This is a genomic window from Gordonia sp. NPDC062954, assembly GCF_044543825.1.
In the GTDB taxonomy this organism is placed as follows: Bacteria; Actinomycetota; Actinomycetes; order Mycobacteriales; family Mycobacteriaceae; genus Gordonia; species Gordonia tangerina.
The window spans coordinates 1-115,343 of record NZ_JBITWL010000001.1 but is presented as its reverse complement, the minus strand read 5'-3'; the positions used below and the strand labels follow the sequence as shown (position 1 = coordinate 115,343).

Genomic DNA, 115,343 nt, shown 5'->3' with positions numbered 1-115,343 from the left:
TCACCACACCATCGAGGACACCGCCATCGTGCTGGGGCAGGCTCTGGGGGAGGCGCTGGGGGACAAGAAGGGCATCCGCCGCTTCGGTGACTGCTTCATCCCGATGGACGAGACGCTTGCGCACGCCGTCGTCGACGTCTCCGGCCGGCCGTACTGCGTGCACACCGGCGAACCCGATCACCTGCTGACCGCGGTGATCGGCGGCTACCCGGGCGTGCCGTATTCGACGGTCATCAACCGCCACGTCTTCGAGTCGATCGCGCTCAACGCACGGATTGCACTGCACGTCCGTGTGCTCTACGGACGCGATCAGCATCACATCACCGAGGCCGAGTTCAAGGCGGTCGCCCGCGCGTTACGCGCGGCCACCGAGTACGACTCCCGCGTTACGGGTGTGCCGTCGACGAAGGGAGCGCTGTGATGGCCGGCGCCCCCGCGGTGACGATCCTCGACTACGGCTCGGGCAATCTGCGGTCGGCCCAGCGGGCGCTCGAACGCGCCGGCGCCGACGTCACGGTCACCGACGACCGCGACACCGCCATCGGTTGCGATGGCCTGGTGGTACCCGGTGTGGGTGCGTTCGCCGCCTGCATGGAGGGCCTGGTGGAGGTCAAGGGCGACTGGATCATCGACCAGCGCCTCGCAGGCGGACGGCCCGTTCTGGGTATCTGCGTGGGTATGCAGATCCTGTTCGAACGCGGCGTCGAGTTCGGGGTGGAGGCCGACGGCTGCGGCGAGTGGCCCGGCACAGTCAGCCGACTGCCCGCCCCGGTGCTGCCCCATATGGGCTGGAACACCGTCGACGCCCCGGCCGACTCGCTGCTGTTCGACGGCCTCGACGACGACGCCCGCTTCTACTTCGTGCATTCCTACGCCGCACAGAGCTGGGAGATGGACAACGAGGGCACCCCGTTGGCTGCGCCGAAACTGACCTGGGCCCACCACGGCGGCCGTTTCCTCGCCGCAGTCGAGAACGGTGCGCTCGCAGCCACACAGTTCCATCCCGAGAAATCTGGAGACGCCGGGGCCCATCTGCTCCGCAATTGGGTGCAATCGCTCCGATGAGCCTTCACGACACGCACTTCTCCTTCGGCAAGATGGTGCTGTACTCCCTGGGTGCCGGGGTGCTGGTGCTGCTGGTGTCGATCCCGATCATCCTGCTCATCGCGCAGTGGTCACCCGTCGCCGGCCTGGTCGTCGCGCTGATCGCCGTGTTGGCGATGATCGCGGCGATCGGTACGGTGTCTCGCCGGATCATCGCCACGGCCGAACGCGAGATCCTTGCGGCGCGCGCGGCCACCGAACAGCCCACCGCCCGACCGCCTCAGGCGCCGCCCACCTCGCCCCAGATACCGCCCAACCCGAACCCGGGCCGCACCGAACCGACAGACAGGAACTCCGCCACCGATGGGTAAGACCCTTGAACTCCTCCCGGCCGTCGACGTCGCCGACGGTCAGGCCGTCCGCCTCGTCCAGGGTGCCGCAGGCACCGAGACGTCGTACGGGTCGCCACGAGACGCGGCACTGGCCTGGCAGACCGACGGAGCCGAGTGGATCCACCTGGTCGACCTCGACGCGGCCTTCGGCCGGGGTAACAATCGTGAGCTCCTCGCCGGGGTCGTCGGCGAGCTCGACGTCAAGGTGGAGCTCTCCGGCGGTATCCGCGACGACGATTCGCTGGACGCCGCGTTGGCCACCGGGTGTGCGCGGGTGAATCTCGGGACCGCCGCGCTGGAGAACCCGGACTGGTGCGCGCGAGCGATCGACCGCCACGGCGACCGCATCGCCGTCGGTCTCGATGTCATCCGGGACGGCGAGTCGTATCGGTTGCGTGGCCGCGGCTGGGTCACCGACGGGGGTGACCTTTGGGAGGTGTTGACCCGACTCGACCGCGACGGTTGCGCCCGCTACGTGGTCACCGACGTCTCCAAGGACGGCACTCTCGGCGGACCGAACCTCGACCTGCTCGCGGAGGTTGCCGCCGCCACGTCCGCACCCATCGTCGCCTCGGGTGGTGTGTCCGCACTCGACGACCTCGTCGCGATCTCGGGTCTCGTCGAGCAGGGGGTGGAGGGCGCGATCGTCGGCAAGGCCCTCTATGCCGGCCGCTTCACCCTGCCCGACGCACTGGCCGCCGTCGCCGGGGCGTGATGGATGACAGCGCGATGGATGGCAGCGTGACCGACCACACGGCCCTGCTCCACACCGCGGGCGAGATCCTGGACTCGGTGGCCGAGTACTTCGTCGACGGCCTCGGGGCGCCCAGCGCGGTCGAGAAGGGGGCGACGGACTTCGCCACCCAGGTCGACCTCGACCTCGAACGCCGGATCGCCGCCGACCTCACCGAACGCACCGCAATCCCGGTGCACGGCGAAGAGTTCGGTGGACCGCCGGTCACCGAGGGCGCCGTCTGGGTGCTGGACCCGGTGGACGGCACCTACAACTATTCGTCCGGGATGCCGTTGACCGGCATACTGCTCGGGTTGCTCGTCGACGGCGAACCCGTGCTCGGGCTGACCTGGCTACCGTTGTTGGGCCGTCGTTACGCCGGACACGTCGACGGCCCGCTGTACGTCGACGGCCACCCCGTCGCACCGCTGGAGCCGACCGAACTGGCGTCTTCGGTGGTCTCCTACGGCCCGTTCAACGTGGCGGGCCACGGCCGCTACCCGGGTGCGCGTCGCGCCGATGTGTTGAGCGCGCTCAGCTCACGGGTGTCCCGACTGCGGATGACCGGCAGCACCGGCGTGGACATGGCCTACACCGCGGCGGGCGTCTTCGGCGGTGCGATCGCATTCGGCCGGCACGCGTGGGACAACGCCGCCGGAGCGGCACTCGTACGCGCCGCAGGTGGGGTCGCCACAGATCTCAGCGGAGCGCCTTGGACCGCTTCGTCGCCGTCGCTGGTGTGCGCGGCGCCGCGCCTGCACACCGAACTGATGGCGGTGATCGCCGAGGTCGTCGGAGACGAATGGGGCGCGCAGCCGCACAGTGCCCGACCCGACACAACCGGAGGAGCCTCATGACTGTCGCGATCCGTGTGATCCCGTGCCTGGACGTGGACGACGGCCGTGTGGTCAAAGGGGTCAACTTCCAGAACCTGCGCGATGCGGGTGATCCGGTGGAGCTCGCCGCCCGGTACGACACCGAGGGGGCAGACGAACTGACCTTCCTCGACGTCACCGCATCGAGTTCCGGTCGCGCGACGATGATCGACGTGGTCAAGCGCACCGCCGACCAGATCTTCATCCCGCTCACCGTTGGCGGCGGCATCCGCACCGTCGACGACGTGGATGCGATGCTGCGCGCCGGTGCCGACAAGGTCAGCGTCAACACCGCGGCCATCGCCCGGCCGGAGGTGCTCGGCGAGATGAGCCGACGCTACGGCTCCCAGTGCATAGTCTTGTCGGTGGATGCCCGCACGGTCCCGGCCGGGGAACAGCCCACACCGTCGGGCTGGGAGGTCACCACTCACGGTGGCCGGCGCGGGACCGGGATCGACGCGGTGCAGTGGGCGCGACGCGGTCAGGAACTGGGCGTGGGGGAGATCCTGCTCAACTCCATGGACGCCGACGGGACCAAACGGGGATTCGACCTCCGGATGCTGGCCGCGGTGCGGGCAGCCGTCGAGGTCCCGGTGATCGCCAGCGGCGGTGCCGGCGCTGTCGCCGACTTCGCCCCGGCAGTCCAGGCCGGAGCCGACGCCGTACTGGCGGCGTCGGTCTTCCACTTCGGCGAACTCGGCATCGGTGAGGTCAAGGCCGCGATGAACGCCGAGGGAATCACGGTGCGGTGATGGCCCTCGACCCCGACCTCGCCGCACAGCTCAAGCGCAACGACGATGGGCTGTTCGCCGCCATCGCCCAGGAACGTGGCACCGGCACCGTGCTGATGATGGCGTGGATGGACGACGCCGCCCTCGAACAGACCCTGACCACCCGGCGCGCGACCTACTACTCGCGCTCGCGCCGGCAGTACTGGGTCAAGGGGGAGACGAGCGGACACACCCAGTACGTGCACGATGTCCGCCTCGACTGTGACGGCGACACCGTGTTGCTGGTCGTCGACCAGGTGGGCGCGGCGTGCCACACCGGCAATCACAGCTGTTTCGACACCCCTTCGCTGTTGCCGTCGACCGACTGACCCACCCCTGCCGGTCGGCAGTCCGGCACCGCGGGAGAATGAACGAGCCCTGTCCTCCACCAGAAAGGCGGTGACGGCGTCCATGCCACTGATCCAGATCTCGCAGACCCCGGGCCTGTCCGACCGGGTCAAGCGCGAGACCATCGCGGCGGTGACCGAGGCGTATGCCAAGGCGACCGGGAAGAACCCCGACTCGGTGTGGGTGACCATCACCGAGGTACCCCGCCAGCAGTGGGGCGTCGGCGGCGAGCCGCTGGGATGAGCGCCGCGACCACCACCCTCGACGAGTTCCTGGATCTGGCCGCCGATCATCGAGTGGTGCCGGTGACCCGAAAGGTCCTCGCCGACTCCGAGACCCCGTTGTCGGCATATGCCAAACTCGCCGGTGACCGGGAGGGCACCTTCCTGCTCGAGTCGGCGGAGAACGGCCGCTCGTGGTCGCGGTGGTCGTTCATCGGGGTGCGGTCGCCGTCCGCGCTCACCGTCGTCGATGGCGAAGCGCGCTGGTGGGGCGAAGTGCCCAACGGCGCGCCTGACGGTGGCGATCCGCTGGCGGTGCTCGCCGAGTCGCTGCGACTGCTGGCCACCGACCGGTTCCCGGACATGCCACCGCTCACCGGCGGCTTCGTCGGATTCTTCGCCTACGACATGGTGCGACGACTCGAGCGCCTCCCCGAGACCACCGTCGACGATCTCGGCCTACCGGACATGATGATGCTGCTGGCCACCGACCTCGCCGCAGTCGATCACCACGAGGGCACCATCACCCTGATCGCCAACGCGGTGAACTGGGACGGGTCCGACGACCGGGTCCACGAGGCCTACGTCGACGCGGTCGCCCGGCTCGACCGGATGACCGAGGCACTCGCCGCGCCGGCTCCGTCGACCGTGTCGCACTACGATCGGCCCACCCCGGAGTACTCGGCGCAGCGCACCCTCGCGGAGTACAGCGAGATCGTCACCGACCTGGTCGGCGAGATCGAGGCAGGCGAAGCCTTCCAGATCGTGCCGTCCCAGCGCTTCGAGATGGCCACCGACGCCGACCCGATCGACGTCTACCGGGTGTTGCGGGCATCGAATCCGAGTCCCTACATGTATTTACTGCGCATGCCCGGTGCGCTCGGCAGCGGACCCGTGGGCGGAGGGCCGTTCACCATCGTCGGCAGCAGCCCGGAAGCGTTGGTGACGGTGCAGGACCGCGTCGCCACCACCCACCCGATCGCCGGCACCCGGTGGCGGGGTGCCACCGAGGAAGAGGACCACCTGCTCGCCAAGGGACTCGTGGAGGACGAGAAGGAGAACGCCGAACACCTCATGCTCGTCGACCTCGGGCGCAACGACCTCGGCCGGGTCTGCCGCCCGGGCACCGTCAAGGTCGGCGACTACCGTCACGTCGAGCGCTACAGCCACGTCATGCACCTGGTGTCCACGGTCTCGGGCGAACTGCGCGACGATCAGCATGCGCTCGACGCGGTCACCGCATGCTTTCCGGCGGGCACACTCACCGGGGCGCCCAAGGTGCGCGCGATGGAACTGATCGATGAGCACGAACTGACGCGCCGCGGACTGTATGGCGGCATCGTCGGCTATCTCGACTTTGCCGGCGACGCGGACACGGCCATCGCGATCCGTACCGCCCTGATGGCCGACGGTCGGGCCTTCGTGCAGGCCGGCGGCGGTGTGGTCGCTGACAGCGAACCCGAATACGAATACAACGAGGCGCGCAACAAGGCCACCGCGGTCCTCAATGCGGTGGCGGCGGCCGCGACGATGGAGCGGGTCGGGTCCGGCACCGGGAAGGCGTCAGAATGAGCACCCCGGAGCCGGCCGAATCCGCCGGGCGGACGCCGTCGGGCTCGGCGCCCTCGCGTCTCGATCCGGCCGAGTCGACCAAGGCGTATCTGCGTCGGCGCCAGGTGCTGGCCGCCGTTCTGCTGGCGGTGTCGGCGCTCGCGCTGTGGTCGGCGTCGCGGCTGGTGTGGTGTCGGGTGCTCGCCTCCGACGGGTTGGCGCCGCCGCGGACATTCGAGGTCAAAGGCTCGGACTGGAGTCCCTGGCTGACCCCGCTCGCGCTGGTCTTGTTGGCGGCTATCCTGGCCGCCTTCTCGCTGCGTGGTTGGGGATTGCGCGTGATCGCGATCCTTGTGGCGGCGGCCGGAGTGCTCTCGGCGGTACCGGCGCTCTCCCTGATCACCGGCGGCGCCGATTCCGACTACGCCGCGAGCGCCGCCGACATCCCCGGGCGCTTTCAGGTGCTGCTCATCACCACTGTCGACTGGGCTGCGGCTGTCGTTCTGGTGGGGTCGTTGTGCTCGGTGCTGGCCGGGGTCCTGCTGCTGCGGGTTGCCGGCGGGGCGTCGGGCATGTCATCGAAGTACCAGACGCCGGGCGCGCGTCGGGAAGAGTTGGAACGCCAGATCTTCGCCGAGCACGAGCAGCGCCGACACCAGCCGGACGGCCAGGACGGTGGTGTGGCGCCCGCGAGCCGCCCCGCGCGTGCCGACGACCCTGCGGGAGGTAACGACGCACCGCCCGCGAACGAACGCATGATGTGGGACGCGTTGGACACCGGGATCGACCCCACCGACGTCGACGGCGACACCTCGGCCACCGGTCCCGAGGCCGGGCCCCGCGCGGACCCGCCACAGGCGCCATCGGACGGTCGATCCGACGAGCCCGACAACCGATGATCCGACCGCGGCTGATCGGCCAACCCGGGCACAACGCAGATCCGGCACCGGTTTACGCTGAGAGCACACGAACACCGAAAGGGGGCCACCCGCGTGAGTACGCCAACTGTCCTCGACTCCATCATCGAAGGAGTGCGAGCCGACGTGGCCGCACGCGAGGCCGTCATCGACTATGCCGCGATCAAGGCGGCCTCGGCCAAGGCTCCAGAAGCCAAGGACGCGATGGCCGCATTGCGTCAGCCCGGCATCGGCGTGATCGCCGAGGTCAAGCGGGCCAGCCCATCGAAGGGTGATCTGGCCGCCATCGGTGATCCGGCGGATCTCGCGAGCGCCTATGAAGCCGGTGGTGCGCGCATCATCAGCGTGCTCACCGAGGAACGGCGCTTCCGCGGGTCGCTGGCCGACCTCGACAGTGTGCGCGCCGCGGTGAACATCCCGGTGTTGCGCAAGGACTTCATCGTCGGGCCCTACCAGATTCACGAGGCCCGCGCGCACGGCGCCGATGTGATCCTGCTGATCGTGGCGGCCTTGGAACAGAATGTTCTCGCCGCACTGCTGGACCGCACCGAGAGTCTGGGCATGACCGCTCTGGTGGAGGTGCACACCGAAGAAGAGGCCGACCGCGCGCTGGAGGCCGGAGCATCGGTGGTCGGCGTCAACGCCCGCAATCTCAAGACCCTCGAGGTCGATCGCGACAGTTTCGCCAGGATCGCCCCCGGCTTGCCCACCCAGGTGATCCGGATAGCGGAGTCGGGTGTACGCGGCACGGCAGACCTGCTCGCCTACGCCGGTGCCGGCGCGGACGCCGTGCTGGTCGGCGAGGGACTCGTCACCAGTGGTGATCCGCGGGCCGCCGTCTCGGAGTTGGTTACCGCCGGTACGCATCCGTCCTGCCCGAAACCGGTTCGCTGACCGGCGGTTCGGTCCCGGCGAAACCCTTGCTTCCCACCCCTGCCAGTACGACGAGAGAACAGTGACCGCCAACACCCACAGCTCAGACGTCAGGTATCCGACAGCGAGCGCCGGCTTGGCATCGCGCACCTCCATCGAACCCGATCAGGGCGGGCATTTCGGTGTGTACGGCGGCCGTCATGTACCCGAAGCCCTGATGGCGGTGATCGACGAGGTCACCACCACCTACGAGAAGGTCCGGTCCGACGACGACTTTCTCGCCGAACTCGACCGGTTACAGCGTGACTACACCGGACGGCCGTCTCCGATGTACGAGGCGAAGCGGCTGCGTGAGGCGGCCGGTGGGGCGCGGATCTTCCTCAAGCGCGAAGACCTCAACCACACCGGATCCCACAAGATCAACAACGTGCTGGGTCAGGCGCTGCTCGCGCAGCGGATGGGCAAGACCCGGGTCATCGCCGAAACCGGTGCCGGACAGCACGGGGTGGCGACGGCGACCGCGTGTGCACTGCTCGGCCTGGAGTGCGTGGTCTACATGGGCCGCGTGGACACCGACCGGCAGGCCCTGAACGTGGCGCGGATGCGGCTGCTCGGCGCGGACGTGATCGCGGTGGACAACGGCTCGGCGACCCTCAAGGACGCCATCAACGAGGCCATGCGTGACTGGGTCACCAACGCGCACAACACCTATTACTGCTTCGGCACCGCCGCCGGCCCGCACCCGTTCCCGATGATGGTGCGCGATCTGCAGCGGGTGGTCGGGTTGGAGGCACGCGCACAGATCCTGGAGCAGGCCGGGCGGCTCCCCGACGCGGTGACCGCTTGTGTCGGTGGCGGGTCCAACGCCATCGGCATCTTCCACCCGTTCGTCGACGACACCGACGTCCGCCTGGTGGGGTTCGAAGCGGCCGGCGACGGCGTCGAGACCGGTCGGCATGCGGCCACGTTCACCGGCGGCACCCCGGGCGCGTTTCAGGGCGCGTACTCCTATCTGTTGCAGGACGAAGACGGGCAGACCACCGAGTCGCACTCGATCTCGGCCGGACTCGACTATCCCGGGGTCGGACCCGAGCACGCCTACCTCAAAGACATCGGGCGGGCCACGTACCGGCCGATCACCGATGCCGAAGCGATGGATGCGTTGGCCCTGTTGAGTCGTCGGGAGGGGATCATCCCCGCGATCGAGTCCGCGCACGCGGTGGCCGGTGCGCTGAAGCTGGGCCGTGAGCTCGGTGACGGCGCGATCATCGTGGTGAGTCTGTCCGGTCGCGGAGACAAGGACGTCGACACGGCTGCCCGCTGGTTCGAGCTGTTCGACAAACCGCCGTCACAGGACGAGGCGTCCGCGGGCGGCGAACAGACGGGGGAGACGGTATGACCGCCACGATCCGACACACCGCTCCGTCCCGGCTCGGCGCCACTTTCGCGAGGTGCCGTGACGAAGGCCGCGGCGCCCTGATCGGCTATCTTCCGGTTGGTTATCCCACCGTGGAGACGTCGCTGGAGTCCTTCCGCACGATGGTGGCCGCCGGCTGCGACATCATCGAGGTCGGCGTCCCGTACTCCGACCCGGTGATGGACGGACCGACCATCCAAGAGGCTGCCGACACCGCCCTGAGCAGCGGGGTCCGCGTCCGAGACGTGTTCACCGCCGTGCAGGCCATTGCCGATGCCGGTGGGCAGGCCGTGGTGATGAGCTACTGGAATCCAGTTCTGCAGTACGGGGTGGATCGGTTCGCGCGCGACCTGGCTGCGGCCGGTGGGGCCGGAATGATCACCCCGAACCTCATTCCCGAAGAGGGCGCCGAATGGCATGCCGCCTCCGATGAGCACGACCTCGACCGGATCTATCTGGTCGCCCCGTCCTCGACGGCCGAGCGCCTGGCCATGACGGTCGACGCCTCGCGCGGATTCATCTACGCCGCGTCCACGATGGGTGTCACGGGGGCGCGCGACGCCGTGTCCGACGCGGCACCGGAACTGTGCGCGCGGGTTCGCACCCACTCCGACATCCCGATCGGCGTGGGTCTCGGTGTGCGCAGCGGGGTGCAGGCGGCGCAGATTGCGGGCTACGCGGACGGCGTGATCGTCGGGTCGGCGTTGGTCAGCGCGGCGAAGACAGGTGTCGACGCCCTCGCATCTCTTGTCTCCGAATTGGCCGACGGGGTGCGTTCCCCGGTCTCGACGGCACCCTGATCTGGGCCGACCACGGGTCGGCTAGGGTGGCAGCGTGACGGTGCCGACACTCCTCGCTGGGCCGACGACGATCACCGGATCGACGCATCCGACATCGACGATCCTGGCCTACATCCCGAGCCCTCCTGAGGGTGTCTGGCATCTCGGTCCGGTGCCGATCCGGGCGTACGCGTTGTGCATCATCGTCGGGATCATCGTCGCCGTGTGGTGGGGCAACCGGCGTTGGATCGCCCGCGGCGGCCAGGATGGTGAGGTCCTCGACGTCGCGATCTGGGCGGTGCCGTTCGGCCTGATCGGCGGACGGCTCTATCACGTCGCCACCGACTGGCAGACCTACTTCGGGGACGGGCCCAAGGACCCGATCGACGCCCTCAAGATCTGGGACGGCGGACTCGGCATTTGGGGTGCGGTCCTGCTCGGTGCGCTGGGGGCCTGGATCGGCGCGCGCCACCACGGCATCAAATTGCCGCCGTTCGGCGACGCACTGGCCCCGGCGATCCTGCTGGCCCAAGCCATCGGTCGACTCGGCAACTACTTCAACCAGGAACTGTACGGCCGCGAGACCACCGTGCCGTGGGGACTGGAGATCTACGAGCGGGTCGACGCCAACGGCTTCGCCGACCCCGGCCTGATCTCGGGCACGTCGAACGGGACCGTCGTCGCAGTGGTGCACCCGACGTTCCTCTACGAATTGCTGTGGAACGTCGCGGTGGTGATCGTGCTCGTCGCCGTGGACCGGAGGTTCCGGATCGGCCACGGGCGCCTGTTCGCGTTGTACGTAGCGGGCTACTGCGTTGGCCGATTCGGCATCGAACTGATGCGCTCGGACCCCGCGACCCATATCTTCGGCACCCGCATCAACGTGTTCACCGCCGTGCTGGTGTTCGCCTGTGCGGCCGCCTACTTCCTGGTCGCGCCGAAGGGTCGCGAGCAGGGGCTCGAGATCTACCACGCCGACCGCGCCGAGGAACTCGAGGCGATGGGTGCGGTCGGCTACATCGATGACCGCGCCGACGGCCCCGATCATGAGGTCGACGAACAAGCGCGCGCCGCCGACCGACAACCGAGCTCTGCGCAGGACGCGCTGGCTGCCGCGATCGCCCGGCACACCCCACGGGACGCGGAAGGTGAACCGATCACGTCGTCGAGCAGCAGCGACGCGTGGGTCCTCGAGTCCGACCGCGACACCGCCGAGCAGGCCGAGGGAGCCCCCGACGACGCCGACGGAACCCCCGAGGACGCCGAGGGAACCCCCGAGGACGCCGACGGAACCCCCGAGGATGCCGAGGGAACCCCCGACGACGCCGACGGAACCCCCGACGACGCCGACGGAACCCCCGACGACGCCGACGGAACCCCGGATGTCGTCGAGGGAACCTCGGACGACGCCGCCAACACCGCCGACGACACCGACGCCAAGTAGCAGCCCGCCCGGCACACGTCCGGACGACGATCCGGCATCGATCACAGCGCGGAAATCGGCACCGCTGGTTTCGGTCGGATAGAGTGGTTTTTCACGGCGTCCCGGATCAGCCCATCCGACTCGGTCGCCGATGTTGCTCCACGGGCCAGCGTTGTCCCTGAAGACAATCGAGCATTGCGATTCGTCACGAGTCGAGTGGAGGTTCGAGATGTTGTTTTCTGCGCTGCCGGCCAAACAGGGGTTGTATGACCCCGCAGCAGAAGTCGATTCCTGTGGCGTTGCCATGGTGACCGACGTGTACGGCCGTCGGTCCCATTCGATCGTCGCCGACGGGTTGCTCGCCCTTGAGAATCTCGAGCATCGCGGCGCTGCCGGCGCGGAGGTCAACTCGGGCGACGGTGCGGGCATCCTCATCCAGCTGCCAGACGAGTTGCTGCGGGCAGTGGTCGACTTCGACCTGCCCGCACCCACCGCCGCCGGCGACAACACCTACGCCGCCGGGAATTGCTTCCTGCCGGTCGACCCGGCGTTGCGGGAACGCGCGATCGAGCGGGTGACCGGACTCGCCGCCGACGAGGGCATCACGATCCTCGGTTGGCGCGACCTGCCCGTCGACCCGGACGGCGCCGACATCGGTGAAACCGCACTGGGCTGCATGCCCTACATGATGCAGCTGTTCGTCACCGTCGAGCCCGCCGCCGGCGCCGGCCGCATTGGCGGCCTCGAACTCGACCGCTTCATCTACCCCTTCCGCAAACAGGCCGAACGTGTCACCGCCGAGATCGACGAAGCCGGGACCGGGCTGTACTTCCCGTCGCTGTCGAGTCGGACCATGGTCTACAAGGGCATGCTCACCACGATGCAGCTGCCGCTGTACTACGACGACCTACGCGACGATCGCTGCCACAGCGCCATCGCGATCGTGCACTCGCGCTTCTCCACCAACACCTTTCCCTCGTGGCCGCTGGCCCACCCGTTCCGGTTCGTTGCCCACAACGGTGAGATCAACACCGTGCGCGGTAATCGCAACCGAATGCGGGCGCGCGAGGCGCTGCTCGAGACCGACCTCATCCCCGGAGACCTGAAGCGGGCATTCCCGATCTGCACACCGGAGGCGTCGGACTCGGCGTCCCTCGACGAGGTACTCGAACTGCTACACCTCGGCGGTCGCAGCGTGCATCACGCGGTGATGTTGATGGTGCCCGAGGCATGGGAGAACGTGCCCCACATGGAGTCCAAGCGCCGCGCGTTCCTGCAGTTCAACGCCTCGATGATGGAGGCATGGGACGGTCCCGCGTGTGTCACCTTCACCGACGGCGCGGTGGTGGGCGCCGTCCTCGACCGAAACGGACTGCGCCCCGGACGCTGGTGGCAGACCCGCGACGGCCGCGTCATCTTGGCATCGGAGGCCGGCGTCCTCGACGTCCCGGTCGACGACGTGATCGCCAAGGGGCGACTCGAACCCGGCCGGATGTTTCTGGTCGACACCCGGCAGGGCCGGATCGTCCCCGACGAGGAGATCAAGGCCGACCTCATCGACGCCGAACCCTACGACGAGTGGCTGCACGCCGGACTTCTCGACATCGCAACGCTGCCGGCGCGACCGGTGTACAAACCCAACCACGACACCGTGGTCCGCCGGCAACTGTCGTTCGGGTACACCGAAGAAGATCTCCGTGTCCTGCTCACACCGATGGCCGCGTCGGGCTACGAGCCGCTCGGTTCGATGGGTACCGACACCCCCGTCGCCGTGTTGTCCCAACGTTCCCGGCTGCTCTACGACTATTTCGTCGAACTGTTCGCGCAGGTCACCAACCCACCATTGGACGCCATCCGCGAGGAGATCGTCACCTCGATGGCACGGGTGATGGGACCCGAACAGAATCTGCTGAACCCGACCGCGGCCTCATGCCGCCAGATCCTGCTGCCTTGGCCGGTGATCGGCAACGACGACCTCGCCAAACTGGTGCACATCAATGACGACGGCGACAACCCCGGTTTGTCGGCGAAGGTGCTGCACAGCCTGTACGACGTCGCCGACGGCGGTGCCGGGTTGGCCGCCGGCCTCGAAGATCTGCGTACCCGGGCGAGTCAGGCGATCGCCGAGGGGCACTCCACATTGGTGATCTCCGATCGCCACACCGACCGCGACCATGCCCCCATCCCGTCGCTGCTGGCGACATCGGCGGTGCATCACCATCTGGTGCGCACCAAGGAGCGCACGAAGGTCGCGCTGGTGATCGAATCCGGCGATGCCCGCGAGGTCCACCACATCGCCACCCTCATCGGCTTCGGTGCCGCCGCAGTCAATCCGTACCTCGCGTTGGAGACGATCGACGACCTCATCGCCGAGGGTGAACTCATCGGTGTGTCGCCGTCGAAGGCTTCCCGCAACTATCTCGAAGCGCTCGGCAAGGGCGTGCTGAAGGTGATGAGCAAGATGGGTATCTCCACCATCAGCTCATATACCGGGGCACAGGCTTTCGAGGCCGTCGGCCTGTCGTCGGCGGTGGTCAAGGAGTACTTCACGCGGACCGTGTCGCGCATCGAGGGTGTGGGCCTCGACGAACTCGCCGAAGAAGTACGTATGCGGCATCACCGCGCGTTCCCGGAGAACCCGACCGAACAGGTGTACCGGCGCCTCGACGTCGGTGGTGAATACCAGTACCGCCGCGAGGGTGAACTGCATCTGTTCACCCCCGAGACGATCTTCCTCCTGCAGCATGCGACGAAGACCGGCCAGGCGGAGGTCTTCCAGAAGTACTCCGACGAGGTCGACAAACTGTCCCGCGAAGGTGGCACACTGCGCGGGCTGTTCGACTTCGACCTCGGTGCCCGCGACCCTATCCCGCTCGAAGAGGTTGAGCCGGCCGAAGCCATCATGACGCGGTTCAACACCGGCGCGATGAGCTATGGATCGATCTCGGCCGAGGCGCATGAGACGATCGCCATCGCGATGAACCGGATCGGCGGCCGATCCAACTCCGGTGAGGGCGGCGAAGACGTCGACCGGCTCTACGACCCGGAGCGGCGCAGTGCGGTCAAGCAGGTCGCTTCTGGTCGTTTCGGCGTGACCAGCGACTATCTGACCAACGCCACCGACATCCAGATCAAGATGGCCCAAGGCGCGAAACCCGGTGAGGGCGGCCAGCTTCCCGCCTACAAGGTGTATCCGTGGATTGCCAAGACCCGTCATTCCACGCCCGGCGTTGCACTCATCTCACCGCCGCCACATCATGACATCTACTCGATCGAGGATCTCGCCCAGCTCATCCACGACCTCAAGAACGCCAATGCCGACGCGAGGATCCACGTGAAACTGGTGAGCGCGGTCGGAGTCGGCACGGTGGCCACCGGTGTGTCGAAGGCACACGCGGACGTGGTGCTGATCTCCGGTCACGACGGAGGCACCGGCGCGTCGCCGCTGACGTCGCTCAAACACGCCGGCACCCCCTGGGAGATCGGTCTCGCCGATGCCCAACAGACATTGATGCTCAACGGGTTACGCGACCGCATCACCGTGCAGTGTGATGGTGCGCTGCGGACCGGCCGCGACGTCATCATGGCGGCGCTGCTCGGTGCCGAAGAGTACGGATTCTCCACCGCACCGTTGATCGTGGCCGGCTGCATCATGATGCGGGTCTGTCATCTCGACACCTGCCCGGTAGGTGTCGCAACGCAGAACCCGGTGTTGCGTTCACGTTTCACCGGTCAGGCCGAACATCTGGTCAACTTCTTCCGCTTCGTCGCCGAGGACGTCCGGAAGTATCTGGCGCAGTTGGGTTATCGCACGCTTGATGAAGCGATTGGGCAGTCGCAGCGGCTGCACACCGATGAGGCCGTCGCGCATTGGAAGAGTAAGGGCCTCGACCTCGCTCCCATCTTCCGCAAGTTCGAGGACAAAGGTCCCACCCGCCGGTTGCGCGGCCAGGATCACGGCCTGGACCGCGCGCTCGATCAGACCTTCATCCAGCTCGCCGAAGGAGCGCTCGAGGACGCCCACCCGGTCACCCTGGAACTGCCGGTGCGCAACGTCAACCGCACAGTCGGCACCCTGCTCGGATCGGCGGTGACCCGCCGCTACGGTGCCGAGGGGCTGGCCGAGGACACCATCACGGTGAACCTGACCGGTTCGGCCGGACAGTCGCTGGGCGCATTCCTGCCGCCGGGCGTCACCATCAGCCTTGCCGGCGACACCAACGACTACGTCGGCAAGGGGCTGTGTGGCGGCAAGATCATCGTCCGGCCCAATCCCGACGCGTGGTTCATCGCCGAAGACCAGGTGATCGCGGGAAACACCATCCTGTACGGCGCGACGTCGGGTCAGGTGTACCTGCGCGGACGGGTCGGCGAACGGTTCTCCGTCCGCAATTCGGGTGCCACAGCGGTGGTCGAGGGTGTGGGTGACCATGCCTGCGAATACATGACGGGCGGTCGGGTGGTGATCCTCGGACCCACCGGGCGCAATCTGGCGGCGGGTATGTCCGGCGGCATTGCATACGTCTACGACCTCGACGAGTCCAAGGTGAACATGGCCATGGTCGAATTGCTTCGCCCGGATCCCGACGACCTACAGTTCCTGCACGACACGATCACCAGACACACCGAACTGACCGGCTCGGCGATCGGTGCGTCGATGCTGGCCGACTGGCCGCGGCGATGCCTGGGCTTCACCAAGGTGATGCCGACCGACTACAAACGGGTTCTCGATGCGGCGCGGATGGCCGAAGCCGAAGGCCGCGACGTCGATTCAGCGATCATGGAGGCGGCACGTGGCTGATCCGCGCGGATTTCTGGAGGTTCCGAAGAAGGAATCGAAGTACCGTCCCGTCGCCGAGCGGGTGCAGGACTGGGGCGACGTGTACGCCCATCCCGACAACCCGATGCTCGAGCTCACTGATGTGTCCGAACAGGCCCGCCGGTGCATGGACTGCGGGATCCCGTTCTGTCACTCCGGCACTGCCGGTTGTCCGCTGGGGAATCTGATCCCAGAGTGGAACGATCTGGTGCGTCGCGGACGATGGGATGCGGCCAGCGCAAGGTTGCACGCCACCAACAATTTTCCCGAGTTCACCGGGTTGGTGTGTCCGGCACCGTGTGAGGCCGCATGCGTGTTGTCGATCTCGGAGGCCACCACCGGCGGCAGCGTCACCATCAAACGCATCGAGAAGACCATCGCCTACGAATCGTGGGCGGAGGCGATCATCGGGCCCGAGCCGCCGGCATCGCGATCGGGCAAGTCGGTCGGTGTGGTGGGGTCGGGGCCGGCGGGTCTGGCGGCCGCTCAGCAGCTCACCCGGGCCGGTCACGACGTGACCGTCTACGAGCGGGACGATCGGATCGGCGGATTGCTGCGCTACGGCATCCCGGAGTACAAACTGCCGAAGTCCGACATCGATCGCCGGGTCGCGCAGATGCGAGCCGAAGGTACCGAATTCGTCGTCAATTGTGATGTGGGTGTTGATCTGTCTGTCGCCGATCTGCAGGCGAAGCACGACGCGGTGGTCTTGGCCATCGGTGCGATGGAGGCACGCGACAACCCTGTCCCCGGACGCGACCTGGCCGGCGTACATCTGGCCATGGAGCATCTGGTGCCGGCCAACAAGGAATGCGAAGGTGACGGGCTCTCGCCGGTCACCGCGGCCGGTAAACACGTGGTCATCATCGGCGGCGGTGACACCGGTGCGGACTGTCTGGGTACGGCACATCGCCAAGGTGCCGCATCGGTGGTGCAGCTCGACTACAACCCGGCGCTGCCCGAGGACCGCGACGACGACCGATCACCGTGGCCCACCTGGCCACTGGTGATGCGCACATCCTCGGCCCACGCCGAGGGCGGTGTGCGCAAGTACGAGGTGGCAGTGCAGCGTTTCGTCGGCGATGCCAACGGCAACGTTGCGGCGATGGTCCTCGCGGAAGTCGAGGTCACCCGGGAACCCGATGGTCGCCGAGTGGTGACACCGGTCAGTGAGGAGTTCGAGATCCCTTGTGAATTGGCCCTTTTCGCTATCGGTTTTGCCGGTGTGCGTAGGGATCAGTTGCTCGACGACCTCGGTATCGAGCCGAATCGGCGCGGGGCGCTCTCGTGTGGAAGCGACTGGCAAACCGACGCGCCCGGGGTGTTCGTGTGTGGGGATGCGCATCGTGGGGCATCGCTGGTGGTGTGGGCGATCGCGGAGGGACGGTCCACCGCCCGGGCCGTCGATGAGTTCCTGATGGGTGAATCGGACCTGCCGTCACCGGTCCGGCCGGCGGCCTTGCCGCTGTCAGTGCGATGAGTGTTCACTCGTCCGATGGTGATTTCGACAACCCGACATGGCGAGCGGATGACCAATCGTCACCGGGATAGAGATGGCGTGGCAACGGGACTAAGGTGATCACAGTGACACGTCGTACAAAGATCGTTTGCACCCTCGGACCGGCCACAAGCTCGGACGAGAAACTGAAAGAGCTCGTCGAGGCGGGCATGGATGTGGCTCGGATGAACATGAGCCACGGCACCCACGATGTCCATCGAGAGGTCTATGCGCGTGTGCGCAAGGCCAGCGACGCCGCAGGCAAAGCGGTGGGTGTGCTGGCTGACCTGCAGGGACCCAAGATCCGGCTGGGGAAGTTCCGCGACGAAGGGACGCTCAACGGCGAGGTCATGTGGGACACCGGCGACGAAGTGCGGATCACCGTCGACGACATCGAAGGTACCCAGGATCGGGTGTCGACCACCTACAAACAGCTTGCCGAGGATGCATCGGTAGGCGATCGCCTGCTGGTCGATGACGGCAAGGTCGGGCTGACCGCGACCGCGATCGACGGCAACGACGTCGTCTGCCGGGTCACCGAAGGCGGTCCGGTCAGTAACAACAAGGGTTTATCACTGCCCGGGATGAACGTCTCGGTGCCCGCGATGTCGGAAAAGGACATTGCCGACCTGGAATTCGCCCTGAAACTCGGCGTCGACATGATCGCTCTGTCGTTCGTGCGCAGCCCGGCCGACATCGAGATCGTGCACGAGGTGATGGACCGTGTCGGGCGGCGCGTGCCGGTGATCGCGAAGCTCGAGAAGCCGGAAGCGATCGACAACCTCGAGGCGATTGTCCTGGCTTTCGACGCCATCATGGTCGCCCGCGGCGATCTCGGTGTCGAGTTGCCCCTCGAAGAAGTGCCGCTGGTGCAGAAGCGGGCCATTCAGATGGCGCGCGAGAACGCCAAGCCGGTCATCGTGGCGACCCAGATGCTCGACTCGATGATCGAGAACTCGCGCCCGACCCGCGCTGAGGCTTCTGATGTCGCCAACGCCGTGCTCGACGGTGCAGACGCGGTAATGCTCTCCGGTGAGACCTCGGTGGGCAAGTGGCCGATCGATGCGGTGCTGACCATGGACAAGATCGCCCGCGCCGTCGAGGGCGGCTCGCGTGATGTGCCGCCGCTGTCGCATGTGCCGCGAACCAAGCGGGGCATCATCTCCTATGCTGCCCGCGACATCGGCGAGCGGCTGGAGGTCAAGGCGCTCGTGGCGTTCACCCAGTCCGGTGACACCGTGCGGCGCCTGGCCCGGCTGCATTCACGGCTGCCGTTGCTCGCGTTCACCCCGACCCAGGCGGTGCGCAGTCAGCTCGCATTGAGTTGGGGCACGGAGACGTTCATCGTCGATCACGTCGACACCACCGACCACATGATCGACCAGGTGGATCATCAGCTCCTGAAGATCGGTCGCCTCAAGGAGGGTGACGTGGTGGTGATCGTCGCGGGCGCACCGCCCGGCACCGTCGGCTCCACCAACATGATCCACGTCCACCGCATCGGCGAACAGGATCACTGACCCACCTCCCGCAGGTCGAGTAGCCGAGGAGCGCGCGCCCTTTTCGCTGGTCGGGTAGCCGAGGAGTGCGCGCCCTTTCCGCTGGTCGGGTAGCCGGCGAGCGGCAGCGAGGAGGCGTATCGAGACCCCGCACCCTCAACACATAGGGTGTGCTCTCATGACCGCACAATCCGAGGACGTCGGTAAACTGCTCGCCCTGCTCGACGTCGAACAGCGCGACGACGACATCTTCATCGGGCAGCACCCCGAGCAGAAGACGGCCCGCACGTTCGGAGGACAGCTCCTTGGGCAGGGTGTGGTCGCGGCATCGCGCACCCTCACCCGGGGCAACCCGCCGATCCACGCGTTGCACGCGCATTTCATCCGCGGTGGTGACGTGAACAAGCCGCTCGAATACCACGTCGCGCGGTTCCGCGATGGGAAAGCCTTCGCAAACCGTCAGGTCACCGCCATGCAGGACGGTGCCGAGGTGTTCACGATGCTGGTGGCCTTTCAGGACAATGCGGCCGGGCTCGAGCACGCGGTGGAGATCCCGCAGGTGCCCTACCCGGAGGAATTGCCACCGTTGGGTGAGCATTTCAAGGGTTACGAGGATCGGATCGCGACCTTCGTGAACGCTATGCACCCGATCGATATCCGCTTCGCGAACGACCCGACCTGGAAGGTGCGCGACGCAGGGGAGAAGCTCAAGGACAATCGGGTCTGGATGAAGACTGACGGTGAGATGCCCGACGATCCGATCATGCATGTGGCCGCCATGTGTTATGCCTCGGATACCACCGTCCTCGACTCGATCATCACCACGCACGGGTTGTCGTGGGGGATCGACCGTCTTTTCGCCGCCACGGTGAACCATTCGATGTGGTTTCACCGCGAGTTCCGTTTCGATGATTGGCTGCTCTATGCCACCCGTTCTCCGGTGGCATCGGGCTCGCGCGGCATGGGATCGGGACGCTTCTGGATGCGCGACGGCACTCTGGCTACCTCGGTGGTGCAAGAAGCGCTGATCAAATACTTCCCACCGAAAAGCTGAACCCCCGGATGGCACACTGGTCGCCATGACCTCAGCCCCGCCGCCCCGTTCGGATGGGTGGCCGCATACACAGCCGGAATACTGGCTGCAGCCCGGACCGATGCTTCCGCAGCGCACCTGGCAGCGCCGCACACGCTCGCCGATCATTCTGGTCAGTGCGCTCGCAGGATTGGTGCTGGCAGCGGTCGCCGTCATCGCGTTGATGGTGGGTTCGGTCGCCGCGGCCTCCTTCGAAGCGCGCGGCGTGGTGCTGTGCGCGACCGGTGCCACCGAGATGGCACCGCGATCGCCGGTGCGGATCTATGACGAGACCGGCGAAGAACTCGCGTCCACCCGACTCGGCGCCCCGCGAACCGAGGACGGGCGCTGCGAGATGCCGTTCACCGCAGACGATGTGCCCGCCGCGCGGGGTGGCTACGTTGTACGCATCGGAGATTCGTTCCAGGAGACCGTTTCTGAGTCCGCACTCAGCGAAGGGGCAGTTCTGCGCCCCGTGTCGTGACGCGTGTGCCCTTGTCCCATGTGCCCTTGTCCCATGTGCCGTTGTCCGGTGCGTGGCGTTCACCCGGGTTAGACTTCGGCGATCTGTCGGTCGTCGGCTTGCGCTGACGTGTGCATGGAGGGGATGCGTGGACGAGAGCATCGACTGGAGCCACGAGTGGCTTGCCTCGACGATCTGGCTGGCCATCGCGTTCGCGATCTCGGCTGCCGCCGGAATCGCCATCTGCGCCGCGCTTGCGCGATACACGAAGTGGGGCCGTCAATTCTGGCGTCTGTCTCGGGGCTTTTTCACCGGCCCAGGCAAGTGGCTCACGTGGACCATCCTTGCCGGGCTGCTGTTGTTGACCCTGCTCAGCGTGCGCCTCAACGTTCTGATTTCCTACCAGTACAACGACATGTACACCGCAATGCAGGGTATCGCCGAGGGACTCGTCCAGGGCGATCTCGCTGCGCGCGACTCCGCCGCGTCCGCGTTCTGGCGTGCGATCGGGATCTTTGGCTTGTTGGCCACCCTCCACGTCATTCGTTCTCTCGTCGACTTTTATGCCGGTCAGGCCTTTGATATTCGATGGCGAACGTGGATGACCGACCGGATGACGGCCGATTGGCTCGACGGACAGGCCTACTACCGCAACCGTTTCGTCGGCGAGGCCAACATCGACAACCCGGATCAGCGTATCGAAGCAGACATCACCAACTTCGTCACGTATTCGCGAGGCCTCGCGTTTGGTGCCGTCTCCGCCGTCGTTTCGATCGTGTCGTTCACCAAGATCTTATGGGACCTTTCGGGACCGTTGACGATCCTCGGTGTCACGTTCCCGCGCGCGATGATGTGGATCGTCCTCAGCTACGTCTTGGTGACCACAGTGATCGCGTTCTATATCGGCCGACCGTTGATTCGACTGAACTTCTTGAACGAACGTCTCACCGCCAATTTCCGCTACGCGTTGGTCCGCATTCGCGATGGCGCCGAGAACGTGGCGTTCTATCGCGGGGAGGGGGTGGAGCGTGCGGGCCTGCTCTCTCGCTTTGCTGAGGTCATTCGGAACTTCTGGCGAATTGTCTTCCGGACGTTGAAGTTCAACGGGTGGAACCTCACGGTCAATCAGACCGCTGTCGTCTTCCCGCTGATAGTTCAGGCTCCTCGGTTCATCGCCGGCGAGATCACCCTCGGAGCGGTGATGCAGTCGTCGACAGCCTTCGGCAACATGCATGACTCGCTTTCGTTCTTCCGCGAGTCCTATGACGAGTTCACCGAACTGCGAGCGTCGCTGATCCGTCTCGACGGTCTGCACGACGCGAACAACAAGTCACGCGAGCTGAGGCGGATACCGACGGAGGAGAGCCAAGAGCGGCGTCTTGCGCTGCAGAACGTGGACATCACCACACCTGATGACCGTCCGTTGGTGAGGTCGTTGTCGCTGTCGATGACACCTGGAGACGCACTGGTGGTCAAGGGCAGTTCCGGTTCGGGAAAGACGACGCTGCTGCGCGGCATTGCCGAGATGTGGCCGTTCGTCGACGGCGAGGTCGATCGTCCGCTCGGACGACGCACCCTGTTCCTGTCCCAGATCCCGTACATCCCGCTCGGCGACCTACGCACCGCGGTCGCCTACCCGGCCGCGCCCGACGACGTCGGCGACGACGCGATCCGCTCCGCCTTGCAGCGGGTCTTCCTTCCGCATCTCGTCGACCGCCTCGACGAGGAAGAGGACTGGTCGAAGGTGCTGTCACCGGGGGAGCAGCAGCGGGTGGCATTCGCGCGCATCTTGCTGACCCGTCCGGAGGTGGTGTTCATGGACGAGGCGACCTCGGCGGTCGACGAGGGGCTCGAGTACTCGCTGTACTCGCTGATCCGGGCGGAACTGCCGGAGACGATCCTGGTGTCGGTGAGTCATCGCAGTACCACCGATCAGCACCACACAGAGGTCCTTGAACTCACCGGCGGTGGCGAGTGGGAGCTGCGCCCGGTGACCACCTGAGTCTGCTCGGCCGATCGCGAATGTTCGTCTGACGACGTCGTTTTACTTTCTGATTACTAATCTCACGGAAGTCTGTCGGCGCCGCACAGTGCTCGGTACTGTGATGTCGACCACTCTGACCAGGCGAGCGAGGACATCGGTCATGACGTAGACAGAACAGATCACCTTTCCCCACGAGACGGGGGCCCAGGTGGCCACATTGCCCGAGGCGTTCCAACAGTCGATCACCGTCCGCCCCGACGCAGTAGCCCTGCGCACAGTCGGCGGAATCCAGGAGATCACGTGGGCGGAGTACGGGCGGCGGGTGGAGGCGATCGCCCGTGGGCTCGCGACACTCGGTGTTGGCCACGGCGACACCGTCGGCATCATGCTGACCAACCGCCCCGAATTCCATCTCGTCGACACGGCCGCCCTGCACCTGGGTGCAATTCCGTTCTCCATTTACAACACCAGCGCGTCGGACCAGATCGAGTACCTGTTCGGCAACGCGGAGAACTCAGTCGTGGTCACCGAACAGGTGTTCCTGCCGGCGCTTCGCGCGGCGAACACGAATGTCACCACGACGATCGTCGTCGACGGCACGGCCAGTGATGCGATGTCGCTTGCCGACCTCGAACAGGCCACCGCACCTGAGGGTTTCGACTTCGAGGCGTCGTGGCGCGCGGTGCAACCCGACGACCTCGCCACCCTGATCTACACGTCGGGAACCACCGGGCCGCCCAAGGGTGTCGAGATCACCCACCGCAACATCATCGCCGAACTCGCGGCACTCGCCGAGCATGTCCAGGCAGGCTTCGACGACCGGGTGATCTCGTATCTCCCCGCCGCGCACATCGCCGATCGCGTATCGTCGCACGCCGCCAACATGGTGCGCGGTATCCAGATCACCACGGTGCCCGATCCGCGCGAGATCGCCGCTGCGCTGCCAGAAGTGCGTCCCACGTTCTTCTTCGGCGTGCCGCGTGTGTGGCAGAAGATCCGCGCCGGTATCGAGGCGAAGATGTCCGAGGAATCCAGCCCCGTGAAAAAGAACTTGGCGGCATGGGCTCTGGGTGCCGGCGCCTCGGCCGCACGTGCCCACCTCGAAGGCCGCGACCCGGGGCGGGTCGGCGGGCTGCAACACGGCCTGGCCGACAAGCTGGTCCTGCACAAGGTGCGTGAGGCGATCGGCATGGACCAGGTCCACTTCGCCGGCTCCGGTGCCGCGGCCATCCCCGCAGAGGTGCTGGAGTTCTTTCTCGGCCTCGGCGTCCCCGTCCTGGAGGTGTGGGGGATGTCGGAGACCACCGGTGTCTCGACCATGACGACCTCGGAGAACCTCAGGATCGGTACCGTCGGCAAGACGGTCACCGGGGTGGAGGCAAAGATCGCCGACGACGGCGAGCTGCTCATCCGAGGGCCCGTGGTGATGCGGGGTTACCGCAAGCAACCCGAGAAGACCGCGGAGACCATCGACGCGGACGGGTGGCTTGCGACCGGCGACATCGCAAAGATCGACGACGAGGGCAACGTGACCATCGTCGATCGCAAGAAAGAATTGATCATCAACGAGTCGGGCAAGAACATGTCGCCGACCAACATCGAGAACGCCATGAAGGCCGCCTCGTCACTCATCGGCCAGGTGGTGGCGATCGGCGATGGGCGGCCCTACATCTCGGCTTTGGTGGTGCTCGACCCCGACGCGGCGGCTGCCCGGGCGAAGATGCTCAACATCCCCGACGCCGACATGGCGACCCTGTCGAGCAGGACTGAGGTGATCGACGAGGTCACGCGGCGGTACGGCAGGGCAATGGCAAACTCTCTCGGGTCGAGCAGGTCAAGCGGTTCACGATCGTCCCGGCGGCATGGGACCCGGGTGGGGACGAACTCACCCCGACGATGAAGCTGCGTCGTAAGCCGATTGCGACCAAGTACGCCGAGCGGATCGGCAAGCTGTACGACGATGCCGGCGACGCCGACGTGATCGACCTGCGCTGAGAAGTACCCACGCGCGTCGCGCGGGACACTAGGATCGTGGAGGACGGTCGGGGTAGGTGCGTCATGCCGCGACCGGACACTGCCCTGTCAATCGCGACGCAGCGAGGAAGTCGTCATGACCGAAGAAGTCGTTCCCGACATCGGACCCATCGATTACATAGTTCTGGAGTGGAGTGGGCAGCAGCCGACCGGAGAAGCCATCCCGTACCTCGTCGAACTGGTCGACCGCGGCATCATCCGCGTCATCGATCTCGCGTTCGTGCAGAAGGGTGAGGACGGGACCCTGACGCACCTCGAGATCGACCAACTCGGCGTCGATTTCGAGGTTCTCGACGGTGCGGCGAGCGATCTGATCGGCGAGGACGACATCGCCGAGGCCGCATCGGTCCTGCAACCTGGGACCGCCGCGGCGATCATGGTCTACGAGAATGCCTGGGCCGCACCGTTTGCCGGTGCCCTACGCCGAAACGGTGCCCAGATGGTGGCGTCCGGTCGCATCCCGATGGATGCCTTCGTCGAAGCCGTCGAGGCTGCCGACGCCGCGGACGCCTGACGCTTCGGCCGTCCCCCCTGACCACTCACAGCAAGGAGAACCTCATGCCCGGACTCATCCGCGCGGCCGCACGCACCGCGGTCATCGCCGGTACCGCAACCTCGGTCAGCAATCGTGTCTCACGTCGCCAGGCAAACCGCTGGGCGCAACAGGAGTACGAGAACCAGCAGCGTTACACACAGCCCGCGCCGGCTCCCGCTCCCGCACCCGCCCCGGCTCCTGCACCCGCCCCGGCAGCGGCACCGCAACAGGACACCATCGAACAACTCAAAGAACTCGGTGCGCTTTATCAGCAGGGCATCTTGACCGAGCAGGAATTCGCTGCCCAGAAGGCCAAGATCCTCGGGAGTTGACGGGTCCTCAGCCGTTCGAGACGCGACGACTGTCGTCGGTATCCGGGGTGCCGAGTTCGGCCCCTGGAATCCGCGGCAGTCGTCGCGCTATCACCAGGCCGAGCGCAGCGAGGAAGATCACCAACAGGATCGCTCCCTTGATCGCGGTGAGTTGCGCGTCGACATAACTGTCGATGAGCGTTGCGACCTCCTGCTCCGGGATCGCGTTCGCCGCCGCGACATCATCGAGCTGATCTCTGCTGATGATCTCGATACCGTCGGTAGATGCGTCGGCGATCTGGCTCTTGGTCGTTTCGGACAAGTCGGGGTCGGCTTGTGCCATTTGGTTGAAGCCGCTACTGAGGGAGGCGATCAGCAGCGCACCCAGCATCGCGACCCCCACCGAGGTTCCGATGTTCTGCGCGGTCCCTTGCAATCCCCCTGCCTCACCGCGGTCACGTTCACTCGCCGACGACATGATCACATTGCCCAACTGCGATGCGATGAAGCCGAAACCGGCGCCGAATACCGCCATCCCGATGGCGAAGGGCACACCCTGGAGTTGCGGTTCGATGGTGCTCACCAAGGTGAACGATCCGGTTATCACCAGTACCAAACCGATCCGGACCATTCGCCGCGGCGACTGTGTCGCAGCGAGTTTCGGGCTGGCGAAGGCGGCGATGAGCATCGCCACCGACATGGGAGCCAACTCCAGGCCGGTGTCGAACGCGTCCTTCAGCAGCACATACTGCAAATAGATCGGGATGACGAAGAACATGCCGCCGATGATGGTCTGCTGGGCGATGAGCATCACCAATCCGTTGCGCAGATGCAGTGTTCGCAGCAGCCGAGGATGCATCAGCGGTGTGCCGTCGCGCGAGATGACATGGTTCTCCCAACCGACGAACCCGATCAAGACGAAGACGCCTGCCGCGATCATGAACGGCACCACCGAGAAACCGAACGGCGTGATCTCGGTCCCCGCGACGGTCAATGCGCCGGAGGGACGGATGAAGCCCCACGAACCGGCCTGCAACAGGGCGATCACGATCAGACCCAGCCCGAGTGCCGACAGCGCCGTGCCGCCCCAGTCGAGGCGACGCGAGCCCGACACTTTGGTGTCGGCGATGACCCTCACGCATGCGATGACGACGATGCAGACCACCGTCTCGGCGGCGAAAACGACCCGCCAGGTCAACGTCTCGGTCACCCATCCACCGATGAGCGGGCCGGCGGCGGCGCCTGCGGCCGCGATCCCGCCGAGGGCACTGTAGGCGGTGGCACGCTCGCGCCCCTCGTAGTTGGCGGCGGTCAACGAGATGATCGCCGGCATCACCAGCACCGCACCGGCGCCCTCGACAAACGACCAACCGAACAGCAGCACACCGATGTTGGGGCTGAAGGCGGTGATGAGTGAACCGGTCCCGTAGACCAGCAACCCGATCGCGAACACCCTCCGCCGGCCGAACAGATCGCCGAGCCGTCCGCCGAACAACATGAACGAGCCCATCACCAGCGTGTACAGGGTGATTGCCAACTGAACCTGCGTCAGCGTGGTGTCGAGGTCCTCCACCACGCTGGACACCGACACGTTCATCACGGTCGTGTCGAGCACCATGATGAACTGTGCGGCGCACAAGATGATGAGAACGCTCCACTTTCGCACCGCGTTCACGCTACGCCCGGTTTCGCGCGCGCCGGATGTTTGTCGCGGCTGGCCGCGGGGAATCATCCAAAACGGGTGAGCCCGGTACGCCGGTAGGTCGATGCGTCGGCCCGGAGGCGATCTCGTGAACCGGACCCGCGCGCCCGAGGCAGTGCCCATAGTGGAAGAGGAGTCGTGACAGCCACGGCTCCGCCGACGAAAGGACGATCGATGGCCCTCGACGACGATGACATCACGACATCCGACTCCGGCGGCGAAGGCGTCGCCGATGGTGGCTCCAATCCGGGTGGACATGACGGTGGGGCCGATGGCACCGCGAATGCCGGTGAGGGTCCTGCCGATGGTGGCTCCAATCCGGGTGGACACGACGGTGGGGCCGATGGCACCGCGAATGCCGGTGAGGGTCCTGCCGACGGCGGCTCCAACCCGGACGGTCATGACGGCGGCGCCGACGGCACCGCCTGAACGACGGAATGCTGAGCCGCTGTATCTCGATCGGTGCCGCGGATTTCGCACGCGATCATTGGGGCCGGCGCCCGTTGCTCAGCCGGGCCGACACGCTCCCGCGTGACTTCGGTGATCTGCTCTCGCCGGCGACCGTCGACGAACTGCTCACCGCACGCGGGGTGCGTGCCCCTTTCATCCGGATGGCCAAGGACGGCGGGTTGCTGGCTCGGGACTGCTATGTCGGTCCGGCAGGCTTCGGAGCGGAGATCGGCGATCAGGTGGATTCGGCGAAGGTGCTGTCGCGTTTTGCCGAGGGTGCCACGATCGTGTTGCAGGGACTGCACCGGTTGTGGCCGCCGGTGATCGACTTCGCGCGGGGCATGGTCGACGATCTCGGCCACCCGGTGCAGACCAACGCCTACATCACCCCACCCGCCAATCGTGGATTCGACCCGCACTACGACGTCCACGACGTGTTCGTCCTTCAGGTTTCCGGCCGCAAACGGTGGTTGGTGCACGATCCGGTGCACCGCGATCCGCTCGACACCCAGCCGTGGACCGATCACCGGCCCGCCATCGAAGCGCGGGCGCGCGAACAGCCGGTGATCGACACGGTCCTCGAGCCCGGCGATGCGGTGTACCTGCCGCGCGGTTGGGTGCATTCGGCGCAGGCGATGGGGGAGACCTCGATTCACCTCACCGTGGGCGTCTCCGCAGTGACCCGACACGACGTCGTCCGAGCCATCGTCGACGCGCTCGGCGACAACGACATGCTTCGCGAATCACTGGCCATTCCACTGGATTTGGCCGATCACGATCAGGCCGCGGTCACCGCCCGCTCGGTACTCACCTCGGTGATCGACGTGCTGCGCGAGGAAACCGACGAACTCGCCGATGCAGCAGCGACCCGTCTGTCACGACGCCACGCCGAACGAACCCGTGCGGTGGCGGTGGCACCGTTGGCGACGCTCGACGCGATCGGACGAGTGGACACGACGACGGCGTTCCGCTGGCGACCCGGTTTGATCGGTTCCCTCCGGCATTCCAACAGCTCTGTCACACTTCGGCTTCCGGACCGTAGCATCACCTTTCCGGCCTCATGCGCCGACGCGCTCGTGGCGATCCGGTCCGGGCAACCCTTGATGGCAGGAAACCTGCCCGGGCTTGACGGTTCCGACGGATGTGTGCTGGTGCGCAGACTATTGCGTGAGGCCGTGCTGGTGCCCGTCGAGCCGTGCCCGATCGAGCCGACGCCCCACGACAGCACTGAGTCCGATGGGTGATCGTCTCCCGTGCAGCGACTCCGCCCGCGACCGCGGTGATCCGATGTTCGGCACCGCGTCGGCCGGGAACAAGTGGGTGCTCCTCGAGATGAGCGGTGCGTGGGGTCCGTCAGCGTTCCTGGAATCCCCGCGGATCGTCGACCCCCGGCTCGGCCGCGCGATCGTGCGGCGCGTGGAGACCGAGCGAATGCGGATCGTCGCGATTCGTCGTCCCGGTCGGCGCCCATCGGTGCCCCGGTGGCGGTGGTTCATCGTCGACGCGCGTCCTGGATCAGAAACGGTGCACCACGGTGAGGTCGCCTCACCGGCGGAGTATCTCGACTTGGCGCTCGATGGGACGGACGGCGAACGGTCCGATGATCCGCTCGTGGCCGTGTGCGCGCACGGCAAACATGACCAGTGCTGCGCGGTGCGGGGGCGCGCCGCCACCGCGGCAATAGCGGCGGAGTACCCGGAGTGGACGTGGGAATGCTCCCACCTAGGTGGGGATCGATTTGCCGCGACGATGATCCTGTTTCCGCATGGGCTCTGCTATGGCGCAGTCGATTCCGCTGACGAACCGTCGGCCATCGTGCGTCGCTACACGCATGGTCGGCTCGACAACGAGTTCCTTCGCGGCCGTACGTCGTTGCCACACGCGGTGCAGGCCGCCCAGTATTTCGTGCGTCGCGCAACCGGCGACGACCGCATCGATGCGCTCAGTCCGGTCGACGTCCGCCGAGGCGACCACCAGATCGAGGTCGTGCTGTCGGGGCCGGATGGACCCATCGGAGTGACCCTGGCAGAGCACATGTCTGATCCGCTGCACTCGACGTGTGCGGCATCGGTGGCCGGGCGCGTCCGGCAGTTCGTGATGGTGAGGATGAACCGGGTGACAAGCTGAGCCGTCCGGTCGGGCGGCGGCTCAGGCCGGCGGCCGGGGCTTGGCCTCGACTGCGATCACCGGGGTGCCCACGGTGGCGGTGCCCTCGGCGATCTGATCGACGGACGCGAACTTCTTGGTGTTCATCACCACCACGGGTGTGATCAGCGGGTAGCCTGCTCTCTCGATCACCGCTCGGTCGAAGGTCACCAGCGGGGTGCCCGCATCGACCTTCTGTCCCGCCTTCACCTTGACGTCGAACCCCTCGCCTTTGAGTTGCACGGTGTCGATGCCGACATGGATGAGCAGTTCGATGCCACCGTCGAGTACCAGGCCGAAGGCGTGACCGGTGGGCTGCGCGGCGACGACCATCGCCGCTGCGGGAGCGTAGACGGTATCGCCGGACGGTTCGATCGCCACGCCGCCCCCCATGGTGCCCTTGGCGAACACCGGATCGGGTACATCGGACAGCGCCACTACGGTTCCGTCGAGCGGAGCGCCGATCTCGGTGACGACGCGGCGCTCGGTCGGGGCGGCCGACTCCGCTGTGGTCGCCGCGGCGGCGGTCGCGGTGGGTGCGGTGCTGACGGCGGTGGCGGTACTTCCGCTCGGCACCGCGGCGGCTGCGGCGGCCGCGGCCACCCCCTCAGCGGAATCGTCGATCGGGATCGCGCCGGCACGTTCGAGCCCGGCGTCGCGGGCGGCCTCGAACTGCGCCTGCTGTTCGGCAGTGCGGTACCCGGACAACACCACCAGAATCATCGCTACAGCGAATGCGGCGGCCACGGCGATGCCGTAGAGCACGATGCTGTCGAAAGCGGGAATCGTCAGCAGCGATGTGAACACGAAGGCGTTCGTGGTCACGCCGCCGCCGATACCGATGATCAGTCCGCCGACGAAGCAACCGACCAACATTCTCGGATAAATCCGTTTGAAGCGTAGATGGATACCGTAGAGCGAGGGTTCGGAGATGCCGCCCAGGAGTCCGGCGGCCAGCGCGCCGGTGGCGGTCTGCCGCATCTGCATGTCGCGTTCGCGCCACGCGATGAGCAGCACACCGGCAGTGGCCCCGAAGCACGCGAAGTTCCAGGCGCCCATGGGTCCCTGGATGAAGTCGTAGCCGATGGTCTGGATGTTGAGCAGCATGATCGCGTTGATCGGCCAGTGCAGACCCAGCGGGACCATGAACGGGTAGGCGAGCGGGATCACGATCGCGAAGATGAACGGGGAGAAGTCGTTGATCGACTTGAGGACGTCGGCCAGACCCGCACCGACGTAGACGCCGATCGGCCCGATGATGAACGCCGTCAACGGGATCATGATGAGCATGGCGAGGAACGGCACGAAGATGAGCTGCACGTTCTCCGGGATGATCTTCTTGAGGTACTTGTACAGCGGGCCCAGAACGGCTGCCATCAGCAGCGGCGGGAACACCTGGGAGCTGTAGTCGAAGACCGTCAGCGGTATGCCGAAGATATCGATGGTCTGGACTTCGAAGCCGAAGACGGTGTTGGTGGTCGCCTGATCCATGAACGCGGTGAAGCCGGGCAGCATGAGTACGGCCATGATGGCGAATCCCACCCACGGATCCGCGTCCAGCTTCTTCGACGCGTTGTAGGCGATCATCAGTGGCAGGAACACGAACACGCACTGCCAACAGAGGTTCACGAACTCCCACGACGGGGACAGGTCGGTGCGGGGGTCGGCCCAGTTGCCGATGATGTCCAGGGTGCTCATCAGCGACATGAACGTGATGAACAAAGAGGCGCCGAGCAAAGCGCCCAGGATCGGTCGGAAGGAATCCGACAGGTATTCGAACAGGGAATCCAACCACGCGTTCTTGCCGCGCGGTCCCTTCGCCCGTGCGGCCGCCTTGATGGCCGCCGCGTCACCGCCGGCGTTGGCCATCTGTGGCAGCGCCATGATCTCGTTGTAGACCGTTTGTACGGCACCGCCGATGACGATCTGGTAGCGGTTGCCTGCCTGGGGTACCGCGCCCATGACGCCGTCGATCGCTTCCAGGGTGCCCTGCTCGACCTCGGAGGCATCGCGCAATTGGAAACGCAGACGGGTCGCGCAGTGCGTCAGACTCTCGATGTTGCCGGCGCCGCCGACGCCCGTGACGATCTCGGATGCCGTGTTGGTCGAGGTAGACATGACTCTCCTTGAGCTGTCCAGTCTGCAGGTGTGGGCGACCGCGAAGCCCGCCGGCAGTCATGTCCGGAGCGGCATCGACGGCGTTCTGGATGCTATCCCGTGGCACCGGACCTGCGAGGGCGGATCGGAAAGGAGATGGCCAACAGTGACCATCCGTGGCGCAGTTCAGTGCTGTTGCGACGCGAATCGACTCACTCGCGTGGTGTGGCGATCGCTGCCACGGCGCCACCGTCGACCAACAGATCTGTCCCGGTGATGAAGGAGGCCGCCGGACTCAACAGGAAAGCGGTGGCGTCGGCGATGTCGGCGGCGGTTCCGAGTCGGCCGGTTCCCGACATCGCGATCATGGCACGCATGGCATCACCGCTGTCGCCGCCGAGCTCGGCTTGCCCCATGGCGGTCGCGATGACCCCGGGGCTGATGCTGTTGACGCGGGCGCCACGCGCACCCCATACGCCGGCCGCGGCACGCACCCGGACATGGTTGGCTTGTTTGGCAATCGCGTAGGCGCTTCCCGGGTCCCCGGCCAGTTCGGTCAGGAAGTCAAGCGACAGCAGCTCGGAACTCGGGGTGATGGCGAGCGCGGCGGCGTGGTCGGCCGCGAGTGGGGGATAGATGTGGCCCGCCATGCTGGCTACGACGACCCCGGCACCGCGTTGGGCGACCACGGCGCCGAACGCGTCGAGCGACAACGCCACGCCCAGCAGGTCGACCCGCAGGATCGCCTCCACCGGTGCCTGCACCGGGGAGAGCCCAGCCGTGTGGATCACCTGGTCGACGTTGCCCAGTGACGCCGAGAACTCCGCCAGCGCTGTCACCGAGTCCGCCGATCCGACATCAACCGTGCGTCCGACCGCATCGAAGCCCTCGTCGCCGAGGGCGGCGACGTCCCGTTCGAGGCGGGCGTCGTCGACGTCGGCGAGGACGACCTTACGCCCGCAGGCCTGACGTCGGGCGATGGCCAGACCCATGCCGCCCGAACCGATGACCACCACGATGCTGTCCGGCATGTCGCTTCCTCACTGTCGACGAATCACCTTCGACAGTCTGTCATCTCGCATGTGTGGCACCAGAGTCGATGGTCCCGCTATGTCCTCGTACGGGGCCGGTGAGCCGGTCAGATGACTCGCGGTCAGACAACTCGCGTCAGGCCACGCGACGATCGGCGGCCGCCACGTCTGTGAGCAGACCACCCGGATCGACGATCATCACCACCGGACCGATCCGGTCCTCGGCGCGCTCGATGATCGACTCGATCTGGACCGGATCGGACGGGTCGGACACCACCGCCCACACCCGGCCGCTGACCGACGCGTCAATGAACGGAACGAGGTCGTGGGAGATGGCGGAGGTCAACACGACTCGACGGCCAGACCGCAGGATCTCGTGCACCACCGACTGCGCCCGGGTACTGCCGTCCATCACGACCAGCATGCTGTCTGTGGTGGCGGTGGGAGTGGTCGTATGGAGCTGTCGTGTGTTGTTCATGGCACCCATGTCATCGTCGCGCCCTGCGATGGACGTGTGGCGTGGCTGTCAGTTCGCTGCGCACTGCCCGGCCGGGGACGTCTGTGCGAGCACCTGGGGCGGGCGACCCCGGCGGTCGGCGCTATCCTCGCCGACATGAGTGACGTGACCGGTGCTGCGGATGGAGATCGACGCTGCCCCTGTACCTCGGGTCTCACGTTCGGCGAATGCTGTGGTCCGATCCTGAGTGGCGCACGCCGCGCGCCGACCGCTGAGGCATTGATGCGGTCGCGGTTCAGCGCTTTCGCCATCGGCGATCGTGACCACATCCTCGACAGTTGGCACCCGCGGACCCGTCCGCGTCGGCTCGTCGTCGACGACGGCATCCAGTGGTATCGACTCGATGTCGAGTCCGCCTCGGGGGGAACGCCTTTCGACAACACCGGCGAGGTGACGTTCACCGCGCACTATCGGGCGGACGGCGAGCGCAAAGCGCTGCACCAGCGCAGCCGGTTCGAACGGCGCGACGGTCGGTGGGTCTACCTGGACGGAACCGTCGAAGGCTGAGCGTCACCCGTGCCGGCACACCCAGTCGATGAGCGGCGTTGCGGCACGCCAGTCCTTGCGTATCTGCTCGACCAGGGCCGCCGAGTGGATGATCTCGTCGAAGCCGTAGTCGCGGGCGATCGTCAACGATTTGTGTCGCAACAGTTCGATACGCGGATGATCGGTTGACCAACCCCGCGGCGCGGTCTTGAGCACGTCACCGCCGAGTTCCCATCCGGTTCGGGTGTACTTGTTGACCAGTTGCTCGAGTTCGGCGCCGTGAATCGCATTGTCGATAGCCGATCGCAGAGCGGCGAGACGTTCGCCGGAAGCCTCGTAGAACCCGGCGCCCACCCGCACGCCGGGCGCTCCGATCTGGACGTAGTAGCCGGTCGCCGGACCGACCGCGACGAACGCTCCCTGATGGGTCTTGTAAGGGGTCTTGTCCTTGGAGAACCGAACATCGCGGTAGGGGCGAAAGATCTTGGCTGAGCCAAACTCGGCGGCCAACTCCTCGGTGAGTTCAGCCATCGGCACGGCGACCGCAGTGCGATAGGTGCCTTTGTGGAGCTCCCAATACACCTTGGAGTTGTCGATTTCCAGGTCGTCGTAGAAGTCGAGTGCAGCCTCGGGGAAACCGGTGAAGGCCATGACCGGCAGCCTACGCGCAATCATGTTTCGGACCGTTCGTCGCGGGTAGTCTCATTTGCGTTGGTGCGGCTTCAGACAACCGGTCGCGTGGCATTGAGCTGAAACGAGGTTGTCATGACGAGCCACATCTTCGCCGGGCGGGCGTACCGCAATCGGGTGCATGCCGGGCGAATCCTCGCCGAGCACGTCGAGCGGCACCTCTCCGCTCTGCCCGCACCGGCCGCCGAGACGTCCGTGATTGCGCTGCCGTGCGGGGGAGTGCCGGTGGCTCGACAAGTTGCCGAACACCTCGACGCCCCCCTCGACGTCTTGCCCGTGCGCACCATCGGTGTACCGGATCAACCGGAGCTCGCGGCTGGTGCGATCGCGTACCCGGGGGTGATGGTGACCAATGACGAGATCATCGGCGGCCTCGGCATCACTCCGGATGAATGGGACGCGCTGGTACGTCTTACGCGGGCCGAACTCGAACGCTGCACCCGAGTCCATCGTCATGGACGTGCCGGGATTGCGGTCCGTGACGCTCACGTCGTCGTGGTCGATGACGGGGTGTCGACGGGAGCAACGATGCGCGCGGCGGTCGGCGCGCTACGCCGTCTCGGTGCGGCACAGGTGACTGTTGCGGTCCCGGTGGGGCCGCCGGGAATGTCGGAGAGGTTCGGCGATGTCGACCACGTCATCTGCCCGACTCTGTTGGAGTCCTTCCGCGGTGCGTGCGCGGCCTACGACGAATTCGAGCCGATCACCGATGCGGACATCCGAGAATTGCTGAGCTACGCCGGCACCCGTTGAGCGCAGTCGTGCCCGACGCGTCGATCGCACCTCGTACCGGCTGGTAGGAGCGATCTCGCCACGTGGTTGGCAACGATGTTATGGCCATTCCCGCGTGTTGCGGACAGGAAACGTGCCATGGTGACCGCAGACGAGGAGGTCGCATGGCACAGGCTGGCGGTGGCGATCACAACGATCAGCGATCGGCCGATCAGTTCGACGAGGTCGACCGCCGATCCGCCGGCGAGCGGGCCGAGGAGGTGAAGCCGGGCCGGCGCAGACGTCAGTGGCTCGGACTCGGCGCGGGCATACTCCTCGCGGTCATCGTCTACCTCGTGTTGCCCTCAGATGTCGACCATCCCGCGCGATTGACCGCTGCGACCGCCGTGCTGATGGGCGTGCTGTGGATGACCGAGGCGATCCCGATCCCGGCGACGGCGCTGCTTCCGCTGGTCATCTTCCCGGTGTTCGACTCCGACGTCTCGGTCAACGACGTCGGTGCCTCCTACGGCAACAACATCATCTTCTTGTTCATGGGCGGTTTCATCCTCGCGCTGGCGATGCAACGGTGGAACCTGCACCGCCGCATCGCCCTGCTCACGGTGAGCGCCATGGGGACGAAGCCGACGATGGTGATCGCGGGCTTCATGATCGCCACGGCATTCCTGTCGATGTGGGTGTCGAACACGGCCACCGCGGTGATGATGATCCCGATCGGGGTGTCGGTACTCATCCTGGTCCTCGATCTGCGATCGAACACCGAGACGTCGGACTCGACCGAGGGCACCGATGCGGCGACAGCAAGCGATCAGCACGCGATCACCCAGGCCGTGATCACCAGCAACTTCGGCACCGCGCTCATGTTGGGCATCGCGTATGCCGCATCGATCGGATCGCTGGGCACCATCATCGGCACGCCGCCGAACACACTGCTGGTGGGGTACCTGGAGGGCGAAGGCATCGACATCGGTTTCCTGGAGTGGATGATCGCAGGGGTGCCGCTGGCCGTGGTGTTCCTCGTCATCGCCTGGTTTCTGTTGTCGCACGTCTTGTTCCGACCGGAGATCGATGACATTCCCGGAGGTCGGCAGCTGATCCGAGGTGAACTCGACGACCTCGGGCCGATGTCACAGGGCGAGATCAGGGTGGCGGTGATCTTCGCCCTCGCCGCGGCCTCGTGGATTGCCGTGCCGCTGATCTGGGATGAGGACCCACCCATTTCCGACACCGGGATCGCCATGACGGCCGCGGTCCTGTTGTTTCTGCTCCCCAGTGGCGTCACACCAGGAGTCCGGCTACTCGACTGGGAGACGGCGGTGCGGCTGCCGTGGGGTGTCCTGCTGCTGTTCGGCGGTGGGTTGGCCTTGTCGGAACAGTTCGATTCCAGCGGCCTGACCACGTGGATCGGTGACGTCGCCGCACGCCTCGACGCCATCCCGGTGATCGTCCTGATCATCGTGGTGACCGCGGCGATCATCTTTCTCACCGAGATCACCAGCAACACCGCGACAGCGGCGACCTTCCTGCCGGTGGCGGGCGGGGTGGCGATGGGGATGGGCATCGACCCACTGGCGTTGACGGTGCCGGTCGCCCTCGCGGCGACGTGTGCGTTCATGCTGCCGGTGGCCACCCCACCCAATGCGGTCGCCTACGGCAGCGGATACGTCACGATCGGTCAGATGATCCGCGGTGGGGTCTGGCTCAACCTCATCGGGATCGTGTTGATCACGCTTGCCGGGTACACGCTGTTCGCCTGGTCGCTAGGAATCTCCTTCTGATCTCTATGGTGTGCAACATTGTTGTGCACCACATAAATCTCGGCTACCGTCGATGACGTGCCGGGACGGTGTCGCGACGTCCGAGAACGAGCGTCTGGGGGATCAATGTTGTTGTCACCGAACACCACTCGTCAGTCTCTCGGACGAGCGATCGCACGCGTGGCGCTCGGCGTCGTGCTGGTGGTCGCCGGCGTGGGGCATCTCACGGCCCAACGGGCCGAGTTCCAGGCGCAGGTGCCCGACTGGGTGCCGTTGGACAAGGACTTCGTCGTGCTCGCGTCGGGTGGTGTCGAGATCGTGCTGGGTCTGGCGCTGATCGCGTTGCCCAGGTATCGCAAGCTCGTGTCCTGGATCGCGGCCGCGTTCTTCGTCGCCGTGTTCCCGGGCAATGTATATCAATACCTCGAGCACATCGACGCATTCGGACTCGACACCGACACCAAGCGACTGGTGCGTCTCTTCTTCCAGCCGGTACTGGTCCTGTGGGCGCTGATCGCCGGGTCCGACGGCAGGCGAGGTGATCGACGAGTCGAGCAGATCAGCCCGACACGATAAGTGTGGTGACCTCGCCGACACCCATGATCTCCATCGGCGTCTTCGTCAGCGAGTTCTCGCCGAGGAACATCTCCGAACTGGTCTTGCCAGTGTCACTGAGCATGAGGTCATGAATCGCGATCGTGCGTTTCGGGGCGAGCGTTCGTACATAGTCGATCGCCTGCTCCGTCGAGATCCACGGACCGCTGATGGGCAGAAGCAACACCTCGACCGCGCAGTGGGGGTTGAGGTACGCATCGCCGGGATGGAAGACGTGCCCGTCGATGAGGAAGCCCGCGTTGTCGACCATCGGGATCTCCGGGTGGATCACGGCATGATCGGCGACGAAGGCGACGACGTCGAATCCGGCTGCGGTGAACGTATCCCCGCTCGAGACCGCATGCGCGCGGTCGGCGACGTCGGTGAGCTTGCGGGTGACGGCGGCGGGCCCGTACAGCTGCAACTCAGGTCGGCGCTGCATCTCCGCCACGATCGCGTCACCGTCGAAATGATCGAAGTGCTCGTGGGTGATCAGTACGGTGTCGGCCTGACTCAGCAGTTCTGCCGCATTCGGTGTGAACGCCCCCGGATCGATCAGCAGCACGCCCGCACCCTTGTCGAGGGTGACGGTCGCGTGAGTGTGCTTGGTGAGGCGCATGATTCCTCCGGCGTGAGGGTTGAATCGGCGGTTGACTGTCATCACCGACTCTACAAAGTCTGCCGGAGACAATTCGGGTCTGCCGTTGGCAATTCGGGCGGCAACGATGATCGGTCAGGGCACAATGATTGTTCGTGCCCAGACGAGAGGATCCGCCGACGACAGCTGGTGCGCGCCCTTTCCTGCTGTTGTCCATCCGCGCCGAGCCGGCGGCCGCCGTGGACGAGCATCGGTCTGTGTTGCGGTTGGGTGCCTTGGCCGAGAACGAACTACGCGCGATCAATCTGACCCAGCGGCCGTTGGGACACGTCGATCTCGACGACTGGTCGGGCATCATCCTCGGCGGCGGACCCTACAACGTGAGCGACCCCATCGCGGCGAAGAACGCGACCCAGCGTCGCGTGGAGGCGGAGCTGTCTGAGCTGACCGAACGGATCGTCGCCGCGGATTTCCCTTTCTTGGGCTGCTGCTACGGCGTGGGCACACTGGGCTCGGCGATCGGTGCCGCAATCGACCGCACCCACGGCGAGCCGGTCGGGCCGCTGATGGTCACCCTGACCGACGCTGCGCACCACGATCCGCTGTTCGCCGATCTACCGGTCGGCTTCGCGGCCTACGGCGGGCACAAAGAAGCAGCGACGCGGCTACCTGAGCACGCGGTACACCTCGCTTTTTCACCTGACTGTCCGGTGCAAGCCTTTCGGGTAGGGACCAATGTCTATGCCACCCAGTTCCACCCTGAACTCGACGCGGAGAGTCTGTGCACGCGCATCGACGTCTACCGCGACTTCGGCTACTTCGACCCGAGCGAGGCGAGCGCGCTACAGGCCACCGCGCGGGCGACCGACGCACAGCACCCGCCCACCATTCTGAAGCGCTTCACCGAGCGCTACCGGCGTTGAGTGGCACGCCGCAAGTGAATCGGACACATACACCTCGGTGGTCAGCTACGTGGATCGTCGCCTCGGCTGTAGGCGATGCGGATCAGTCGGCGTAGCACATCAAGGTCGATCTGCTCCAGGCGTTTGACGTACACACACCCGGCGCCTTCGGTGTAGGTGCCGAGGTCGGGAAGCAGCGCAGCTCCTTCGGGGAGATCCTTCAGGCCGTAGAAGGATAGTGCCGACTTGCGGGGGGAGAAACCAACCTTGGGCCAGTCTCCTTCCGTACGAGAGGTTTTCGACGGTGAGACGTAGTGATACGAGCCGTACCCGACGATCGAAGGCCCCCACATCACCGGTTCCACGCCGGTCTCCGTACGCATGATCTCGTCGACGCGGTGCCCTTCGGTGACCCGGTGGGCGGGTGGGGCGCGATCGAGGAACTCCTGCACCGACGCATCGGTCGGCTGGGTCTAGATCGTCATGGCAACAACGTATTGTGCGCCGGTCGAGAAGTCACGGGACACGTTCGGTCAAAACCGTTGACTCGGCCGACCCACCCAGTAGTGTGGTGTTTGTCACATCATTCTGGAGGGAAAACCATGGTAGCGGCCGACATGAAGGATCTCCATCGCAGCATCGGGGCGCTGCGGCATCACCTCGTCACGCTGAAGGCGCATTACGGGGATGTCGATGCCGTGCGACGGATGGCCAACGACCTCGACCGACTCGAGATCGACCTGCATGAGTTCGAGCACGCACTACCACCGCGGATTCGCGCGAAGGGCAAGGACGACGTCATCTACGTCCCGGACAGCAAGTCGGACGAAGCCGCGTGGCTCGGCGCGCAGGATGAAGGGCTGGGCTTCCACTCGCGTGAGCGGACGAAGTGAGCGCGCCCGCAGCTGAGCGGGACACTGCCGGGGTTTTCTCCCCGGGTCGGGCGCGCATCGCAGCGCGTACTCTTCGATCGGACAGATGGTGGCTGTCGCCGCTGCTCACTGTCCTGGGCCTGTCGGCATTCGTCGTCTACGCGACGGTCCGGTCGTTTGTTCGCAGCGCCTATTGGGTGGCCGACTATCACTACCTGACACCCTTCTATTCGCCGTGCCTGAGCGACTCGTGCGTGCCGGGATCAAGTCATTTCGGCACACCGTTTCCGGAACTGCCGATGTGGATTCCCCTCGGCTTCGTGGTGCTGCCGTTTCTGCTCGGCTTTCGCCTGACCTGCTACTACTACCGCAAGGCCTACTACCGGTCGTTCTGGCAGTCCCCGCCGGCGTGCGCGGTCGCCGAACCTCACCGCGGGTACACCGGTGAGACGCGGCTTCCGCTGATCCTGCAGAACGCGCACCGCTACTTCTTCTATGTCGCGTTGATCGTCACGGTGATCAACACCTACGACGCCATCACCGCGTTCCACGGCAAGGACGGGGGGTTCGGCTTCGGCCTGGGCAACGTGATCTTGGTGGTCAACGTGATCCTGCTGTGGGCCTACACGGTGTCGTGTCATTCGTGTCGTCACGCCACCGGTGGTCGGCTCAAACACTTTTCCGCACATCCGGTTCGGTACTGGATGTGGACTCAGGTGACTCGGCTCAACACCCGGCACATGATGTTCGCCTGGATCACCCTCGGCACCCTGGTGCTCACCGATTTCTACATCATGTTGGTCGCCAGCAACACCATCTCGGACCTGAGGTTCGTGGGGTGATTCGCTTGACGCGCAGCGTTTGCTGCGCAATCGATCTGACGTTGGGAGTTTCTGCCAGATGACCGAACCGGAACGCCACAAGTATGACGTCGTCGTGATCGGTGCCGGCGGTGCCGGTCTGCGTGCGGTTATCGAAGCCCGTCAGAAGGGCTATTCGGTCGCAGTGGTGTGCAAGTCGCTGTTCGGCAAGGCCCATACGGTGATGGCCGAGGGCGGGTGTGCCGCGTCGATGGGCAACGCCAACTCCAAGGACAATTGGCAGACGCATTTCAAGGACACGATGCGGGGCGGCAAGTTCCTCAACAACTGGCGCATGGCCGAACTGCACGCCAAAGAAGCGCCCGATCGGGTCTGGGAGCTGGAAACCTATGGTGCGCTGTTCGATAGAACCGAGGACGGGCGGATAGCCCAGCGCAACTTCGGCGGCCACACCTATCCGAGGCTGGCCCACGTCGGCGACCGGACCGGCTTGGAACTGATCCGGACCATGCAGCAGAAGATCGTCTCATTGCAGCAGGAAGACCATGCGGCAACCGGAGATTACGAGTCACGCATCAAGGTGTTCGCCGAGTGCACCATCACCGAACTGCTCAAGGACGGTGACGCCATCTCCGGGGCTTTCGGGTACTGGCGCGAGTCGGGTCGGTTTGTGCTGTTCGAGGCGCCCGCGGTGGTGCTCGCGACCGGCGGTATCGGCAAATCCTTCAAGGTGACGTCGAACTCCTGGGAATACACCGGCGATGGTCATGCACTCGCCCTGCGAGCCGGTGCCAGCCTGATCAACATGGAGTTCGTCCAATTCCATCCGACCGGGATGGTGTGGCCACCGAGCGTCAAAGGGATCCTGGTCACCGAGGGGGTGCGCGGCGATGGTGGCGTCCTGAAGAACACTGACGGCAAACGTTTCATGTTCGACTACATCCCGCCCGTCTTCAAAGGCCAATACGCCGAAACCGAAGACGAGGCCGACAAATGGCTGGCCGACAACGACAGCGCCCGGCGCACACCGGATCTCCTACCGCGCGACGAGGTCGCCCGCGCGATCAACGAAGAGGTCAAGGCCGGGCGCGGCACCGAACACGGCGGTGTGTACCTCGACATCGCATCTCGTATGCCCGCCGAGGAGATCATTCGCCGGCTGCCGTCGATGCATCACCAGTTCAAGGAGCTCGCCGACGTCGACATCACCGCCGAACCGATGGAAGTGGGGCCCACCTGTCACTACGTGATGGGCGGTATCGAGGTCGATCCGGACACCGGGGCGTCCCGCGTCCCAGGGTTGTTTGCCGCCGGAGAGTGCTCCGGCGGCATGCACGGGTCGAACCGATTGGGCGGCAACTCGCTGTCGGATCTCCTGGTCTTCGGTCGCCGGGCGGGGCTGGGTGCGGCGTCGTATGTGGAGTCGCTGCACAACCGCCCGACGGTCGCTGCCGATGACATCGAGCGAGCGGCGGCGTACGCATTGGCGCCCTTCGATCCGCCCGTCGACGGGACGCCGGAGAACCCGTACACGTTGCATACCGAGCTCCAGCAGTTCATGAACGATCTGGTCGGCATCATCCGAAAGGAGGCGGAGGTACAGCAGGCGATCACCGCGCTCGAGGAGATGCGCGCCCGCCTGGGCGGCATGCAGGTGGAGGGGCATCGTCAGTTCAATCCGGGCTGGCACCTGGCCGTCGACCTCCGCAACATGCTGCTGGTGTGCGAGTGCGTTGCCAAGGCGGCGCTCATGCGCACCGAGAGCCGCGGCGGGCACACCCGCGACGACTATCCGGACATGGACCCGGCGTGGCGCAACACGTTGCTGGTCTGTAAGACCGTGACCGGCGACGATTCGCCGGTCCCAGAGGTCACCGTGGTCACCGAGCAACAGGTCCCGATGCGTCCGGATCTGTTGGAGGTGTTCGAGTTCGACGAGATCGTGAAGTACTACACGGCCGACGAGATCGCCGGTCATCCAGACGCCGGAGGCGCCAGGGAGAACTGACCGCAACGAGGAGAACCGATATGGGCTATGACGCGAAGTTCCGGGTATGGCGTGGGGACGCCGACGACGGTGACCTCCAGGATTTCACCGTGCCCGTCAACGAAGGCGAGGTGGTTCTCGACATCATCCACCGGTTGCAGGCCACCCAGGCGCCCGATCTGGCGGTGCGCTGGAACTGCAAGGCCGGTAAGTGTGGATCGTGTTCTGCAGAGGTGAACGGCCGCCCCAAACTGCTGTGCATGACCCGGATGTCGACCTTCACCGAGGACGAGGTCATCACCGTGACACCGATGCGAACTTTCCCGGTCATCCGTGACCTGGTCACCGACGTGTCGTTCAACTATGCGAAAGCTCGTGAGGTCCAGGCGTTCACACCCCCGGAAGGTCTGGCGCCGGGGGAGTACCGCATGAAACAGGTCGATGTGCAACGCTCGCAGGAGTTCCGTAAATGCATCGAGTGCTTCCTGTGTCAGGACACCTGTCATGTCGTCCGTGACCACGAGGAGAACAAGCAGGCCTTTGCCGGGCCACGCTTCCTGATGCGGGTGGCCGAACTCGACATGCATCCCCTCGATATGGCCGAACGGCGGGATTCGGCCCAGTACGAGCACGGATTGGGGCTGTGCAATATCACCAAATGCTGTACAGAGGTCTGTCCCGAGCACATCAAGATCACCGACAACGCCCTGATTCCGATGAAAGAACGAGTCGCCGATCGTCATTACGATCCACTCGTGTGGTTGGGCAACAAACTCTTCCGGCGCAAGTAGGCGTAGCCGCTGCGAAACCCGGCACTTTGTTCTGGTGAACACGGGGTTGCACATAGCCACGGGCGATCCGCAGGTCTGGTTGTGCAACAGCAACTTCTGCCGCGCCGCGCCGGTTACGTCGGTTTTACCATCGAGGACTGCACAGGAACGTTCGCTAATTTATGGTCAATCGTGCGTACACCGGTAGTGCGCACCGAACACTGATGCGAAACGCTCCTTTTCCCACTTCTTGCCTGCGGAGGTCCTGCCTTGCCACCAGATGTAGAGGGCGCCATCACCACGATGGGGTCGGTCAACAACGAATTCTTCTACTGGATGTCCATCGCGCTGATGATGCTCATCCACGCGGGGTTCCTCGCTTATGAGGTGGGTGCATCACGCTCGAAGAATGTGCTCGCCACGGCGATGAAGAACCTGCTTGCCTTCGCGACGATCATCGCCTCGTTCTTCTTCGTCGGCTGGTTCCTGTACAACGCGATGCCCAGCGGGTTCATCGAGATGACTGACGCCGCACAGGCGGCCCTGCCCTGGAGTGACAACATGGGGCCCAACACCGCGGACTCCGCCAGCGGCATCTTCTGGGGCGCTTTTGCGCTGTTCGCGGCCACCACCGGCTCCATCATGTCCGGTGCCGTACTGGAGCGGATTCGCACCAGCGCCTTCCTCGTGCTGACCGTGCTCGTCGGCTCGGTCGTGTGGATCATCGGCGCGGCGTGGGGCTGGCACGGCGCCGGCTGGATGTTGACCGAACTCGGCTTCCACGACGTGGGCGCCGCCGGTTGCGTCCACATGATCGCCGGATTCGCCGCCCTCGGCATCCTGATCAACCTCGGCCCACGGCTGGGTCGGTTCAAGGCTGACGGCACCCCGGTCACGATCCGGCCGCATAACCTGCCGCTGACCATGGTCGGACTGATGCTGATCTTCACCGGCTTCTTCGGCTTCCTGATGGGCTGCGTCATCTACAGCAACGAGGGCTACGCCACCATCTACGGGAGTCCGACGACCCTGTCCGCCTTCGCATTCAACACGCTGATGGGTCTGGCGGGAGGCATCATCGGTGCTTACCTGATGTCGCGTGGTGAGCCGTTCTGGACCATCTCGGGTGGCCTGGCCGGTGTCATCGGCGTCGCTGCCGGGTTGGACCTCTACCATCCCGCCCTGGCGTTCATCATCGCGCTCGGTGCCGGCGGCCTCATCCCGTACATCGGAAAGTTGTTGGAGAAGTTCAAGATCGACGATGTGGTGGGCGCGGTGGCGGTCCACGGCGGTGTCGGTCTGTACTCGGTCGTCATGGTGGGAGTCTTCCTGTCCGGGTATCCCAACACCGATGGCAACCCGTCGATCTCGCTGTGGGGCCAGCTCGTCGGTGCCGTGGTCTTCATGGCGCTCGGTTTCATCCCGGCCTACCTGGTGTCCCTGGGTATGAAGAAGATCGGCATGCTGCGTATCCCGCCGGAGGTCGAAGCGCAGGGCCTCGACCTCGCCGAGGTCCCGGCCACGCCCTACCCCGAAGGCATTCCGGTGACCGTCATGCGCGGCGACACCGGTGACATCGTCGCCGTACCGGCCGACGATGCGGGCGAAGTCGTCACGATTCCGAAAGAAGAGGTGAAGTAGAGATGTTCAGTCCGATCGATTCCTACGACGACCCCGGAGTGGTGTTCACCTTCGGCGGCTTCTCGGTGGGTGTGTGGATCGTCTTCATCCTCGCGGTGGCGCTGTTCATCGGTTTCTTCGTCGCAATGGTCCGCCACGAGAACCACGCGTACCAGGCGATCATCGAACACGAACCGATCGAGAAGGGACCTGCGGCGGAGGGGGAGCCGCCCGTCTACTGACCGAAGCCGGCGAGGTCGGTCCCTGGTGACATTGTGCCGTAGATCGGAGTCAGTATGTGACTTCGATCTACGGCACAAAACCCTGTTACCAGGGGTTTCGTGGTGCCCTCGGTGAGACTCGAACTCACACTGGACGGGTTTTGAATCCGTTGCCTCTGCCAATTGGGCTACGAGGGCGTGTGCTGCACTGCCACTGTGTGGCAGCCGCGACAGTCCACTCTAGATGATCAGCCCATGCGCGGGCCAACCGGTACTCTGCACGCATCAGCTCTGACGAATGATGCTGGTCAGGGGTAGGCGTTCCGAGGAGGGGATGTGACGGTGGCAGACAGGGCTGCGGCTCGGACCGGCGAACAGACGACGCACCGGGTGCTCGTGGCCGAGGATGACTCGCTGATCCGGATGGATCTGATCGAGATGCTCCGCGAAGAGGGTTACGACGTTGTGGGGGAGGCCCCCAACGGCCAGGTCGCCGTCGAACTGACCGAGAGCCTCACCCCGGACCTGGTGATCATGGACGTGAAGATGCCCGTACGTGATGGCATTGATGCGGCATCGGAGATCGCGAGCCGCAAGCTCGCCGCGGTGGTGATGCTGACCGCCTTTAGTCAGCGCGAGTTCATCGAGAAGGCGCGTGACGCCGGTGCGATGGCCTACCTGGTCAAGCCGTTCACCAAAGCCGACCTGGTGCCTGCCATCGAGCTCGCCGTGAGCCGGTATCAGGAGGTGGTCGCGCTCGAGAAGGAAGTCGCCACCATCACCGATCGTCTCGAAACGCGCAAACTGGTCGAACGCGCCAAAGGTTTGCTGATGGAGAAGCATTCGATGACCGAACCCGAAGCGTTCAAATGGATTCAGCGTGCCGCGATGGACCGTCGCACCACCATGAAGGCCGTCGCGCAGGTGGTCGTGGAGACGTTGGGAGCCACCAACTGACGGTTGGGGCGGGGTCGTCGTTAAATCTGTGAAAATCCGCCGTCGGTGTCATGCGGCTTCCTTCTCAATCCAGCGCGCGTTGCCGGGTTTGGGTCTATGTTTTCTCAAGGTCTCCTCAGCAGATCGGCCGGCACGGGCGAAACGTCCTGTGCCGGAAGGGTGGGAAAAGTGAAGAAGGTACGAAATGCATCGTCGTGTGACGACAGGTGCCCTCGCGGTGGCGCTGGCGGGCGTGCTCGCCGTATCCGCGTGTAGCGACAAATCGAGCGACTCCGGATCGGGCGGGGCCAGCGGATCAGCTGCTGCGAGTTCCGGTTTGACGATCGCTCCGCTCGCTCAGATCGATACTCAGGGCAACGAGGTGCCGGTGGCCTCGGAAGCCGACGCGCTCACACCGGCGGGTGACGGCAACGCCGACTGCCTCGAGACCACCATCGCGATGGCCGGCGCACTGACCGGTGCGGACGCCGCGCTCGGCATCAACATCAAAAACGGCGCGCAACTCGCCGTGGACCAACACAACGAAGCGAACCCGAACTGCCAGATCGTCCTACGGACCTTCGACACCGAGGGGGACCCGCAGAAGGCCACCCAGGTGGCCCCGCAGATCGTCAACGACGATTCGATCGTCGGCCTGATCGGGCCGGCGTTCTCGGGCGAGACCAAGGCCACCGGTGGCATCTTCAACCAGGCCGGCCTGGTGTCGGTCACCGCCTCGGCCACCAACCCCACCTTGACCGACAACGGCTGGAAGACCTTCTTCCGCGGCCTCGCCAACGACGACGTGCAGGGTCCCGCCGTCGCCAAGTACCTCACCGGCACGATGGGCAAGAAGAAGGTCTGTGTGATCAAGGATGACACCGATTACGGTGTGGGCCTCGCCCAGGCGATGACCGAGTCGCTCGGTCCGGCCGCTGACGCGAACTGTTCCGGTGACGTCAAGAAGGGCGACCGCGAGTTCTCGGCGATCATCTCGAAGGTCACCGCCGCCGACCCGGATGCGGTGTTCTACTCCGGGTATTACGCCGAGGCCGCGCCGCTCGCTCAGCAGCTGAAGACGGCCGGATTCCAGGAGACGTTCGTCTCCGGCGACGGCGCCAACGATCCGCAGTTCACCGCCCAGGCCGGCGACAGCGCCAAGGGCGCGATTCTGTCGTGCCCGTGTGGTCCGGCGCCGGATCAGTTCAAGTCCGAATACGAGGCGGCGTTCAACCAGGCGCCTGGCGTGTACTCGGTGGAGGCCTACGACCTCGCCTCGATCCTGATGAAGGGCATCGCCGAGGGCAATCGCACCCGTCCCGAGCTCCTCTCCTACGTCAGCGACTACCAGGGCCCCGGCCTGGCGCGTCAATACGAGTGGAGTCCCACCGGCGAGCTGACGTCCTCGCTGATCTGGGTGTACGAGGTCAAATAAGACACAGCACAACACGGTGCGTCCGGGCGGTGGTCGGGCCCGGGCGCACCGTGGTCTCTGTGGTGTTTCGTGGCTGAAAGGCACGTATGATCGTGTACTCGATGGCCGAGACGGCCGCGGTGGCCTCGACCATCGGGTTCGATCTCGGCCCACTCCGGGAAGGGTTCTGGGGACTCACCATCGAGGGACTCACCTATGGCGCGATCTATGCGCTCGTCGCCGTGGGGTACACCCTCGTCTACGGAGTTCTGCGGCTGATCAACTTCGCCCACTCCGAGGTGTTCATGCTTGGCATGTTCGGGCAGTACATCGGCCTGCTGTTGCTCGGCTTCACACCGTCGGGCAACACCTATTCCGAAGGCACGGTCATGACCGTGCTCTACCTGCTGCTGGCGGGTTTGTGCGGCATGGCGGTGTCAGGCAGTGCCGCAGTCGGTTTGGAGTTCGTCGCCTACCGCCCGCTGCGCAAACGCAAGGCGAAGCCGTTGGCCTTCCTGATCACGGCGATCGGCATGTCGTTCGTCCTGCAGGAATTCGTGCACTACCTGCTGCCCAAGGTGCCGGTGGATCCGCCGTTGGGCGGATCGAGCGCCCAACCGACCATCCGGCTGGTCCAGCCCGTGCAGGAGTTCAACATCTTCGGCGCGCCGGTCTACAACCTGACGCTGATCATCATCATCTCCGCGCTTGTCCTCGCGTTGGGGACCGATTTCCTGATCAACCGGACGCGCCTGGGCCGCGGTATCCAGTCGGTGGCCCAAGACCCGGACGCGGCGCTGCTCATGGGGGTCTCGCGAGAGCGGATCATCATGGTCACGTTCTTGATCGGTGGTCTGCTCGCCGGCGCCGCAGCCTTGCTCTACACCTTGCGTGTCCCCACCAACATCGTCTACTACGGCGGATTCATCCTCGGTATCAAGGCGTTCTGCGCGGCGGTCCTCGGTGGCATCGGCAATGTCCGGGGTGCGCTGTTGGGCGGCCTGCTGCTCGGCGTGATGGAGAACTATGGGTCGGTGGTGCTCGGCAACCAGTGGCGCGACGTCGTGGCCTTCGTCCTGCTGATCCTGGTGCTCATGTTCCGCCCCACCGGCATCCTCGGCGAGAAACTCGGGAAGGCACGGGTATGACCTCAGCGCAACCACCGTCCGCTCCGGAGCCCTCACATGCCACGCCGCCGCGCGGCATCGGTGACGTCATCCGCCAATGGTGGAACGGCCTGCCTCGCGTGATGCAGTGGTTGGTCGGTGTTCCCGCTATCATCCTGATCGCCTTGCTTCCGGTCCTCAATCCACCGTTGATCACCACCACGGCAACAGATTTCGGCGTCGTCATGGCGACTTTCGCGATGACGGCACTCATCGCGATCGGGCTCAACGTGGTGGTCGGGCAAACCGGCCTCCTCGATCTGGGCTATGTCGGCTTCTACGCTGTCGGTGCATACGTCGTCGCCTTGCTGACGAGCCCGGCCAGCCCGTTGTGGGACACGGCCGACCACGGTATCTTCTCGGGTCCTTGGGGTTGGCTTGCGTGCGTACCGCTGGCCATCGTTCTCACCGGCGTCACCGGTGTCATCCTCGGCACTCCCACGCTGCGTGTTCGCGGCGACTACCTCGCGATCGTGACCCTGGGCTTCGGTGAGATCGTCCGATTGCTGGCCGACAACCTCAGCGACATCACCAATGGAGCATCCGGACTGCAAGGTGTGCTGTACCCCGAGATCGCGCGCACCGCCGAGTACCCGAACGGCGTGTTCTCAACCGCCAACAACGCCGGCACCCTCAACTACGGGGTGTGGTGGTATTGGCTGGGCATCGTCTTGGTGATCGGTGTCCTCATCGTGGTCGGCAACCTCGAGCGCAGCCGCGTCGGTCGGTCCTGGGTGGCCATCCGCGAGGATGAGGACGCCGCCGAGATCATGGGTGTGCCGACGTTCAAATACAAGCTGTGGGCCTTCGTCATCGGGGCCGGCATCGGCGGTCTGTCCGGAGCGGTGTACGCCGGGCAGGTGCAGTATGTGGACCCGAAAGCGTTCACCGTCATCAACTCGATGCTGTTCCTGTGCGCCGTGGTGCTCGGCGGACAAGGCAACAAGTTGGGTGTGATCGCCGGCGCGTTCATCATCGTCTACCTCCCTGCTCGTGTGCAGGGCGTCGAGATCGGGGGACAATCGTTGAGTGAGTTCAAGTACTTGTTCTTCGGGCTCGCTCTGGTGGTCCTGATGATCTTCCGACCTCAGGGGCTCTTCCCGGCGCGAGCGCGACTGGTCACCTTCGGCCGTCGGATCTATGGTGCGGTCACCCGCGCCCCGATCGCCGCGCAGTCCCAGCGGCAGGAGACCGAGGCATGAGCCGCCATCGGCGCGACGACGATTCGACACCGAAAGCCCCGGCCCGACGCCCGGATACCGTCGCGAGGTCGGAAAACGAGGAACAGTTGGCCGACGCCGTGGCCGACCCGCAGGCCCGGGCGATCGTCGACCCGGCCGCGATCGATCCCGAACTCGCCGATCCCGATGCGGTCGCCGACGCGGTCGCTCCCCAGCGCGACATCCACACTGCCGCCGGAGATGTCCTGCTCGAGGTGTCGGGACTGACGGTGGACTTCGGTGGTCTCGCCGCACTCGACGACGTCACTTTCGACATCAGGCGCGGGGAGATCCTCGGGCTGATCGGGCCCAACGGGGCCGGCAAGACGACGTGTTTCAACGCGATCACGGGCGTCTATCGGCCCACCCGGGGACGCGTCTTGTTCGACGGCTCTCCGCTGGGGAAAATCAAGCGCCACAAGATCACCCGGCTCGGAATCGCTCGGACTTTCCAGAACGTACGCCTCTGGGGTGAGATGACGGCGCTCGAGAACGTGTGCGTCGGCACCGACGCGCGACACAAGACGTCGGTGTTCGGCGGGATCGTGCGCACCCCTCGCCACTACCGCGAAGAACGCGACGCGGTGGACCGGGGCATGGCCCTGCTCGAGTTCGTCGGAATCGGACCGCGCGCCGCAGAGAAGGCGGCCAACCTGCCCTACGGAGACCAGCGTCGGCTGGAGATCGCGCGCGCGTTGGCCACCGAACCGAAACTGCTGTGCCTCGACGAACCAGCCGCCGGATTCAACCCGATCGAGAAGACCGCACTCATGGAGTTGATCCAGAAGATCCGCGACGACGGCTACACGGTGCTGCTCATCGAACACGACATGCGGTTGGTGATGGGGGTCACGGACCGGATCGTGGTGCTCGAGTTCGGTCGCAAGATCGCCGAGGGCAGCCCGGAACGGGTGCGTAACGACCCTGCCGTGATCGCCGCCTACCTGGGAGTGCCCGATGACGAACTCGCCTGAGACCACCTCGGCCACAGCGGTCCTGGAACTGCGGGATGTGGAGATTTACTACGGTCGGATCCGTGCGCTGCACGGTATCTCCCTGCACGTGGCGCCCGGCGAGTTGGTGACGCTGTTGGGGGCCAACGGCGCCGGCAAGTCGACCACGATGCGGGGGATATCGGGACTCAACCGCCTGTCGTCGGGCGACATTCTGTTCGACGGCGAGTCCATCGCCGGTCTCGCGCCGCACGAGCGGGTGAAACGCGGCATCATCCAGGTTCCGGAGGGGCGGCGCATCTTCCCCGGGATGACGGTTCTGGAGAACCTCGACATGGGCTGCTACGGAAGGAGATTCTCGTCCAAATCCGCCTACCGCGAATCGATCGACCATGTTTTCGAGCTGTTCCCGCGGCTCGGTGAGCGGCGCAAGCAGTTCGGCGGAACGATGTCGGGTGGCGAGCAGCAGATGCTGGCCATCGGGCGGGCTTTGATGGCCCGGCCTCGACTACTGCTCCTCGACGAACCGTCGATGGGTCTGGCCCCCATGGTGATCCAACAGATCTTCCGGATCATCACCACGATCAATTCCGAGGGCACCACCATCTTGCTGGTGGAGCAGAACGCCCAACAGGCCCTGAGTCGGTCGACTCGCGGTTACATCCTGGAGACCGGATCGATCACCAAAGAAGGCGCGGGCGCAGACCTTCTCGTCGACGACGCCGTGCGCGAGGCGTACCTCGGGGTCGCCTGATGTCTGCTCGGGTTGAGACGCGAGGTGCTGCTCGTTACAGTCCGCACACCAAGACCTTGTTACGCAGATCCACCGTCGTCCTCGGGCTCGTGTTGCTCACGGTCACCGGGGTTCTCGTGCCCGCCCACGCCGCCGACGGCACCACCACGTGCCGCCCGCAGCTACCCGGCGTCGAAGCGCAGCACATCGCCGCGCTGTCGGCTCCATCCGCCAACCGGACGTTGGTCGATGCCCAGTCCAACGTGCATCAGATCGCGGACATCTGGGGTGACCAGGGTGATCCGCGCGGCGCTTTCGCCGACGTGTACGCGCCGATCCTGGACACCACCGTGCCGTCTATCCGCCAAGGGGTCTATACAAATTCGGAGTGGGCTCGCCGGCTCGCGCTGAACTTCGTCAATCGCTACCTCGCCTCGGTTCACGCGCACGCGACGGGCGCCGATGTCCCTCGTGAATGGCAGCGGTATTATCAGTACGCGACCGACTGCCGCCACAGCGGCGGACGCGTTGCAACCTCCGGCATGAACTCGCATCTGATACTGGACCTGCCGACCGCGCTCGACGCCGTCGACACCAGCCGGCAACGGTGGGCCGATTTCAACCTCTATGGCGAGATCCTCGGGAAAGCGACCCCGCAGATCGTCGCGTCGATCAAGGCCGACTACGGCACGGACCTCAGCGAGTTGTTCACCGCGTCCATCGTCGGCGACACGATCGGCGAGGAACGTGCGACCGGCCTGTTCTTCCAGAGTGTCCGGGCGGCCGCCTGGGTCAGCGGCCGTGGCCTCGCCGAACCCGCCACCACCGCAGCCACCCATGCCGCGATGTGGGCGGAATGGCTGACCGCTGAAGGCGTCCTGGACACCTCTGATGCGATCGGGCTCTTCTGACCGGACCGGGCTCTACCGTGGGGGCATGACGTCGATTGCCGTGACGAGCTCCCGGGACCTCGGCCTCGTGAGTGCGTTGCTCGCGCAGGCCTTCGCCGACGACCCGGTGGTGCGCTGGATGAATCCCGACCCGGCGCGGGACAAACAGATCTTCCACACGTTACTGCGGTGGGCACATGGCGAGGCCGCGTCGATCGACCTGGCCGTTCGCGACGGCGTTCCCGTGGGCACCGCGGTCTGGGATCGACCGGGGCACAAGCTGTCGACGGTTCAACAGGTGGGCTCGATGGTGGGGTTCGTTCGTGTTCTGCGTGGTCGGGTGGCTCGCGGCGCAGCCCTGGAACGTGAATTCGCGAAGGTGAGGCCCCGCGAGCCGCATTGGTACCTGGGGCAGGTGGGTGCCACCATCAAGGGAGCGGGCGTGGGTAGCGCATTGTTGAGCACCGGCATCGACCGCGTCGACGGACCGGCCTACCTGGAGAGTTCCAATGAGGCCAACGTGCCGCTATACGAGCGGTACGGCTTCGCGGTGACCGGCGAGATCACGCTGCCGATGGATGGGCCGACGGTCTGGCCGATGTTTCGCCGGGGCTGAGCTGTACGGGAGTGTTCAGGTGGCCCCGCACGCCTGCGGGCCCCGCCGACCTGTCAGGCCGGGTCACTAGACTCAGCACCGTGAGTCCTGCCAAGAGTTCCACCGTGCCCGCGAAGAAGTCCGCCAGCGCCGCCGGCAAGTCGGGTTCGGACGGACGCCCGCTGCTGATGCTGCTCGACGGGCATTCGCTGGCCTACCGGGCGTTCTTCGCGCTGCCGGCCGAGAACTTCAAGACCGCGACCGGCCAGACCACGAATGCGGTGTACGGCTTCACCTCCATGCTTATCAATCTGTTGCGTGATGAGGAGCCCACCCACATCGCGGCGGCCTTCGACGTCTCCCGCAAGACCTTCCGGTCGGAGATGTTCCCGGAGTACAAGGCGCAGCGCTCGAAGTCACCGGACGAGTTCAACGGTCAGGTCGATCTGACCAAAGAGGTGCTCGACGCGCTGGGCATCCCGGTGATGGCCATCGAGGGCTATGAGGCCGACGACATCATTGCCACCCTGGCGACACAGGCAGACGCCGCGGGTTACCGGGTGGTGGTCGTCACCGGCGACCGCGATTCATTGCAGCTGGTCAACGACTCGATCACCGTCCTCTATCCCCGCAAAGGTGTCTCCGACCTCACCCGTTTCACCCCGGCCGAGGTCGAGAAGAAGTACGGATTGACGCCCGCGCAGTATCCCGACTACGCCGCTCTGCGCGGCGACCCGAGCGACAACCTGCCCGGGATTCCCGGAGTGGGGGAGAAGACCGCATCCAAGTGGATTCGGGAGTACGGGTCGCTCGCCGGCCTGGTCGATCATGTCGACGAGGTCCGGGGCAAGGTGGGCGATGCCTTACGCACGCATCTGGCGTCGGTCCAGACCAACCGGCAGCTCACCGAGCTCGTCCGGGACATGCAGCTTCCGTCCGGGCCGGACGACCTCGCGATGGTGGGCTGGGACCGCGACCGCATCCACGTGCTCTTCGACGATCTCGAGTTCCGTGTCCTGCGTGATCGGTTGTTCTCGACGTTGACGTCGGTGGAACCGGAAGCCGAAGCCGGCTTCGACCTCGATGGCGCGGTACTGCAACCGGGCGAGGTCCGCGCCTGGCTGGCCGACCACACGACGACGGGCCGCAGCGGCATCGCGGTCACCTCACCCCATCAGGTCGTCGGCGCCGATGTGACCGGGATCGCGATCGCCGCTGCCGACGGCGTCTCGGCCTACATCGACGTCACGTCCGTCGACGCCGACGACGAGCAGGCCTTGGCGGGGTGGCTGGCCGACACCGAGCGACCGAAGGCCATGCATGAATCGAAATGGGGCGTGCACGCGGTCCGAGCGCGCGGCTGGACCCTCGGAGGGGTCACCAGTGACACCTCGCTGGCGGCCTACCTGGTGCGACCCGGGCAACGGACGTTCAACCTCGACGACCTCACGTTGCGATATCTGCGGCGTGAACTACGCGACGACGCCGCGCCCGACGACGGTCAGATGTCGTTGCTGGACGACGACGGCGGTGACGCCAAGCACGCCGAGCAGCAGATGCTGGAGGCCCGGGCGGTGGCTGAGCTGGCCGACACCCTCGACACCGAGCTCGAGCGCATCGACTCGCTGGCCCTGTTGACCGAGATGGAGCTGCCGCTGGCCTTCGTCCTGGCCGAACTCGAGGCCGCCGGCATCGCTGTCGACGTCGAGCACTTCCGCGAACTGGAAGCCGACTTCGCCCAACGCATCCGCACCGCGGCAGACTCCGCCTACGAGGTGATCGGCGAACAGATCAACCTGGGTTCACCCAAGCAGTTGCAGACCGTGCTCTTCGACAAACTGGACATGCCGAAGACCAAGAAGACCAAAACCGGCTACACCACCGATGCCGATGCGCTGCAGAGCCTTTACGAGAAAACCGAGCATCCGTTCCTGGCGCACCTGCTCGAGCACCGTGACGCCACCCGGCTCAAGGTCACCGTTGATGGATTGCTCAAATCGGTGGCCGACGACGGGCGGGTGCACACCACGTTCAATCAGACGATCGCGGCCACCGGCCGGCTCTCGTCGACCGAACCCAACCTGCAGAACATCCCGGTGCGCACCCGGGCCGGCCGACAGATCCGCGAGGGTTTCGTGGTGGCATCGGACCACGAATGTCTGATGACCGCCGACTACAGCCAGATCGAGATGCGCATCATGGCGCACCTGTCCGAGGACGCCGGGTTGATCGAGGCGTTCAACACCGGCGAGGATCTGCACAATTTCGTCGGCTCGCGGGCGTTCGGCGTGCCCATCGACGCGGTCACCACCGAGATGCGTCATCGCGTGAAGGCCATGTCATACGGGCTCGCCTACGGGTTGAGCGCCTTCGGGCTGGCCGCCCAACTCAAGATCAGTCGCGACGAGGCCAAGGAACAGATGGAGGCCTACTTCGCGCGGTTCGGCGGAGTGCGTGACTACCTGCACAACGTCGTGGATGAGGCACGCCGAAACGAATACACCGCGACCCTGTTCGGTCGGCGCCGCTACCTACCCGACCTCAACAGCGACAACTGGCAGCGTCGCCAGTCCGCGGAACGAATGGCTCTCAACGCGCCGATCCAGGGCACCGCGGCCGACATCATCAAGGTTGCGATGATCAATGTGTACGGCAGGCTCCGGCGGGAGGGGCTGCAGTCGCGCATGCTGCTACAGGTACATGACGAACTCGTCATCGAGGTCGCGGCCGGGGAACGCGAAGCGGTGGAGGCCGTCGTCCGCGACGAGATGGGTAGCGCGATCACCCTGTCGGTGCCGCTGGAGGTGTCGGTGGGCTTCGGCCGGTCATGGGACGACGCAGCGCACTGACCGATGCGTCTGGTCGCCGCGGCGTAAATCTCTCGTAACCGTCAGGTGGAACGGCTTGCCAGCCACTAGTGTTCGAACAGTGCGTCGATGGCTGCCGCCGGCGTCTCGAGTGCGCGCCCGTTCATGCGCTTGCATGGTGGGGAAGTGAACAGATGGGGTATCTGATGCGTTTTCTGCGATCGTCGCGACCGGTCGGTGTGCTCATCGCACTGTTGTCGATCCTGGTCCTCGCACTGGCGGGTTGTTCGAACAACGAGGAGAGTGAGGGCCTGGGTGCCGACATCTCGCCGACCAGCGTCGAGGTGGAACCGGTGGCCGAGATCGCCGACCTGGTGCCCGCCCCGATCCGTGAGTCCGGACAGCTGATCGTCGGCGTCAATGTGCCGTACGCGCCGAACGAGTTCAAGGATGCCAATGGCGACATCATCGGCTTCGACGTCGATTTGATGAACGCGGTCGGCAGTGTGCTCGGCCTGACACCGCAGTACCGAGAAGCTCAGTTCGACACCATCATTCCGTCGGTCCAGGCCGGTACCTACAACGTGGGTATGTCGTCGTTCACCGACACCAAGGAGCGCGAAGCGCAGGTCGACTTCGTCACCTACTACAGCGCGGGAGTGCAGTGGGCCCAGCAGGTCGGCGCGGGTATCGATCCCAACAATGCGTGCGGCAAGCGGGTCGCGGTGCAGTCCACCACTTATGAGGACACGGACGAGATCCCGGCGAAGAGCCAGGCCTGCACCGACGCCGGTCAGCCCGCCATCGAGAAGGTGCGCTACGACAGTCAGGACGAGGCGACCAACGCATTGATGCTGGGTCGTGTCGACGCGATGTCGGCGGACTCGCCGGTCACCTCGTACGCCATTGAACGGTCCAACGGTCAACTGGAGCCGGCCGGCGGTGTGTTCGACTCGGCGCCGTACGGCTACCCGGTGCAGAAGGGGTCGCAGCTGGCGCAGGCGTTGCAACAGGCTGTCCAGTATCTGATCGACAACGGCCAGTATCAGGCGATCGCCGAGCACTGGGGTCTCGGAGCGGGCACAATCCCCACGTCGGTCATCAACGGCGCGGTCAGCTGACCGGTGACGGCACCAGCGACTGGCCCGAGCGGGGCTGACCGCGTCTCCGCAGAGCCCGAACCCATCAAGGCGGTGCCACTGCGTCATCCGGGCCAGTGGTTCGCCGCCGCCATCGTGCTCGTTCTGGTGGTGCTGTTCGTCTACGGCGCGGCCACCAACAGCGCGTACGCGTGGAATACCTACGCCAACTATCTCTTCGACACCCGCATCCTCACGGGCATGTGGTACACACTTGTGCTCACCGTGCTGTCGATGATCATCGCTATCGTGCTGGGCGTGCTGCTGGCCGTGATGCGACTGTCGTCGAATCCGGTGTTGCGGTCGACCGCATGGGTCTATCTGTGGGTTTTCCGCGGCACACCTGTGTACGTCCAGCTGGTGTTCTGGGGGCTGTTGCCGGCGATCTACAAGCAGATCGACCTCGGCATCCCGTTCGTCGTTCAGTTCGCGCACTTCGATATCCAGGCACTGTATTCGGCGTTCATCTTCGCGATGATCGGCCTCGCGCTCAACGAGGCGGCCTACATGGCCGAGATCGTGCGTGCCGGTGTCTCGTCGGTCGGCGAAGGGCAGATGGAGGCCTCGGTCGCGTTGGGTATGTCATGGTCGCTTGCCATGCGGCGCACGGTGTTACCGCAGGCCATGCGCGTGATCATCCCGCCGACCGGCAACGAGGTGATCAGCATGCTCAAGACGACGAGCCTCGTGGCTGCGGTGCCCTTCACCGGGGATCTGTACGGGCGCGCGCGGGACATCTCCGGGGTGAATTTCGAGCCGATTCCGCTGCTGCTGGTGGCGTCCACCTGGTACCTGGCGATCACCAGCATCCTGATGGTCGGCCAGTACTACCTCGAGCGGTACTACTCGAAGGGTGCCAGCCGGCAGATGACCGCCCGACAGCTCAAGGCCATGGCTGCCAAACCGAGCACAACGATCGCGGAAGGGGAGAGCGATGAGCGTCGCTGAACGCCCCATGGTCTACGCCGACCGGGTCTGCAAGAACTTCGGCTCCCTGCGGGTGCTCAAGGGCATCACTCTCGAGGTGGGCCGTGGCGAGGTGCTGTGCCTCATCGGGCCGTCTGGTTCCGGGAAGTCGACGTTCCTGCGCTGCGTCAACCATCTCGAAGTGGTCAATGCGGGACGGCTTTACGTGGATGGTGATCTAATCGGCTACCGCGAACGTGGTGACAAGCTCCACGAGATGAGCCCGAAGGACGCAGCCAAACAGCGCCGCGACATCGGCATGGTGTTCCAGCACTTCAACCTGTTCCCGCACCGCACCGCGTTGGAGAATGTGATCGAGGCGCCGACACAGGTCAAACGGAAGAGCAAACGGGAGGCCACCGAGAGTGCCCGCACGTTGTTGGCTCGGGTGGGCTTGGCCGACAAGGCCGACACCTACCCCGCCCAACTGTCGGGCGGACAGCAGCAACGTGTCGCCATCGCCCGTGCGCTGGCGATGGAACCCAAGCTGATGCTGTTCGACGAGCCGACGTCCGCGCTGGATCCGGAGCTCGTCGGGGAGGTGCTCGGCGTGATGCGTGAACTCGCGGCCAGCGGGATGACGATGGTGGTCGTCACCCACGAGATGGGCTTCGCCCGTGAGGTCGCCGACCAACTGGTGTTCATGGACGGCGGTGTGGTGGTGGAGCAGGGTAATCCGCGTGAGGTGCTGGCCAACCCGCAACACGAACGTACTCAGGGCTTCCTGTCAAAGTTGTTGTGAGGCAACTGCTTCCGAGCGCGTCCTGTGACGTGTCACCAATTGTTCCCTGAGGAACGAGGCGCCAGCCGAGTGTCACGAAGGGACCCCGACCTCACACCTTTCGGCAACAGAAGATCGCGGTGCCCGGGAAGTATTGTCCGCGAAAAGGACTCCACTGCCCCCACACCTCCTCGAAACCCTCCGGCCACTCCGGTTCCACGATGTCGTCGAGCACCAACCCGGCCGCGCGGATCTCCCGGACGCGGTCGCCGATGGTCCGGTGGTGTTCCACGTAGGTGATGGCGCCGGCGTCGTCGACCTCGGTGTAAGGCGTGCGGTCGAAGTAGGGGATCTGCACGATGAGGCCGTCGGGTCCAGGATCGTCGAGGAACATCCAGCGCATCGGATGATTGACCGCGAAGACCCAGCGTCCTTCGGGGCGCAGGATCCGGGCCACCTCGGCCATCACATGCGCCGAGTCGGCAACAAACGGTACCGCGCCGAAGGCCGAGCACGCCACGTCGAACGAACTGTCCGCGAAGGGAAGTGCCTCGGCGGTCGCCTGCACCAGCGGGACCCGGCTGCGGTCTTGCTCCATCGCGGCGAGTCCGATGCCGAGCATGCGACGCGACAGATCGACGCCGACCGCACGAGCGCCCTGTCCGGCCAGCCACCGGGCACACGGTGCCGAGCCGCAGCCGACCTCCAGGATGTCGCGGTCTGCGATGTCACCGAGCAGGCCGATGTCAGTTTCTCGCAGGCCTTCCGGGCACCACACGAAGTCCCCGCCGGCGGCATGGGTTCCCAGGAAGGCGCCGTGTTCGGCGTGATAGTTGTCGGCGTCGTGGTCCCACCACCATCGGTTGGCGCGGTCACTCGTCGGTGAGTCGACGCGCCCGAGAATGCGCGGAGGTCGATGCGTCGAGCCGGCATCGTCGGTGCGCTCCTCACTCATGCCGGTGAGTCTAGCGACTGGTATCGGCTGGATCGGAGCCGCCGCCAGCGCACACGGTGATAAAATCGCGCGTGGTCAGCCTCCTGCTCCTGGGCCCGATCGATGTGTCGGGACCGACGGAAGCGCGCGCTGCTCAATTCGGTAGTCCACGGCTGCGGTGCCTGTTGGCCGCGCTCGGCGCCCGTGCCAATGTCGCTGCCGACGCCGACTGGCTCGCGGAGATCCTCTGGGGGCAGAGTCCGCCGACCAATCCGGAGGCTGCGCTGCACAACCTGGTGTTCCGCTTGCGTGCGCAACTGCGCGAGCACGGCGTGACCGACAAACTGGCGATCGTCACCGCCGCTCCCGGCTACTCGCTTCGGGTCGACCGCGACGAACTGGACCTCCTCGCGTTCGCCGACCGCTTCCATGCCGGGTGTGCGGTGACCGAGGCCGACCCGGGCGCTGCGGTGGCGCTGTTCGATTCTGCGGAGAGTCTCTGGCGTGGAAGACCATTCGGCGAGTTCGCCGACGAGCCATGGGTGCGTGGCGATGTCGAGGCGCTGCAGGAAACCCGGGTACGGATCGTCGAGGCGACCGCCGACGCGCTGCTGCGTTCGGGACGACCGGCAGATGCCGCGAGTCGACTTGAGCCCGCCGCCGCGGCACACCCGTACCGGGAAAGTGTGCACCAGGCGCGGATGCTCGCCCTCTGGCAAGCCGACCGCCCCGCCGAGGCGCTCGCGGTGTTCCGACGACTGCGGGCACGGCTGGCGACCGACCTCGGCACCGAACCCACCATTCGGCTCGGTGACCTGCACCAACGTATCCTCGCCGGCGAACGTGCGCCGACACCCACCGCCCCTGCAACGCCCACGGGCAGCGCGCCGCCGACACGCCGCAGACCCACACTGGAGGCGTCCGTGAGAGTCATCGGCCGTGATGTCGAGCTGGCCGATCTCGCGGCTCGAATCCGCCCGGGAACGGTGGTCACGGTAGTGGGGCCCGGCGGAGTGGGCAAGACCGCGCTGGTGCGCGAACATGCTCATCACCAAGAGGCCACCTGGATCGCAGAGCTGTCGGGCGTGGCGTCGCCGGCCGACGTGGTACACAGCGTCGTGTCGGCAACCGGGGCCGCTCCGCGGCGGGATCTCGGCGATCTCGAGGCGCTCGTCGAAACACTCTCGGGCCGAGTCGGTTTGCTTGTCCTCGACAACTGCGAGCACGTGGTCGACGCGGCCGCCGAGCTGGTCGAATCGGTGATCAGTCGATGTGCCGACCTATCGGTGGTGGCGACGTCGCGTGTTCCGTTGGGGTTGACCGCCGAGCAGGTCAGCGTGCTGGAGCCGCTGACGGTGCCGGCGGCGAACGCGTCGTCGGCCGCCATCGCCGAGAGCCCGTCGGTGCAGCTCTTCTGTACTCGTGCGCACGCCCGCAACGATCGGTTCGTGCTCACCGAGGAGAACGCCGCAGCAGTGGCCGAGATCTGCCGACGACTCGACGGGCTGCCGCTCGGCGTGGAACTCGCCGCGACCAGAGCCCGCGCCATTGCTCCGGCGGCGCTGGTGGACCGCCTTCAGTGGCGATTCCGGATTCTGCACAGTCCCCGGGACACCGACCCCCGGCACCGGAGTCTGCATGCGCTGGTCGACTGGTCGTATGCGCTGTTGAGTGATGCGGGTCGCGCTATGTTCGATGTCCTGGCGGTGTTTCCGGCGCACTTCGACCTCGACGACGCGGAAGCGCTTGCGGGGCACAGTGGGGTGGTACCGCGTGACGAGGTGGCCGATATCGTCAGTGAGCTCGTCGACAATTCGATGCTCTCGGCCGACGACTCCGGCTACCGAATGCTCGAGACCCTGCGCGCCTTCGGACTTCGACGACTCGACGAGAACGGTCGCCGCACATCGGCGCGAGCGGCGCATGCGCACCTGGTGGCCGATCGGATCGCTCCACTCGTCCGGGATCTCTTCGGCTCCGGCCACGTCGCGGCAGCCGGTCTGGTCGCGGCGCGCCTCGACGATGTGAGACAGGCGGTCGACCATGCCTGCGAGGTCGATCCGACGCTCGGCGACCGGATGATGGCGGGGGTGATCCCATTCCTGGAGCTGACCATGAGCACCGAGGCCACCGCCTGGTCACGCCGGCTTCGCGCAGCCGCCGATGTGTCGGTGGAAGATCCTCCGAAGTTGCCCGCGGCGTGGGCGGTGGCCGCCGCCGGGGCCCGCTTCGACGGGAATCTGTTGACCGCCAAGGAGTATGTTCGGTGTGGGCTGGCGTGCAGCCCCGCACCCGCCGTGGAGGTCTACCTGCGGATGATGCTCGTGGAGGTCGGCCTGTTCCAAGGGGATGTGACGGCGACGTCGCGATTGGCCCGCGATTTCCGGGCAGCGGGAACGGTCGCGGGGATGGCCGGCGCGGGCCGCATGGCCGACCTCTGCGTGCTGCTGATGAACGCCTACGCCGGCGACGGGCCCGCCGCGCATCGGGCTTCGCTGCGGATCGCCGATTTATGCACCGCGGCAGGGGAGACCGTCGTCGAAGGATGGGCGCGCTACGGTGCCGGTGAGTGCATTCTCGACGACGATCCGAGTCGAGCCGGCGAGCTGCTCGACGATGCGATCGCTTCTGCTGCGCACACGGGTGACCGCTATCTGATGGGTGTGGCACTGGTGTCCCGGGCATCCATCGAAGCCCGTTGCGGGACACCGGAGGTGGCCGCTCGTCTGTTCACCGATGTGCTCAACCACTGGCGCGACGCCGGCAACTGGACACACCAGTGGGTGTCGCTGCGCACCGTTGTCGATGTACTGCTACAACTCGATCGGCCTGAGGCGGCGGCCGAGTTGCTGGGTGCGATGCGCCGGGCCGATGAGATCACCGGGGCGGGGGCCTACGGCAGCGACGCGCAACGGCTCGACGCCGCGCATCGTCGGTTGCGGGAGCGTCTCGGGGACCCGACGCTCGACGAGGCGATGATGCGCGGCGCCGATCGACCGCGGGTCGATGTGGTGGCCGCGGCGCTGGCAGCGCTCAGCCCGGCGTGAGTTGGTAGAACCGGAAGAAGCTGAACTCCTCGATCGGCAGTACCTCCACCGCGGCGAACCCGGCCTGCTGGGCGTAGGCGCGCAGTGTCGACGCGCGCATCACCGTTCCGGTGCCTGCCGAGGGTGTCGAACTCATTCCGTCGGGCAGACAGACGAACAGCGAGAAGGCGTACATGATCTTGTCCAGATCGTCGGCGGGGCCGGCGAACTCATCGGAGACCGCCTCGTCCATGATCACCATGACACCGTCGGGCGCCAGCGCCGCCCGCGCCGCGGCCAACACCTCCACCGGGCGTGGCATGTCGTGGACGCACTCGAAGGCGAACACCACGTCGAACGGTCCGCGCTGCCCTGCGTCGGAGGCGTCGGCCAGCACGAACTCCACCCGATCGTCGACGCCGGCTTCCGCTGCTGCGTGACGCGCCATCTGCACCGACGCCTCGTCGACATCGAGGCCCACGAATGTCGCCTCCGGATAGGCCTTGGCCAGCGCGATGGTCGAGTGACCGGCGCCGAATCCGACGTCGGCGATGCGGGCGCCGGAACGGGAGAGCCGCGCGTGCAGGCCGTCGACGCCGGCGAGCGCAGGCGCGAGTTGACGGTCGAACCACGGGCGGTTGAGTGCCGCCTGGCATTCGCGGGCGTCGGCGCCCAGTTCTGCCCAGCTGACACCGCCGCCGGTGCGGTAGGCGTCGAGCAGGGCCGGAAGCTGGCCGAACGATGCGGCGAACATCCGCGGCAGCGTGCCCAAATAGGCGAGGCTGGCGGTGTCGGTGAGGGCTTCGGCCACCCCCGGTTGGATGCCGAAGCGGATCGGGTCGGCATCCAGATCGGCGTCGAGTATCCCGAAGGCCGACTGCATCTCCAGCCATTCTCTGGCGTAGCGCCGATGAGTGCCGGTGCGGTCGGCCAACTCGTCAGCCGACACCGGGCCGTGCTGGACGAGGCAGTCGTACCACCCGAGGCGTTCGCCGAGATAAATACTCATCGTCTCGGCGGTCGCCAGTGCTGAGGTGAAGATGCGCTCGGCGAAGGCGTCGGCCGTGACCGGCCGGTCGTCGGAGTGCGTCGGTCCGGGGGAGGGGGAAGTCGTGGTCGTTGATGTGGAGGGTGTCGTTGTCGAAGGTGTTGTTGTGCTCATGGGGCAACGATGCGTCTCCTCGCTCTCAGTTCGCTCTCACGCGGTGGTGAGGTTCTCTCACGGTGTCGTCGCGGCCGGTCCGCCTGCGACGATGTGGTCGCGACGGTTGTCGGGATCCCAACGACGCACCGTGGTGAACGAGCCGGAATCCTCGAGCGAGCCGACGGCGTCGAGGACGTCGAGGACCGCGGCGAGCTGCGTGGTGTCGACGCGCCGGGCGAGTGTGATGTGCGGGGTCCAGTTGCCCGGGGCGGCATGAGCGAAGGCGCCGTTGTCACCGAGGAAAGGTGTGGCTATGTCGCACACCCGGCGGTGCACCGCCAACAGAGCGGCGCTCGGCACCACGACTCGAGCCAACGTGCGGCGGGTCCCGTGGCCGAACAGCACCGGAGTGCCGATCCGGCACGGCAGAGGCAGGTCTTTCGCACAGGCCCCGAGTGCGTCATCGACACCGCCGTCGATGTGCCCGGCCGCGATCAATGTGACGTGTGGGCGATTGGTCGAGGCGCGGATACGGGCGGCGCTGGGCAGCCCGGCGTCGGCCAGCGCCTGCCATTCGGCGCGGACACGGGCGTCGATCGACTCATCGGGCAGGAGCTCGATGGAATGCGCCACGGCGCCAGTCAACCAGAATGGCGAGCACCCGGGTATCGAGTGGGTATCGAGGTGAGGGAGCAGGCAGTGCCGGTGAGCGGTTCGTCGTGGCCGGTGAGTGTTCTCAGCCGCGCCCGATAGCTGCTGACCAGCCGAAATGAGGGACCGCCCACCTCGAGGACGGTGACCTTCGCCGTGCGAGAAGACCCCGCGGCACCGGGTCGTCGGGCGTCACCGGACCGGCCGGGGAGAGCGTATTTGCCCAGGGCAAGCGGACTGGCGTAACCTTCTACGCGCATGCGCCCTCGGCGCGTGCGGCCGTCGTGCCCGGAGTTCAGCATCCGTTCACCGACGGCGGCAACTGAACTGTACCTACAACACACCTGTCCGGAGCAACTCACAAATATGTCGTCCCCCACGATCACCTCGCCGCAAGTAGCCGTCAATGACATCGGCTCGGCTGAGGACTTCCTCGCCGCCATCGACTCCACGATCAAGTACTTCAACGATGGCGACATCGTCGAAGGCACCATCGTCAAGGTCGATCGGGACGAGGTTCTGCTCGACATCGGTTACAAGACCGAAGGCGTGATCCCGTCGCGCGAACTGTCGATCAAGCACGACGTCGACCCCAACGAGGTCGTCAACGTCGGTGACGAGGTCGAGGCCCTGGTTCTCACCAAAGAGGACAAAGAAGGCCGCCTGATCCTGTCCAAGAAGCGTGCGCAGTACGAGCGCGCCTGGGGCACGATCGAGGAGCTCAAGGAGAAGGACGAGGCCGTCAAGGGCACCGTCATCGAGGTCGTCAAGGGCGGCCTGATCCTGGACATCGGTCTGCGCGGCTTCCTCCCGGCGTCGCTGGTGGAGATGCGTCGCGTCCGCGATCTGCAGCCGTACATCGGCAAGGAGATCGAGGCCAAGATCATCGAGCTCGACAAGAACCGCAACAACGTGGTCCTGTCGCGTCGTGCATGGCTCGAGCAGACCCAGTCCGAGGTCCGCAGCGAGTTCCTGCACCAGCTGCAGAAGGGACAGGTCCGCAAGGGCGTCGTGTCCTCGATCGTCAACTTCGGTGCGTTCGTCGATCTCGGCGGCGTCGACGGTCTGGTCCACGTCTCCGAGCTGTCCTGGAAGCACATCGATCACCCGTCCGAGGTCGTCGCCGTGGGCGATGAGGTCACCGTCGAGGTCCTCGACGTCGACCTGGACCGCGAGCGTGTGTCGCTGTCGCTCAAGGCCACTCAGGAAGATCCGTGGCGTCAGTTCGCCCGCACCCACGCGATCGGTCAGATCGTGCCGGGCAAGGTCACCAAGCTGGTGCCGTTCGGTGCGTTCGTCCGCGTCGACGAGGGCATCGAGGGTCTGGTCCACATCTCCGAGCTGGCCGAGCGCCACGTCGAGGTGCCCGATCAGGTCGTCTCCGTCGGCGACGACGCGATGGTCAAGGTCATCGACATCGACCTGGAGCGTCGCCGGATCTCGCTGAGCCTCAAGCAGGCCAACGAGGACTACACCGAGGAGTTCGACCCGTCGAAGTACGGCATGGCCGACAGCTACGACGAGCAGGGCAACTACATCTTCCCCGAGGGCTTCGACGCGGAGACCAACGAGTGGCTCGAGGGCTTCGAGCAGCAGCGTGAGGCATGGGAGGCCCGGTACGCCGAGGCCGAGCGTCGCCACAAGATGCACACCGCTCAGATGGAGAAGTTCGCCGCTGCCGCCGCCGAGGCCGCCAACGCCCCGTCGGATTACTCGTCGGCATCGGAGAGCCGCAGCACCGGCAGCAGCGCTCCGGCATCGTCGGGTGGCTCGCTGGCCAGCGACGAGCAGCTCGCCGCACTGCGCGAGAAGCTGTCGGGCAACGCCTGATTCGAATCTCACTGACACAGAACTCCCCGGCTCATCACGAGTCGGGGAGTTCTGTTCTTCGTGCTGATCGTCCTGAGCCCAGGTGTCGTCGGCAGCAGCGGAGATGACCCTGATTGTGGTCGCGTCTGTACCCGACGCACTCAACCGCCAAAGTGCGCGGCCAACCGCCGGTGTCGGTGCCGGAACAGATGCTCGACGAACCGGGCGAGCAGGGGTGCGGCCGGCCTCAGCAGCAGACGTGGGCGTAACGCGACGGTGTCGACAACCTCGGTGCGCTCGGCAGTGAGCGGTGTCAGTGTTCTGGCGTGATGCCACACCCGCATGGAAGCCATCGAGGACTCTTCGCGAAATCCGCGCCCGGGTGTGAGTTCGACGATGGTCAGTTCGTCGTAGTCGAGCGGCAACAAACCGCCGAACAGCATGCGCACCTTGCCCACGCTCGTGCCGACCTCGATGTCGGCCAGTGTTTTCCCGCGATGCCGGCGCGGCAGCATCATCTTGAGGTAGGGCATCAGCTCATCGTTGACGCCCTCCATTCGGCTGACGCGATCCCACACCGCGTCGATCGGTGCCGGTATCACGGACCGCTGAGTCAGTGACCGGAGCGGAGCATCGCTACCCACTCGACCAGCCTGCCAATGCTGGTCGACCTGGGTCAGCGGAATCGAACCATTAGCAGTTGACAATAATTTTCATTAACACGTTGACTGTCTCCCGTGCATGTGAAGAAGACAAATCTGACAAGGGTGGCGGCGCTGTGTGCTGCCGCATCGTTCGCGCTGGTCGCGTGTGGCACCGATAGCACCGACGATGCTGCGCCGAGCAGCACTGCCGACGCTTCTGGTGAACGAGTTGAACAGCAGAGCGCCACACCGCGTCTGGCGCTCAGCTACGACGGCGGCATCCTGGTGCTGGACGCGGAAAACCTGGAGCAGGTGGCCGACATCCCCACCGAGGGGTTCATCCGACTCAACAGCGCCGATAACGGACGCAACGTATTCGTCTCGGAATCGGGCGGTTTCCGCGTTCTGGACATGGGGACCTGGACCGTCCAGCACGGCGACCACGGGCACTACTACACATCAGAACCCGAGCTGACCGACATGACCTTCGGTGGCGAGGAACCGGGCCATGTGGTGCCGCACGATTCCCGCATCACGCTGTTCAGCGACGGCACGGGGGAGGTCGACATCGTCGAACCGGCGGAGCTGCGGCGCGGCAATGCGAAATCGACCGAGTACACGGTGCCTGAGCCTCATCATGGCGTGGCGGTCTTCCGCGCGGACGGCAGCCTGGTGGTGACACGAGGAAACGAGGATGAGCGCAGCGGCATCGCGATCCTCGACAAGGAGCGCAACGAGATCGCGAGCACCGACGAGTGCCCCGGGGTCCACGGTGAGGCCGCCGCCGCCGACGGTGTCCTCACCTTCGGCTGCCAGGACGGCATTCTCGTCGTGCGCGGCAACGAGATCGAGAAGGTGGCCAGCCCCGACGGCTACGGACGCATCGGCAACCAGGCCGGCTCGGCAACATCGCCGATCGTCCTGGGTGACTACAAGACCGACGAGGACGCCGAACTCGAGCGGCCGAACCGGTTCACTCTCACCGACACTCGGACCGGCGATCTTCGCATTGTCGACTTCCCGGCCAGCTACAGCTTCCGGTCGATCGAACGCGGACCCGATGGTGAAGCCGTGATCCTCGGCACCGATGGTGCACTATACGTCTATGACCCGATGACCGGGGATCAGGTGCGCAAGATCGACGTCATCGACGCGTGGACCGAGCCCGATGAATGGCAGTCGCCGATGCCGAACGTTCATGTGCAGGAGGGCGTCGCCTACGTCACCGACCCGAATGCGAGGACCGTGACCGCGGTCGATCTGGCCACCGGAGAGCAGACGGCGCAGGCCGAACTGCCGCAGCCGACCATCGAACTCACCGGTGTCACCGCCTGAGCTCGAGCAGCGCTGATCGTCGCCCCCTCCTTTCGTTCCACCTGCTCGGAACGATGCAGCGCGAACGAAACGAGGGAGCGGTGATCGGTTCGCGGAGGATTTGTCAGACTGGTCGGGTGATCAGACTGGGGCTGTCCGGCGGAATCGGGGCCGGCAAATCAACCGTGGCCACGACATTCATCCACCGCGGTGGCTACCACATCGACGCCGACAAGATCGCGCGTGAAGTGGTGGAACCGGGGACACCGGGACTGGCCGCCCTGGTGGAGGCATTCGGCGACGAGATCCTGGCCGATGACGGCAGCCTGGATCGACCCGCGTTGGCCGCCCGGGCCTTCGTGGACGACGAACAGCGCCAGAAGCTGAACTCGATCACCCATCCGCTGGTGGGTGCGCGCACCCAGGAGTTACTCGAGGCCGCGCCGGACGACGCCATCGTGGTGCAGGACATCCCGTTGCTCGTAGAGGGCAACATGGCTCCGTTCTTCCATCTCGTGCTGATCGTGCACGCCGACGCTGAGACACGTGTGCAGCGTCTGACCACGGCGCGCGGCATGCCAGAAGATGACGCGCGTGCGCGAATTGCGGCGCAGGCCAGCGATGAGCAGCGCCGAGCGGTGGCCGATGTGTGGCTCGACAACTCTGGTAGTCCCGAGGATCTCGCCGCTGCGGCGGCAGCGCTCTGGGAGGAACGTCTGGTTCCCTTCGAGCAGAACGTCCGGTCGCGGACGGTGGTAGCAGGTCCGTTGGAGTTGGCCGATCCCGATCCCGGCTGGGCCGCCGAGGGCATCCGCCTGGTGAACCGAATGTGGGCGGTGGTCGGCGACAAGGCGTCGGCCATTGATCACATCGGATCGACCGCGATTCCGGGTCTGACCGCCAAGCCCACGATCGATCTGCAGATCACTGTCGCCGACCTTGGTGTCGCGGATCAACTGGCCGAAGTGCTCGCCGACGGCGGATTTCCCCGAGTGCCCGGTATCGACGGCGACAATCCGAAACCCGATCCGGCGACCGGGTCGGTGGACGAGGGGGATTGGGGAAGACGGCTGCACGGATCGGCCGACCCGGGGCGACCGGTGAATGTACACCTGCGTGCGGCGGACTCGCCGGGCCGCGCGTTTGCGCTGGATTTCCGCGATTGGCTCCGTGACGACGCCGCGGCCCGAGCGGAGTACGCCGAGGTCAAGCGGGTGGCGCTGCAGGCGGCCGAGGGCGATCTCGGTCGCTATGTCGCGGCCAAAGAGCAGTGGTTCGACGATGCCTACCGGCGGGTCACCGCCTGGAAGGCCACAAAGTCTTGACGCCCGGCGTGCCCATCGTGCGTTGTTCCTGTTCCCTGAGGTGCGGGGCACCCACCGCGCGTTGTTCCTGATCCCTGAGGAGCGAGGCGCCAGCCGAGCGTCACGAAGGGCTCGCACCTGCACCGATTCACACAATCGGGTGAACTCTGGCAACGGGTGTGCGCAGAAACCCATTTCGGCATCGTGCATGACGTGAACCTTTGCTAGCGTGAAGCCGCACCCACGGGTGCGACCTACATCACTGCTCTAGTCGAGGGAGAACAGCCATGGGTGCACGCACGAAGGGGCGCGCCGCGGCGGCGACCGTAGCGTTTGCCAGTGTTGCGGCCGCGGGGGCGGTGATGGCCGCGCCTGCGAGTGCGGACGTCAGCAAGCTCGAGATCGACAACTCTGCGCTACTCGGGTCGCTCGATCAGCGGTATGGAGCGAGCTGCGGGTACGGCGTAATTGCCACCGTGCCCGAGGACAGCACTGAAAATGTCGTGTTCAGGATCAACGGCAACCAGGTCGGTTCAATCAAGCCCGACGGCGGCAAGGCGGTGTATCCCTGGTTCCCATTCAATCCGGGGCAATACACGATCAAGGCGACTCAGGGTGCGGGCGATGAGGGCGAGTCGATCGGCCCACTCAACGTCGGAGTCGGTGTCTACACCGGCAGTTCATGCATCATCCTCTACTGATGCGCTAGCAGCTTGCGTGAACACTCAGGAACGAAACGGCGATTCTGCCTCTTGAAAGTTGCCGAATCGTGATATCTGTGGAATACCTGAACTGATCGCAATCGTCGGGATGCGATCGTGAACCCAGGATTTACCGAGGGAGAGAAGCACATGGCTGTTAGTAAGACCCGCCGCGCCTTCAGCGCCGCCGCTGCAATCGCCGGCGTCGGGGCCGCAGGCCTCATGATGGCCGCGCCGGCCAACGCAGACGTCACGAAGATCGGTGTCAACACCCCCGCGGGCTATGGCTCCGCATCGGGCGTTTATGGTGCTTCCTGCACGTACGAGATCGAGGCAACGGTCTCTACTAACGCTTCACCGGTTTCGTGGTACATCAATGACGACCCGGAGCCGGTTAAGACTGACACGCCCAGCAACCTGTCGGCGACCTATGATTTCACTCCAGAGGAGCCGGGAACCTATGTGATCAAGGCGGAGCAAGCAGGCGGTCCCGCTCAATCCACAACCCTGAACGTCGCCCCCGGCATCAACATCGATCCAGGTCTGGACACGGGTTCGCTGAACATCATTTCGCCGTTCCCCGTCGGCTGCATCGTGCTGTCGACGCCTACGCTGCCTGACAACAGCTGATCTTCTGAGCACGACAGGGGCGTTGCGGACATGCTCCGCAACGCCCCTGCTGTGTCCATTGGTGACACCACACCCGGTTGGTGCCGCATTTGGTGGCACGTCCCATCCTGTGAAATACCTGAATTGATCGTGCAAGAACAACGCGATCAACATGCCTAGTCAAAGGAGAACAGCGCATGGCTGTGAATTCGACCCGCCGCACCCGGATCGCCGGTGGTGCCGCAGCGCTCATCGGTGCGGGAGCCGCCACCCTGATGATGGCCTCGCCGGCCAACGCAGCGGTCACCGACATCGAGGTGACCACCCCGTCGGGCTACGGCTCGACCGCCGGCGTGTACGGCGACCAGTGTTCCTACGACATCGAGGTCACCGTCGACGAAGAGAACGAGGGTGTGCCGGTGACGTTCTGGGTCGCCAAGGACGGCGACGACGCCACCGAACTCGACGAGGTGCAGGCCGAAGACGGTAAGGCGACGTACTCCTGGACTCCTGGCGCGCCGGGTAGCTACGTGATCGCCGCCACCCAGGACGGCCAGACGGGCAAGGCCACCGGCGAACTGCAGGTCGGAAGTGGCTTCGAGGTTCCGGCTCCGGAACTCGGGAAGATCACCATCCAGCTGCCGCTCGCGGGATCGTGCATCGTCACGTCCTCCTGACACCGAACCACTCATGACGCCGTGCGGGGCGTCTCGGACTGCACAGGTCCGAGGCGTCCCGCTTTGGCGTTGGGACTAATTGCGACATCTGGTTACGATTGTGACCCAATGTGTCATATTTCATATTTGTGCCTGCTAGCGTCATCATCGCGCCCGCTGGAGGCGCGATCTGACAGTGCAATCGCAGTGAAGTGGAGTTGAGCATGACTGGTCGGGGAAGTCGAAATCGTTTGCGGATCGTCGGGGGCGCAATCGCTTTCAGTGCGGCGGCGATGGGCGGGGTGGCCGTTGGGGCGCCGGCCGGTGCGGCAACGCTGCAAGGCGTCGCGGTCGACACACCCGCCGGTTACGGATCGTCGGCGACCGGTTCGCTGAACTACAACGTCTACGGCGCGGGGTGCACGTATCGCCTCGACGTACCGGTGGCCGGTCCACGCTCGGCGAAGGGCAACCTGAAGCTCACGTCGACGGTGAACGGCAAGACCGTGACGTTCTACAACAAGAAGCCGACCAGCGTGATGGAGCATCCGGTCTGGCGCCCGACCGAGCCCGGTCGGCACGTGCTGACGGCCACCTTGGACGGCGTCACCAAGAAGCGAACGGTCACCGTCGGACCGGGCGTGCAGTTCCCGGACTTCATCCGGGCCGGCGCCTGCTTCGTCTTGCCCATCTACTGAGCGCTCAGGCGGGCCGGTCTGGAAAGAAGACCGGCCCGCCTGCCGCGGCGTCCAGCCAGGCCTGCACGTCGTGGCCGTGTTCGGCCGACCCCACCAGGGCTCGCGCCGCGATCATGACCGCCTGCTCACACTCGTCGGCCCCGAGTAGGCCGGCGACGCGAGCGTCGAACAACTCGTCCACGTCGAGCAACTCCAACGGCCGGCCCGGTACGTCGACGAGATCGAGGTACCAGTCCTCGGCATGCCAAAGGCCGTGCTCGTCGGGTCCGGAGAACCGTCCCACGTCCAGATACAAGCGCTGACCGTCGCGGTAGCCACCCCGATAGTGGAAGATGTTCGCCCGCAGCCCGAGCGCGGGCAGCAGCCAGGTCTCCAAACGGTTGAACCGTGGGTGATCCGCGGTCCGAGACATGTAGAGCCCGTGGTCGGCCACCACGTAGCGCTCCACCGGCCGCACGAAGCCCTTGTTGTCGGTGTTGGTCATCGCGGGGACGTCGAACACCTCGCGCTTGGGTGGGTGGCGCTTGGGGGTAGGCGGTCCGCTGGGCATGGCCAACACCTTAACCCGCAGGTCAGGCGACGGAACACAACTGTCATAGCCCGCGTTTACCCTGGCACTATGGCTTTTGCAGCAGAACGCCCGGTCGTGGCGCACTCCGAGTTCCGGCCGGTCGGGGAGATCGAACGGACCGGTGGCCACTTCGAGGTGGTCAGCGAGTACGAACCCGCCGGTGATCAGCCCACGGCGATCAACGACCTCGAGAAGCGCATCACCGGCGGGGAGAAGGACATCGTCCTGCTCGGCGCCACCGGTACCGGCAAGTCGGCGACCACCGCATGGCTCATCGAACGCGTGCAACGCCCGACGCTGGTGATGGCGCCCAATAAGACCCTGGCCGCACAGCTCGCAAACGAACTGCGGGACATGCTGCCCAACAACGCCGTCGAGTACTTCGTGTCGTACTACGACTACTACCAACCCGAGGCGTACATCGCGCAGACCGACACCTACATCGAGAAGGACTCGTCAATCAACGACGATGTCGAGCGGTTACGGCATTCGGCCACGTCGAGTCTGCTCTCCCGGCGCGACGTGGTGGTGGTCGCCTCGGTGTCGTGCATCTACGGTCTCGGTACCCCACAGTCCTATCTCGACCGGTCCGTCGAGGTCAGTGTGGGCGACGAGATCGATCGCGACGCCCTGCTGCGGCTCCTGGTGGATGTTCAATACACCCGCAACGACACCGCATTCACCCGCGGGAGCTTCCGCGTACGCGGCGACACCGTGGAGATCATCCCGTCCTACGAGGAGCTCGCCGTACGCATCGAGTTCTTCGGCGACGAGGTGGAGTCGCTGTACTATCTGCACCCGCTCACCGGCGACGTGGTGCGCGAGGTGGACAACCTGCGCATCTTCCCGGCCACCCACTACGTGGCCGGCCCGGAGCGCATGGAGCGGGCGATGAAGAGCATCGAAGAAGAACTCGAGGCCCGCCTCACCGAACTCGAGAACAAGGGCAAACTCCTGGAAGCCCAGCGGCTGCGCATGCGCACCAGTTACGACCTGGAGATGATGCGGCAAGTAGGTTTCTGCTCGGGCATCGAGAACTATTCGCGGCACATCGACGGACGTGGGCCGGGTAGTGCCCCGGCGACCCTGATCGACTACTTTCCCGAGGATTTCCTGCTCGTCATCGACGAGTCGCACGTGACCGTGCCGCAGATCGGCGGGATGTACGAGGGCGACATGTCGCGTAAACGCAACCTCGTCGACTACGGTTTCCGGCTCCCGTCGGCGATCGACAACCGGCCGCTGACGTGGGATGAGTTCGTCGATCGCATAGGACAAACGGTGTACCTTTCGGCAACGCCGGGCCCCTACGAGCTCGGCCAGGCCAACGGCGAGTTCGTCGAGCAGGTGATCCGGCCCACCGGTCTCGTCGACCCGGAGGTCGTCGTGAAACCCACCAAGGGGCAGATCGACGATCTCGTGCACGAGATCCGAGAACGTACCGAACGCGACGAGCGTGTGCTGGTCACCACGCTCACCAAGAAGATGGCCGAAGACCTCACCGACTACCTGTTGGAACTGGGTATCCGCGTGCGATACCTGCACTCCGAGGTGGACACCCTCCGTCGCGTCGAACTGTTGCGGCAGCTGCGATCCGGCGAGTACGACGTGCTCGTGGGCATCAACCTGCTGCGTGAGGGCCTCGACCTGCCGGAGGTGTCGCTGGTGGCGATCCTCGACGCCGACAAGGAGGGCTTCCTGCGGTCCACCACCTCGCTGATCCAGACGATCGGCCGCGCCGCGCGCAACGTGTCCGGACAAGTGCACATGTATGCCGACACGATCACCGATTCGATGCGTAACGCGATCGACGAGACCGAACGTCGCCGCGAGAAGCAGATCGCTTACAACAAGGAGATGGGCATCGATCCGAAGCCGTTGCGCAAGAAGATCGCTGACATTCTCGACCAGGTGTACCGCGAAGCCGAGGATGAAGCGGTCACGGTCGGCGGTTCCGGCCGCAACGCCAGTCGCGGTCGCCGGGCCCAAGGTGAGGTGTCCAAGGCGGGCAGCGCGGGCGTCATCGAGAAGCGTGACACATCGGCGATGCCGCGCGCCGAACTGGCCGATCTGGTGTCGCAACTGACCGATCAGATGATGTCTGCGGCCCGGGATCTGCAATTCGAGTTGGCCGGACGGCTCCGCGACGAGATCGCCGACCTGAAGAAAGAACTGCGCGGCATGGACGCCGCGGGCATCAAGTAATTGTGCCGATCCCCACGAACGGCGGACAAACCGGGCGCCGCAAACTAATCTGCCGGATCAGGGGTTCTACAGTGTGGGGATGACACCTGCCTCGACGCCGGTCGAGGCGGACTGACACGTGGAGGATGGATGAGCGCATATCAGACGATCGTCGTCGGCACCGATGGCTCCGAGTCATCGCTCAAGGCGGTCGACCGTGCGGGGGCAATCGCCGGCGAGTCGGCCACGTTGGTCATCGCGTGCGCCTACTTCCCGAATGATCGTGGTGCGGGCGGGGCAGCCGACGTGCTGAAGGACGAGGCCTATCAGGTGATGGGTTCCTCGCCGACCGAGGAGATCCTGCGCACCGCCAAGGAGCGGGCTTCCAAGGCCGGCGCAGGCAACATAGACCCGCGTTCGGTGAAGGGCGCTCCGGTCGACGCGCTGCTGCAACTCGTGACCGATGCCAAGGCGGACCTGCTGGTGGTGGGCAACCGAGGATTGAACTCCATCGCTGGACGACTGCTCGGATCGGTGCCCGCAGACGTGGCGCGCAAGTCGGCGTGCGACGTACTGATCGTGCACACGACCTAGTAACGCAACTTTTCGCGAACCGCTCACCGGCAACCGGTGAGCGGTTCGTCTTTGCCTCAGGCCGGGCCCGGGAACGGTCCCGCCCGACCCAGCAAGGCCGGGACGTCCTGACCCAGCTTGCCGGCGAGCCATTCGGCCGTCTCGACCATCGCGGCGAGGTCGATTCCGGTGGACACTTCGGACCGTTCCAGTGCGTACACCAGATCCTCTGACGCGATGTTGCCGGTCGCGGCGGGTGCGAACGGGCAACCCCCGTAACCGCCGACGCTCGAATCCAGTGCAGCGGCGCCCAAGTCGAACGCGGTGAGAGCATTCGCATACCCGGTGTTGCGGGTGTTGTGGAAATGCCACCGCAGCGGGATCTCCGACGCCACCCGGCCCGCACCGGCGGCCAGCGCACGCACCTGCGCGGGGACACCGACGCCGATCGTGTCGGCCAGTGCGATCTCATCGGGTCCGGCCGCGGCCACCTGACGCACGATGTCCACCACGTGATCGGCAGCGACCTCGCCGGAGAACGGGCAACCGAACGATGCGGCGATGGTCACCGTGCTGAACACGCCTGCCACACGCGCCTCCTGCACGATGTCGAGGGCCGCGGAGATCCCTTCGGCGACAGTGCAACCCTGATTGCGGGTGCTGAACTCGTCGGTCGACACCACCACCACGTTGACTTCGTCGACGCCGGCGGCCAACGCCCGATCGAGTCCACGTCGGTTGAGGACCAGGCCGATGTAGGAGGCCCCCGCATCCCGCGGGAGCTGTTCCATCACCTCCTCGGCGCCGGCCATCTGCGGAACACGTTTCGGATTGACAAAGCTGACGGCCTCGACGCGCCGCGCCCCCGCGGTGACGAGCCGGGTGATCAGTGAGACCTTGTCGTCGACCGACAGCGGTGTCTTCTCGTTCTGCAGTCCGTCGCGCGGACCCACCTCGACCACAGTGAACTCACTCATCGCTCCATCTTGCGGCACCCGTGAGTTGTATGCAATAGAGGTCACCGAAACACGTTGTTTACGCAAATTCGCAGCACAGGTGACACACAGCGTTTAGATTGTGAACAATTCGAGAGCGGAGGTACTGCATGGCCCGCGCCGTGGATCGCGTCTACTCCCACATCCGAGACGGCATCATCGACGGCACGTATGGTCCCGGCGCGCGGCTGGGGGAGGTCGAGATAGCCGAGCTCACCGAGGCGAGCCGGACACCGGTCCGCGAGGCGCTGCGACAACTCGAGATGGAAGGTCTCGTCGAGGTGTTGCCCCATCGCGGCGCGCGGGTCTGCGCGTGGACCGCGGAGGATCTGGAGGAGATCTACGACCTGCGGATGACGCTCGAGGCGATGGCCGCCGAACGAGCGGCATCACGGATCGCCGGCAAGGACATCGATCGACTCGAGGAGCTCTCCGGCCTGATGGAGGACGCCGCGTCGGGTCCCCGGCCGCAGCTCGATCTGGTGGCGCAACTCAACGACGAGTTCCACGCGATCGTTCGTGCGGCGGCGGCCAGCAGTCGGCTCACCACGATGCTGGGCGCGGTGATCCAGCTCCCGTTGGTGCTGCGCACATTTCATCGATATTCGCCAGCGGACCTCGAACGCAGCGGCGCACACCATCGTGATCTGATCGCCGCGCTGCGGGCCGGTGACGCGGTGTGGGCCGACTCGGTGATGCGGTCCCACGTGCGTGCTGCCAAGCATGTTCTCCTGCAGTCGCTTCCGGATGGACCCGGGCCAGCGGCCGCGGATCACGTCGACGACGACGAGAGAGGCAGATGACATGACGACAACCGGGCCGTTGGCCGACCTGCGGGTGGTGGAGATGGGCCAGCTGCTGGCCGGGCCGTTCTGCGGGCAGCTGCTCGCGGACTTCGGTGCCGAGGTGATCAAGCTGGAGCCGCCCGGCAATGGGGATCCGATGCGCCAGTGGGGGAGGGAGAAGGCCCACGGAAAGTCACTGTGGTGGCCGGTCGTCGCCCGCAACAAGAAGTCGGTCACCTGCAATCTGCGCAGCGCCGAGGGGCAGGAGCTCGCGCGGTCGCTGATCGCACAATCCGACATCGTGATCGAGAACTTCCGGCCCGGCACCCTCGAGCGGTGGGGGCTGGGCTTCGCCGAACTCCGCGAGCTCAATCCGCGACTCATCATGGCGCGGGTCAGCGGTTACGGACAAACCGGGCCGTATGCGTCGCGGGCCGGCTTCGGCTCTATCGGCGAGGCGATGGGCGGGATCCGCTACGTGACAGGCGATGCCGACAGCACCCCCTCGCGTGCGGGGATATCCCTCGGTGACTCGCTCGCTGCGGTGTTCGCGACGATCGGAATCCTGGTCGCGGTGCACAACCGCACCACCACCGGACGCGGTCAACTCGTGGACTCCGCGATCTACGAGGCCGTTCTGGCGATGATGGAATCTCTGTTACCGGAATGGGAGGTCGGCGGATATCAGCGCGAGCGCACCGGGTCGGTACTGCCGAACATCGCGCCGAGCAACGTCTATCCGACCAAAGGAGGTGAGATGGTGCTGGTGGCGGCCAACCAGGACACCGTGTTCGCCCGTCTCGCAGCGGCGATGGGACGCTCGGATCTGATCGATGATCCGCGGTATGCCGACCACGCCTCCCGCGGTGTCAACATGGCCGAACTGGACGAGCTCGTCGCGGACTGGACCGCCGACCTCGGCACCGATGAGGTGCTCGACATCCTGCACGAGGCCGGTGTTCCGGCGGGCCGGATCTACACCGCCCGTGACATGTTCGACGACCCGCACTTCGCCGCCCGAGATGCGATCGTCGGGTGGCCCACCCCGATTTCGGTGAGCTGCCGATGGCTGGGGTGTTCCCGAAACTCGGCGACACCCCGGGGTCGGTCCGGCACGCCGGACCCGAACTGGGCGAGCACAACTCCGACATCTACGGCCGGGTCCTCGGCCTGTCCGATGACGAGCGAATGGCGTTCGCCGAGCGCGGCGTCATCTGAAAACCACCCCTGCACAACCGAACACCTGGAGAATCACATGCGCTATCGATTGGGCGTCGACGTCGGAGGAACCTTCACCGACGTGCTGTTGCTCGAGGAGACCTCCGGCACCACCTACCGGGCCAAGACTCCGTCCACCCCGGCCGACCAGTCGATCGGCGTGCTCAACGGCATCCGCAAGGTGTGTGCCGAGGCTGGTATCGCCCTCGCCGACGTCGGGCAGATCTTCCACGGCACCACCGTTGCCACCAACGCGATCCTGCAGGGACGGGGCGCGCGAGTCGGGCTGGTCACCACCGACGGGTTCCGGCAGGTGCTGCAGATCGCGCGGTCGTTCGTCCCGGGCGGCCTCGCCGGGTGGATCATCTGGCCGAAACCCGAGCCGCTGGCACGACTGGAGCACACGGTGGAGGTGGTGGGGAGAATCGGTGCCGACGGCGCGGAGGTGACCCCGCTGGACGAGCACCAGGCGCGCGATCAACTGCGCAGCCTCTCCGGTGCGGGTATCGAGGCGCTGACTGTCTCACTCATCAACTCCTACGTCGACGACACGCACGAGAAGCAGGTCGCGCAGTGGGCGGGCGAAGAGCTCCCCGGTATCCCGGTGTCCATTTCGAGTCATGTGCTACCCGAGATGCGCGAGTACGAGCGCACCCTCACTACGGTGGCCAACAGCTATGTGCAGCCGGAGGTCTCCAGATACGTCAACAATCTCGCACGGTCTCTCGCCGACGAGGGGATCAATGCGCCACTGTCGATCCTGCGGAGCGACGGGGGCCTGGTGCAGGCGGAGAAGGCGGCCGAGGATCCCGTATCGCTGTTGCTGTCCGGACCGGCCGGGGGCGTCACCGGCGCGGCATGGTTTGCCGAGCAGGCCGGCTACACGGACTTCCTCACCTTCGACATGGGCGGAACCTCCACCGACGTCGCCCTCGTGCTCGGCGGTGAACCACGGATCGGTCGGGAGACCAAGGTGGGGGACCTCGCCGTGCGCGCCACCAGCGTCGACGTCCGAACCGTCGGTGCGGGTGGCGGTTCGATCGCCCACGTGCCCGAACTGACACGCGCACTGCGCGTGGGCCCGCAGTCGGCCGGAGCCGATCCCGGCCCGGCCGCCTACGGCAACGGCGGCACCGAACCCACCGTCACCGACGCCAATGTGGTGTTGGGCTACCTGCCCAGCGAACTCGCCGGCGGTGAGGTCGAACTCGACACGGCTGCCAGTCGAGCCGCCGTGGCGTCCATCGCGGATGCGATGGGACTCGACGGCCCGGAGGCTGCGGCTGCCGGCATCGTGGACATCGTCAACGAGAACATGTTCGGCGCGCTGCGGTTGGTGAGCGTTCAACAGGTACGACCCGAGGGATTTCGCACTCGTCTCATTCGGCGGTGCCGGGCCGCTGCACGCCAATGCGCTCGGCCGGCTCACCGGATCGTGGCCGGTGATCGTGCCGCCGTCGCCGGGCGTACTCTGCGCCTACGGCGATGCCACCACTTGCGTCCGGGACGAGAGCGCACGAACCCTCATCCGCGCATTCTCCGAGACCTCCGATGATGAGGTGCGTCAGGCGCTTTCGGAGCTGGCCGACTCGGCCGCCAAACGGCTCGCGGCCGAGGGGGTCCCGCGCGAGCAGCAGACCGTGCGTTTCCAGGTCGACCTCCGCTACCACGGTCAGGGCTTCGAGATCCCGGTCGATCTCGACGCCGACGCACTGACCGGCGGCGATGTCCTGTCCCGTCTTGGGGAGGCCTTCGACGCCGAACACCAGCGACTGTTCTCGTTCCTGCTCAAGAACGAGCGGGAGGTGATCAATCTGCGCGTCACGGTGAGCGGTCCGCGGCCCGACGTGGCCTGGCAGCCGCTCACCGAAGGCGACGCCGATCCGTCGGCGGCGCTCATCCGCACCGGCAAGGTGTGGATGGATGGCGCGATGGTGAGTGCGGGCATCTACGACCGGGCAAAACTGTCTGCCGGCAACGTGATCGAGGGTCCGGCGGTGATCACCGAGATGGACTCCACCACGCTCGTGCTCAGTGGGCACGCGGCCACCGTGCATCCCAACGCCAGCCTGCTCATCCGGCCGTCCGGCGGCGCCACGGCCTGACCCGGCCAGCTCCGCCCGAACGACCTCCCGGACCCACCAGAGCATTTCGACCTCTCACCCCCAGGAGCCACGATGGCCACCATCATCGAGACAACCACCGACCCCGTCACCAAGGTGCCGGTTGACCCGGTCACCCTCGACATCATCGAGAACGCGCTGCGCAACGCCCGCTACGAGATGGATGAGGTCCTGTTCCGCACCGCGCTGTCGCCGGGGATTCGCGAACAGCACGATGAGTTCCCGCTCATCGCCGACCCGAGCGGCAAGATGGTCGTCGGACAGTTCGGGCTGTCGGTGCCCGACTTCCTCGACAACTTCTCCGGCACCGTGGGCGAGGGGCGACATCCTGCTCACCTCCGACCCGTACGCCTGCGGGGCGGCGATCAGCCACGCGAATGACTGGCTGATCGTGCTGCCGATCTTCCACAGCGGACGCGTCGTCGGCTGGTCGTCGATGTTCGGGCACATGTCCGATGTCGGCGGGAATACACCGTGTTCGATGCCGGCCGATGCGCACACCATCTACGAAGAGGGCGTGGTGATCCCGCCGTTCAAGCTCTACCAATCCGGTGAGCTCAACGAGACGGCGCTCGACATCATCCTCAATCAGGTGCGGATGCCCGACTGGAACCGCGCCGACCTCAACGGCCTCGTCGCCGCGTGCACCACGGCTTCGCGCCGCATCGTCGAACTGTGCGACCGGTTCGGGGTGGAGGTGTACCTCTCGGCGCTCGACGCGCTGCTCGACCGCAACTATCAGGCGATGAAGGTGTTGCTGGCCACACTGTTCGACGACGGCGAGACCATCGAGTTCAGCGATTTCATCTGCGACGACGGGTGCGGCTACGGGCCGTACGAGCTCACCATCAAGCTCACCCGCACCGGCGAGAAGATCCATCTCGACTTCAGCGAGGCCGCCCCGCAGGCCGTCGGGCCGGTGAACTACTTCATCAACGAGAACCTGGTCCGGATGTTCTTCGGCATCTACGTGATCACCGTTGCCGACCCGCAGATTCTCTGGAACGACGGTTTCTATCCGCTCATCGACGTCACCATCCCGGAGGATTCGTTCTGGAAGCCGAGATACCCTGCGGCACTGAACGGTCGTAACCACGGGATCGGGCGGGTGTTCGACCTGTTCGGTGGCCTGCTCGGCAAGAAGAACCCGGAGATCCTGAACGCCGCCGGCTTCTCGTCGTCGCCGCATTTCATGTACTCGGGACATTACGACGGCGGACCGCGCGACGGCGAATGGTTCCAGCTGTACTCCATCGGATTCGGCGGCATTCCCGGCCGGCCCATGGGGGACGGCCCGGACGGCCATTCGCTGTGGCCGTCATTCGTCAACATCCCGTGTGAGTGCCTCGAGTCGTACTATCCGCTGCGCATCGAACGATGGGAGACGATCGCCGACACCGGCGGTGCGGGTCTGCATCGCGGTGGCAACGGCGTCGACGTCGCCTACCGCTTCGGCGAGCCGGGCACGATCGCGATCCACGACGACCGGTGGCTGACCTATCCGTGGGGCGTCAACGGTGGGAAACCGGGTGCGCGGGGCCGCAAGTGGATTCAGCGCGCCACCGGTGAGGTGGAGATCCTGCCGAGTAAGATCCACGACGTCCCGGTGGCGCGCGGCGATGTCCTGCACTTCGTGACCTGGGGCGGTGGCGGGTGGGGCGATCCGCTCGAACGCGATCCGGAGCTCGTCGCCCTTGAGGTCCGCCGCCGGCTGGTGGGTGCGGACGCCGCGGCCGACGCCTACGGCGTGGTGTGCGACGCCGACGGAACCGTCGACGTGGCCGCCACCGGCGCACGCCGCGAAGCGATCCGCGCCGAGCGCGGCGAACTGCCCGTATTCGACAAGGGGCCGTCGATCCCCGAGCTGCTCGAACGGTGCGAGGAGGAGACGGGGTTGCCGGCACCACGCCCACCTGTGAACGTGCGCAAGGCGGTCGGGGCGTGACCGATACCCTCGGGGACTACCGGGCGTCGGGGTTCGCCGGGCGGTTGGGTCCCGGGGCGCGGGCCGCGGTGGTGGTGATCGATCTGACGATGGCCTATCTCGACGATTCATCACCGCTGCGGGCTCCCGTCGAGGACGCCGTGACCGCCGCCACCACGCTGGTGTCGGTGGCACGGGAGGTTGCGGTACCGGTGATCTTCACCCGTGTCAGCTATCGGCCGGGCGGTGCGGATGGTGGTCTGTTCATGCGGAAGATTCCGTCGCTCAACGTGTTCGAGGAGGGATCACCGCTGGCCGACCACGTTCCGGGGTGTCGCCCGGAGCCAGACGACGTAGTGGTCACCAAGCAGTACGCAAGTGCCTTCTTCGGGACGTCGTTGGCGTCCACGCTGACCGCGCAGGGCATCGACACCGTTTACCTGTGTGGGCTGTCGACCAGCGGCTGTGTACGAGCGACCGCCACCGACGCCATGCAGCACGGGTTCCGACCGTTGGTGGTGGCCGATGCGTGCGGCGACCGCGAACCCCGGCTGCACGAGGCGAATCTGCTGGACCTGCAGGCCAAATACGCCGATGTGATCGACCTCGAGGAGGCGGTGTCGCAGCTGCGGGCGACCGGGGCAGCCTGACCGACGGGGAATGTCAGACTTGCCCGGCAGGCATGTCGGCGAGTTCCGCGGGCAGATCGTCGGCGTGCACCACCACGAGTCGCTGCGTCGCGCGGGTCAGCGCGACGTACAGATCGGACAGGCCCAACGGTGAGTCGGCGACGACGGCGCTCGGCTCGACCAGCACGACGTTGTCGAACTCGAGACCCTTGCACGCGGCAACGGTGAGCACTCGTGGTGGGTGCCCGGAGTCGTCGGCCGCCGCATCGGCGACGGCTCGGACCTGCTCGTGCAGCTCCGACGGAACGATCACGACGCTGAGACCCGTGAGATCGGGTCGTCCGGTGGCGGCAACGGCGGTTGGCGCGCGATCAGCAGCTTCGGTACGAATCGCGACCGGCTCCACACCGTTGCTGCGCAAAGACGTCGGCGGGGTCATCTGCGGATCGATCGCGGCAAGGACCCGGGTCGCGTAGGTCATGATCTCCGCGGGCGTCCGATAGTTCACGGTGAGCTCCCGCAGTTGCCACCGTGCGGCCACATAGGGGCTGAGCACCTCGCCCCACTCGCGGGTGCCCGCGAGGTCGCCGGTCTGGGCGGTGTCGCCGATAATCGTCATCCATCGGTTCGGGATGCGCCGCATCACCATTCGCCACGCCATCGTCGAGAGTTCTTGTGCCTCATCGACGATCACATGTCCGAAGGCCCAGTTACGGTCACCGTGCGCGCGTTCGGCCGTGGTCAGGCGTTGGGTGTCGGTCTGCCGGGCGGCGAGCTGTTCGGCGTCGATGAGGTCGTAGGCCATCAGGATCTCCGGATCCAGTTCGTCCTCGAGATCCTGCGGGGCCGATCCGGTGAGGATGTCGAGCGCATCCTGGGCATCGGCGAGCTGTCGGCGCCAGCGTTCGCGTTCCGCGCGCTCGGCGTCATCGGTGCCGAACCCGATCAGTTCGGCCAACTCGTCGAGCAACGGCACATCGGCAGGGGAGAAGTCGCTGCCATCATCCTGTCGGAACGTGGTGTCGCGCTGTAGTGCTGCCCGGTCCGCGTCCGACCATCCCGGGCTGGCTTTCCGGACTGCGGCGGGATCGCCGTACAGGTCGCGCAGCATCTCCTGCGGGTGCAGCGTGGGCCAGAACTGCAGCAAGGCCCGTCGGATCTCCGGATCCTGACTCATCTCGGTCCGGATGTCGGCGATATCGGCACCACTGAGCAACTGTGAGCCGTCCAGCAGACTAGAACCGATCGTGCCGGCGTGCGCGCGGGCCAGACCGTCCAGTGCGGCACGAAGGAATGTCGGCTGCGCAAGGTTGTGCGCCTTGCGCGTGCTGCGGGCCTTGGCGCGTGCTTCCTTGACGAGGGCGGAGTCGATCATCACCTCATAGGTGTCGAAATCCACCGGGACCGGCTTGGCGGGCAACGACTCACGCGCCCGCACCGCACGTTTGAGCATGTCGACCATTCGCAGGTCGCCCTTGATCGCCGCCGCTTGGCGGTCGTCGCGCGCGGTGGCGTGGACGCCGGGGAACAGGTCGCCGACGGTCGACAGGAGCACCCCGGACTCGCCGAGCGACGGCAACACCTGGCCGATGTAGGTGAGGAAGTCGTCGTTGGGTCCGATGATGAGGATGCCGCTGCGCGACAAGATGTCTCGGTGGGTGTAGAGCAGGTAGGCGGCACGGTGCAGGGCCACCGCGGTTTTTCCGGTCCCCGGGCCACCTTGGATGACGGTGACGCCGCGATGTGTCGACCGGATGATCAGGTCCTGCTCGCGCTGGATCGTTTCCACGATGTCGGTCATCTCGCCGGTGCGTGCGGCGTTCAACGCCGCGACCAGCGCGTTCTCATTTACCACGTCGCCATGTCCCACGTCGTCGGCGGAGGCCTCACCCAGGGTGAGGAATTCGTCGTTGACCGCGCGGACACGACGGTTACGGGTCCGGATGTGCCTGCGCCGGTCGACGTCCTCAGGTGCGGCCGGGGTGGCGAGATAGAACGGCCGTGACAGCGGCGCGCGCCAGTCGAGCAGCAGTGTGGTGTCGGCGGCGTCGTCGTCGAGGACACCGATGCGGCCGATGCGGCGGGTCTCGCCGTCGTCCAGGTCGAGGCGCCCAAAATACAGGTTATGTTCGGCCGCATCGAATTTGGCGAGGTCGTCGGTGTACATCCGTTCGTAGGACTCGCGTTCCGAGCGGGCCTGGGGGGTTCCGCCGCTCTCGCGCAGTGTCGACGAGAGTCGTCGCTGGGTATTCGAGCGCATTCGGTCGAGCCGCGCATACACCTGGTCGAGGTGTTCCTGTTCCTCGGTGATGCGGGTGTCGACGTCGGTCTCTGTCGAACTCACCGCGGTGCTGGTCCTGTCTCGGGGTCGTGGATGGGGAGTCCGGCCGGTCGCGACAGGCCGGCCGATCGCATGGACGCCGATACCCGTGCCCCCACACGAGGGTCGGCCAGGCGATGGCACGCCTCCGCTGTCGGACCGTGTAACGCGTTGTCGCAGATGCGGGAGCCGAGCCAGTCGACGATCTCGCGCTGGGCACCGAGAGGCACAGGTTCGGCATCGGGATCGGCGAGCACGCCGTGCAGCGACACATACACCGAGAACGTCGCGCCGATGCCGCTCGGATGGTCGATGCCCGGATGATCGCCGACGGCCAGCTCGACGCGACGGTAATTCGGCTCGGTGTGATCGAGCATCGACACCTCGGCCGGGGTGAGCCAGGCGCCCACGCTGTGCAGCACGGCGCCCGGCGAGTGATAGGGCGCCGCCGGGATGTAGCCCCGCGCCGAGACGTGCGCGGAATGACCGACAGCGACGTGCGACACCGTCACCCGGGCCATCGGCGGGCCGGGGTCACCGGTGGCGATGCGGGCGAGTTTGGTCCGCATCACCTCCGGTGACGCGTTGGATCCCACCGCCACGACGAGGTCGCGGCCCTCGATGTCACGGGGCCGGGTGAGTAGGTCGCCGTCCATATCGGGTGCCGCCCACGGATACTCGTGGGCGGGCAGCCGAGGTGACGAACCCCGGCCCGAGTGGGCGGGATCAGATGACGGAGCTATGAGCGGGCCTCTCGCAACCGGCGCCGACCCTCGTCGGCGCCCTTGGACGCCTTGTCGCGCGCGGTATCGGCGAGCGAGCTGACCTCGTCGGCCCACTCCGGAGCCCGGTCCCGGACTACGCCGGCAGCCTTGTCGGAGCGTCGCTGAGCTTCCGCGATCGCCTTGTCGGCTCGCTTCTGCGCGGTCTTGGTGGCCTTGTCGGCACGCTTTTGCGCAGTCTTGGCCGCCTTGTCGACGCGTTTCTGCGCAGTCTTGGTGGCCTTGTCGGACTTCTTCTGTGCTGCCTTGGCGGCCTTGCCGGCCTTCTCCGACTGCTTATGCGCCGCCTCGATGAATTCGGTCGAATGCTTTTGTGCGGCCTCGGCGAGCTCGGGGGCGCGCTGACGGATCAGTTCGGCCGCCTCGACGGACCGCTCGCGGGCGGCCTCGGCAAGTTCGGGTGCCCGGCTGCGGATGAGGTCAGCTGCCTCTGTGGACCGTTCGCGTGCCAGCTCGGCGAACTCCGGTGCCCGCTGGCGAATCACGTCGGCCGCTTCGGCCGAGCGCTCACCGATGACATGCGCACCCTCCTGGGAGCGTTCCACCAAGGAGTCCCAGCCGGATTCCGATGCGGCTGCGGTCAGCGGCAAGGCGGCCGCGATCGCATGGCTGGCGTCGGATGCCTTGCGCTTTCCACGCCAGGCCAACGAAGGTTTGCCTTCGGTGTCGACAGCGGCGATCAGCAGGCCGCCGACGAGGCTGACGTTCTTGAAGAACTGGGTCTTCTGTCGCGCCCTGGCCTCGGGATCGGTCTCCTCCCAGAACGCGTGGCCGGCGATCGTGGTGGGAACCGTCGACCCGGCGAGCGCCAATGCCGCGATCCGCGGAAACTTGCCGGTGGCCAACAGGATTCCGCCACCCACTTGTACCGCACCGTTGATCCGGACCAGCGTCTCCGGGTCGGTTGGCACCTTCTCGGTCACATCGTCGGGCAGGGTCTCGACGGACTTGTCGATGAAACCGCGTGCCGTCTCGGCCTTCGCGGTCGGGCTCCGCAGGGCGTCGATGCCGGAGGCAACGAACGCAGTGGCGAGCATGGGTCGGGCAATTCGGCGGATCAACACTGACGGCCTCCTCGTGACATGACTCGGATGCTCACCCCCATGGCTTGAGTGGCGAACCTTATCGAGGTTACCGGTCACCGGCAGCGTCTGCAGGTGCCCTGTTCGGAGGTCCGGTCAGGGTCTGCCCCGGGGTCACCAGCCGCGTTCGCGCCACTCGGCGAGGGCCGGTCGTTCGGCGCCCAGCGTGGTGTCGGTGCCATGGCCCGGGTACACGACGGTGGAATCCGGGTAGCGGTCGAACACCTTCGCGCTGACGTCGGCGAGGAGCGTCTCGAAGTCGCCGGGCTGCCAGGTCTTGCCGACGCCACCCGGGAACAGGCAGTCGCCGGTGAACAGATGCACCACGTCGCCGTCGCGGAGGGCCAGCGCGATGGATCCGGGAGTGTGTCCCACCAGATGGATGGCCTCCAGGGTGAGGTCACCCACCGAGATGGTGTCGCCGTCGTCGATCAACCGATCCGGCGTCACCGGCAGGGGGTCGGCGTCGAGCCGGCCGGTGGCGGTCGGGACATCGAGTCGGGCGGCCACCTCCGCGAGTGCCTGCCAGTGGTCGGGGTGCTGGTGGGTGGTGAAGATGAGTTCGGGTGTTCCGGGCAGCCCATCGACAACCGCCAGAATCCGGTCCGCGTCGTTGGCGGCGTCGATGACGAGCTGTTTCCCGGTCGCGGAACAGGTGATGATGTACACGTTGTTGTCCATCGGGCCGACCGACATCTTGACGATCGACGCAGAGGAGAGGTTCCTGCGCTGCGGGGATGGCGATTCGGACAGGTCGCCGCTGTAGCTGTCGCTGATCGAAACATCCTGAGGGCTCATGAGGCCAGGCTATGCCACCGGTGCGGCGCCGTGGTCGGTGTGCCCGACGGTTCTGCCCCGATCAGCGGTCATGCCACGCGCGTATCGTGGAGCAGTGGTCGACGGCACGACGTAGTTGTCGGAGTCCGTCGATAAGGTACGCGCGGAGCGGTCCAACCAGCAGGCCGACCGCCTCCACCCAGCTCACCTGCCAGCACTTCCGGCATGCCGGACAGCAACGAACGAGGACTTATCCAGTGGTTGACCGTCTCATTGTCCGCGGCGCCCGAGAACACAATCTGCGTGGGATCGATGTCGACCTCCCGCGCGACAGTCTCATCGTGTTCACCGGGTTGTCGGGGTCGGGGAAGTCGTCGTTGGCCTTCGACACCATCTTCGCCGAGGGCCAACGTCGCTACGTCGAATCGTTGTCGGCGTACGCCCGGCAGTTCCTCGGCCAGATGGACAAGCCGGATGTCGATTTCATCGAGGGGCTGTCGCCGGCGGTGTCGATCGACCAGAAGTCGACCAACCGCAACCCGCGGTCCACCGTCGGCACCATTACCGAGGTCTACGACTACCTGCGGCTTCTCTACGCCCGTGCCGGCCGTGCGCACTGCCCGGAATGCGGCGAGCTGATCGCCAAGCAGACGCCGCAGCAGATCGTCGACCAGGTGCTCGAGATGGAGGCCGGTGTCCGGTTCCAGGTGCTCGCGCCGGTGGTGCGCACCCGCAAGGGTGAGTTCGTCGATCTGTTCGCCGAACTGCAAACCCAGGGTTTCTCCCGCGCCCGCATCGACGGCGTCGTCCACCAGCTGACCGATCCGCCGAAGTTGAAGAAGCAGGAAAAGCACGACATAGAGGTTGTCGTGGATCGATTGGCCGTCAAACCGACGGCCAAGCAGCGTCTCACCGATTCGATCGAGACCGCGCTGCGGCTGGCCGACGGCATCGTGGTGCTGGACTTCGTAGACCTCGAGGAAGATGACCCGCACCGCGAACGACGCTTCTCCGAGCGCATGGCATGCCCCAACGGTCACCCGATCGCGATCGACGACCTCGAACCGCGGTCGTTCTCGTTCAACTCGCCCTACGGTGCGTGCCCGGAATGCGACGGCCTCGGCATCCGCAAGGAAGTCGACGAGGAACTCGTCGTCCCGGACCCTGAGCTGTCGCTGGCCGACGGCGCCATCGCGCCGTGGTCGACTGGTCACAACGCCGACTACTTCCTGCGACTCATGGGCGGCCTGGCCGATCAGATGGGCTTCTCGGTGGACACTCCGTGGAAGAAACTGCCGGCCAAGGCGCGTACCGCCATCCTCAAGGGCAGCGACCATCAGGTGCACGTCAAGTTCCGCAACCGCTACGGCCGAACCCGCTCGTACTACACCGAGTTCGAAGGTGTGCTCTCGTTTCTCGCGCGGCGGATGGATCAGACCGAGTCCGAGCAGATGAAGGAACGCTACGAGGGCTACATGCGCGACATCCCCTGTCCCGCGTGTCAGGGCGCACGCCTGCGGCCCGAGATCCTGTCGGTGACCCTCGACCATCCCAGCTACGGCGCGATGTCCATCGCCGAGGTGTGCGCACTGTCGGTGGCCGAATGCGCCGACTACCTCAACGGCCTGAAACTCGACGAACGGCAGGCGGCCATCGCCGGGCGGGTGCTCAAAGAGGTACAGGCGCGAATCACCTTCCTGCTCGACGTCGGTCTCGAATACCTGTCGCTGTCGCGTGCGGCGGGTTCGTTGTCCGGCGGCGAGGCGCAGCGCATCCGACTGGCGACCCAGATCGGTTCCGGTCTGGCCGGGGTTCTCTACGTCCTGGACGAACCGTCCATCGGTCTGCATCAGCGCGACAACCGTCGCCTCATCGAAACCCTCACGCGCCTGCGTGATCTCGGCAACACGCTGATCGTCGTCGAGCACGATGAGGACACCATCCGCTCGGCCGACTGGATTGTCGACATAGGCCCACGCGCCGGTGAACACGGCGGTGAGGTGGTGCACAGTGGAAGCTACAAAGATCTGTTGAAGAATCGTCGTTCGCTGACCGGTGCCTACCTGTCGGGCCGCGACGAGTTGCCGATCCCGGCGATCCGCCGTCCGATCTCACGCAAGAAGCAACTGACCGTGGTGGGTGCGCGCGAACACAACCTGCAGGGTATCGAGGTCGGGTTCCCGCTCGGTGTGCTCACCGCCGTCACCGGGGTGTCCGGGTCGGGTAAGTCGACGCTGGTCAACGACATCCTCGCGACTGTGCTGGCCAACAAGCTCAACGGCGCACGACAGGTGCCCGGTCGGCACACCCGGGTCAAGGGACTCGACCAACTCGACAAGCTCGTCCGGGTCGACCAGTCACCGATCGGGCGCACGCCGCGGTCCAACCCGGCGACCTACACCGGAGTCTTCGACAAGATCCGCACGTTGTTCGCCGCAACCACCGAGGCCAAGGTGCGCGGGTACCAGCCGGGCCGATTCTCGTTCAACGTGAAGGGCGGTCGCTGCGAAGCGTGCACCGGCGAGGGCACCATCAAGATCGAGATGAACTTCCTGCCCGACGTCTACGTCCCGTGCGAGGTGTGCCACGGTGCGCGCTACAACCGCGAGACCCTCGAGGTGCACTACAAGGGCAAGACCATCTCCGAGGTCCTCGACATGCCGATCGAGGAGGCCGCCGAGTTCTTCGAACCGGTCACGTCGATCCACCGGTATTTGAAGACGCTGGTCGACGTCGGCCTGGGCTACGTCCGGCTGGGTCAACCTGCCCCGACGCTGTCGGGTGGTGAGGCGCAACGCGTGAAGCTGGCGTCCGAGTTGCAGAAGCGGACCAACGGTCGGGCCGTCTACATCCTCGATGAGCCGACCACCGGTCTGCACTTCGAGGACATCAAGAAGCTGCTCGCGGTGATCAACGGTCTCGTCGACAAGGGCAACACGGTGATCGTCATCGAGCACAACCTCGACGTCATCAAGACCGCCGACTGGATCATCGATATGGGTCCTGAGGGCGGTACTGGGGGCGGCACCGTGGTAGCCGAAGGCACCCCCGAGGACATCGCACTCGAGCCCGCCAGCCACACCGGAAAGTTCCTCGCCGACATCCTCGACGTCGACGAGACGGTCGCCTCCGCCGGCTAACCCCGAGTTCGTAGTACGAACCGTCGATATTTCACACGTTCGTACTACGGATCCGGGGAGGCTTATGCCGCGGTCGCCTGCTTGACGGCGGCCCGGATCTGGGCGAGGACCCACAGCGGGCGCGTGGTGATGTCGTGCCACGTGAACCGGAGCACGGTCCAGCCGTTGGCAATGAGGTTGTTCTGTCTTTCCCGGTCGTGTTGGAACGCGTCGGCATCGCTGTGGAAGGCGAAGCCGTCGATCTCGATGTCGATCTTGTGGTCGGGGATCGCGATGTCGAGCACGTACCCACACGCGGGATGGTTCTGCGTCCATCCGACGATGTCCGACGACTCGAGCAGGGCCACTGTCTTGCGTTCGCCCTCCGAGCGCGCACCGGACGACATGGCGGCCAACATCGCACGCGAACGCGGCGAGCCTCGTCGTCCCGCGTTGCGCTTCTGCGCCTCAATGAGCGCAGACAGTGTTGTGTGCTGATTGAGCAGCGCGTTGTCCATCACCCGCACGCCGATGTCGACGGCGGCGTCGAGCACAGTCAGCGGCACCTGCGTCACAGGCAGGCCGTCGATGGCGGTCAGATCTGCGGCGTGCAGCGTGCGGTGCCAAACGCGGGCGCCCGGCACCGGCCGACCGCGTCGGCCGTGCGGCGTGATCACCGTGATCGTCGACCGTGGGTGGGGGATCAGGCCGTGCCACCACGCAGCGCTTCCGCTGCAGAGCGCCGCGCCCGGTCCCGCGGAGAGAACCGCGATTCGGGCACGCATGCGGTCGTCGAGCAGCCGGTCCGCGACGCGATAGACCGAGCGGGTCACGCGAATCCACTCACCGGAAGCGACACGACGTCGGGCACCGTCGGCGCTGACGCCGCAGGCAGTCGCCTGGGTGAGGCTGAACACCCCGTCGTGATCGGCGATCATCCTGCGCAACGCTGCCAAATCCGTCATGCGGATTGGACGCACCGGCGCCACTGACGGTTCCACCTCAGTTCTCGTAGTCCGAACTGTACGAAAAACGCCGGTTCGTACTACGAAACCGGGGGCTGGGGGCTACTTGCCCATGGACTTGCGGATCTCGTCGAGCTTGCGTTTGGCGGCCTCGTCGCGCGTGCGCATCATCTCGTCGACTTGCCGGCCCTCGGGGCTGGCATGGGCCAGTTCCTCGCTGCCGATAGCGGTGGAGATGCGGTTCTCGATCTTGTCGCGGACGAAGTCGAAGGTGGGCACGCCCGACTAGGGGTCGGTGACCGGTGGGACGGACTCGGACGTCGCCGGGGGAGCCGATGCCGGGTCGGCGACGACCTCACCCTCGATGACGTCCGGGTTCGGGTCCTTCGGTGTGTGGCTGGTCACCCCTCCAGCCTACGTCGCGCCTCCGGGTGAGCGACGTCGGTCGCGCACCGGACCGGTGTACTTCTCTCCCGGACCCTCGCCCGGCTCGTCCGGATAGGCGCTCGCGTCGCGGAACGCCAACTGCAGTTGCTTGAGGCCGTCGCGGATGGGCGCGGCATGAACCCCGAGGTCGGCCTTCGACGCATCGACGAGCCCGGCCAGGGCGGTGATCAGTTTGCGTGCTTCGTCGAGGTCCACGCTGTCGGGGTCGGCACCCTCCGCCAGACCGAGCTTCTCCGCGGACGCGCTCATCAACATCACGATCGCGCGCGTGATGACCTCGATGGACGGAATATCGGCCAGATCGCGCACGTTATCCATGTCGGTCTGCTCCGGACCGAGTGCCCCGTCGCTCCCTCCCGGATCGCCCTCACCGGGCATCTGCGCAGGTGACGAATAGGATTTCTCGGTCATGGCTGCTAGACTCCCACAGTACGACCGCCCCGGTTCGCGCCGGGGTCGCAAGTGGAGTTCCGCTCCCACCGTCACGACGCGGCCAGTCCGCAGTTGTACGGTCCGGTTCACGCCGATGGTCGCGAAGCCGCTGAGCTGCGCGAACGCGTCGGTTCGACGTGTGCGTCGGCGAACCGGTCGGTATCGGAGCCCTGCGGATGCGATCAGCGTCCCGGGGCTCTTCTGCTGAGAGCGATCCTCCTGCCACCGGAGTCACGACTCCTGGCGGTCACCAGAGAAGAACTGATCAAGGAGGCCCCATCAGCACTGAGACCCGCATCAACGAGCGCATCCGCGTCCCTGAGGTCCGACTCGTCGGACCCAACTCGGAGCAGGTGGGCATCGTGCGTGTTGAAGATGCGCTTCGCCTGGCCTACGAGGCCGATCTCGACTTGGTCGAGGTCGCGCCGGACGCACGGCCACCCGTGTGCAAGATCATGGACTACGGCAAGTTCAAGTACGAAGCCGCCCAGAAGCAGCGCGAGTCGCGTCGCAACCAGCAGATGACCGTCATCAAGGAGCAGAAGCTCCGCCCGAAGATCGACGACCACGATTACGAGACCAAGAAGGGTCACGTCGTCAGGTTCCTCGAGGCCGGATCCAAGGTGAAGGTGACCATCATGTTCCGCGGTCGCGAGCAGTCGCGCCCCGAACTGGGCTACCGACTTCTGCAACGCCTGGGCAACGACGTCGCCGACTACGGCTTCATCGAGACCTCGGCCAAGCAGGACGGCCGCAACATGACCATGGTGCTGGCACCGCACAAGGGTGCGAAGACGCGACAGAAGGCCCAGCAGGGTCGCGACCGCGGTCCCAAGCCTGCGGCCGCCGCCCAGGACGAGAAGACCAGCCAGTAGCCGATCGGATGGCCCAGCGCCGTCCGGTCGCTCAGACACTGACCGCAGCGTGCGAGACACACCCGTGGCGACCACGGGTGGTTTCGTTCGCCCGAATGAAGGAAGAACATGCCGAAGAGTAAGACCCACAAGGGTACCGCCAAGCGTTTCAAGGTGACCGGCAGCGGCAAGGTCGTTCGCCAGAAGGCCAATCGTCGCCACTTGTTGGAGCACAAGTCCTCGCGGCGCACCCGCCGCCTCGACGGCATCGCCGTCGTGAGCGACAGCGACGCCCCGCGCATCAAGCGACTGCTGAACAAGTGACCCGACGGGGGGATCCCCCGGCGACGGTCGACACCAACATCTGACGAACAAAGGATTGACACATGGCACGCGTGAAACGGGCGGTGAACGCCCAGAAGAAGCGTCGTTCGACCCTGGAGGCATCCAAGGGTTACCGCGGACAGCGTTCGCGTCTGTACCGCAAGGCGAAGGAGCAGCAGCTCCACTCGATGACCTACGCCTACCGGGACCGTCGTGCCCGCAAGGGTGAGTTCCGCAAGCTGTGGATCTCGCGTATCAACGCCGCGGCCCGCGCCAACGACCTCACCTACAACCGGCTGATCCAGGGCCTCAAGGCCGCCGGTGTCGAGGTGGATCGCAAGGTTCTCGCCGACATCGCCGTCACCGATCCCGAGGCATTCACCGGTCTCGTCGAGGTCGCCCGCAAGGCGCTGCCCTCCGACGTGAACGCACCGGCTGCCTGATCGCGACAGCCACACCCGCACACGACCCGTGATGGAAGTTCTCTCCGAACGTTCCACACGGGTCGTGTCGTATGCGAAGCTCCATCGCACCTCGGTTCGTCGGGCCGAGGGCCGGTTTCTGGTGGAGGGACCAAATTCCGTCGGTGCCGCGCTGGCGACCGGACGCGCCGAACGAGTACTCGTCGGCGAGGGCGATATCGAGCGCCACGCGCCTTTGATCGATGAGGCCCGATCCGCCGGCGTGGTGATCGAGATGCTGTCCGACCGCGCGGTAAACAAGCTCTCCGAATCCACCACGCCACCGGGGATCTTCGCGGTCTGCACGTTGCTGGACCGGACCCTGTCGGCGGTGCTCGACGCGCAGCCGGCGCTGCTCGCGGTCGCCATCGAACCACGCGAGCCCGGCAACGCAGGAACATTGATCCGCTGCGCCGACGCCATGGGTGCGGACGCGATGATCCTGCTCGGCGACGCGGTCGATCCACACAACGCCAAATGCGTGCGGGCCTCGGCGGGCAGTGTCTTCCACCTCCCGGTCGTACGCCACCGCGACGTGGCCGACGGTCTGGCCGGAATCCGGTCCGCTGGCATCACCACCCTGGCGACGGCCGCCGACGGTGAACTATCCCTCGACGACGCCGACGACATCCTCTCCGGACCGACCGCATGGTTGTTCGGCAACGAGGCCCACGGATTGCCCGACGATGTCGCAGCCGCTGCCGACCATCGTGTCGCCATCCCCATCCGCGGTCGAGCCGAGAGCCTGAACCTGGCGTCGGCAGCCGCGATCTGTCTGTACGCGAGCGCCCGACAGCATCACCTCGCGTGATCCCCGCGTCCCGCCACCTCACACAGCGGCGGGTGTTTGCGCGGCCGATCTGAGTAGTTGTGCTCAGGTCCGGCAGCTCATGACAGGCCACGCTGGCACCATGACCAGCACCGACACTGCGCGCCGTCGTGGGCGTCTGCCCTCCGCATCTGATCTCGACGCACTGACCGGTGACCGAGACCGGGTGATCGACCTGATCCGGTTGACGTCGCTCGTCGTCGTCATCGCAGGTCATTCGGTGATGTTGACGGTCACCGTCGACGCCGGGGGCCTCACGCTCGGCAATCTGCTCGCCGACTTCCCGATGCTGCAGGCCGCCACCTGGTTGTTGCAGGTCCTGCCGTTGTTCTTCTTCGCAGGCGCGGCAGCTGCCACCTACGGACTCTCCGCAGGACCCATGCCCGCCGCCGGCCACTGGCTGTTCACCCGGGCCCAACGGTTGCTCCGGCCGGTGTTCTGGTATCTGCTCGCGGTGCTCGCCACGAGCATGACGACGTCCGCGGTCGGCGCCGACGCCGCCGCCGATGTGGTCGCCCGTCTCGGTGTGCAATTGCTCTGGTTCCTCGGTGCGTACCTCCTTGTGCTCGCCATCGTCCCGCTGCTGCAACGCATCTGCGTACCGGTGCATGTTGTGGTCGCACTCGCGACGGCGTGGGGGATCACCGCAGTGGTCGACGTGCTCAGACTCGCCGTGGGTTGGCCGACAGTCGGCTATCTGTCGTTTCTGACGGTGTGGTCGATTCCCGCGATCCTCGGTGTCGCGTACGCCAAAGGGTTGGTGTCACCACGGCAGGCCGCTGCCGGTGCACTCGGGTTACTCATCGTCGACATCGCACTGGTCTCCGTTGGTCCGTACGAGAAGTCGCTGGTGACCGTGCCGGGGCAACAGGTGTCGAACATGAACCCGCCCAGTCTGTTGCTCGCCGGTCACGCGATCGTGTTGTGTGGCGCCGCGATCGCCGTGCGCCGCCCGTTGGCGAGGCTGGCCTCGAGGGCTCGCATCTGGTGGTGGGTGGTGTCGGGCAACCGGGGTGCGATGACCCTGTACCTCTGGCACCTGCCGATGCTTGCGCTGCTCATCGTCGCCGGGCAGTCGATCGGACTCAGCCGTGACCCCGCGCAGGGTGCTGCCCTGTTCGGAGTGGTCGTCGGCACCCAGACGGTGCTGCTGCTGGGTGCCATGGTTCCGGCGGTCGCTGCCTTGTCCGTGTTCGAGAACCGCTTGTTGCCCTGGTGGGATGGGCCGGTTGCGACCGGCGCCGCCCGGTCGCGTGACCTCATGGTGTCGGGTGCTCTCGTCGTCACCGGTGGCGCGACGTTGATGACTGCGCGCAACGGTCTCGTCGACGACGGGCTCGTGTGGGCTGCAGTCGCGGTTACCGGCGCTCTACTCGCGAGAGCGATGGCCGGTCGGCGTTGAAGCGGGCCGCCGGCGAGGAACCTGCGCCGCGGCACCACCAGCGGCTCGTCTACTGTTGTAGCCGCACCTAGACGCCCGTTTTCGATCCCGAGGAGACCGCCGACCGTGGCCAGCTCTGCCGACGACGCCCCAGAGATCCGGTTCCCCGAACCGCAGGAACTCGACGCCGCAGCGGCGGCCGCCGTCGCGGCATTCGACGCCGCCGGAGATCTCGACGAACTCGCGCGGGCCAAGACCGCGCACCTCGGCGATCGGTCTCCCGTCGCGCTGGCGCGGCGGGCGCTCGGCAGCCTTCCAAAGGACCAGCGTTCCTCAGCGGGCAAACTGGTCAACGAGGTCCGCGGTCGCGTCAGTGCCGCGCTCGATCTGCGCACCACATCGTTGCAGGCCGAACGCGATGCCGCCGTTCTGGTCGCCGAGGCCGTCGACGTCACCCTGCCCAGTGCGCGGCGCCGCGTCGGCGCGCGCCATCCCATCACGGTGATCGCCGAACAGGTCGCCGACGTCTTCGTGGGGATGGGCTGGGAAATCGCCGAAGGGCCCGAGGTCGAGACCGAGCACCACAACTTCGACGCACTCAACTTCCTGCCCGACCATCCCGCCCGCTCTATGCAGGACACGTTCTACATCGCACCCGAAGGATCGCGCCAGGTCCTGCGCACGCACACCTCGCCGGTGCAGGTGCGTTCGATGCTCAGTCGCGACCTGCCTATCTACGTGGCCTGCCCGGGCCGAACCTTCCGCACCGACGAACTCGACGCCACGCACACCCCCGTGTTCCATCAGATCGAGGGACTGGCCGTCGACAAGGGGCTGACCCTGGCGAATCTGCGCGGCACCCTCGAGGTGTTCGCCCGCGCACTGTTCGGTCCGGAGACCACCACGCGGATGCGGGCGAGTTACTTCCCGTTCACCGAGCCCTCGGCAGAGGTCGACGTGTGGTTCCCCGGTAAGAAGGGTGGACCCGGCTGGGTCGAGTGGGGCGGTTGCGGCATGGTCAATCCGAATGTGCTGCGGGCCAGCGGAATCGACCCCGACGTCTACTCCGGTTTCGCCTTCGGCATGGGGCTCGAGCGGACCCTGCAGTTCCGCAACGACATCTCCGACATGCGCGACATGGTCGAAGGTGACATTCGCTTCACCGTCCCCTTCGGCCCGGCAGTCTGACCGACGCCACCGCCCGGAAATCCGTCCCACGAGACCCGATCGATGAAAGAAGTTGGTTGACGTGCGTGCCCCACAGTCCTGGTACACCGAGGTCCTCCGGCAGGGCGATCCCCAGTGGTCGGCGACCGCCGACGAGATCGACCAGGCCTTTGTCCGGGTCGGATTCGAGATCGAGGACATCGACGCATTCCCGACGATCACCGGCTCGCTGGTGATCGGTCGGGTGGAGACCATCGAGGAACTCACCGAGTTCAAGAAGCCGATCCGGTTCTGCACGGTGGCGGTCGGGGAGGACGAACCCCGTGGCATCGTCTGCGGCGCACGCAATTTCGCTGAAGGTGATCTCATCGTCGCGGCGCTGCCGGGTGTAGTGTTGCCCGGTCCTTTCGAGATCGCCTCCCGCAAGACCTATGGGCGTATCTCCGATGGCATGATCTGCTCGGTCTCCGAGCTCGGGATCGGCAACGATCACAGCGGAATCCTGGTGTTGGCGCCGGGCACCGCCGAGCCGGGTGCGGATGCCCGTGAGGTGCTCGGCCTCGATGATGCGGCCATCGACGTCAACGTCACGCCCGACCGCGGATACGCATTCTCGGTCCGCGGCCTGGGTCGCGAACTCGCCGGCAGCTTCGAGGTGCCGTTCGTCGATCCTGCGCTCGCCGCTACCGCCTCGGACGCGACGGGTGACGCCTGGCCGGTCGCCATCGACGACGACTCGTCGGCCACCCGCTACACGGCGCGCGTCATCTCCGGTGTCGACGCGACGGCGGTGTCGCCGTGGTGGATGCAGAAGCGCTTGATGGTCGCCGGTATCCGCCCGATCTCCGCGATCGTGGACATTACCAACTACGTGATGATCGAGCTCGGCCAGCCGCTGCATGCGTTCGACGCCGACAAGCTGACCGGCACCATCACGGTGCGCTCGGCGCAACCGGGGGAGAAGCTCACCACACTCGACGGTGTCGATCGGGTACTCGACACCGAGGACGTGGTGATCGCCGACGAGAGCGGTCCGGTCGCGCTCGCCGGGGTCATGGGCGGCGGAGCCACCGAGGTCGGTGCCGCCACCACGACGGTCCTGCTGGAGTCGGCCACCTTCGATCCGGTCCGTGTCTTTCGCACCGGTAAACGCCACAAACTCACCTCGGAGGCGAGTAAGCGCTTCGAACGCACCGTCGACCCCGAGGTCACGGCGGCGGCGTCGGATCGCGCGGCACAGCTCATCGTCGACATCGCGGGCGGTTCGGTGACCTCGCCGTTGAGTGAGGCGCGGGCGGTTGTGCCGACACCGTCGGCGATCTCGATCCCCGCCGACGAACCCGACCGGACCGCGGGCCTGACCTATCCCGCCGGCACCACTGCGGCGCGGCTGCGGGAGGTGGGATGCGTGGTCGAGGGTGGCGAACGCCTCGAGGTGACCCCGCCGTCCTGGCGGCCGGATCTTCGCCAGCGTGCGGACCTCGTCGAGGAGGTCCTTCGGCTCGAAGGGCTCGAGGACATCCCGGCTGTGGTGCCGCGCGCACCGGCCGGCACCGGCTTGACCGCCCCGCAGCGTCGACGCCGCGCAGTCGGGCGCACGCTTGCGCTCGACGGTTTTGTCGAGGTCCTGCCTTATCCGTTCATGCCGGCCGGGGTGTTCGACGTCTGGGATCTGCCGGCCGACGACGATCGCCGGCGTACCGTCACGGTGCTCAACCCGCTGGAATCCGAACGCCCCGAACTGAACACCACACTGTTGCCGGGGCTGCTGGAAATGGCGGCACGCAACATCGCGCGCGGCCAGCGCGATCTCTCGCTGTACACGATCGGGCAGGTGGTTTTCGCCGGCGACAATGTCGAGCCGGTTGGCGCTCTTGATGTCTCGCAACGACCCGCCGAATCCGATATCGCGGCTCTCGACGCGTCGCTACCGCATCAGCCCTTACATGTAGCGGTCGCCCTCACCGGACTGCGCGATCCCGCCGGCCCATGGGGCCCCGGGCGAGTGGCCGACCATGTCGACGCCTTCGAGGCCGCCCGCACGATTGCGCGCGCAGCCGGGGTCGAGGTACAGCTGACCTCGGCCGAGCGTCGTCCATGGCATCCGGGTCGGTGTGCACGGATCAGCGTTGACGGCACAACCGTAGGATTTGCCGGTGAACTGCATCCGGCGGTGCTGGAACGTGCGGGCCTACCCAGGCGGTTGTGCGCGGTGGAGATCGATCTCGATGCGGTGCCCATCGTCGAACAGCTGCCCGCCCCGCAGGTGTCACCATTCCCGGCCGTCCTGCAGGACGTGGCGGTGGTGGTCGACGACACCGTTGCCGCCGCCGACGTACAGGCCGCGTTGCGCGACGGCGCCGGAGAGCTGCTCGAGGCGATCGACTTGTTCGACGTGTTCACGGGCGAACAGGTGGGTACGGGCAGCAAATCGCTCACGTTTGCGCTGCGTTTCCGCGCCGCCGACCGCACGCTGACCGAAGACGAGGCCAACGAGGCGAAACTCGCCGCCGTCGCCCATGCAGGTGCACAGGTCGGCGCGCGTATGCGCTGACGCAGACCTGCCCATCTGCTCGTGACGTGATCGTGACTGGAGTGGGCTGCCCCTTTTTGCTGGTGGTGTGACTGTGAGTGAAGTGGGCTGGCCTTTTGCTGGTGGTGTGATCGTGAGTGGAGTGGGTTGCCCCTTTTTGCTGGTGGTGTGACTGTGAGTGGAGTGGGCTGGCCTTTTGCTGGTGGTGTGATCGTGAGTGGAGTGGGCTGGCCTTTTGCTGGTGGTGTGATCGTGAGTGGAGTGGTCTGCCCCTTTTTGCTGGTGGTGCGGCTGTGAGTGGAGTGGTCTGCCCCTTTTTGCTGGTCGAGTAGCCGCGCGAGCGAAGCGAGCCGGCGTATCGAGACCCCGCCGCTGAATTGATTTGCATCAGCGTGCATAATCATCATATGACGATCAGGGTGGCAGTCGCCGGTGCGAGCGGCTATGCGGGTGGTGAGATCCTTCGGCTTCTCTGCGGGCATCCGCGCCTGCGCACCGGGGACCTCGAGATCGGTGCACTGACCGCCGGGGGCAACGCCGGTAGCACGCTGGGATCCCTGCATCCGCACCTGTTGCCGCTGGCCGACCGGATCCTTGAGGACACCACCCCCGAGGTGCTCGCCGGTCACGACGTCGTGTTCCTCGGTCTGCCGCACGGTACGTCCGGCGAGATCGCCGATGCCTTGCCGCCGTCGACGCTCATCATCGATTGCGGCGCCGATCATCGGTTGCAGAACGCGCAGGACTGGCTCGACTACTACGGCAGCGAACATGCCGGGACCTGGCCATACGGTCTGCCCGAACTGCCCGGCAACCGTGACCGACTGCGCGACGCCTCGCGAATCGCGGTCCCGGGCTGCTATCCCACCGTGTCGATTCTGGCGTTGCGGCCGGCCATCGCAGCCGGTCTGGTGGACCCGCATGTCACGGTGGTCGCGGTGACCGGGGCGTCGGGCGCCGGCCGGTCCCCCAAGGTGGATCTGCTCGCCTCGGAGGTCATCGGCTCGGCACGGGCGTACGGCGTGGGTGGCGTCCATCGGCACACCCCCGAGATCTCTCAGGCGTTGTCGGAGGCGGCCGGCACGCCGGTCACCGTGTCGTTCACCCCGGTGTTGGCGCCGATGGCGCGAGGTATCCTCGCCACCTGCACCGCGCGCACCTCCGCGTCGACTGCTGAGGTGCGGGCCGCTTACGAGAAGGCCTACGGTGACGAGACATTCGTGCATCTACTGCCCGAAGGCGCACTGCCGAGCACCGGTTCGGTGATGGGTGGCAACGCCGTCCAGCTGGCGGTCACCGTCGACGAGCGAGCCCAGACGCTGGTTGCGGTGGGCGCCATCGACAACCTGACCAAGGGCACCGGCGGCGCAGCAGTCCAATCGATGAACCTCGCGCTCGGCTGGGATGAGGCCGAGGGTCTGAGCACCGTGGGGGTGGCACCGTGACCGCAGACGATCGGATCACTCCGGGAGCCCCGCTCGACGCGCCCCGCCTCGTGCGGGCGCAGGGTGTCACCGCGCCGTTGGGATTCCGGGCGGCGGGAATCGCCGCCGGCATCAAGGCTTCCGGCGCTCCGGACCTCGCGCTGGTCTTCAACGAGGGACCGGAGTACGCCGCGGCCGGAGTCTTCACCCGCAATCAGGTGCAGGCGGCGCCGGTGCTGTGGAGCCGACAGGTGCTCACCGCCGGCCGGTTGCGTGCCGTCGTCCTCAACTCCGGCGGCGCCAACGCCTGTACCGGCCCGGGCGGCTTCCAGGACACTCACGCAACAGCCGAGGCGGTCGCCGATGCGCTCAGCAACTGGGGGACCGAGACCGGTGCCGTCGAGGTTGCGGTGTGCTCCACCGGACTGATCGGTGATCGGCTGCCGATGGATCGTGTGCTGGGCGGGGTCACCGAGATCGTGCACGAGATGGGCGGGGGACTGTCCGGCGGAACCGACGCCGCGCACGCGATCATGACCACCGACACCGTTCCGAAACAGGCTGCCCTGCATCATCCGCAGGGATTCAACGTCGGCGGCATGGCGAAGGGGGCGGGCATGCTCGCGCCCTCGCTGGCCACCATGCTGTGTGTGCTCACCACCGACGCACAGGTCGGTGCCGAGCAACTCGACGCCGCGTTGCGTCGCGCTACCGCACTGACATTTGACCGACTCGACGTCGACGGCTCGTGCTCCACCAACGACACCGTGTTGCTGCTGAGTTCCGGGGCCAGCCAGATACCGGTCGACCAGGCCGATCTCGACGCCGCGGTACTCGCCGTGTGCGACGACCTGGCCGCGCAGCTGATGGCCGACGCCGAGGGCGTCACCAAGCGCATCGTGATCACCGTGGCCGGCGCCCGGACCGAGGACGACGCCGTGACGGTCGGGCGGAGCGTCGCACGGGATTCCCTGGTCAAGACGGCGCTGTTCGGATCCGACCCCAACTGGGGTCGCGTGCTGGCTGCAGTGGGCATGGCATCGGTGACGATCGACCCGGACCGGATCGCGGTGTCGTTCAACGGGACCCCGGTCTGCGAGGCCGGCTGTGGAGTGGCCGGCGCACGCGATGTCGACCTGTCGGGTGAGGACATCGCGGTCCGCATCGAACTCGGGCAGGGAGACGCGTCGGCCAGTATCCGCACCACCGACCTCTCGCACGCGTACGTCGAAGAGAATTCGGCGTATTCGTCATGAGCGGGAAATCAGAGCTGAGCGCTCTCGACAAGGCGATGGTGCTCGCCGAGTCGTTGCCGGCACTGCAGTCACTCCACGGTGCGACCGTGGTGGTCAAGTACGGCGGCAACGCGATGGTCGACGACGACCTCAAATGTGCCTTTGCCGCAGACATGGTGTTGTTGCGCGCCTGTGGAATTCATCCTGTCGTGGTGCATGGCGGGGGACCGCAGATCTCGGCGATGCTCAAGCGACTCGGCCTCGAGGGTGAGTTCCGCGGCGGGTTCCGCGTCACCACTCCCGAGGTGATGGACGTCGCCCGGATGGTGTTGTTCGGACAGGTCGGACGTGAACTCGTCGGCCTGATCAACTCGCATGGCCCGTACGCGGTCGGTATCACCGGCGAGGACGCGCACTTGTTCACCGCGACCCGGCGAACCGTGCGGGTGGATGGTGTCGCGACCGACATCGGTCTCGTCGGCGACATCACCTCGGTCAACACCTCGGCGGTGCTCGATCTCGTGGCCGCCGGCCGGATTCCGGTGGTGTCCACCATCGCCCCGGATCGTGACGGAGTGGTGCACAACATCAACGCCGACACCGCCGCGGGTGCGCTCGCGGAGGCGCTAGGCGCGTCGCGGCTGGTGGTGCTGACCGACATCGAGGGCCTTTACACCGACTGGCCAGACCGTACGTCGCTGGTCGCGCAGATCGGCACCGACCGCCTCGCGGCGCTGCTGGGATCACTCGACGCTGGAATGGTGCCGAAGATGGAGGCCTGCCTGCGAGCCGTCACCGGAGGGGTGCGGGCGGCCCACGTGATCGACGGGCGCGTACCGCATTCGGTGATCGCCCAACTCCTGACCGAGAGCTCGACCGGCACCACCGTGACCGCCGACAACGAGGGGGAACTCGCATGACAGAACCGTTGCAGCAGCGGTGGTCGGCCGCACTGATGAACAACTACGGCACCCCGGCGATCGCGTTGACCAGTGGGTCCGGTGCCGTGGTGCGCGACGCCGACGGCAAGGAGTACCTTGATCTGCTCGGCGGGATCGCGGTCAATGCACTCGGACATGCCCACCCGGCCCTGATCGACGCCGTCACCACCCAGATGCAGACCCTGGGGCACGTCTCCAACCTCTACGTCAGTGCGCCCGCAGTGGAACTGGCCGAGCGCCTGCTCGACAAGTTCGGCCATTCCGGTCGCGTGTTCTTCTGCAACTCGGGCACCGAGGCGAACGAGGCGGCGTTCAAGCTCGCCCGGCTGACCGGTAGGCCGGAGATCATCGCCGCCGAGCGGGCCTTCCACGGTCGCACCATGGGTGCGCTCGCGATGACCGGTCAGCCGGCGAAACGTGCTCCGTTCGAGCCCATGCCGCCCGGTGTGCGGTTCGTCCCCTACGGAGATGTCGCGGCGCTCGACGCCGCGGTCACCGACCGCACCGCGGCGGTCATCCTCGAACCCATTCTCGGGGAAAGTGGTGTCGTGGTGCCGCCCAACGGTTTCCTCGCCGAAGCGCGGCGGATCACTTCCGAACGCGGAGCGCTGCTGATCTTCGACGAGGTGCAGACCGGAATCGCACGTACCGGCGCGTTCTTCGCCCACCAGTCCGCAGGCGTGGTACCCGACGTGATGACCCTGGCGAAGGGGCTCGGCGGCGGGTTGCCGATCGGGGCCTGCATTGCCACCGGTCGCGCCGCCGACCTGTTCGAGCCGGGCCAGCACGGCACCACCTTCGGTGGGAATCCGACGTGTACGGCTGCGGCGCTTGCGGTTCTGCGGGTCATCGAGGAAGAGGGGCTCGTCGATCAGGTGGCCGCGGTGGGCAAATCGATCGCGACGGGCATCGAGGAACTCGATCATCCACAGGTGTCCCATGTGCGCGGGGCGGGTCTGCTGCTCGGTGTCGTGCTGCGCAACCCGCTCGCCGCGCGGGCCGAGAGGGCCGCGCGTGACGCGGGATTCCTGATCAACGCGCCCGCGCCGGATGTACTGCGGTTGGCGCCACCGCTGATCCTCACCGAAGAACAGGGGGCAGGCTTCGTCGCCGCTTTGCCCGCGATCCTGGACCAGGCGGCCGCAGACGAGCAGGGGGAGTAGGAATGACGAGGCACTTTCTGCGTGACGACGACCTGTCGCCGGCGGAGCAGGCCGAGGTGTTGGCTCTGGCCGCCGAGCTCAAGGCATCGCCGTTCGCACAGCGGCCCCTCGAGGGGCCGCGCGGGGTGGGGGTGATCTTCGACAAGAACTCGACCCGTACCCGCTTCTCTTTCGAAATGGGGATAGCGCAGCTCGGCGGGCACGCTGTCGTCGTCGACGGCACCACCACCCAACTGGGGCGTGACGAGACCATCGAGGACACCGGGCGGGTGCTCTCGCGATTCGTCGATGCGATCGTGTGGCGGACCTTCGGTCAGGACCGCCTCGAGGCGATGGCATCCACGGCGACGGTGCCGGTGATCAACGCGTTGTCGGACACCTTCCATCCGTGCCAGGTACTCGCGGATCTGCAGACCATCATCGAACGCAAGGGGCCCCCCGCCGGCTTGGCGATGACCTACCTCGGCGACGGCGCAAACAACATGGCCCATTCGCTGGCACTCGGTGGCGTCACCGCGGGGATGCATGTGACCATCAGTGCGCCAACCGGTTTCGAGCCGGCAGCCGAGGTGCTGGAGGCGGTTCGGGCGCGTGCCGAGCAGGCCGGCGGCTCGGTGCGGGTCGTCGCCGACCCGGCGACCGCGGTGGCCGGCGCCGATGTGCTGGTCACCGACACCTGGACATCGATGGGTCAGGAGACCGACGGGAAGGATCGCAAAGGACCCTTCCGGCCGTACCAGATCAACGACGAGCTGCTGGCACAAGCTGACCCCGGCGCCATCGTGCTGCACTGTCTGCCCGCACACCGCGGCGAGGAGATCACCGACGCCGTGATCGATGGCCCGGCCAGCGTGGTCATCGATGAGGCGGAGAACCGGCTGCACGCCCAGAAGGCGCTGCTGGTCTGGTTGTTGAGGCAGTGATGACCGCAGAACGCACTCCCACGGCCCGGTCGGCAGCCCCCTCGTCCCGCCTCACCGCGGGCGAGACCCGGCTGGCGGCGACCAAGGCCGGACGGCACGCGCGCATCGTCGATCTGTTGGCCGCCCACCAGGTACGAAGCCAAGCCGAACTGCAGCACCTGCTCGCCGACCAGGGCATCGAGGCCACCCAGGCGACGCTCTCCCGGGATCTGGACGAACTCGGTGCGATCAAGTTACGCGGCGCCGACGGCGGCATCGGTCGCTACGTGGTCCCAGAGGACGGGTCGCCGGTGCGCGGCGTCTTCGGCGGTACCGACCGTCTCTCCCGACTGCTGGCGGAGTTGCTCGTGTCCACCGACTCCAGTGGCAATCTGGCTGTGCTGCGGACCCCGCCCGGCGCCGCCCATTACCTCGCCAGCGCCATCGACCGCGCGAGCCTACCCGACGTGGTAGGCACGATCGCCGGGGATGACACCATCTTCGTGGTGGCCCGGGAACCGATCGACGGTGCCGAACTCGCCCGACGAATCGAGGGCCTCGTGTAACCACGCGGCCCGTTCCGGACAGCTTCAGATAGTGGCCACGCGCCACAGCCCACAAGAGAACAATCAACTCACAACGCGCCACGAGCGGGAGGACGCCCGCGCCGGCGCGCAGCACACAGAGGAGACAAACACATGGCGGAACGCGTCGTACTCGCGTACTCGGGAGGTCTCGACACCTCGGTCGCGATCAGCTGGATCGGCAAGGAGACCGGCAAGGAGGTCGTCGCGGTTGCCCTCGACCTCGGCCAGGGCGGCGAGGACATGGATGTCGTCCGTCAACGTGCGCTGGACTGCGGTGCGGTGGAGGCCGTCGTCGTCGACGCACGCGACGAGTTCGCAGACGAGTACTGCCTGGCGACGATCAACTCCAATGCGCTCTACATGGATCGTTATCCGTTGGTCTCGGCGATCTCACGCCCGCTGATCGCCAAGCACCTCGTCACCGCCGCCCGCAATCACGGCGGCACCGTCGTGGCCCACGGATGCACCGGCAAGGGCAACGATCAGGTGCGTTTCGAGGTGGGTTTCGCCACCCTGGCTCCCGACCTGCAGGTCCTGGCACCGGTCCGCGACTACGCGTGGACGCGTGAGAAGGCGATCAGCTTCGCCGAGGAGAACGACATCCCGATCAACGTCACCAAGAAGTCGCCGTTCTCGATCGACCAGAACGTGTGGGGCCGAGCAGTGGAGACCGGGTTCCTCGAGGACCTGTGGAACGCGCCCACCAAGGACGTCTACGACTACACCGACGACCCGACCATCAACTGGAACTCGCCCGACGAGGTCATCATCACCTTCGAGAAAGGTCGCCCGGTCGCCATCGACGGCCGTCCGGTCAGTGTCCTCGAGGCCATCCAGGAACTCAATCGCCGCGCCGGTGCACAGGGTGTCGGCCGTCTCGACGTCGTCGAGGACCGACTGGTGGGCATCAAGAGCCGTGAGGTCTACGAGGCCCCCGGCGCCATGGTGCTGATCCGCGCCCACGAGGAACTCGAACATGTGACGTTGGAACGAGAGCTGGGCCGCTACAAGCGGCACACCGACCAGAAGTGGGCCGAACTGGTCTATGACGGACTGTGGTTCTCTCCGTTGAAGCGGTCGTTGGACGCTTTCGTCGCCTCCACCCAGGAGCACGTCAGCGGCGACATCCGCCTCGTCCTGCACGGCGGGCACATCGCGGTCACCGGCCGGCGCAGTGGTGAGTCGCTCTACGACTTCAACCTCGCCACCTACGACGAGGGCGACAGCTTCGACCAGTCCGCCGCACGCGGATTCGTCGAGCTGCACGGCCTGTCCTCGAAGATCGCGGCCAAGCGAGATCTCGACCTGTGAGCTCGCACGGCACCAACGAGGGCTCGCTGTGGGGCGGTCGGTTCGCCGACGGACCCGCCGCCGCCATGGCCGCCCTGAGTAAGTCCACTCACTTCGATTGGGCGCTGGCACCTTTCGACATCGAGGCGTCGATGGCGCATGCGCGGGTCCTGCATCGCGCCGGCCTGCTCAGCGACGCGGACCGTGCGGCGATGCTCGCCGGGTTGTCGCAGCTCGCCGCCGACGTCGCCGACGGCACCTTTGTCCCAGCACAGAGTGATGAGGACGTGCACGGAGCGCTCGAGCGCGGGCTGATCGAGCGGGTCGGGCCGGAGCTCGGCGGGCGTCTGCGCGCCGGTCGTTCACGCAACGATCAGGTTGCCACGCTGTTCCGGATGTGGCTGCGCGCCGCGATGCGTCGTGTGGCCCTTGGCTTGCTCGATGTCGTCGACGCCCTGGCCGACCAGGCCGAGTCGCACCCGGACGCGGTGATGCCGGGTAAGACGCATCTGCAGGCCGCGCAACCGGTTCTGCTGGCGCATCATCTGCTCGCACACGCGCACCCATTGCTCCGCGACATCGATCGGCTGGCCGACGCAGACCGGCGAACCGCGGTGTCGCCGTATGGTTCCGGCGCGCTGGCCGGGTCATCACTGGGACTGGATCCGGCGGCGATCGCGACGGACCTGGGGTTCGACCGCGCGGCCGAGAACTCCATCGATGCCACCTCGTCGCGCGATTTCGCCGCTGAGGGAGCCTTCGTTTTGGCGATGATCGGGGTCGATCTGTCCCGGCTGTCCGAAGAGATCATCCTGTGGAGCACACCGGAATTCGGGTATGTGACGCTTGCTGACGCCTGGTCGACGGGCAGTTCGATCATGCCGCAGAAGAAGAACCCGGATGTCGCCGAACTCACTCGCGGCAAGTCCGGCAGGCTCATCGGAAACCTAACCGGTCTGCTCGCGACGCTGAAGGCCCAACCGTTGGCCTACAACCGCGATCTTCAGGAGGACAAGGAGCCGGTATTCGACTCGGTGGCCCAGTTGGACCTGCTGCTACCGGCGATCACCGGCCTGGTCGCGACGCTGGAGTTTCACACCGACCGCATGGCCGAACTCGCCCCGGCTGGTTTCACCCTGGCCACCGACATCGCTGAATGGATGGTGCGCCAAGGAATTCCGTTCCGGGTAGCGCACGAGGTGGCCGGTGCGAGTGTTCGTGCCGCCGAGGAGCGCGGAGTCGGCCTGGCCGATCTCGACGATGCCACGCTCGCGTCGATCAGCCCCGATCTCCGGCCGGAGGTGCGTGAAGTGTTGACCGTCCGGGGTTCCATCGAATCACGCAACGCCCAGGGCGGGACGGCCTCGGTTCAGGTCGCCCGTCAGTTGTCCGATGTCCGCGCCGACGTGGCCCGGCGGCGCGCCGAATGGTCGAGAGGCGTGGAGACGCCAACCATCTGAGTACGCTGATGACGCCGCCCGCGGGGAGGTCGGTACAGTGACGTGCATCACGTGAACGACTACGGGAGGGGAACGACGTCATGGTGGGCCTACCCGCATTGCCCGACGTCGGCGCCGCGGTGGACCGGGTTCTCGCCACCGCGCAGAACGGCCTCGAGGTGCTGCGTTTCGGCGGACTCGACACCGGAACCGAGCCGGCGCCGTTCAACGTGGTGGAGACATCGAAGATGTTCCGGCTCCGCCGGTATTTCCCGGACACCCCCAGCACCGGACCGCAGATTCTGCTCGTCCCGCCGATGATGGTGTCGGCCAACGTTTATGACGTGACCGAACACAATGGTGCGGTCTCGGTGCTGCATCGGGCGGGGATCACCCCGTTCGTGATCGACTTCGGCTCACCGGACTCCGAAGAGGGCGGCATGGAGCGGACCCTCGCCGACCACATCGTGGCCGTGAGCCGTGCCATCGACCTGATCATCGAGTCCAGTGGGAAAGACGTCCATCTCGCGGGTTACTCGCAAGGTGGCATGTTCGCGTATCAGACCGCGGCGTATCGCCAGTCCACGGGCATCGCGAGCCTGATCACCTTCGGTAGTCCGGTCGATGTGCTCGCGGCGCTGCCGCTCGGGCTGCCGCCGGCCCTGGTGGTCCCGAGTGCCGAGATCCTCGCCGACAAGGTGTTCAACCGTCTGTGGGTACCCGGCTGGATGGCTCGAGCCGGATTCCAGCTGGTCGACCCGGTGAAGACCGCGCGCAGCCGGATCGACTTCCTGCGCAAACTACACAACCGGGACGCGTTGCTGCCGCGGGAGGACCAGCGGCGCTTCATCGAGGCCGAGGGGTGGGTCGCGTGGTCGGGCCCGGCGGTCGCGGAACTACTCCGGCAGTTCGTGGTGCACAACCGGATGATGTCGGGTGGGTTCGTGATCAATGGAGACCTGGTTTCACTCACCGAGATCACTTGCCCGGTACTGGCTTTCGTAGGTGAGGCCGACGACATCGGTCAGCCTCAGGCGGTACGTGGAATACGCCGCGCGGCACCGGCTGCCGCCGTCTTCGAGTCCCGCGTACCGGTCGGACATTTCGGTTTGGTGGTGGGTAGTACCGCAGGGGCACATACCTGGCCGACCACCTCGGACTGGGTGTTGTGGCAAGCCGGACTCGGCGAACGTCCGCCGCTCGTCGAGGACATGACCGACGACGATGATCCGCACGGCTCGGGCGTGAGCCTGTCGTCGCGGATCACCCACGGGCTCGGCTCACTGGCAGACGCCGGCGGTGGCGTCTCGCGCGAACTGCTGGTGATGGCCAACTCGCTGCAGCGCACCACGCGGGCAGTGGCACAGGAATCGGTGCGCACCGTGCCGCGCCTGTTCCGGCTCGGCCAGATCCAGTCGGGTACCCGGATCTCGCTCGGAAAGTTGATGTCGGAGAACTGCAAGCGTGCACCCGAGCAGGAACTGTTCCTGTTCGAGAACCGTGTGCTTTCCCATGCGGACGTCAACACGCGAATCGACAACGTGGTCGCCGGCCTCGTGTCTTGCGGGGTGCGGCCGGGCCAGCACATCGGCGTGCTGATGGAGACGCGCCCCAGTGCGCTGGTGGTGGTGGCGGCCTTGTCACGACTCGGCGCGGTCGCCGTCATGCTCGCCGCCGATGGCGACATGCGGGAGATGCTGCGGCTGGCCGACGCTTCGGTCGTGGTCACCGACCCAGGACATCTGTCGGAGGCGTCCGGTGTGTGCGACCGGGTGTTGGTGCTCGGTGGCGGCAGTGGCGGGTCGCGGTCGATCTCCGAGGCGGACGGCACATCGGTGATCGACATGGAACAGATCGATCCCGCCGAAGTGGTGATGCCCACGTGGTATCGACCGGACCCCGGTCTGGCCGGTGACCTCGCGTTCATCCTGTTCACCCGCAGCGCGGGTCAGTTGGCTCCGTGGCCGGTGACCAACCATCGGTTCGCGCAGTCGGCATTCGGAGCGGCATCGGCGGCGGGTCTCACCGATCGTGACACCGTGTACTGCCTGCCGCCGCTACATCACGCATCCGGCCTGCTCACCACGCTCGGCGCCACCGTGGTGGGGCGGTCACGGATCGCGCTGTCCAACGGAATAGATCCTGACACCTTCACCGCCGAGGTCAACCGCTACGGGATCACCGTGGTCTCCTACACGTGGACGATGATGCGGGAGATCGTGCGCGCCGAAGGGTTCCGCATCAACCAGCACAACCCGATCCGGCTGTTCATGGGTTCGGGAATGCCGGTGGGACTGTGGGACGACGTCATGGAGCATTTCCCCCGCGCACGCGTGCTGGAGTTCTTCGCCACCGCGGACGGCTCGGCGATTCTCGCCAACGTGTCCGCGAACAAGGTCGGGTCGATGGGGCGTCCGCTGCCGGAGACGAACCCGCTGGAGGTGGCGGCCTATGACCTCGCCGCCGATCGGCTCGTGATCGATGACCATGGTTTCGTCCGCAAGGCTGCGGTGGGCGAGCCTGGGCTGCTTCTGGCCCGCGCCCGGCATCGATTCGACACTTCGGCGACAGTGCTACGCGACGTCTTCACCCCTCAGGACCGGTGGGAGGTTTCCGGACATCTGTTCGTCCGCGACGTCGATGACGATCTGTGGTTCCTGGGGTCGCTGGACAACATCATCCGAACCTCCGACGGCCCGGTGTTCATCCCGCCGATCGAGGCGATCCTGTCGCAAATGGAACCGGTCGATCAAGCGGTTGCCTATGGAGTCGGTGCGCCGGGCCGGCAAGTGGCGGTAGCCGCGTTGACGCTACGCGCAGATCACCCGGCGGAATCCTTGACCGTGACCCAATTGCGCATTGCCCTCGGCGAATTCGTCGCCGAACAGCGTCCCCATCTGATCCACCTGGTCGATGAGATTCCCGTCTCCGACGCCTACCGCCCACTGTCGTCCGGCTTCGCGCAACGCGGTCTACCGCGACCGGGCTCGAAGGTGTGGTACCGGGACAGCGAGGGGCGTTATCGCAGGTACACGCGGTCGGCGGCGGCGACGATGGGGTGGTCGGTACAAGCCGGCGCCGGTGGCAACGCCCCGGCTGCCAGTGATCACTGAGGTCAGCGCGGCGGGCGATAGAGTGAAGCCCTAGTACACGGTGAACGACGAGGGGACTGCGCGGACATGGCGACACGAGCCGAATCCATCGATCCGATCACGCGGGAGCGGCTGGTGTGCCCGCAGGATCGTGGTCCGCTGCTCGATGCCGGCGATGAGTTGTACAACCCACGGCTGCGGGTGGCCTACCGGATCGATTCCGACGGCATCCCGGTCATGCTCGCCGACGAGGCGCGTGCCGTGGCCGACGACGAACACGCCCGGATCACCGGCGACGCATCCGGGTCTGTCTGACCTGTGGGTAGGTGATCGCGACGGACCGCCCAGGTGACAGGATCGAGTCGTGAGTACCGAGACGTCTGACCGGCCGACGACCGACATCCTCTCCGAACTCGAGTGGCGTGGCCTGATCGCGCAGTCGACCGACCTCGACGATCTCCGCGCTGAGATCGCGCGCGGACCGATCACCCTGTATGCCGGATTCGACCCGACGGCATCGAGCCTGCACGCCGGACACCTCGTCCCACTGCTCACGCTGCGCCGGTTCCAGGAGGCGGGGCATCGACCGATCGTGCTGGCCGGTGGCGCGACCGGACTCATCGGTGACCCACGCGATGTCGGCGAACGCGCGATGAACGCACCTGACACCGTGGCCGACTGGGCCGACCGGATCGGCGGACAGCTGCGCCGGTTCGTGAGCATTGACGACTCGCCCACCGGCGCATTGGTGGTCAACAACCTCGACTGGACTCAACAGCTCAGTGCCGTCGAGTTCCTCCGGGACCTGGGCAAGCACTTCTCCGTCAATGTGATGCTGGCTCGCGACACCGTCAAGCGCCGGCTTGAGTCGGACGGAATGAGCTACGCCGAGTTCAGCTACCTGCTGCTGCAGTCCAATGACTTCGTGGAACTCAACCGCAGGCACGGATGTGTACTCCAGGTCGGTGGTTCCGATCAATGGGGAAACATCGTCGGCGGTGTCGATCTCGCGCGCCGACTGGACGCGACGTCACTGCACGGGATGACGGTGCCACTCGTCACGTCGTCGGACGGCAAGAAGTTCGGGAAGTCCACCGGCGGCGGCAGCCTGTGGCTGGACCCGGAGCTGACCAGCCCATATGCCTGGTATCAGTACTTCGTGAACACCGCAGACGCCGACGTGGTGCGGTACCTGCGGTGGTTCACCTTCCTCGGACGAGACGAGATCGACGACCTCGCGCGGGCTACCGAGGAAACGCCGCACCTCCGGCTCGCGCAAAAGCGTCTGGCCGCGGAGATGACCACGCTGATCCACGGCGCCGCGCATACCGCCGCCGCCGAATTGGCCAGTCAGGCTCTGTTCGGTAGGGCTGAATTGGCTGATCTCGATGAGGGCACGCTCGCCGCGGCCGTGGGTGAGACCACGGTCGCCGATTACGCGGGAACGAGCCCCACACTGGTGGAGCTGCTCGTCGACACGGGTTTGTCCGAGAGCAACAAGGCGGCGCGCCGTGCGATCGGTGAAGGCGGCGCATACGTCAACAATGTGAAGATGAGCGACGCGGATTGGCGGCCGGAGGCAGGCGATTTACTACACGGTCGCTGGTTGGTGATCCGCCGAGGCAAGAAGAGTTTCGCTGGAGCACGCGTAGTCCTCTGACCAGGCGATTTGACGCGTTGTTCTCGTCTGTGTAACTTAATCGACGCACCGCAGAGAGCAACTTCCCGGAGCCGACAGGAACCGGGCAGAAGCAGAGTGTCCGAACCTAGCCGTTTCGGAACATTGCGGAGCCGGCCAGGGGTCCGGGACGCAAAGACTTGCGCACCGGAATCCGACCGGGTAGGCTAGAAGAGTTGCCTCGGAGACGAGAGTAACACTTCTGAACATCAGCTCGCAGATGAACGCCTCTTAGAAGGGGACGTATCAGCGGGTGTGTGTTCTTTGAGAACTCGATAGTGTGTTGATGGATTGTCTGATGCCATTTTTTGTGGCATTGGTTTTGTGGATGTCCTGCACTCCTCGTGTGTGGGATGTCTGTGGAGTTTTTTGCCAGTTTTTTGGATTGTTTTTGTCAGGTTTTGCTTTCCTGATTGTGTTGAAACTTTTTGGTTTCAGTGTTTTTTCATGGAGAGTTTGATCCTGGCTCAGGACGAACGCTGGCGGCGTGCTTAACACATGCAAGTCGAACGGAAAGGCCCAGCTTGCTGGGTGCTC

General features: G+C 66.0%; 98 protein-coding genes, 1 tRNA gene, 1 rRNA gene and 5 pseudogenes (1 of these 105 running past the window's edge). 84 read left to right on the top strand and 21 right to left on the bottom strand.

Annotated elements, in window-relative coordinates; all coding sequences use genetic code 11:
• From hisB to ACIGKQ_RS00415, 23 genes and pseudogenes are all read left to right on the top strand, one after another.
• Window positions 1-421, top strand: the 3' portion of a protein-coding gene (gene hisB / locus ACIGKQ_RS00525) for an imidazoleglycerol-phosphate dehydratase HisB (protein WP_235723163.1). It extends 206 nt beyond the left edge of the window; the window shows 421 of its 627 coding nt (coding positions 207-627); its start codon lies off the left edge, out of view; it ends in the stop codon at window positions 419-421.
• Entirely contained in the window at window positions 421-1,065 is a 645-nt protein-coding gene (gene hisH / locus ACIGKQ_RS00520; RefSeq protein ID WP_235723162.1) for an imidazole glycerol phosphate synthase subunit HisH, read from the top strand. The genes hisB and hisH overlap by 1 nt, the downstream gene beginning before the upstream one ends.
• The gene (locus tag ACIGKQ_RS00515) at window positions 1,062-1,415 is read left to right on the top strand and encodes a hypothetical protein (RefSeq protein WP_235723161.1); all 354 of its coding nucleotides are present in this window, start codon (window positions 1,062-1,064) and stop codon (window positions 1,413-1,415) included. The genes hisH and ACIGKQ_RS00515 overlap by 4 nt, the downstream gene beginning before the upstream one ends.
• On the top strand, window positions 1,408-2,151 hold the full coding sequence (priA, locus tag ACIGKQ_RS00510) for a bifunctional 1-(5-phosphoribosyl)-5-((5-phosphoribosylamino)methylideneamino)imidazole-4-carboxamide isomerase/phosphoribosylanthranilate isomerase PriA (protein ID WP_328714288.1): 744 nt from the start codon (window positions 1,408-1,410) through the stop codon (window positions 2,149-2,151). The genes ACIGKQ_RS00515 and priA overlap by 8 nt, the downstream gene beginning before the upstream one ends.
• Before the next feature lie 14 nt (window positions 2,152-2,165).
• A complete protein-coding gene (locus ACIGKQ_RS00505) occupies window positions 2,166-3,026 on the top strand; it encodes an inositol monophosphatase family protein (protein ID WP_235723159.1) in 861 nt (286 codons plus the stop codon).
• Window positions 3,023-3,796 carry an imidazole glycerol phosphate synthase subunit HisF gene (gene hisF / locus ACIGKQ_RS00500; RefSeq protein ID WP_235723158.1) on the top strand — a complete coding sequence of 258 codons (774 nt, stop codon included), beginning with the start codon at window positions 3,023-3,025 and terminating at the stop codon, window positions 3,794-3,796. The genes ACIGKQ_RS00505 and hisF overlap by 4 nt, the downstream gene beginning before the upstream one ends.
• On the top strand, window positions 3,796-4,143 hold the full coding sequence (gene hisI, locus ACIGKQ_RS00495) for a phosphoribosyl-AMP cyclohydrolase (RefSeq protein ID WP_328714290.1): 348 nt from the start codon (window positions 3,796-3,798) through the stop codon (window positions 4,141-4,143). Before hisF ends, hisI begins: the two co-directional genes overlap by 1 nt.
• Window positions 4,144-4,225: 82 nt before the next feature.
• Window positions 4,226-4,405: a 4-oxalocrotonate tautomerase family protein gene (locus ACIGKQ_RS00490; protein WP_066162994.1), complete on the top strand. Its 180-nt coding sequence runs from the start codon at window positions 4,226-4,228 to the stop codon at window positions 4,403-4,405.
• Window positions 4,402-5,955: an anthranilate synthase component I gene (locus ACIGKQ_RS00485; RefSeq protein ID WP_235723156.1), complete on the top strand. Its 1,554-nt coding sequence runs from the start codon at window positions 4,402-4,404 to the stop codon at window positions 5,953-5,955. Before ACIGKQ_RS00490 ends, ACIGKQ_RS00485 begins: the two co-directional genes overlap by 4 nt.
• Window positions 5,952-6,833, top strand: coding sequence for a TIGR02234 family membrane protein (locus ACIGKQ_RS00480; protein ID WP_235723155.1), 882 nt, complete (start codon window positions 5,952-5,954; stop codon window positions 6,831-6,833). Before ACIGKQ_RS00485 ends, ACIGKQ_RS00480 begins: the two co-directional genes overlap by 4 nt.
• A 93-nt stretch (window positions 6,834-6,926) precedes the next feature.
• A complete protein-coding gene (gene trpC, locus ACIGKQ_RS00475) occupies window positions 6,927-7,745 on the top strand; it encodes an indole-3-glycerol phosphate synthase TrpC (RefSeq protein ID WP_235723154.1) in 819 nt (272 codons plus the stop codon).
• 61 nt (window positions 7,746-7,806) lie between these two features.
• On the top strand, window positions 7,807-9,123 hold the full coding sequence (gene trpB, locus ACIGKQ_RS00470) for a tryptophan synthase subunit beta (protein WP_396571928.1): 1,317 nt from the start codon (window positions 7,807-7,809) through the stop codon (window positions 9,121-9,123).
• Window positions 9,120-9,941 (top strand): tryptophan synthase subunit alpha, encoded by an 822-nt coding sequence (gene trpA / locus ACIGKQ_RS00465; protein ID WP_235723152.1) that lies wholly within the window; start codon window positions 9,120-9,122, stop codon window positions 9,939-9,941. The genes trpB and trpA overlap by 4 nt, the downstream gene beginning before the upstream one ends.
• A 100-nt stretch (window positions 9,942-10,041) precedes the next feature.
• Window positions 10,042-10,959 (top strand): annotated as a pseudogene (lgt, locus tag ACIGKQ_RS00460) (prolipoprotein diacylglyceryl transferase); the annotation flags it as partial.
• 613 nt (window positions 10,960-11,572) lie between these two features.
• On the top strand, window positions 11,573-16,144 hold the full coding sequence (gene gltB, locus ACIGKQ_RS00455; RefSeq protein ID WP_396571927.1) for a glutamate synthase large subunit: 4,572 nt from the start codon (window positions 11,573-11,575) through the stop codon (window positions 16,142-16,144).
• Window positions 16,137-17,642 (top strand): glutamate synthase subunit beta, encoded by a 1,506-nt coding sequence (locus ACIGKQ_RS00450; protein WP_396571925.1) that lies wholly within the window; start codon window positions 16,137-16,139, stop codon window positions 17,640-17,642. Before gltB ends, ACIGKQ_RS00450 begins: the two co-directional genes overlap by 8 nt.
• A 104-nt stretch (window positions 17,643-17,746) precedes the next feature.
• Window positions 17,747-19,180 (top strand): pyruvate kinase, encoded by a 1,434-nt coding sequence (gene pyk / locus ACIGKQ_RS00445; RefSeq protein ID WP_266061050.1) that lies wholly within the window; start codon window positions 17,747-17,749, stop codon window positions 19,178-19,180.
• A gap of 157 nt (window positions 19,181-19,337) precedes the next feature.
• Window positions 19,338-20,213 (top strand): acyl-CoA thioesterase, encoded by an 876-nt coding sequence (locus ACIGKQ_RS00440; protein WP_396571924.1) that lies wholly within the window; start codon window positions 19,338-19,340, stop codon window positions 20,211-20,213.
• Between the two features lie 25 nt (window positions 20,214-20,238).
• Window positions 20,239-20,715, top strand: coding sequence for a hypothetical protein (locus ACIGKQ_RS00435; RefSeq protein WP_266061053.1), 477 nt, complete (start codon window positions 20,239-20,241; stop codon window positions 20,713-20,715).
• A 127-nt stretch (window positions 20,716-20,842) separates the two neighbouring features.
• Window positions 20,843-22,696, top strand: a complete 1,854-nt coding sequence (locus ACIGKQ_RS00430; RefSeq protein ID WP_235723146.1) for an ABC transporter ATP-binding protein/permease — start codon at window positions 20,843-20,845, stop codon at window positions 22,694-22,696.
• A gap of 160 nt (window positions 22,697-22,856) precedes the next feature.
• A pseudogene (locus ACIGKQ_RS00425) lies at window positions 22,857-24,673 on the top strand (AMP-dependent synthetase/ligase).
• Window positions 24,674-24,788: 115 nt separating this feature from the next.
• Entirely contained in the window at window positions 24,789-25,226 is a 438-nt protein-coding gene (locus tag ACIGKQ_RS00420) for a DUF6325 family protein (protein WP_235723144.1), read from the top strand.
• Between the two features lie 44 nt (window positions 25,227-25,270).
• Complete coding sequence (locus ACIGKQ_RS00415) at window positions 25,271-25,579, top strand: SHOCT domain-containing protein (RefSeq protein ID WP_235723143.1); 309 nt, start codon at window positions 25,271-25,273, stop codon at window positions 25,577-25,579.
• A 7-nt stretch (window positions 25,580-25,586) separates the two neighbouring features.
• Here ACIGKQ_RS00415 and ACIGKQ_RS00410 read toward each other — a convergent pair whose 3' ends face one another.
• On the bottom strand, window positions 25,587-27,224 hold the full coding sequence (locus ACIGKQ_RS00410) for an MFS transporter (RefSeq protein WP_396571923.1): 1,638 nt from the start codon (window positions 27,222-27,224) through the stop codon (window positions 25,587-25,589).
• Between the two features lie 210 nt (window positions 27,225-27,434).
• Here ACIGKQ_RS00410 and ACIGKQ_RS00405 point away from each other — a divergent pair, with 210 nt between their 5' ends.
• Genes ACIGKQ_RS00405 through ACIGKQ_RS00395 form a run of 3 tightly spaced genes read left to right on the top strand, consistent with a single transcriptional unit; the run spans window position 27,435 to window position 29,837 of the window.
• Window positions 27,435-27,689 carry a BatC protein gene (locus tag ACIGKQ_RS00405; RefSeq protein ID WP_235723141.1) on the top strand — a complete coding sequence of 85 codons (255 nt, stop codon included), beginning with the start codon at window positions 27,435-27,437 and terminating at the stop codon, window positions 27,687-27,689.
• A gap of 8 nt (window positions 27,690-27,697) precedes the next feature.
• Window positions 27,698-28,954, top strand: a complete 1,257-nt coding sequence (locus ACIGKQ_RS00400) for a cupin domain-containing protein (protein ID WP_266061056.1) — start codon at window positions 27,698-27,700, stop codon at window positions 28,952-28,954.
• The gene (locus ACIGKQ_RS00395; RefSeq protein ID WP_266061058.1) at window positions 28,947-29,837 is read left to right on the top strand and encodes a sucrase ferredoxin; all 891 of its coding nucleotides are present in this window, start codon (window positions 28,947-28,949) and stop codon (window positions 29,835-29,837) included. The genes ACIGKQ_RS00400 and ACIGKQ_RS00395 overlap by 8 nt, the downstream gene beginning before the upstream one ends.
• Before the next feature lie 21 nt (window positions 29,838-29,858).
• On the opposite strand, the gene ACIGKQ_RS00390 is transcribed toward ACIGKQ_RS00395, so the two are convergent.
• The 3 genes from ACIGKQ_RS00390 to ACIGKQ_RS00380 form a co-directional block, all read right to left on the bottom strand.
• Window positions 29,859-31,973, bottom strand: a complete 2,115-nt coding sequence (locus ACIGKQ_RS00390) for a glucose PTS transporter subunit IIA (protein ID WP_396571920.1) — start codon at window positions 31,971-31,973, stop codon at window positions 29,859-29,861.
• Between the two features lie 191 nt (window positions 31,974-32,164).
• Window positions 32,165-32,983, bottom strand: coding sequence for an SDR family oxidoreductase (locus ACIGKQ_RS00385; RefSeq protein ID WP_235723137.1), 819 nt, complete (start codon window positions 32,981-32,983; stop codon window positions 32,165-32,167).
• Between the two features lie 136 nt (window positions 32,984-33,119).
• On the bottom strand, window positions 33,120-33,461 hold the full coding sequence (locus tag ACIGKQ_RS00380) for a hypothetical protein (protein ID WP_235723136.1): 342 nt from the start codon (window positions 33,459-33,461) through the stop codon (window positions 33,120-33,122).
• A 135-nt stretch (window positions 33,462-33,596) separates the two neighbouring features.
• Between ACIGKQ_RS00380 and ACIGKQ_RS00375 the strand changes: the two genes are divergently transcribed.
• Window positions 33,597-34,007: a YchJ family protein gene (locus ACIGKQ_RS00375; RefSeq protein WP_235723135.1), complete on the top strand. Its 411-nt coding sequence runs from the start codon at window positions 33,597-33,599 to the stop codon at window positions 34,005-34,007.
• A 3-nt stretch (window positions 34,008-34,010) separates the two neighbouring features.
• Here the strand turns inward: ACIGKQ_RS00375 and ACIGKQ_RS00370 are convergent, their stop codons facing one another.
• Window positions 34,011-34,637 (bottom strand): DUF2461 domain-containing protein, encoded by a 627-nt coding sequence (locus ACIGKQ_RS00370; RefSeq protein ID WP_396571918.1) that lies wholly within the window; start codon window positions 34,635-34,637, stop codon window positions 34,011-34,013.
• 114 nt (window positions 34,638-34,751) lie between these two features.
• Here ACIGKQ_RS00370 and ACIGKQ_RS00365 point away from each other — a divergent pair, with 114 nt between their 5' ends.
• The 3 genes from ACIGKQ_RS00365 (at window position 34,752) to ACIGKQ_RS00355 (ending at window position 37,741) form a co-directional block, all read left to right on the top strand.
• Complete coding sequence (locus ACIGKQ_RS00365; RefSeq protein WP_396571916.1) at window positions 34,752-35,429, top strand: phosphoribosyltransferase; 678 nt, start codon at window positions 34,752-34,754, stop codon at window positions 35,427-35,429.
• Window positions 35,430-35,572: 143 nt separating this feature from the next.
• Window positions 35,573-37,186: an SLC13 family permease gene (locus ACIGKQ_RS00360; protein ID WP_396571914.1), complete on the top strand. Its 1,614-nt coding sequence runs from the start codon at window positions 35,573-35,575 to the stop codon at window positions 37,184-37,186.
• A 105-nt stretch (window positions 37,187-37,291) separates the two neighbouring features.
• A complete protein-coding gene (locus ACIGKQ_RS00355; protein ID WP_235723117.1) occupies window positions 37,292-37,741 on the top strand; it encodes a MauE/DoxX family redox-associated membrane protein in 450 nt (149 codons plus the stop codon).
• Here ACIGKQ_RS00355 and ACIGKQ_RS00350 read toward each other — a convergent pair.
• On the bottom strand, window positions 37,725-38,378 hold the full coding sequence (locus ACIGKQ_RS00350; protein ID WP_235723116.1) for an MBL fold metallo-hydrolase: 654 nt from the start codon (window positions 38,376-38,378) through the stop codon (window positions 37,725-37,727). The genes ACIGKQ_RS00355 and ACIGKQ_RS00350 overlap by 17 nt on opposite strands.
• Window positions 38,379-38,512: 134 nt before the next feature.
• On the opposite strand from ACIGKQ_RS00350, the gene ACIGKQ_RS00345 reads away from it, so the two are divergent.
• The gene (locus ACIGKQ_RS00345) at window positions 38,513-39,280 is read left to right on the top strand and encodes a glutamine amidotransferase (RefSeq protein WP_328714317.1); all 768 of its coding nucleotides are present in this window, start codon (window positions 38,513-38,515) and stop codon (window positions 39,278-39,280) included.
• A gap of 41 nt (window positions 39,281-39,321) precedes the next feature.
• Here the strand turns inward: ACIGKQ_RS00345 and ACIGKQ_RS00340 are convergent, their stop codons facing one another.
• Window positions 39,322-39,711 (bottom strand): DUF1801 domain-containing protein, encoded by a 390-nt coding sequence (locus ACIGKQ_RS00340; RefSeq protein WP_396571911.1) that lies wholly within the window; start codon window positions 39,709-39,711, stop codon window positions 39,322-39,324.
• 165 nt (window positions 39,712-39,876) lie between these two features.
• Here ACIGKQ_RS00340 and ACIGKQ_RS00335 point away from each other — a divergent pair, with 165 nt between their 5' ends.
• From ACIGKQ_RS00335 to ACIGKQ_RS00310, 6 genes are all read left to right on the top strand, one after another.
• Complete coding sequence (locus ACIGKQ_RS00335; RefSeq protein ID WP_372474986.1) at window positions 39,877-40,152, top strand: hypothetical protein; 276 nt, start codon at window positions 39,877-39,879, stop codon at window positions 40,150-40,152.
• Window positions 40,149-40,973, top strand: coding sequence for a hypothetical protein (locus ACIGKQ_RS00330; protein WP_266061073.1), 825 nt, complete (start codon window positions 40,149-40,151; stop codon window positions 40,971-40,973). The genes ACIGKQ_RS00335 and ACIGKQ_RS00330 overlap by 4 nt, the downstream gene beginning before the upstream one ends.
• A 58-nt stretch (window positions 40,974-41,031) precedes the next feature.
• Complete coding sequence (locus ACIGKQ_RS00325) at window positions 41,032-42,960, top strand: fumarate reductase/succinate dehydrogenase flavoprotein subunit (RefSeq protein ID WP_235723111.1); 1,929 nt, start codon at window positions 41,032-41,034, stop codon at window positions 42,958-42,960.
• A 20-nt stretch (window positions 42,961-42,980) separates the two neighbouring features.
• Entirely contained in the window at window positions 42,981-43,730 is a 750-nt protein-coding gene (locus ACIGKQ_RS00320) for a succinate dehydrogenase/fumarate reductase iron-sulfur subunit (RefSeq protein WP_235723110.1), read from the top strand.
• A gap of 249 nt (window positions 43,731-43,979) precedes the next feature.
• Window positions 43,980-45,350, top strand: coding sequence for an ammonium transporter (locus ACIGKQ_RS00315; protein ID WP_235723109.1), 1,371 nt, complete (start codon window positions 43,980-43,982; stop codon window positions 45,348-45,350).
• 2 nt (window positions 45,351-45,352) lie between these two features.
• Window positions 45,353-45,571 (top strand): hypothetical protein, encoded by a 219-nt coding sequence (locus ACIGKQ_RS00310; protein WP_235723108.1) that lies wholly within the window; start codon window positions 45,353-45,355, stop codon window positions 45,569-45,571.
• 100 nt (window positions 45,572-45,671) lie between these two features.
• Here the strand turns inward: ACIGKQ_RS00310 and ACIGKQ_RS00305 are convergent.
• Window positions 45,672-45,748 (bottom strand) — tRNA-Leu (locus ACIGKQ_RS00305).
• Window positions 45,749-45,886: 138 nt separating this feature from the next.
• Here ACIGKQ_RS00305 and ACIGKQ_RS00300 point away from each other — a divergent pair.
• The 12 genes from ACIGKQ_RS00300 (at window position 45,887) to ACIGKQ_RS00245 (ending at window position 59,111) form a co-directional block, all read left to right on the top strand.
• Complete coding sequence (locus tag ACIGKQ_RS00300; RefSeq protein WP_235723107.1) at window positions 45,887-46,507, top strand: ANTAR domain-containing response regulator; 621 nt, start codon at window positions 45,887-45,889, stop codon at window positions 46,505-46,507.
• Window positions 46,508-46,691: 184 nt separating this feature from the next.
• Complete coding sequence (locus tag ACIGKQ_RS00295; RefSeq protein WP_266061077.1) at window positions 46,692-47,921, top strand: branched-chain amino acid ABC transporter substrate-binding protein; 1,230 nt, start codon at window positions 46,692-46,694, stop codon at window positions 47,919-47,921.
• A gap of 86 nt (window positions 47,922-48,007) precedes the next feature.
• The gene (locus ACIGKQ_RS00290; protein WP_266061078.1) at window positions 48,008-49,048 is read left to right on the top strand and encodes a branched-chain amino acid ABC transporter permease; all 1,041 of its coding nucleotides are present in this window, start codon (window positions 48,008-48,010) and stop codon (window positions 49,046-49,048) included.
• Entirely contained in the window at window positions 49,045-50,268 is a 1,224-nt protein-coding gene (locus ACIGKQ_RS00285) for a branched-chain amino acid ABC transporter permease (RefSeq protein ID WP_266061079.1), read from the top strand. The genes ACIGKQ_RS00290 and ACIGKQ_RS00285 overlap by 4 nt, the downstream gene beginning before the upstream one ends.
• Window positions 50,265-51,260 (top strand): ABC transporter ATP-binding protein, encoded by a 996-nt coding sequence (locus tag ACIGKQ_RS00280; RefSeq protein WP_266061081.1) that lies wholly within the window; start codon window positions 50,265-50,267, stop codon window positions 51,258-51,260. Before ACIGKQ_RS00285 ends, ACIGKQ_RS00280 begins: the two co-directional genes overlap by 4 nt.
• Window positions 51,244-51,993 (top strand): ABC transporter ATP-binding protein, encoded by a 750-nt coding sequence (locus ACIGKQ_RS00275; protein WP_266061082.1) that lies wholly within the window; start codon window positions 51,244-51,246, stop codon window positions 51,991-51,993. Before ACIGKQ_RS00280 ends, ACIGKQ_RS00275 begins: the two co-directional genes overlap by 17 nt.
• Window positions 51,993-52,883 (top strand): DUF5995 family protein, encoded by an 891-nt coding sequence (locus ACIGKQ_RS00270; protein WP_396571907.1) that lies wholly within the window; start codon window positions 51,993-51,995, stop codon window positions 52,881-52,883. The genes ACIGKQ_RS00275 and ACIGKQ_RS00270 overlap by 1 nt, the downstream gene beginning before the upstream one ends.
• Before the next feature lie 25 nt (window positions 52,884-52,908).
• On the top strand, window positions 52,909-53,478 hold the full coding sequence (locus ACIGKQ_RS00265) for a GNAT family N-acetyltransferase (RefSeq protein WP_235723100.1): 570 nt from the start codon (window positions 52,909-52,911) through the stop codon (window positions 53,476-53,478).
• Window positions 53,479-53,558: 80 nt separating this feature from the next.
• On the top strand, window positions 53,559-56,306 hold the full coding sequence (gene polA, locus ACIGKQ_RS00260; RefSeq protein WP_396571905.1) for a DNA polymerase I: 2,748 nt from the start codon (window positions 53,559-53,561) through the stop codon (window positions 56,304-56,306).
• A gap of 164 nt (window positions 56,307-56,470) precedes the next feature.
• Window positions 56,471-57,385: an ABC transporter substrate-binding protein gene (locus ACIGKQ_RS00255; RefSeq protein WP_396571903.1), complete on the top strand. Its 915-nt coding sequence runs from the start codon at window positions 56,471-56,473 to the stop codon at window positions 57,383-57,385.
• A 3-nt stretch (window positions 57,386-57,388) separates the two neighbouring features.
• Entirely contained in the window at window positions 57,389-58,351 is a 963-nt protein-coding gene (locus ACIGKQ_RS00250) for an amino acid ABC transporter permease (RefSeq protein ID WP_396571902.1), read from the top strand.
• Window positions 58,338-59,111 (top strand): amino acid ABC transporter ATP-binding protein, encoded by a 774-nt coding sequence (locus tag ACIGKQ_RS00245; RefSeq protein WP_328714350.1) that lies wholly within the window; start codon window positions 58,338-58,340, stop codon window positions 59,109-59,111. The genes ACIGKQ_RS00250 and ACIGKQ_RS00245 overlap by 14 nt, the downstream gene beginning before the upstream one ends.
• Window positions 59,112-59,202: 91 nt before the next feature.
• Here ACIGKQ_RS00245 and ACIGKQ_RS00240 read toward each other — a convergent pair whose 3' ends face one another.
• Window positions 59,203-60,045, bottom strand: coding sequence for a class I SAM-dependent methyltransferase (locus ACIGKQ_RS00240; RefSeq protein ID WP_396571901.1), 843 nt, complete (start codon window positions 60,043-60,045; stop codon window positions 59,203-59,205).
• Window positions 60,046-60,116: 71 nt separating this feature from the next.
• On the opposite strand from ACIGKQ_RS00240, the gene ACIGKQ_RS00235 reads away from it, so the two are divergent.
• The gene (locus ACIGKQ_RS00235; RefSeq protein ID WP_396571900.1) at window positions 60,117-63,071 is read left to right on the top strand and encodes an ATP-binding protein; all 2,955 of its coding nucleotides are present in this window, start codon (window positions 60,117-60,119) and stop codon (window positions 63,069-63,071) included.
• On the opposite strand, the gene ACIGKQ_RS00230 is transcribed toward ACIGKQ_RS00235, so the two are convergent.
• Complete coding sequence (locus tag ACIGKQ_RS00230; protein ID WP_396571899.1) at window positions 63,058-64,212, bottom strand: methyltransferase domain-containing protein; 1,155 nt, start codon at window positions 64,210-64,212, stop codon at window positions 63,058-63,060. The genes ACIGKQ_RS00235 and ACIGKQ_RS00230 overlap by 14 nt on opposite strands.
• 57 nt (window positions 64,213-64,269) lie before the next feature.
• Window positions 64,270-64,827 (bottom strand): 2'-5' RNA ligase family protein, encoded by a 558-nt coding sequence (locus ACIGKQ_RS00225; protein ID WP_396571897.1) that lies wholly within the window; start codon window positions 64,825-64,827, stop codon window positions 64,270-64,272.
• 384 nt (window positions 64,828-65,211) lie between these two features.
• On the opposite strand from ACIGKQ_RS00225, the gene rpsA reads away from it, so the two are divergent.
• The gene (rpsA, locus tag ACIGKQ_RS00220; RefSeq protein ID WP_235723093.1) at window positions 65,212-66,675 is read left to right on the top strand and encodes a 30S ribosomal protein S1; all 1,464 of its coding nucleotides are present in this window, start codon (window positions 65,212-65,214) and stop codon (window positions 66,673-66,675) included.
• Between the two features lie 140 nt (window positions 66,676-66,815).
• On the opposite strand, the gene ACIGKQ_RS00215 is transcribed toward rpsA, so the two are convergent.
• Window positions 66,816-67,298 carry an SRPBCC family protein gene (locus ACIGKQ_RS00215; protein WP_396571896.1) on the bottom strand — a complete coding sequence of 161 codons (483 nt, stop codon included), beginning with the start codon at window positions 67,296-67,298 and terminating at the stop codon, window positions 66,816-66,818.
• Window positions 67,299-67,391: 93 nt separating this feature from the next.
• Between ACIGKQ_RS00215 and aztD the strand changes: the two genes are divergently transcribed.
• The 6 genes from aztD to ACIGKQ_RS00185 all read left to right on the top strand — a co-directional run bounded on the left by aztD (window position 67,392) and on the right by ACIGKQ_RS00185 (window position 72,580).
• Window positions 67,392-68,633, top strand: coding sequence for a zinc metallochaperone AztD (aztD, locus tag ACIGKQ_RS00210; RefSeq protein WP_396571895.1), 1,242 nt, complete (start codon window positions 67,392-67,394; stop codon window positions 68,631-68,633).
• 116 nt (window positions 68,634-68,749) lie between these two features.
• Window positions 68,750-69,937, top strand: a complete 1,188-nt coding sequence (gene coaE, locus ACIGKQ_RS00205; protein ID WP_396571894.1) for a dephospho-CoA kinase — start codon at window positions 68,750-68,752, stop codon at window positions 69,935-69,937.
• Between the two features lie 266 nt (window positions 69,938-70,203).
• Complete coding sequence (locus ACIGKQ_RS00200; RefSeq protein ID WP_266061095.1) at window positions 70,204-70,617, top strand: hypothetical protein; 414 nt, start codon at window positions 70,204-70,206, stop codon at window positions 70,615-70,617.
• 150 nt (window positions 70,618-70,767) lie between these two features.
• On the top strand, window positions 70,768-71,247 hold the full coding sequence (locus ACIGKQ_RS00195) for a hypothetical protein (RefSeq protein ID WP_396571893.1): 480 nt from the start codon (window positions 70,768-70,770) through the stop codon (window positions 71,245-71,247).
• A gap of 176 nt (window positions 71,248-71,423) precedes the next feature.
• The gene (locus ACIGKQ_RS00190; protein WP_396571891.1) at window positions 71,424-71,903 is read left to right on the top strand and encodes a hypothetical protein; all 480 of its coding nucleotides are present in this window, start codon (window positions 71,424-71,426) and stop codon (window positions 71,901-71,903) included.
• 203 nt (window positions 71,904-72,106) lie between these two features.
• On the top strand, window positions 72,107-72,580 hold the full coding sequence (locus ACIGKQ_RS00185) for a hypothetical protein (RefSeq protein ID WP_266061099.1): 474 nt from the start codon (window positions 72,107-72,109) through the stop codon (window positions 72,578-72,580).
• Between the two features lie 4 nt (window positions 72,581-72,584).
• Here ACIGKQ_RS00185 and ACIGKQ_RS00180 read toward each other — a convergent pair whose 3' ends face one another.
• The gene (locus ACIGKQ_RS00180; RefSeq protein ID WP_328714362.1) at window positions 72,585-73,130 is read right to left on the bottom strand and encodes a DUF402 domain-containing protein; all 546 of its coding nucleotides are present in this window, start codon (window positions 73,128-73,130) and stop codon (window positions 72,585-72,587) included.
• Window positions 73,131-73,199: 69 nt separating this feature from the next.
• Between ACIGKQ_RS00180 and uvrB the strand changes: the two genes are divergently transcribed.
• Complete coding sequence (uvrB, locus tag ACIGKQ_RS00175; RefSeq protein ID WP_396571889.1) at window positions 73,200-75,356, top strand: excinuclease ABC subunit UvrB; 2,157 nt, start codon at window positions 73,200-73,202, stop codon at window positions 75,354-75,356.
• Between the two features lie 129 nt (window positions 75,357-75,485).
• Window positions 75,486-75,929 carry a universal stress protein gene (locus tag ACIGKQ_RS00170; protein ID WP_235723086.1) on the top strand — a complete coding sequence of 148 codons (444 nt, stop codon included), beginning with the start codon at window positions 75,486-75,488 and terminating at the stop codon, window positions 75,927-75,929.
• A 56-nt stretch (window positions 75,930-75,985) separates the two neighbouring features.
• Here the strand turns inward: ACIGKQ_RS00170 and ACIGKQ_RS00165 are convergent, their stop codons facing one another.
• The gene (locus ACIGKQ_RS00165) at window positions 75,986-76,885 is read right to left on the bottom strand and encodes a hydroxymethylglutaryl-CoA lyase (RefSeq protein WP_396571888.1); all 900 of its coding nucleotides are present in this window, start codon (window positions 76,883-76,885) and stop codon (window positions 75,986-75,988) included.
• A 128-nt stretch (window positions 76,886-77,013) separates the two neighbouring features.
• Between ACIGKQ_RS00165 and ACIGKQ_RS00160 the strand changes: the two genes are divergently transcribed.
• The 5 genes and pseudogenes from ACIGKQ_RS00160 (at window position 77,014) to ACIGKQ_RS00140 (ending at window position 83,603) form a co-directional block, all read left to right on the top strand.
• A complete protein-coding gene (locus ACIGKQ_RS00160) occupies window positions 77,014-77,706 on the top strand; it encodes a GntR family transcriptional regulator (RefSeq protein WP_396571887.1) in 693 nt (230 codons plus the stop codon).
• A pseudogene (locus ACIGKQ_RS00155) lies at window positions 77,627-80,351 on the top strand (CoA transferase); the annotation flags it as partial. The gene ACIGKQ_RS00160 and the pseudogene ACIGKQ_RS00155, both read left to right, overlap by 80 nt.
• A gap of 114 nt (window positions 80,352-80,465) precedes the next feature.
• Entirely contained in the window at window positions 80,466-81,011 is a 546-nt protein-coding gene (locus ACIGKQ_RS00150) for a hypothetical protein (protein ID WP_396572168.1), read from the top strand.
• A gap of 72 nt (window positions 81,012-81,083) precedes the next feature.
• Window positions 81,084-82,974, top strand: a pseudogene (locus tag ACIGKQ_RS00145) (hydantoinase B/oxoprolinase family protein).
• Window positions 82,971-83,603 (top strand): isochorismatase family protein, encoded by a 633-nt coding sequence (locus ACIGKQ_RS00140; RefSeq protein WP_235723080.1) that lies wholly within the window; start codon window positions 82,971-82,973, stop codon window positions 83,601-83,603. The pseudogene ACIGKQ_RS00145 and the gene ACIGKQ_RS00140 overlap by 4 nt, the downstream one beginning before the upstream one ends.
• A gap of 13 nt (window positions 83,604-83,616) precedes the next feature.
• Here the strand turns inward: ACIGKQ_RS00140 and ACIGKQ_RS00135 are convergent, their stop codons facing one another.
• The 4 genes from ACIGKQ_RS00135 to ACIGKQ_RS00120 all read right to left on the bottom strand — a co-directional run bounded on the left by ACIGKQ_RS00135 (window position 83,617) and on the right by ACIGKQ_RS00120 (window position 88,564).
• The gene (locus ACIGKQ_RS00135) at window positions 83,617-85,926 is read right to left on the bottom strand and encodes an ATP-binding domain-containing protein (RefSeq protein WP_266061118.1); all 2,310 of its coding nucleotides are present in this window, start codon (window positions 85,924-85,926) and stop codon (window positions 83,617-83,619) included.
• Window positions 85,923-86,558 (bottom strand): hypothetical protein, encoded by a 636-nt coding sequence (locus tag ACIGKQ_RS00130; protein WP_235723078.1) that lies wholly within the window; start codon window positions 86,556-86,558, stop codon window positions 85,923-85,925. Before ACIGKQ_RS00130 ends, ACIGKQ_RS00135 begins: the two co-directional genes overlap by 4 nt.
• A gap of 83 nt (window positions 86,559-86,641) precedes the next feature.
• Complete coding sequence (locus ACIGKQ_RS00125; protein WP_235723077.1) at window positions 86,642-87,748, bottom strand: DoxX family protein; 1,107 nt, start codon at window positions 87,746-87,748, stop codon at window positions 86,642-86,644.
• Between the two features lie 132 nt (window positions 87,749-87,880).
• Window positions 87,881-88,564: an MBL fold metallo-hydrolase gene (locus ACIGKQ_RS00120; protein ID WP_235723076.1), complete on the bottom strand. Its 684-nt coding sequence runs from the start codon at window positions 88,562-88,564 to the stop codon at window positions 87,881-87,883.
• Between the two features lie 236 nt (window positions 88,565-88,800).
• Between ACIGKQ_RS00120 and uvrA the strand changes: the two genes are divergently transcribed.
• On the top strand, window positions 88,801-91,683 hold the full coding sequence (uvrA, locus tag ACIGKQ_RS00115; RefSeq protein WP_235723075.1) for an excinuclease ABC subunit UvrA: 2,883 nt from the start codon (window positions 88,801-88,803) through the stop codon (window positions 91,681-91,683).
• A gap of 62 nt (window positions 91,684-91,745) precedes the next feature.
• Here the strand turns inward: uvrA and ACIGKQ_RS00110 are convergent, their stop codons facing one another.
• The 3 genes and pseudogenes from ACIGKQ_RS00110 to ACIGKQ_RS00100 all read right to left on the bottom strand — a co-directional run bounded on the left by ACIGKQ_RS00110 (window position 91,746) and on the right by ACIGKQ_RS00100 (window position 93,485).
• Window positions 91,746-92,627: a type IV toxin-antitoxin system AbiEi family antitoxin domain-containing protein gene (locus tag ACIGKQ_RS00110; RefSeq protein ID WP_396571885.1), complete on the bottom strand. Its 882-nt coding sequence runs from the start codon at window positions 92,625-92,627 to the stop codon at window positions 91,746-91,748.
• A gap of 102 nt (window positions 92,628-92,729) precedes the next feature.
• Window positions 92,730-92,912, bottom strand: a pseudogene (locus tag ACIGKQ_RS00105) (PspA domain-containing protein); the annotation flags it as partial.
• A 129-nt stretch (window positions 92,913-93,041) separates the two neighbouring features.
• Window positions 93,042-93,485, bottom strand: coding sequence for a DUF1844 domain-containing protein (locus ACIGKQ_RS00100; RefSeq protein WP_287014992.1), 444 nt, complete (start codon window positions 93,483-93,485; stop codon window positions 93,042-93,044).
• A gap of 299 nt (window positions 93,486-93,784) precedes the next feature.
• On the opposite strand from ACIGKQ_RS00100, the gene infC reads away from it, so the two are divergent.
• From infC to ACIGKQ_RS00005, 19 genes are all read left to right on the top strand, one after another.
• On the top strand, window positions 93,785-94,381 hold the full coding sequence (gene infC / locus ACIGKQ_RS00095) for a translation initiation factor IF-3 (protein WP_235723255.1): 597 nt from the start codon (window positions 93,785-93,787) through the stop codon (window positions 94,379-94,381).
• Between the two features lie 108 nt (window positions 94,382-94,489).
• Window positions 94,490-94,684 carry a 50S ribosomal protein L35 gene (rpmI, locus tag ACIGKQ_RS00090; protein WP_235723071.1) on the top strand — a complete coding sequence of 65 codons (195 nt, stop codon included), beginning with the start codon at window positions 94,490-94,492 and terminating at the stop codon, window positions 94,682-94,684.
• A gap of 62 nt (window positions 94,685-94,746) precedes the next feature.
• Window positions 94,747-95,127 (top strand): 50S ribosomal protein L20, encoded by a 381-nt coding sequence (gene rplT / locus ACIGKQ_RS00085; protein ID WP_396571882.1) that lies wholly within the window; start codon window positions 94,747-94,749, stop codon window positions 95,125-95,127.
• A 31-nt stretch (window positions 95,128-95,158) separates the two neighbouring features.
• On the top strand, window positions 95,159-95,956 hold the full coding sequence (locus ACIGKQ_RS00080; RefSeq protein ID WP_396571881.1) for a TrmH family RNA methyltransferase: 798 nt from the start codon (window positions 95,159-95,161) through the stop codon (window positions 95,954-95,956).
• A 100-nt stretch (window positions 95,957-96,056) separates the two neighbouring features.
• Complete coding sequence (locus ACIGKQ_RS00075) at window positions 96,057-97,376, top strand: acyltransferase (protein WP_287014990.1); 1,320 nt, start codon at window positions 96,057-96,059, stop codon at window positions 97,374-97,376.
• A 105-nt stretch (window positions 97,377-97,481) separates the two neighbouring features.
• Entirely contained in the window at window positions 97,482-98,543 is a 1,062-nt protein-coding gene (pheS, locus tag ACIGKQ_RS00070; RefSeq protein ID WP_235723067.1) for a phenylalanine--tRNA ligase subunit alpha, read from the top strand.
• A 61-nt stretch (window positions 98,544-98,604) separates the two neighbouring features.
• On the top strand, window positions 98,605-101,076 hold the full coding sequence (gene pheT / locus ACIGKQ_RS00065; RefSeq protein WP_396571879.1) for a phenylalanine--tRNA ligase subunit beta: 2,472 nt from the start codon (window positions 98,605-98,607) through the stop codon (window positions 101,074-101,076).
• Window positions 101,077-101,462: 386 nt separating this feature from the next.
• Window positions 101,463-102,500, top strand: a complete 1,038-nt coding sequence (gene argC, locus ACIGKQ_RS00060; RefSeq protein WP_235723065.1) for an N-acetyl-gamma-glutamyl-phosphate reductase — start codon at window positions 101,463-101,465, stop codon at window positions 102,498-102,500.
• Complete coding sequence (argJ, locus tag ACIGKQ_RS00055; protein WP_235723064.1) at window positions 102,497-103,735, top strand: bifunctional glutamate N-acetyltransferase/amino-acid acetyltransferase ArgJ; 1,239 nt, start codon at window positions 102,497-102,499, stop codon at window positions 103,733-103,735. Before argC ends, argJ begins: the two co-directional genes overlap by 4 nt.
• Window positions 103,732-104,634: an acetylglutamate kinase gene (gene argB, locus ACIGKQ_RS00050; protein WP_235723063.1), complete on the top strand. Its 903-nt coding sequence runs from the start codon at window positions 103,732-103,734 to the stop codon at window positions 104,632-104,634. Before argJ ends, argB begins: the two co-directional genes overlap by 4 nt.
• Complete coding sequence (locus tag ACIGKQ_RS00045) at window positions 104,631-105,818, top strand: acetylornithine transaminase (protein ID WP_396571877.1); 1,188 nt, start codon at window positions 104,631-104,633, stop codon at window positions 105,816-105,818. The genes argB and ACIGKQ_RS00045 overlap by 4 nt, the downstream gene beginning before the upstream one ends.
• Window positions 105,819-105,820: 2 nt before the next feature.
• Window positions 105,821-106,741, top strand: coding sequence for an ornithine carbamoyltransferase (gene argF, locus ACIGKQ_RS00040; protein WP_235723061.1), 921 nt, complete (start codon window positions 105,821-105,823; stop codon window positions 106,739-106,741).
• A complete protein-coding gene (locus ACIGKQ_RS00035) occupies window positions 106,741-107,286 on the top strand; it encodes an arginine repressor (protein ID WP_235723060.1) in 546 nt (181 codons plus the stop codon). Before argF ends, ACIGKQ_RS00035 begins: the two co-directional genes overlap by 1 nt.
• 132 nt (window positions 107,287-107,418) lie before the next feature.
• Window positions 107,419-108,618 (top strand): argininosuccinate synthase, encoded by a 1,200-nt coding sequence (locus ACIGKQ_RS00030; protein ID WP_235723059.1) that lies wholly within the window; start codon window positions 107,419-107,421, stop codon window positions 108,616-108,618.
• On the top strand, window positions 108,615-110,057 hold the full coding sequence (gene argH / locus ACIGKQ_RS00025) for an argininosuccinate lyase (RefSeq protein ID WP_235723058.1): 1,443 nt from the start codon (window positions 108,615-108,617) through the stop codon (window positions 110,055-110,057). The genes ACIGKQ_RS00030 and argH overlap by 4 nt, the downstream gene beginning before the upstream one ends.
• A gap of 80 nt (window positions 110,058-110,137) precedes the next feature.
• Complete coding sequence (locus tag ACIGKQ_RS00020; RefSeq protein WP_235723057.1) at window positions 110,138-113,149, top strand: AMP-binding protein; 3,012 nt, start codon at window positions 110,138-110,140, stop codon at window positions 113,147-113,149.
• A 66-nt stretch (window positions 113,150-113,215) separates the two neighbouring features.
• Window positions 113,216-113,443, top strand: a complete 228-nt coding sequence (locus tag ACIGKQ_RS00015) for a Trm112 family protein (protein WP_235723056.1) — start codon at window positions 113,216-113,218, stop codon at window positions 113,441-113,443.
• 49 nt (window positions 113,444-113,492) lie between these two features.
• Window positions 113,493-114,788: a tyrosine--tRNA ligase gene (tyrS, locus tag ACIGKQ_RS00010; protein ID WP_235723055.1), complete on the top strand. Its 1,296-nt coding sequence runs from the start codon at window positions 113,493-113,495 to the stop codon at window positions 114,786-114,788.
• Between the two features lie 462 nt (window positions 114,789-115,250).
• A 16S ribosomal RNA gene (locus tag ACIGKQ_RS00005) occupies window positions 115,251-115,343 on the top strand; the annotation flags it as partial.

Coding starts and splice junctions, on each gene's coding strand:
- hisH (WP_235723162.1), top strand. CDS start 421: ATGGCCGGCGCCCCCGCGGTGACGATCCTCGACTACGGCTCGGGCAAT.
- ACIGKQ_RS00515 (WP_235723161.1), top strand. CDS start 1,062: ATGAGCCTTCACGACACGCACTTCTCCTTCGGCAAGATGGTGCTGTAC.
- priA (WP_328714288.1), top strand. CDS start 1,408: ATGGGTAAGACCCTTGAACTCCTCCCGGCCGTCGACGTCGCCGACGGT.
- ACIGKQ_RS00505 (WP_235723159.1), top strand. CDS start 2,166: ATGGATGGCAGCGTGACCGACCACACGGCCCTGCTCCACACCGCGGGC.
- hisF (WP_235723158.1), top strand. CDS start 3,023: ATGACTGTCGCGATCCGTGTGATCCCGTGCCTGGACGTGGACGACGGC.
- hisI (WP_328714290.1), top strand. CDS start 3,796: ATGGCCCTCGACCCCGACCTCGCCGCACAGCTCAAGCGCAACGACGAT.
- ACIGKQ_RS00490 (WP_066162994.1), top strand. CDS start 4,226: ATGCCACTGATCCAGATCTCGCAGACCCCGGGCCTGTCCGACCGGGTC.
- ACIGKQ_RS00485 (WP_235723156.1), top strand. CDS start 4,402: ATGAGCGCCGCGACCACCACCCTCGACGAGTTCCTGGATCTGGCCGCC.
- ACIGKQ_RS00480 (WP_235723155.1), top strand. CDS start 5,952: ATGAGCACCCCGGAGCCGGCCGAATCCGCCGGGCGGACGCCGTCGGGC.
- trpA (WP_235723152.1), top strand. CDS start 9,120: ATGACCGCCACGATCCGACACACCGCTCCGTCCCGGCTCGGCGCCACT.
- gltB (WP_396571927.1), top strand. CDS start 11,573: ATGTTGTTTTCTGCGCTGCCGGCCAAACAGGGGTTGTATGACCCCGCA.
- ACIGKQ_RS00440 (WP_396571924.1), top strand. CDS start 19,338: ATGACCGCACAATCCGAGGACGTCGGTAAACTGCTCGCCCTGCTCGAC.
- ACIGKQ_RS00435 (WP_266061053.1), top strand. CDS start 20,239: ATGACCTCAGCCCCGCCGCCCCGTTCGGATGGGTGGCCGCATACACAG.
- ACIGKQ_RS00420 (WP_235723144.1), top strand. CDS start 24,789: ATGACCGAAGAAGTCGTTCCCGACATCGGACCCATCGATTACATAGTT.
- ACIGKQ_RS00415 (WP_235723143.1), top strand. CDS start 25,271: ATGCCCGGACTCATCCGCGCGGCCGCACGCACCGCGGTCATCGCCGGT.
- ACIGKQ_RS00405 (WP_235723141.1), top strand. CDS start 27,435: ATGGCCCTCGACGACGATGACATCACGACATCCGACTCCGGCGGCGAA.
- ACIGKQ_RS00400 (WP_266061056.1), top strand. CDS start 27,698: ATGCTGAGCCGCTGTATCTCGATCGGTGCCGCGGATTTCGCACGCGAT.
- ACIGKQ_RS00395 (WP_266061058.1), top strand. CDS start 28,947: ATGGGTGATCGTCTCCCGTGCAGCGACTCCGCCCGCGACCGCGGTGAT.
- ACIGKQ_RS00390 (WP_396571920.1), bottom strand. CDS start 31,973: ATGTCTACCTCGACCAACACGGCATCCGAGATCGTCACGGGCGTCGGC.
- ACIGKQ_RS00385 (WP_235723137.1), bottom strand. CDS start 32,983: ATGCCGGACAGCATCGTGGTGGTCATCGGTTCGGGCGGCATGGGTCTG.
- ACIGKQ_RS00380 (WP_235723136.1), bottom strand. CDS start 33,461: ATGAACAACACACGACAGCTCCATACGACCACTCCCACCGCCACCACA.
- ACIGKQ_RS00375 (WP_235723135.1), top strand. CDS start 33,597: ATGAGTGACGTGACCGGTGCTGCGGATGGAGATCGACGCTGCCCCTGT.
- ACIGKQ_RS00370 (WP_396571918.1), bottom strand. CDS start 34,637: ATGGCCTTCACCGGTTTCCCCGAGGCTGCACTCGACTTCTACGACGAC.
- ACIGKQ_RS00365 (WP_396571916.1), top strand. CDS start 34,752: ATGACGAGCCACATCTTCGCCGGGCGGGCGTACCGCAATCGGGTGCAT.
- ACIGKQ_RS00360 (WP_396571914.1), top strand. CDS start 35,573: ATGGCACAGGCTGGCGGTGGCGATCACAACGATCAGCGATCGGCCGAT.
- ACIGKQ_RS00355 (WP_235723117.1), top strand. CDS start 37,292: ATGTTGTTGTCACCGAACACCACTCGTCAGTCTCTCGGACGAGCGATC.
- ACIGKQ_RS00350 (WP_235723116.1), bottom strand. CDS start 38,378: ATGCGCCTCACCAAGCACACTCACGCGACCGTCACCCTCGACAAGGGT.
- ACIGKQ_RS00335 (WP_372474986.1), top strand. CDS start 39,877: ATGAAGGATCTCCATCGCAGCATCGGGGCGCTGCGGCATCACCTCGTC.
- ACIGKQ_RS00325 (WP_235723111.1), top strand. CDS start 41,032: ATGACCGAACCGGAACGCCACAAGTATGACGTCGTCGTGATCGGTGCC.
- ACIGKQ_RS00320 (WP_235723110.1), top strand. CDS start 42,981: ATGGGCTATGACGCGAAGTTCCGGGTATGGCGTGGGGACGCCGACGAC.
- ACIGKQ_RS00310 (WP_235723108.1), top strand. CDS start 45,353: ATGTTCAGTCCGATCGATTCCTACGACGACCCCGGAGTGGTGTTCACC.
- ACIGKQ_RS00295 (WP_266061077.1), top strand. CDS start 46,692: ATGCATCGTCGTGTGACGACAGGTGCCCTCGCGGTGGCGCTGGCGGGC.
- ACIGKQ_RS00290 (WP_266061078.1), top strand. CDS start 48,008: ATGATCGTGTACTCGATGGCCGAGACGGCCGCGGTGGCCTCGACCATC.
- ACIGKQ_RS00285 (WP_266061079.1), top strand. CDS start 49,045: ATGACCTCAGCGCAACCACCGTCCGCTCCGGAGCCCTCACATGCCACG.
- ACIGKQ_RS00280 (WP_266061081.1), top strand. CDS start 50,265: ATGAGCCGCCATCGGCGCGACGACGATTCGACACCGAAAGCCCCGGCC.
- ACIGKQ_RS00275 (WP_266061082.1), top strand. CDS start 51,244: ATGACGAACTCGCCTGAGACCACCTCGGCCACAGCGGTCCTGGAACTG.
- ACIGKQ_RS00270 (WP_396571907.1), top strand. CDS start 51,993: ATGTCTGCTCGGGTTGAGACGCGAGGTGCTGCTCGTTACAGTCCGCAC.
- ACIGKQ_RS00265 (WP_235723100.1), top strand. CDS start 52,909: ATGACGTCGATTGCCGTGACGAGCTCCCGGGACCTCGGCCTCGTGAGT.
- ACIGKQ_RS00255 (WP_396571903.1), top strand. CDS start 56,471: ATGCGTTTTCTGCGATCGTCGCGACCGGTCGGTGTGCTCATCGCACTG.
- ACIGKQ_RS00245 (WP_328714350.1), top strand. CDS start 58,338: ATGAGCGTCGCTGAACGCCCCATGGTCTACGCCGACCGGGTCTGCAAG.
- ACIGKQ_RS00240 (WP_396571901.1), bottom strand. CDS start 60,045: ATGAGTGAGGAGCGCACCGACGATGCCGGCTCGACGCATCGACCTCCG.
- ACIGKQ_RS00230 (WP_396571899.1), bottom strand. CDS start 64,212: ATGAGCACAACAACACCTTCGACAACGACACCCTCCACATCAACGACC.
- rpsA (WP_235723093.1), top strand. CDS start 65,212: ATGTCGTCCCCCACGATCACCTCGCCGCAAGTAGCCGTCAATGACATC.
- ACIGKQ_RS00200 (WP_266061095.1), top strand. CDS start 70,204: ATGGGTGCACGCACGAAGGGGCGCGCCGCGGCGGCGACCGTAGCGTTT.
- ACIGKQ_RS00195 (WP_396571893.1), top strand. CDS start 70,768: ATGGCTGTTAGTAAGACCCGCCGCGCCTTCAGCGCCGCCGCTGCAATC.
- ACIGKQ_RS00190 (WP_396571891.1), top strand. CDS start 71,424: ATGGCTGTGAATTCGACCCGCCGCACCCGGATCGCCGGTGGTGCCGCA.
- ACIGKQ_RS00185 (WP_266061099.1), top strand. CDS start 72,107: ATGACTGGTCGGGGAAGTCGAAATCGTTTGCGGATCGTCGGGGGCGCA.
- ACIGKQ_RS00180 (WP_328714362.1), bottom strand. CDS start 73,130: ATGCCCAGCGGACCGCCTACCCCCAAGCGCCACCCACCCAAGCGCGAG.
- uvrB (WP_396571889.1), top strand. CDS start 73,200: ATGGCTTTTGCAGCAGAACGCCCGGTCGTGGCGCACTCCGAGTTCCGG.
- ACIGKQ_RS00170 (WP_235723086.1), top strand. CDS start 75,486: ATGAGCGCATATCAGACGATCGTCGTCGGCACCGATGGCTCCGAGTCA.
- ACIGKQ_RS00165 (WP_396571888.1), bottom strand. CDS start 76,885: ATGAGTGAGTTCACTGTGGTCGAGGTGGGTCCGCGCGACGGACTGCAG.
- ACIGKQ_RS00160 (WP_396571887.1), top strand. CDS start 77,014: ATGGCCCGCGCCGTGGATCGCGTCTACTCCCACATCCGAGACGGCATC.
- ACIGKQ_RS00130 (WP_235723078.1), bottom strand. CDS start 86,558: ATGGACGGCGACCTACTCACCCGGCCCCGTGACATCGAGGGCCGCGAC.
- ACIGKQ_RS00120 (WP_235723076.1), bottom strand. CDS start 88,564: ATGAGCCCTCAGGATGTTTCGATCAGCGACAGCTACAGCGGCGACCTG.
- ACIGKQ_RS00110 (WP_396571885.1), bottom strand. CDS start 92,627: ATGACGGATTTGGCAGCGTTGCGCAGGATGATCGCCGATCACGACGGG.
- ACIGKQ_RS00100 (WP_287014992.1), bottom strand. CDS start 93,485: ATGACCGAGAAATCCTATTCGTCACCTGCGCAGATGCCCGGTGAGGGC.
- rpmI (WP_235723071.1), top strand. CDS start 94,490: ATGCCGAAGAGTAAGACCCACAAGGGTACCGCCAAGCGTTTCAAGGTG.
- rplT (WP_396571882.1), top strand. CDS start 94,747: ATGGCACGCGTGAAACGGGCGGTGAACGCCCAGAAGAAGCGTCGTTCG.
- ACIGKQ_RS00080 (WP_396571881.1), top strand. CDS start 95,159: ATGGAAGTTCTCTCCGAACGTTCCACACGGGTCGTGTCGTATGCGAAG.
- ACIGKQ_RS00075 (WP_287014990.1), top strand. CDS start 96,057: ATGACCAGCACCGACACTGCGCGCCGTCGTGGGCGTCTGCCCTCCGCA.
- argC (WP_235723065.1), top strand. CDS start 101,463: ATGACGATCAGGGTGGCAGTCGCCGGTGCGAGCGGCTATGCGGGTGGT.
- argB (WP_235723063.1), top strand. CDS start 103,732: ATGAGCGGGAAATCAGAGCTGAGCGCTCTCGACAAGGCGATGGTGCTC.
- ACIGKQ_RS00045 (WP_396571877.1), top strand. CDS start 104,631: ATGACAGAACCGTTGCAGCAGCGGTGGTCGGCCGCACTGATGAACAAC.
- argF (WP_235723061.1), top strand. CDS start 105,821: ATGACGAGGCACTTTCTGCGTGACGACGACCTGTCGCCGGCGGAGCAG.
- ACIGKQ_RS00035 (WP_235723060.1), top strand. CDS start 106,741: ATGACCGCAGAACGCACTCCCACGGCCCGGTCGGCAGCCCCCTCGTCC.
- ACIGKQ_RS00030 (WP_235723059.1), top strand. CDS start 107,419: ATGGCGGAACGCGTCGTACTCGCGTACTCGGGAGGTCTCGACACCTCG.
- ACIGKQ_RS00020 (WP_235723057.1), top strand. CDS start 110,138: ATGGTGGGCCTACCCGCATTGCCCGACGTCGGCGCCGCGGTGGACCGG.
- ACIGKQ_RS00015 (WP_235723056.1), top strand. CDS start 113,216: ATGGCGACACGAGCCGAATCCATCGATCCGATCACGCGGGAGCGGCTG.